Here is a 103,523-nt window from a genome sequence, read left to right as displayed (position 1 = left end):
GGCCGCGTCGCCAGCGCCGAGTTGCACCAGCCAGCCAGCGGCCTGCTCGGCCAGCGCGTCGTCGCTCATGCCGCCATCCCGGCCAGCGCGGCGCAGCTGGCGCGGCACTGCATCAGCGCCTGCACCAGATATTTCTGCACCATGCGGGTGGACACCCCCAGGCTTTCGGCCACCACGGCCTGCGGCTGGTCGTCGAGATAATGCAGCAGGAAGGCTTCGCGCGCCTTGGCCGGCACGCGCTCCAGCGCCACCGCGATCTGGTTCAGCGCTTGCAGCGCCATCATGAGGTCTTCCGGCGACGGATGGCCGGCCAGCGATTCGGCCATCAGCGCCAGTTCGGCCAGGTAGGCGTCCTGCAGCAGCTTGCGGCGCGCGCGATCGACCAGCAGGTGTTTGGCGGTGGTGGTGAGATAGGCGCGCGGCTGCTGCTGCACGCCGAACAGCGCGTCGCGCGAGACGATGATGCGCATGAAGGTGTCCTGCGCCACGTCCGCCGCCTCGTGCGCGCAGCCGAGTTTCCCGCGCAGCCAGCCGCGCAGCCAGTCGTAATGGCTGTGATACAGGACGTGCAGTTGCTGTTTGGGGGAGGACTCGGTAACGGACACGTAACGCTACATAAAAATGAGAATTATTCTCATTCTACATGAAAACGGCCAGCAAAAACTGGCCTGCAGTCCGCGCGATTAGTCTTTGTAGCGCACTTCGGCCAGCGCGAACGCGCCGCCGTGATAGGTTACGGATGCATTCTGGTCCGGATACTGGCCGCTGTCCGGGAAGCTGGCGTCGAACTGCGACGAGCTGTCCTTTGGCTTGTAGCCCAGGTGCGCCGCCTTGCTGTTGTCCCACCACGCCACGTCGTTGTTCGACATGCCGAACAAAATGGTGAAGCCCACGCGGGTCGCAAACAGCGACTGGCGCAGCGCTTCCACCAGGTCGTCGTAACTCAGCCAGGTAACCATCATGCGGCGGTCCTTCGGTTCCGGGAACGAGGAGCCGATGCGCAGGCTCACGGTCTCCAGGCCGGTGCGGTCCCAGTAATAGCTGGCCAGTTGCTCGCCGAAGCATTTGCTGACGCCATAGAACGAATCGGGACGCGTCGGCGCGGTAGCGTCGATGTAGTCGGTGTTGCGGTAGAAGCCCACCGTGTGGTTCGAGCTGGCGAACACGATGCGCTTGACGCCCAGTTTGTGGGCCGCCTCGTAGATGTTGGCGGTGCCCAGTATGTTCGCGTGCAGGATGTTCTCGAAGGTGTTCTCTGTCGAGATGCCGCCAAAGTGCAGCACCGCTTCCACGCCTTCCATCATCTTCATGACAGCCGCTTTGTCGCCCAGGTCGCAGACGACGATTTCCTCGCCCTCGCGCGCTTCGCCCAGATCGGCGATGTCCGACAGCACCACCACATCAGCCCACGGCTTGATGCGGTCGCGCAGAACTTTACCGAGGCCGCCGGCGGCGCCGGTCAGCAGCAGTCGTTTGAATGGTTTTGCCATAATTGTCTCCGTTGTTTTATTTTTTTACGTCACTGGGGCTGGGTTGAACAGCACCAGTGCATTATGCAGCTTCCATTTTTCGGCCCACGTTTCTTTGCCGCTGGCGACGTCCAGCAGCATCTGGAACAGCTCCCAGCCGACATCAGCGATGGTGGCTTCGCCGCTGGCGATGCGGCCGGCGTTGATGTCCATCAGATCGTGCCAGCGGTTGGCCAGGTCGTTGCGGGTGGCGACTTTAATCACCGGCACTTCGGCCAGGCCGTAAGGCGTGCCGCGGCCGGTGGTGAACACGTGCAGGTTCATGCCGGCCGCCAGCTGCAGCGTGCCGCAAATGAAATCGCTGGCCGGCGTGGCCGCGTAGATCAGGCCTTTCTGCGTCAGCTTCTCGCCCGGCGACAGTACGCCGGAGATTGGCGAACTGCCCGACTTGACGATCGAGCCCATGGCTTTTTCGACGATGTTCGACAGGCCGCCCTTCTTGTTGCCAGGCGTAGTGTTGGCGCTGCGGTCAACGCCGCCGCGCGTCAGGTAGGCGTCATACCAGGCCATTTCGCGGATCATGGCCTCGGCCACTTCCGGCGTGGTGGCGCGCGAAGTCAGTTGGTCGATGCCGTCGCGGACTTCGGTCACTTCCGAGAACATCACGGTGGCGCCGGCGCGCACCAGCAAATCGGTGGCAAAGCCCACAGCCGGATTGGCGGTGACGCCGGAGAAGGCATCGCTGCCGCCGCATTGCACGCCTACCACCAGTTCCGAAGCCGGCACGGTTTCGCGCTGGCGCTTGTTCAGCTCCGCCAGGTTTTTCTCGGCCTGCTTCATGATCGAATCGATCATCGACATAAAGCCGACGTGCTGCGCATCCTGCAGACAGACCAGACCAGGATCGGCGCCGCCGGCGTTCTGGATCGGGATCGAGCCTTTCGGGAACAAGCGCGTCGGCTGCAGTTTTTCGCAACCGAGGCTCACCACCATTGCCTGGCCGCCGAAGTTCGGGTTTAGCGCGATATTGCGGATGGTGCGGATCGGGATCGGCGCGCCCGGCGCGTCAATCGCCACGCCGCAGCCGTAGGTGTGTTCCAGGCCCACCACGTCGTCGACGTTGGGATACTTCGGCAGCAGCTCGCTCTTGATGCGCTCCACCGCAAATTCGACCACGCCCGACACGCACTGCACGGTGGTGGTGATAGCCAGGATGTTACGGGTGCCGACGCTGCCGTCCGGATTGCGGAAGCCCTGGAAGGTGTAGCCTTCCAGCGCATCCATCGGCGGCGGCTTGATGGTGGCGATCGGCAGGCCTTCCAGCTCGCGCGCGGCCGGCATCTCGACATTGTGCTCGGCCAGCCAGCTGCCGGCCGGCAGGTCCTTGGCGGCAAAGCCGATGGTGACGTTGTAGCGGATCACGCGGTCGCCCTTGGCCAGGTCGCGCAGCGCCACCTTGTGGCCTTGCGGGACCGCTTCCAGCAACGTCAAACCATTCGGGAACACGGCGCCGGCGGCCAGACCGCCGTCGTTGACGACAATCGCAACGTTATCGTTGTCGTGCATGAGGATGTAGCGCGGCGTGTTGGTGGCGCTCGTCGGTGTGGTCATGGGCTTTCCTACGTTGTTTTTTGGTCTCGTAAAGTGGTCTGACCACTTCTGTTATTGGCCGGCCATCTGGTGGGTTGTGGCCTGCACGCCACAGTCTGGATACCGCATGTTTCCTAGGGTTTTGCCTATCAAACACGGGGGGCAGACGGTCGCTCGATGAATTCAGTATGCCAGTATAAAATAAATTTGGCTAGTCCACATTGCGCATTTGGTCTGACCACCTTAGAATGGCCTGACCAGATGGCAAATCAATAAGCCACGCATACAAACGAGACAAGCAATGTTGAAAAAGACCGTTCTTCCTGTCGAGAACTCCGCTCACGAGCCACGCCTCTATCGCGTGGTGGCGGACCGCATCCAGGAACTCATCCGCAATGAACACATCGCTCCCGGCGAACGCCTGCCGTCGGAACGCGACCTGGCCACCAAGCTGAGTGTCAGCCGCGCCTCGCTGCGCGAAGCGCTGATCGCGCTGGAACTGGGCGGTGTGATCGAAGTGCGCGGCGGTTCCGGCGTCTACGTCAGCGACGTGCCCGAGCCGGCCGACAGCGATCTGCCGGAAGCCGGTCCCGGTCCATTTGAAGTGCTGTCCGCGCGCCGCCTGATCGAATCCGAGATCGCCGCCATTGCCGCCCGCGTGGCCACCGACAGCGCCATTGACGCCATCCTGCAGGCGGTGGTGGAGATGGAAAAAAACCACGACAACTATTCCAGCAACGAGCAGGCCGACCGCAACTTTCACCTGGCCATTGCGCGCGCCACCGGCAACAGCGCGCTGGTCGGATCGCTGACCTATTTATGGGACCAGCGCGGCCGCCTGTGGCACAAGCTGAAAGAACACTTCCAGACCGAAGAACTGCGCCAGGAAACGCTGAAGGACCATCGCCGCATCCTGGAGGCGATTGCCGACCACGATCCGGCGGCGGCGCGCAAAGCCATGCGCGCCCACCTGGAACGCGTGACCCGCACGTTCTCGCGCGGATAACAGAACAGAACCACAACACCCGTAGTAACGCAGGACCGGCCTCGAAGCCGGCCGCGCAAAAAGTAATTAAGTTATCGACCGGCTTGACCTCGGCCTCCCCTCTGCACCCTGCACAGCGGCCCTCGTCACAGCGGCACGGAGTACGCGAGGTGCTCCACTCACGCATGCGCTGTTCAGCGCTGCGTATAACTTTATTCAAGAGACGAAGGAGACAACACCATGAAGTCCGAGAAACCGGTCCAGAACCGTTCCGCCCAACCGCGCCTGCTGCTCACCGCAATCAGTCTGGCCGTCCTCACCCTGACCAATACCGCCTACGCCCAGGACAGCGGCGAAGGCCCGATGACCCGCGTCGAAGTGACCGGTTCGAGCATCAAGCGCGTGGCCAATGAAGCCTCGCTGCCAGTCAGCACCATCAAGGCCGAAGACCTGGTCAAGCAAGGCATGACCACGCTGGCCGACATCATGATGGCGCTGCCGCAATCGGCCTCGCTGGCGCCATCGAACGCCGGCTCCGGCACCAACATCAACCTGCGCGGCCTGGGTGTGAACCGCACCCTGGTACTGCTGAACGGCCGCCGCCTGGCCAACGAAGCGATCTCCGACGGCTACGCCAATCTGGACGTGATCCCGATGAGCGCCCTGGCCCGCGTCGAGATCCTGCGCGATGGCGCATCCTCGATCTACGGCTCCGACGCCATCGGCGGCGTGGTCAACTTCATCACCAAGACCCAGTACGAAGGCCTGCAACTGACGGCGCAAGCCGTGCAGCCTGAGAAAAAAGGCGGCGGCGACGAACAGCGCGCGACCGTCACCTGGGGCAAGGGCAATCTGCAACGCGACGGCTGGAGCTTCTACGCCACGCTGGACGCGCACCAGCGCACCCGCCTGGGCTCTTCCGACCGCGCCTATCTGAGCACGGCCGAGATGCTGACCGCACTGGGTCGCGCGCCATCGCTGGGCACCGGCGGCAACGCCACCCCGGCCAACTTCACCACGCCGACCAACAAAACCGCACAGAATCCTTATGCGGCCAGCGGCTGCCTGGCGCCGTACTCGATCGTCGGCCAGAAAGGCACCTGCGTACTGGATAACAACCAGTACGGCACCGCGCTGTACGCCAACCAGCAGGTCACCTTCTACACCCGCGCCGCCAAGCAACTGAGCGAAGACCATGTCATCTCCATCGATTACTCGCGCGGCGAAGAATTCATCCTCGGCACCAAGAACCCGACCAATGCGCTGGCGGTCAATGGCGTCGCCGCCATCCTGCCGTCGACCAGCAAATGGTATCCAGGCAAAAGCGGCGGCGTGCCTGCCGTCGCAGGCCTGAACAACGCACCGCTGACCGTCACCTGGGCAGTGGCCGACGGCGGCCTGGCCACCACCAAGGACGTGCAGCTGAACCAGCGCATTGCGGTGGTCGACGAAGGCACCATGGCAGGCTGGGACTACAAGGCCGGCCTGGTGATCGGTGTTTCCGAGCGTAGCAACTACTACTACTCCGGCTACTACAAGGGCCAGGGCCTGCTGGACGGTCTGAAAAACGGCCAGCTGAATCCATTCGGCCTGCAGGATGCGGACGGCAAGGCTTACCTGTCCACCATCAGCGTGGACGGCGCCAAAAACCGCTACTCGAAATCGACCTTCACCGGCGTCGACGCCACCGTCAGCCGCGCGCTGATGGAACTGCCGGGCGGTTCGCTGGCACTGGCCGTGGGCGTGGACCTGCACCGCGACACCACCGAAGACACCAAACTGCCAATCGGCGGCGAAGTCACCTACGCCAACGCCACGCCATCGCACGGTGACGGTCAGCGTAACGTCGCCGCGCTGTTTGCCGAGATCAACGTGCCGGTCACCAAATCGCTGGAACTGAACGCCGCCGTGCGGGACGACCATTTCAGCGACTTCGGTAACACCATCAATCCGAAAATCAGCTTCCGCTGGGAGGCTTCGAAACAGCTGATGTTCCGCGGCTCGGCCAACACCGGCTTCCGCGCACCGACCCTGTTCGACGCCTACGGCTACCGCCTGCCTGGCGCCACCGGCCTGACCGCCGCCAAGTGGGACGATCCGGTCCTGTGCCCAGGCGGCACGCCAGGCGTGGCCGGCACCGGCACCGCGCTGCCAGGCCTGGTCGCATCGACCGTCTGCAACACCACGCTGCCTAAACAGACCGGCTCCAACGCCGGCCTGAAACCGGAGAAGTCCAAAGGCTTCACGCTGGGCGTGGTGATGGAACCGGTGAAGAACGCCATGGTCTCGCTGGACTACTGGAACATCAAGATGACCGACATGCTGGCCAACTTGCCAGAGCAGGTCTACTTCCTGGACCCGGTCAAATACGCATCGTACTTCGTGCGTAACGCCGACGGCACCATCAACTACATCAACAACACCATCATGAATCTGGGTGGCCAGAAGGCCGCCGGCGTGGACGTTTCGGGTTCGTACAACTTCCCGAAAACCGCCTACGGCGATTTCAAGGTGGCGATCGATGGCACCTACCTGACCCAGTTCGACAACCAGCTGTATAACGGCAGCCCATACGTGTCGAACATCGGCCAGTTCGGCCTGGCCAGCAACGGCACCACCTCCAGCTTCCCGATCATCACCTACCGCTGGAAGCACACGCTGAAACTGAACTGGGCTGCGGGCAACTGGAGCACCCAGCTGACCCAGAACTACAACTCGAAGTACACCGACCAGAATCTGGTGGCCAAGCAGTACTGGCGCAACATCAATTCTTACAAGCTGTGGAACGCGACCGCCACCTACAACGGCTTTAAGAATATCCAGGTTACCGCCGGCGTCACCAATCTGTTCAACGTGGCGCCGCCAGCCACCAACAGCAGCTTGTACACCTATGGTTACCTGAGCAGCGCCGGCAGCGCCATCGGCCGCGCGTACAACGTACGCATGACCTACACTTTCTGATGAAAGCGTGGCTGCATAAACTGAGTCACTCCGCCTGAGTATGGGGCGCCGGACCGCATCACGGCCGGCGCCCTTTTTTTTTCGGATCGCACCATGAAATTCCTCACCTCTCCCGCCGCCACCCTGTTCCTGCTGGCCGGCGCAGCATACGCCGCCGACGCTCCCGCACCAGCACCCGCGCCGGCCAAACCAGTCCGCATCATTCTCGTCGGCGACTCCACCATGGCCAACACCAGCGGCTACGGCGACGCCTTCTGCGCGCGCATCAACCGCGCCAATACCTGTATCAATCTGGCCAAGGGCGGCCGCAGCTCCGGCAGCTTCCGCGCCGAAGGCCGCTGGGACGAAGTGGAAGGCCTGCTGCGCGGTGCCGCCGCCTATCGCGCCACCTATGTGCTGATCCAGTTCGGCCATAACGACCAGCCGGGCAAGCCTGGCCGCTCGACCGACCTGAAAACTGAATTCCCAGTCAACATGAACCGCTATGCGCAGGAAGTCAAAGCGCTGGGCGGCGTGCCGGTACTTGTCACGCCGCTGACCCGCCGCACCTTCAAGGACGGCGTGCTGGAAAATAATCTGACGCCTTGGGCGGATGTGATCCGCGCCACCGCCGCCGCGCAGCACGTGCCGCTGCTGGACCTGAACGCGGACAGCTACGCCGCCGTGCAAGCCATGGGCCAGGACGAAGCCGACACGCTGGCCATGGTGCCGCGTCCCGCCGACTACGGCGCGGCGCCGGTCGCCGGCAAAGTGGAAGTGGCAGGCGCCGCCAAGACGGCGTTCGACCGCACCCACGTCGGCGCCAAAGGCTCGGCCTACTTCTCGCGCATGGTGATGGATGAACTCAAACGCGCGGTGCCGGATCTGGCCGGGCAGTTCAAGCCGGAGAGCGAGCAGTGACAGCGCGCCGTCTCGCTCCCCTCGCACTCTTCGCCGCATTCTGCGCACCGGCGCACGCGCAGGACAGCCGCAAAGTCACCGAACCGGTAGCGCCGCCATCTTGCACCGTGCTGACCGCAGGTGGCGCGGTTGATGATACCGCCCGCATCCAGGCCGCCATCGACCAATGCGCTGTCGGCCGCGCCGTGCGCCTCTCCGGCAGCAACGAGAAGCAGCGCTTCGTCGCCGGCCCGCTGACGCTGCGCAGTGGCGTCAGCCTGCTGGTGGACGCCGGCGCCACGCTGCAAGCCAGCAGCAATCCCAAACTGTATGACCGTGGCGCCGGTACCTGCGGCACCATCGACAAGCAAGGGCGCGGCTGCAAACCCTTCATCACCATCGACAACGCCAAGGGCAGCGGCATCTACGGCGAAGGCGTGATCGACGGCCAGGGCGGCCATGTGGTCGACGGTGGTACAGAATCATGGTGGCAGCTGGCGCGCCGCGCGCAAAAGGAAGACGCGCGCCAGAACGTGCCGCGCCTGATCGAAATCACCAACGCGCAGAACATCACGCTGCACAAGATCACGCTGCGCAACTCGCCCAACTTCCACGTCACGCTGAACAAGGTGGATGGCTTCACCGCCTGGGGCATGCGCATCGACACGCCGGCCACCGCGCGCAACACCGACGGCATCGATCCGATCTCGTCGCGCAACGTCACCATCGCCTACAGCCATATCCGCACCGGCGACGACAACGTCGCCGTCAAAGCCGGCAACAACGGGCCGACGGAAAATATCTCCATCGTGCATAACCGCTTCTACAGCGGCCACGGCATGTCGATCGGCAGCGAGACCAATGGCGGTGTGCGGCATGTGCTGGTCGATGACCTCAGCATGGACGGCACCACCTCCGGCCTGCGCATCAAGAGCGACGTGTCGCGCGGCGGCGTGGTGGATCAGGTGAACTATCGCAACGTCTGCATGCGTGATGTGAAAACGCCGATCGACATCAGCACCCGCTACACCAAGGACGCACAAGGCACACAGGTGCCGGTGTTCACCAACATCGACTTCGACGACGTGCACAGCGTATCGCCCGGCCGCCTGGTGGTGCAAGGCTACGATGAACAGCGCCCGGTGCTGGCGCATCTGCATGACGTCAGCATCAATGGCAAGGCCGATCGCAAGATCGAATTCGCCCGCCTGACTGGCGATGCGATCAGCAGCAGCGACACCAGCAACTGCGCCAGCCGCTTCGCGCCTTTCCCGGAAAGCGTGGCAGCCAGCACCCGTCCGCAGCTCACGCAGGATCAGGCCAGGCAGTTCTCGTATGGTGAAGTGCTGAAGTACGTCGGCGTGGCCGGCAAGGAGACCGTCGACCCATGGGACCCGCTCAACGATCCGCTGGCCAAAGGCGCAGTCTTCACGCCCGACTACATCGTCGACAAGGCCGCAAAGGCTGACGGTGTCCGCACCTTCAATGCGGTGCAGGAAGCCGTCAGCCGCGCAGTGCTGGACAGCGCGGGCAAGCGCCTCTACATTCTGCTGAAGCCCGGCGTGTATCCGGAGCTGGTCTACGTCCCCGCCTCCGCCGCGCCGATCACCCTGTACGGCGAAGGTAAAGACGCGGCGGCGACGCGCATCACCGCCAGGCTGGAAGCATCGATGACCGGCGCCGCCTACGACGCTGTCGCCGGCCCGCAGTTCGCCAAGGCCGCGCCGACGGTGCAGGCGATGTATGCCACCATCAAGGACCGCGCGCAAATCGGCACCTTCGGCACGCAAACCGTCTGGACGCAGAATAACGGCTTCCAGGCGCGCAACCTGACGTTTGAAAACGGCTACAACAAAGACACCGGCAACGCCCGCGCCGAGGAACTCCCCAACATCAACAACGTCCACCATCAGGCGCTGGCGCTGAGCGTGGACAGCGCCGACAAGGCGCAGTTTGAAAACATCCGCCTGATCGGCTTCCAGGACACGCTGTATCTGAAGTCGCCGCAAATCGGTAGCACCGTGCGCAGCTTCTTCAACAAATCGTATATCGAAGGCGACGTCGATTTCATCTTCGGCGACAGCACCGCCTATTTCTATCAGACCGAGATCCGCACGCTGGGCGATCGCAGCGTGTCCTACACCGCCGCACCGAATACCTACCTGAAGACCAAGTACGGCTTCGTCTTCGACAACTGCCGCTTCACCCACGAGGGCAAGAAGAGCGGCGACTTCTATCTGCTGCGCCAGTGGTTCGCCAGCTCGCGCTGCACGCCGTATGCGCCGCTGGCGTTGGACGGTTACAGCTGCACCTATGGCCCCGTCAACGTCTACAAGGCGCCGACCGGCACCATCGCGCGCGTCTCGCTGGAAGCCGTCGGAAAAATGGTGGTGCTGAATTCGCGCATCGGCGCGCACATCAACCGCCAGCATCCATGGGCCGACTGGAACAAGAAGGGCACCATCTCCTTCCGCCCGGCGCAGTACAACTCGGACGACCACTGGAACAACCTGATTAAGGCCGGCATTGATCCCGTCAAGGATCTCGGCTACACCAAACCGCCTTCGCCGCCTGAGGTTTTCCTCGGTGAGTTCAATAATTCAGATGAATAAGGAACACAGCATGACCATCAATAACCAACGCCGCAATTTGATGAAAGCCTTGCCGGCAGCTGGCGTAACGCTCAGTATTCCAGCCGTCGCCGCCACCGCGCCCGATCCATGGCTGCAGGCGCAAGGCATCATCGATCACGTATCCAAGCCGCTGGTGTTCCGCAAACAGGATTTCAACATCACCACCTACGGCGCCAAGCCGTGCAAGCTGACAAAAGTGAAAGCGTGGATCTCGCACGAGGAGCAGGAAGACCTCGGCACGCCGGCCGCCGGCGCCACCGACTGCTACGCCGCTATTAAAGCCGCCATCAAGGCCTGCAACGCAGCGGGCGGCGGACGTGTGCTGATTCCTGCCGGCGACTGGTACTGCGCCGGCCCGATCGTGCTGCTGTCGAATGTGAATGTGCACCTGGCCAAAGGCGCGCACGTCTACTTCAGCCAGAATCCGGCGGACTACGCCAAGTACGGCGACATCGATTGCGGCAAGAACGGCAAGCTGACCATCTCGCGCTGGCAGAGTAACGACTGCCTGAACTACTCGCCGCTGGTATACGCCTACGGCCAGACCAACATCGCCCTCACCGGCGACGACTGGACCTCCATCCTTGATGGCCAGGGCGGCGTGCCGTTCAACGACGTCGGCGATTCGTGGTGGACCTGGAAGGGCAAGCAAAAAACCATCAACTCCATCGGCCAGGGCACCACGCCCAACTTCAAGGCCGGCAAGATGTCCGAGAACACCGTCAATCCGCTCAACGCGGAATCGCTGGCCACCGTGGCGCCGGCACTGACCGAGGCGGAGCGCCTGCTGATTCAAGGTGAAGGCGACAAGTGGCGCGCCGATGCGCAGTATCTGCCGGCGTTGTCGGAAGCCGGCGTGGCGCTGTCCAAGCGTATCTTCGGCGTTGGCCATTATCTGCGTTCGCCGATGATCCAGATTATCGGCTGCACCAATGTCCTGCTGCAGGGTTACAAGGTGCAGAACACGCCGTTCTGGCAGCACCACCCGGTCCACTGCCGCAACCTGGTGATCCGCAAGGTGTACATGCACAGCCACGGTCCTAACAGCGACGGCTTCGATCCGGAAGCGTGCGACCACGTGCTGGTGGAAGACTGCACTTTCGACACCGGCGACGACTGCATCGCCATCAAGGCCGGCAAGGATCAGGATACGCAGTACGGTCCTTCGCAGAACATCGTGGTCCAGAACTGCATCATGCACAGCGGCCATGGCGGCATTACCTTGGGCAGCGAGATGGCCGGCGGTATCCAGAACGTGTTTGCGCAAAAGCTGGTGTTTGAAAACGCCAACTGGAAAACCAATCCGCTCAACACGGCGATCCGCATGAAGACCAATATGAACCGCGGCGGCTTCCTGCGTAACTTCTACGTGCGCGATTGCACGGTGCCGAATGGCGTGCAGATTACGCCGTCGTTCTACGCATCGCTGCCAGGTTCGCCGATCCAGTCGAAGACCGTGGCGACGGCGGCTGGCGCCATCGTCACCTTCGATTGCGACTACACGCCGATCAGCGACAACGTGCGCATTCGTCCGCCGATTGTGGATAACATCCAGATTTCCAACATCAAGGCCAGCAACGTGAACAAGGATGGCAAGACCGCGTCCTGCTTCCAGGCGATTGTGATTCTGGGTCCGGTGGCGTCGGACTACAACGGTCCGCAGCCGATGCCGCCGGTGTTCCCGGTGACGAATGTGTCGATCAGCGATTGCGATTTCGGCACGCCGGTGAATACCGCGTCGCCATGGTTCCTCTACAACGTCAAGAACATGACGCTGAAGAATGTAACCATTGGCGACAAGGTGCATAACACCGTGCTGTCGGCCTGAGAGGTGCGATGATGATTCCGCGCCTGCTCTGCACCTTGGCCATGATCGCCGCTGCTGCACCGGGCGGCGCGGCAACCATCCTGCTGCCCGCTGCCGGCGCGCGGCAGGTCAATCCCGATACGCATCTGACGCTGCGCTTCGACCAGCCGCCGGTGCTGGGCAGCGCGGGCATGATTCGCATCTACGACGCCGCCAGCGGACGGCTGGTGGACACGCTGGACCTCAGCATTCCAGCCGGCCCCACCGAACGCACCAAACTGCCGGCAGCGCCCTACCTGACCACGCCCTACGTCTACGCAGACGGTCCGCGCGCAAGCAACGCCAACACGCGCGCCGGCATGCCCTCCGCCGGCGCCGAACCAGGCGATGGCAGCAAATACCAGCTCACCATCATCGGCGGCTTTACCGACGGCTTCCACTTCCATCCAGTGATCGTGCACGACAAGACGGCCACCATCTACCCGCACAACAACCTGCTCGCCTACGGCAAGCGCTATCGCGTGCAGATTGACGACGCGGTGTTCGGCCACGCGATCAAGCCGTGGGAATTCAGCACCAAACCACGCGGCCCGGCGGCCGATGCACAGCGCGTGGTGGTCAGCGCCGACGGCAAGGGCGACTTCAGCACCGTGCAAGGCGCGCTGGACTACGTGCCGGATCATCCAGCCAAACGCGTGACCATCTTCGTGCGCCATGGCGACTACGAGGAGATCGTCTACTTCCGCAACAAGTCCAATATCACCATGCAGGGCGAGGCCCGCGACAAGGTGCGCATTCACTACGCGAACAATGAGGTGTTCAATCCCCATCCGCCCAACATCAGCACCAATGAGCAGCCGGGTACCTTCCCATCGCGGCGCGCGGCGTTTGCGGCGGATAACGTCAAAGGCGTGCACCTGCGCGACCTGACGCTGGAGACCACGCTGCAAGGCCAGGCCGAAGGCTTGCTGATCACCGGCTCGGAAAACATCGTCGCCAACACCACCGTCATTGGCTCAGGCGATGCCTTGCAGGTGAACGGCAGCACCTATCTGCCCGACGTCAAAGTGGTCGGCCACGGCGACACCATCCTCGGCCGCGGCCCGGCGTTCTTTGAGCGCTGCGACATCCAGTCGCGCAATGCCTTTATGTGGATACGCAATCCAGCCACCAATCACGGCAACGTGTTTGTCGACTGCCGCTTTACTGCGCTTGCCGGACCGACTGAATTGGCGCGCCTGCCGGCCAATAAGGGCAACAACTATCCGTATGCAGAAGCGGTGCTGATCAACGCCACGCTAAGCGGCATCAGTCCCGCCGGCTGGGGGCAGATCGACGGCGACGCGGCCAACGTGCACTTCTGGGAATTCAACAGCCGCAATGCGGACGGCACGCCGGTGGATGTCAGCCAACGCAATCCAGCCTCACGCCAGCTGACAATGGAACGCGACGCCGAGACCATCCGCAACTACAGCAACCCGGCGTGGGTACTGGGCGGCTGGGCGCCGCCACATTGATGCGCTGACGAGCGTCGCATCGCCGCAACCGCAGCGTGTTGGCGTTGGCATATACTGGCCTCACACTCAAGGAGGTCCGTCATGCGATTCCTGCCCGTGCTGTTATTGTCTGCGGCCGCCGCCGCGCAAGCCGCGCCGAATGAGGCGCTGAAGCCGATGGCCTTCCTGGCCGGCCATTGCTGGAAAGGCGAATTCCCCGGCGGGAAGCAGACCGACGAGCACTGCTTCCAATGGCTGCTAGACGGCCACGCGCTGCGCGACACCCACACCGTGCGTGCGCCCGGCAAGCCCGATTACGTCGGCGAGACGCTCTACTACTACGACTCCGCCGCCGGCCAGGTAGCCTACCTCTACGTGGAAAACTCCGGAGGCCACAGCCGCGGCACCATGAAGCCGTCTGATACAGGCCTCGATTTCCCCGAAACCCGCTTCATCGCCGGCGGCAAGGAACTCCCCTACCGCGCCCACTGGACCACCGCCCCCGACGCCTACGAAGCCGTCAACGAAATGTACCTCAAGGATAAATGGGTCACCCAGTTCAAAATGCTGCTGAGGAAGCAGTGATCACTTCTTGGTGCCGCTGGTGAAGTAAAACGAAATCACCAGCGTCGCCATTGGCAGCATCCCGATCTTGATAATTTCGATCAATGCCGCCAGCGCCTGGTTATCAGGGTAACAGGCGTACCCAGCCATGATGACTGAGCTGATGAGCGCCAATCCCAATGTAATCTGTTTCGCAAATATGAGCCGATCGCGCTCATTAATCGCCGGTTCCGGCGATCGCGGAAAGATGTTGAAAAGATCGACTTCTTGTTCGCTCGGCGTACTCATCGTACGCCTGTCACCACACCAACAGCACGCAAGGAATTGTCAGGCATGCGCTGGACCAAACCCAGCGATGAACCATCTCCTTTTTGCTTCTGATCGTAGGCAATTTTCAGAAGCGAGAATGCCCCCTTCATGGCTCTTGCTTTGCTGATCCCCTGTTCACAAGCAAAAGTATTAAGGAAGTCGTCAATTTCTTCTGGCAGACTCAACGTCATGGTTCGCATGATGCACCTCCGCATGGTGAGGGAAAATTATACTGCGGTGGTGCGCTGCGGTCGTTTGATCCAGGCCAAACGAATCAGGGCGTCACGCGGAAGTAGTCGATGTCGGCGTGGCCGCCGTTGCCGGCGCTGAAGAGGCCCATCTGGGCGCCGACCCAGCGGCCCATCTTGGCGGTGAATTGCGCGCCGATCGGCGTGTACTTTTTGCCGTCCACGCTGTAGGAGAATTGCGTGACGCCGCCGGCGATCACCTGCATGCGCAGCCACACTTGCGGCGACGGCAGTTCCACACCCGCCTCCTGCTGCTCGTGGCATTTGACGTCGGCCTGGTAGCAGCTCACCAGCGCCAGCTGGGTGCGGCCTTCGAGACGGCGCGTGCCCAGCCAGGCGTAATCGGCGCCGTACATGACCAGGCCCGCGACGCCGCCGTCAGCCTGACCGGCAGCATCCAGCCTGGTGTCGACGGTGAAGGTTTCAGCCGGCAGCTTTTGCAGCAGCAGCGACGGCACGTCCCACAGATTGCCGTCACGCGGCTGCGCGAACAGGCGCAGCTTGCCGCCATCCAGCGCGTACCACGATGGCTGCCAGTTCGCATTCCACTGCCATTGCAGGCCAAGCGCCGGGCCTTTGAATTCATCACTGGTCGGCGGTGCGGCCACTGCCTGTCCGCTCACCGGCAAGCGATAACGCAGCACCGGCTGGCCCGCCGTGCCGCCGATATCTTCACCGATCAGCGGCCAGCCATCGCGCCACGTCATCGGCTGCAGATGCACCACGCGGCCGTAGGCGCGCTTGTCCTGGAAATGGATGAACCAGTCCTCGCCTTGCGGCGTCTGCACCCACGCGCCCTGATGCGGACCGTTGACCGACGAACCGCCCTGCGCCAGCACGATGCGGTCCTCATACGGCCCGTCGATACGGCGCGATCGGAACACCGACTGCCATCCCGTTTCCACGCCGCCGGCCGGGGCAAACACGTAGTAGTAGCCGTCACGCTTGTAGAACTTCGGCCCTTCCAGCGTGGTGTACTTCGGCAGCTTGTCGCCGTTGATGATGACCGTGCCTTTGTCGTCCAGCAGGCGGCTGGCGTCCGGCGCCATGCGGCGCAAGGTCAGCACGTTGGCGAAACCGGCGCGGCTGCGCGCCCACGCGTGCAGCAGATAGGCCTGGCCGTCATCATCCCACAGCGGCGTTGGATCGATCAGCCCTTTGCCGGCCGCCAGCAGATGCGGTGCGGTCCACGGGCCGGCGAAAGACGTCGCCGTGATCACATAGATGCCGAAATCGGGATCGGGATAGAAAATCCAGAACTTGCCGTCGTGGTAGCGCAGGCTTGGCGCCCACACGCCCTTGCCATGCTGCGGCTTGGCGAAAACCTCCAGCGGCACCAGCTGCGGCAAGGCGTGACCGACCAGGGTCCAGTTGACCATGTCCGGCGACTGCAACAACGGCAGTCCCGGCGCGTTATTGAAGCTGGAAGAAACCAGGTAATACGTCTCGCCGACGCGGATCGCATCCGGGTCCGAATAGTCGGCGTGAATAATGGGATTCGTGTATTCGCGCGGCGCAGTCGCGCATGCGGCCAGCAAGGCCGCAAAGAAAAAGGGCAGACACCTGAAAAGTATCCGCCCCATCATCATGCTCCAAACGGCGTTTCGGCAACGCCTTTCACACCTGGACGCAGCAGCGCCACCGCCCCGCCCCACTCCGCATCTTCCGGCTTGCCGGAGACGATGGAGGTGACCAGCAGCGTGTCCAGATCCTTGCCGCCGAAGGCGCACATGGATGGCTTCAGCATCGGCACGTCGATGCGGCGATCCAGCTTGCCGTCCGGCGTGAAGCGCAGCACGCAGCCGCCGTCGTTACCGCAGATCCAGTAGCAGCCATCGGCATCGACCGCAGCGCCGTCCGGACGGCCCGCATAGGTCGTCATATCGGCGAACACGCGGCGGTTGCTCGGCACGCCATCGGCGATGTCGTAATCAAACGCCCACACCATGCGCCGTTGCGGATGCGAATCCGACAGGTACATGATGCGGCCATCCGGCGAAAACGCCGTGCCGTTCTGCGTCAGCAGCTCGGACACGAACGGCGCCGAAATACCGCGCCCCGCATCGTAGCGATACAGCTGGCCGACCGCCTTGGCGGCGCCCATGTCCATGAACATGGTGCCGGCCCAGAAACGGCCCTGACGGTCGCAACGGCCGTCATTGAAACGCATGCCTTCACCCAGGCCCGAAGCCGGCGTCGCCAGCTTGAACGCCGACGCGGCTTGCGCCTCGCCCAGCTCCAGGCTGAAGATGCCAGTCTCCATGCCCGCAATCAGGCCGCCGCCGGCCTTGGTCGCCACGCAGGCGGCCATTTCGGCGGTGTCCCAATAGCGGGTGGCGCCGCTGGATGCCTCCATGCGCCACACGCGTTTGGCGGGAATATCGACCCAGTACCAGGCCGATTCCGCCGCGCTCCACGTCGGGCTTTCGCCCACCGTGCAGGAAACGCCGCTTACGCGCTCCACCTTAGCCGTTCCAGACCAGGTCGCCGTTCACCACGCGCGGGATGTTCTGCGGGTTAGCGTCCTGCAGCGATTCCGGCAGCAGGTAGGCTGGCACGTCCTGGTACGACACTGGACGCAGGAAGCGGTCGATGGCCGAGGCGCCAACCGAGGTCGAACGGCTGTCCGACGTCGATGGGAACGGGCCGCCGTGCACCATGGCGTACGCGACTTCCACGCCGGTGCCGAAGCCGTTAAACAGGATGCGGCCGACTTTGCGTTCCAGCACCGGCAGCAGTTTGGCGGCCAGCGCCTTGTCGTCGGCGGTAGCGTGCACGGCGCCGGTCAGCTGGCCTTCCAGATGCTCGGCCACAGCCAGCAGTTCTTCTTCATTGTCCGCCACCACCAGCAGGGAGGTTGGGCCAAAGATTTCGCCTTCCAGCGCAGCGTCGGTCAGGAAACGCTTGGCATCGACTTGGTACAGGAATGCTTGTGCGGCGCATGGTGCGTCGGTGGTCTGGCCAACGGCAACTTGCTTCACGCCGTCCACGCCAGCCAGGCCTTTGACTCCATTGACGTAGGCTTTGTGGATGCCTGGGGTCAGCATGGTGGCTGCGCCTTTTGCGCCGATGGTGCCGGCAGCGGCGTCAACGAACGCTTGCAGCTTGTCGGATTTCAGCGCGATCAGCAGGCCCGGGTTGGTGCAGAACTGGCCGGCGCCCAGGGTCAGCGAATCAGCGAACTGCTGTGGCAGCTTAGGATTGTCCAGCGCGCCTGGCAGCAGGAACACCGGATTGATCGAGCTCATCTCTGCGTACACAGGGATCGGTTCCTTGCGGGCAGCCGCAGTGTGCATCAGTGCAACACCGCCGGCGCGCGAGCCGGTGAAGCCGACCGCCTTGATGGCTGGATGCGACACCAGGTTCTGGCCGATGGTCTGGCCCGAGCCGATCAGCATCGAGAACACGCCTTCCGGCATATTGCACTCTTCAGCGGCTTTGGCGACCGCCTTGCCGACCAGTTCCGAAGTACCCAGGTGAGCCGAGTGGGCTTTGACGATGACCGGGCAGCCGGCTGCCAGTGCCGAGGCGGTATCGCCACCAGCCACCGAGAACGCCAGCGGGAAGTTCGAGGCGCCGAACACCGCAACCGGGCCCAGGCCGATCTTGCGCAGGCGCAGGTCTGGACGTGGCGCCGGTGCGCGGTCTGGCAGCGCACTGTCCAGCGTCGCGGATTGGAAGCGGCCTTCGCGCACTACTTTGGCGAACAGGCGCAGCTGGCCGACGGTACGACCGCGCTCGCCTTCCAGGCGGGCTTGCGGCAGGCCGGTTTCCTGCATCGCGCGCTCGATCAGGGTCGGGCCCAGATCCAGGATGCGGTCAGCGATGGTTTCCAGGAATTTGGCGCGCTCTTCCAGGCCGGTGGCGCGGTAGATGTCGAACGCCTGGTCGGCCAGTTCGGCAGCGCGTTGCAGGTCGGCAGCGCCGGCCAGGCCGAACGCTGGTTCGATTTCCACGTTACGCGATGGATCGATCGCCTTGACGGTGCCTTCTTTGCCTTGAACCGCGGTGCGGCCGATAATCATTTCGCCAACTACTTGCATGGTGACTCCTTAATGTGTGAAAAGCGCGGACGAAGCCGCGCTTTGATTTTTACTTATTGTGCTATAGCTTAGCCGATTACTGCGCGCCTTGCTTGAGCATCAGTTTGTGCAGCATGTCGATTTCTTCGGCGTTCAGGTCGGTCAGCGGTGCGCGCACCGGACCGGCATCGTAGCCTGCCAGTTTGGCGCCGGCCTTGACGATCGACACAGCGTAGCCGGCTTTGCGGTTACGGATGTCCAGGTATGGCAGGAAGAATTCGTCGATCATGCGGTTCTGTTCGGCGTGGTTGTCCGACGCCACAGCGTGGTAGAAGTCCATCGCCAGTTTCGGCATGAAGTTGAACACGGCCGACGAGTACACCGGAGTACCCAGCGCTTTGTAGGCTGCGGCGTACACTTCCGCAGTTGGCAGGCCGCCCAGGTAGCTGAAGCGGTCGCCCATTTTGCGCCAGATCGAGACCATCAGTTCGATGTCGCCGATACCGTCTTTGAAGCCGATCAGGTTAGGGCAACGGTCGGCCAGGATCGCCAGCGAGGTTGGGCTCAGGCGGCAGTTGGCGCGGTTGTAGACCACAACGCCCAGGTTGGTGGCTTTGCAGACTTCGGCCACGTGTTCGATCAGGCCGTCTTGCGACGCTTCGGTCAGGTAGTGTGGCAGCAGCAGCAGGCCTTGCGCGCCGGCTTTCTCGGCTTCTTTAGCGTAGGCAGCGGCCACGCGGGTCGGACCACCGACGCCAGCCAGGATCGGCACCTGGCCACGGCAGGTGTCGACGGCGGTCTTGATGATTTCCGGGTATTCCTGTGGGGTCAGCGAGAAGAACTCGCCAGTGCCGCCGGCGGCGAACAGCGCGGTCGCGCCGTATGGAGCCAGCCATTCCAGACGTTTGATGTAGGTCGACTTGTTGAAGTTGCCTTCCGCGTCGAAGTCAGTTACAGGGAACGACAGCAGGCCGGAGGAAAGGATTTTTTTCAGGTCATTCGGTTGCATTACAGTCTCCAATATTAACGTCTGGTGAAATGAGGAACGATATCTCGTCGTGTTGTATGACATCGTACAACTAGATCTGGATGGAAGCAAGCGATTTCACGTAAAGCTGTCAATCGCCGGGTTCGGTGTTGCTTATTTAAGTGCTAAGCGCTCACCTCTTGTTGCGCGCGGCGCAGGCGTTCGCGGCTGTTGCTGAGGTGGGTGCGCATGGCGGCCCGCGCCGCTTCGGCATCCTTGCGCTGGATGGCGTGGTAAATATCATCATGCTCGCGGTTGACGCGCTCCTGATAGGCTTTCGGGTCGTCATGCGCCAGTTGCTCCGAATCGAGGCGCGCGCGCGGGATGATGGTGTTGCCCAGGTCGCTGAGGATGTCGACAAAATAACGGTTGCCGGTCGCCTGCGCGATCAGCAGGTGGAACGCCTTGTCCGACTCCACCGCCACGGCGCGGTTGGGCGCGGCGACGATGCGCTTCAGCGCGGCGTCCATCAGCGTTACCTGCTCGTCGGTGCGGCGGCTAGCGGCCAGCCAGGCGGCTTCGGTCTCCAGACTGATGCGCAGCTCCAGGATCGACAGCACATCGCCGATGGTGCGGATGGTATCGGCGGCAAAGATATTGGTCGGCTGCGGCTCCAGCACAAAGGTGCCGATGCCGTGGCGGGTTTGCACCAGGCCGGCGGCCTGCAGGTGCGAGATGGCCTCGCGCACCACGGTGCGGCTGACGCCGTGCATTTCCATGATGACCGACTCGGTCGGCAGTTTTTCGCCCGGTTTCAGCGTGCCGGCCTGAATGCTGCCGGTGAAGCTCTCCACCACGCCTTGGGCGAGGTTGCGGTGCTTCTTCTTCGGCAATGCGGCGGCGGGGACTGATGCGATCTGATTCATGGCGGTTGAGTTGTTGTATGACGACTATAAGGATACACGTATTGGCGCGTGCATTATATCTACAACATCATTTTTGCCACAAATTAGGGGCTTAGACCAGCAGCGCCGCGCTCATCGAGGCAGCTTCGTCGGCCGATTCCAGCAGGATCTGGTCGAGCAGCGCGTTGTCGTCGACAAAACCGGTCAGCGACGGGCTGTCCTGCCCTGCCGCCAGCGGCGAGCGCACCGGCGCCAGGCGCTTGGCGATCAGCAAGGTATCGCGCAGGCCCAGCGGCGGCGGCGTCAGCGTGGCGCCGCGCAGCGAGACGATGGCCTGGCTGACCGGCTCGGGAATGCTCATCTTCTTCATCATCTCGCGGGCGATGATTTCCTGCGCCGCGCCCATCCACTCGGCAGGATCGTCCAGCAGGCCGGGAATGTCGTCGGCGCGCGACAGCAGGTAAAAGCCGCCGGCCTCGTGCACGATGCCGGCAAACAGCGCCGTATCCGGATCGGTGGAGGTCAGCTTGCGGCCGATCACATAGGCCAGCGCCGCCACGTGCGCCGTGTGGCGCCACAGCTGGTCGGCCTGCCGGCGCAGCTCGCCGTCGCGGATGCGGGCGCCAAACTGGCGCACCACCATCGCTGCCGCCATGGTGTACAGGTTGCGATAGCCTACCCGCTGCACCGCTGCGCGCACGCTGGTCACCGGCGTGCCGCTGCGGTTGAACACCGCCGCATTGGCTAGCGCCACCGTGCGGGCGGCGAGCAGCGGCTCGGCCAGCACCTTGCGGATCACCTCGTCCATCTCGCTATCAGGATCGGCCAGCGCCAGTTGCAGGCGCAGCACGGCATTGACGCTGGTGGGGAACACCAGCTCGCCGCGTGTCGCTTGGTCGACGATCTGCGAGAAGTCTTTCAGTTTTTCCATGGAAACATTATAGCCTTAACGGCCAGCGCCCCTTGCAACTTGCTCGCCGGCGTTGGGGCTAAGACGCAACGCATCGACCAGACCGAGCAGGCTGACCAGCGCCACCAGCAGGAAGGCCAGCCGGTAATCGATGGCCGCCCAGTCACCAATGCCGAGCTGCTGCGCGCTCCAGTGACCGAGGCGCACGCCGCTTGCGCCCAGCGCCACGCCGAGGCCCAGCGCCACCTGGAACGCGGTGCTGAACAAGGTGTTGGCAGCCGCCATGCGCTGCTGCGGCACGTCGGCAAAGGCAATCGTGTTGAGCGCGCTGAACTGCATCGAACGCGTCAGGCCGCCGGCAAACAGCACGGCGGCGATCACCCACACCGGCGTGGCCGGCGTCAGCAAGGCGCAGGCGGCCAGCGTGGTCACGTTGGCGATGCCATTCACCAGAATCACCGGGCGGAAACCGAAGCGGCGAATGATCGGCGTGGTGGCCGGCTTCATCATCAGGTTGCCGGCGAACACGGCGATCACCAGCAGGCCGGAATGGAAGGCGTCCAGGCCGAAGCCCAGCTGGAACATCAGCGGCAGCAAAAACGGCACGGCGCCAATCGCCATGCGGAACAGCGAGCCGCCGATAATCGTGATGGAGAACGTCGGTATCGCCAGCGACGACAGGTCGATCAGCGGATGCGCGGCGCGCTTCAGATGCCAGCCCAGCGCGGCCAGCAGCAGCGCGCCGGCGGCCAGGCAAGCACCCGCCTCCTGCCAATCGGGATTCTGGCCGCCCACCACTTCCGCGCCCCAGGTCAGCAACAGCAAGGCGCTACCGCTAAGCAGAAAGCCGGGCCAGTCGAACGGCCGTGGTTCAGCGGCGCGCTTGTCGGGAATCAGCCACCACGCCAGCGCCAGCGCGATCACGCCCAGCGGCAGGTTCAGATAAAAAATCCAGCGCCACGATGCATAGCTGGTGATGAAGCCGCCCACCGGCGGCCCCAGCACCGGCGCCACCAGCGCCGGCCAGGTCAGCGTGGCGATCACCGAAATCAGTTTTTCCTTCGGCGTGTTGTTCAGCACGACCAGACGGCCGACCGGCACCATCATCGCCCCGCCCGCGCCTTGCAGCACGCGCAGCCAGACGAATTCGCTCAGGCTGTTGGCCATGCCGCACAACACCGACGCCAGCGTGAAGATCGCCAGCGCCGCCGCAAACACGCGGCGCGCGCCGAAGCGCTCCGCCACCCAGCCGCTGATCGGAATGAACACGCCCAGCGTGAGCAGATAGGCGCTGACGCCGATGTTTAACGCCAGCGGCGCCACGCCGAACGAATGCGCGATATCCGGCACCGCCGTGGTGATCACGGTGCCGTCCAGGTTCTCCATAAAGAAAGCGCCGGCCACCAGCAAGGCTATCCACTTGCTGTTGACCGGCGACTGCGTACCGCTGTGCATAAGCCGCCTTCTGCCGCATTGAGTTCAATGCCCGCCATTCTGCCGCATGTGCCGCGTGCGCGTACACCGGCTTGCAAAACGCTAGCGTAGCTTCGCATTTGCAAGTGTGTTATTCCAGCCACGAATTATGCGAACACTCGTGCCATTTTGTCGGGACTGCTATAGAGTCGAACTACCGAACACAACCAAAAATATCGGAGACAAACCACATGAAGAGAACCGCCGCATCCGCAGCGTGCTTGACTGCACTCGCCTTGTTCGCCGGCCAAGCCGCCGCGCAATCTTCCGTCACCATTTACGGCACGCTCGATGTCGGCCTGGACCGGATCGACAAAAGCCAGGGCAATGTCCAGGGCACCGTGTTTGGCGTCAGCGGCACCACGCCCGTCCCCAACAGCATCGCCGCGCCGGCCAGCGTGACCACGCGGCTGAGCCCATCGCACACGCGCCAGAGCAATATCGGTTTTAAAGGCGTGGAAGATCTGGGCGGCGGCTATCGCGGCCTGTTCGTGCTGGAAGGCGGCATCACCATCGACAACGGCGGCCTTGCCAACGACAACCGCCTGTTCGGCCGCCAGGCGTATGTGGGCCTGACCACGCCGGTCGGCGAAATCAAGGCCGGCCGCCAGGCCAGCCCGATGCTGATCGGCTACTACCTGGTGACGCCGGAAGCCCTGGGCAGCACTGACTTCTTCGGCGCCGGCCTGGTGGTCAACACCGTGCAGACGTGGCAGGACAACCAGCTCAGCTACGCGATCAAGCAAGGCCCGATCACGGCGATTGTCTCGTACGCCACCAACTCCGGCATCGGCAGCGGCATCAGCGCTGCGCGCGCCACGGCTACCGCCTCGACGCCGGTGGCAACCGGCACCACCGGCCAGATCGTCGGCGGCCAGACCGCCGGTGCGGAAACCGCCAGCGGCCGCGGCAAAACCGCCGGCGCGCTGCTGGCCTACCGCGCCGACAATATTGTCGCGCTGGCGTCCTACCACCGCAACAACTTCGACAACGTGCCGATCGGCGTGGTGTCGGGCACCACGCTGGTGCCGCTGTTCATCGGCGAGAAGTTCAGCTCCTACATGGGCGCGGTGAAATACACCATCCCTGGCGTCGGCACCTCGATTGCGATTGGCGGTCACGAAGCCAAGTTCTCGCTGCGCGGGAACACCGATCCAAAAGTGCGCACCTGGACCGCAACGCTTAAACATCCAATCGGCCTGTTCGACCTGAGCGCGATCTTCCTCGACACCCGTTTCACCAACTATACCGAAGGCAAGGACCGTGGCCTGATGCTGGGCGTGGACTACAACTTCTCCAAACGCACTGCGGTGTACAGCCGCTTTGGCGGCATCAAGGACAAGCGCGGCAAGACCGTGGTCAGCAGCGCGACGCCCTTGCCGCTGGCTGGCGGTCCGGGCGCGATCCTGATCCCGCTGGGCACGCAGGAAGTGCCGCTGTTCTCCGGCGCTGGCCAGAACATCGACGCCCGCACCACCATGTTCAGCGTCGGTCTGCGCCACTCGTTCTAAAAAAAAGGGCGGGGCACTGCCGGTACAGTGCTCCGCCCAAAGCTACAGCCGAGGATAATTGTTAGAGGTGGGTCGCGATCTGCGGCAGCAAGTCGTCAAACGTCCGCCCGTTGCCGTTCTCGCCGATGGCGTGCATCTTCCACTCGCCGTTGTGACGGTAGATCTTGGCCATGATCTGCGCCGAGTGCGGTCCCTGCACCGACAGATTGAAGCGCGCCACTTCCTTGCCGCTAGCGGCATCCAGCAAACGGCAATACGCATTCTCCACCTGCGCAAAGGTCTGGCCGGTGAAACTGTTCACCGTGAACACCAGGCTCTTGATCTGCGACGGCACAGCATTCAGGTCGACGTTGATCTGCTCATCGTCGCCATCGCCGGCGCCGGTGCGGTTGTCGCCGGTGTGCACAATGCTGCCGTCCTTGCTTTTCAGCTGGCGGAAGAAGATCACATCCACCGGACGGTGGCCTTCGTCGAACATCACGCACGAAGCGTCCAGGTCGACCGCTTCGGTTTTGGTGCCGAAGCCGAGGAAGCCCTTGCTCTTGATGGCGTCCCAACCGAGACCCATGGTGACGCGACCCAGCGCGCCGCCGGCTTCCTTCTCCAGAGAGATTTTCTGGCCCTTGCTTAAATTGACTGTCATAGTGACTCCTTTAATTTACGATGCCGACTGACGGGTCAGCCAGGCTTGCAGCGAGGCGCTGTTGCGCGAGCAGATCAAGATCTTGCCCTTGCCCGAGAAGCGCAGCACCATGCCTTCCCCGCTGGTCTGGCTGTTCACCAGGTTGCTGAGGAAGCCGCTGTTGCCGCCCGTGGTGACCGAGATTTCGTAGCGCAGCGCGCTATCCCATGCCACCACGTGCGAGTTGTCGATGATGACGTCGCGCCCCGGTTCCACCTCCAGCTGCGAGATCGAACCAAAACCCGACACCACGGCCTGGCCGACGCCGCTGGTTTCGGTGATGAAGAAACCACCGCTGCCGGCGAACAGCGCGTTGCCCAGGCTTTGCGTGCGCACCTTCAGTTCCACGCCGGAGGTGGCGGCGACAAACGCGCCGTCGCTCAGCATGTACTGCTGGTTGCCGAGATCCAGCGTCTGCATCGCGCCGGGCAGGGTTGGCGACAGCAGGCAATCGCCGTCGCCGCGCACCGCCTCGATGTGCTGCTGGAAGAAGGACTCGCCATTGGCGAAGCGCCGCATGATGGCCGCGCCGATGCCGCCAGTGATCTTGCCCTTCAGGTCCAGCGGCGCTTCCATCATCACCATGGCGCCCGATTCGCAGTAGATTTTTTCTCCCTGGCGCAGCGATACATGAAGAAATGGATCGACGTCGCCGGTGATGGTAAATACAGGCATGATTGCGAGTCCTTTCAGATCAAGTTAAACGCCGACGCCGAACGAGCCGGCCAGCGGACCAAGGCCGCCCTTGAAGCCCTGGCCGACGGCCTTGAACTTCCAGTCAGCGCCGTTGCGATACACCTCACCGAAGATCATCGCCGATTCGGTCGAACCGTCTTCCGACAGGTCGTAGCGGGCGATTTCGGTATTGCTGCCGGCGTTGATGGTGCGGATGAACGCCTTCTGCACCTGGCCGAAATTCTGGCGGCGTGCATCGCCTTCGTGGATGGTGACGCAGATCGCGATGCGTTCCACATCGGCCGGCACCTTGGTCAGGTCGATGGTGACGGTTTCGTCGTCGCCATCGCCGGCGCCGGTGCGGTTGTCGCCCGAGTGGGTCACCGACTGGTCGGTCGATTTCAGGTTGTTGTAGAAGATGAAGTCGCTGTCGTTGCGAACCTTGCCGTCTACTTTCAGCAGGAAAGCCGAGCCGTCCAGGTCGAAGGCGTTGCCGTCGGTGGAGCGCACGTCCCACCCCAGGCCGACCGTGATTTTCGACAGGCCAGGGGCCTCTTTGCTCAGATTAACGTTGCCGCCTTTTTGCAGACTGATTGCCATTTTGATGCTCCTTAAATGAAAACCGGACTAGGTACTACAAGGCGGCGGGCCGTTGTCCGTATAAAACGGCCCGCCGGGTTCTGTTACGCCGTGACGGCGATGGTTTCCTGCTTGCGGCGGTGGCGCACTGACGACCACACCGAGGCGGCGATGAACGCGACGCCGATCAAGCCGGTGAAAATTTCTGGTACGTGATACTTCATACTTGCCAACATGATCGCGGCCAAAATACCGATGGCGTAGTGGGCGCCGTGCTCCAGGTACAGGAACTTGTCCAGCGTGCCCTTCTTCACCAGGTAAATCGTCATCGAGCGGACAAACATCGCGCCGATCGCCAGGCCCAGCATGATGATCACAACGTCGGTGGTGATCGCAAAGGCGCCGATCACGCCGTCAAAGCTGAACGATGCATCCAGCACTTCCAGGTACAGGAAGCCGCCGATACCGCCGCGCTTGACCAGGTCGCCGACGCTGCCGCCGCCCTCTTCTTCCTTCTCCAGCAGGCTGCTGATGCCGTCCACGCCGACGTAGATCAGGATGCCCCACAGGCCGGAAATCAGCACCACCAGCTTCTGGCCTTCAGCCACCAGGCCCATACAGCCCATCAGCACGCCGATGGCGATCATCACCGAGATGGATGAGACCTTGCCCAGCGAGCCAAGTTTCTTCTCGAAGTTACCCAGCCAGTGCGTTTCCTTCTCCGAATCCAGCAGGAAGTTCAGGAACACCAGCAGCAGGAACATGCCGCCGAAGGCCGCCACTTCAGCGTGGTGATTGGTCAGGTGCGTCGAGTAGGTCTTGGGATCGTTCAGCGCCAGCGTCCACACATCGACGATGCTCATGTCGGCGGCCACCGCCACAATCACCAGCGGGAACACCAGCCGCATGCCGAACACCGCGATGATGATGCCGACGCCGAGGAACAGCTTCTGCCAGTACTCATCCCAGGTCTTCAGCACCGAGGCGTTGACCACCGCGTTGTCGAACGACAGCGAAACTTCCATCGCCGCCAGAATCAGTGCGATACCAAAGGCCGACAACGCGCCGCTCCACCCTGCCAGCTCATAGCCCCACCAGCCTGCCAGGCCCAGGCAGAGAAAGCTGACGAGGAAAGAAATCCTGAAGTGCTTCATCGTTTTCTCTCGTAGTTATTAATCGATGGACGCAGTGTAAAGAAAACCCGCACTTTGAAAAATAGAAGATAATCGAAGTATTACTTCGTAAAAGCAGAACTATGAAAAATAGCGGATTGAATTTCAGACACTTGTATTTCTTCTGGATGGTGGCCAAGGAAGGCGGCGTCACGCGCGCCGCCGAGCGTTTGGGACTGGCGGTGCAGACCATCAGCATGCAACTGGCGTCGCTGGAGAAATCGGTCGGCAAGCAGCTACTGGAGCCGCAGGGACGGCGGCTGGTGCCAACCGAAGCGGGCAAGCTGGCGCTCAGCTATTGCGACCAGATCTTCCTGCTGGGCGACCAGTTGCAGGACGCGCTGGAAGAGGCGGAGACCGACAAGATGCGGCTGGCGGTCGGCATCTCCGACTCGCTGCCCAAGCTGATCGCCTTCCGCCTGCTGCAGGCGACGCAGCAGATGGACACCCGCGTGCACCTGGTCTGCATGGAAGATGAATTTGAAAATCTGCTGGCCGACCTGGCGCTGGGCAAGCTGGACGTGGTGCTGACCGACCGCACGGTGCGCGCCGGCGGCAGCCTGAAGGTGTTCAGCCACCTGCTGGGCGAAAGCGACATGAAACTGTTCGGCGTGCCGCGCCTGGCGCGCAAATACCGCCGCAACTTCCCGGACAGCCTGCACGGCGCACCGCTGCTGGTGCCCACACGCAACAACGCGCTGCGCGGCCGCATCGACGCCTGGCTGGTGGAACGCAAGGTGCGGCCGGAAATCGTCGGCGAGTTCGAGGACAACGCCATGCTCAACACCTTCGGCCGCAACGGCCTGGGGCTATTCTTCGCGCCGTCGGCGCTGGCGCAGGACATCGAAGACCAGTTCGGCGCCGTGCTGGTGGGCGACGCGCCCGAGCTGCGTGAGCACTTTTACGCCATCTCCAACGCCCGCAAAATCACCCATCCGGCCATCGAAGCTATCCTGAATGAGGTACATAGCGGCTTGTTCGCATGAACATATTTTGCGGTGCACAAGCGCCGAGTCGTTTAAGATGCAGGTTTCAACTACGTAAATTGCCGCTCGGCCCCTATGCAAAACTTCCTGCTTGTCGTTCTCGCCATCTTCCTGGTTGCTTTGAACGGTTTCTTCGTCGCTGCTGAATTCGGCATCGTCACTCTGCGAAAAACGCGTGTCCGCGCCATCGCCAAGACTAAAGGAATACAGGGACGCATCCTCGGCAAAGTACACGGTGAACTGGACGCGTATCTGTCCGCCTGCCAGCTCGGCATCACGCTGGCTTCGCTGGGCCTGGGCTGGGTCGGTGAGCCGGCCTTCGCCGGCCTGCTGGAGCCGCTGCTGACTTTCATCGGCATCACCTCGCCCGAATTGGTGCACGGCATCGCCTTCGTGTTCGCGTTTGGCGTGATTTCTTTCCTGCACATTGTGGTCGGCGAACTGGCGCCAAAATCGCTGGCGATCCGCATGCCGGAAGTGGTCGGCCTGTGGAGCGCGATTCCGCTGTACGGTTTCTATTGGGCCATGTACCCGTTCATCTGGGTGCTGAACGCCAGCGCCAACATGGTGCTGGGTCTGGCAGGCCTGTCCGGCAAGGGCGGCCATGACAGCCACTATTCGGTCGATGAGCTGAAGCTGATTCTGCGCACCAGCCAGCCGGGCGAAAAATTCAACCAGGACGAACGCAACATCCTGGCGCACTCGCTGGATTTCAGCGACCTGGCGGTGTCCGACCTGATGCGTCCGATTAATGAAGTGATCAGCCTGCACGCCAGCCGTCCGCTGAACGACAACCTGGCCGCCATGCTGCGCAACCGCTTCAGCCGCTATCCCTACTACGACAAGGACGGCGAAACCGTGCTGGGCGTGGTGCACTTGAAGGATTTGTTCTTCGCCATGCAGTCGGGCCGTCCGGTGACGGACCTGGTGCCGTTCCTGCGTCCGGTCGAAACGATTTCCGCCCGCACGCCGGCGCTGGAGCAGTTCCGCCGCTTCCGCGACGGCGCGCCGCACTTTGCATTGATCGGTGAAAAGGGCAAGCGCCCGGTCGGCTTCATCACGCTGGATAACCTGCTGGGCGCGATGGTCGGCGAGATCCATGACGAATTCCGCCTCAACGAAAACGACTGGCTCAAGCAGCCGGACGGCACGCTGATCGGCAAGGCCAGCCTGCCGATCTTCTCGCTGGAACGCACGCTGGGCATCGACATCGAAAACGAAGAGCTCGGCCTGGAGGAAGTGGAATCGGTCGGCGGCCTGCTGATGCTGAAGCTGGGCGATATCCCGAAACAGGGCCAGCGCATCAGCTTCCGCCACTTCGACATCGTCGCCAAGAAGATGAATGGTCCGCGCATTCTGCTGGTCAAGGTCATCCCGAAGGATGACACCGAAGACAACGCCGACCAGGACTGATGTTCAAGAATGCAGCTGGTCCGCGGTCCAGTTGCGCAGCAGACCCAGGCCCACCGCCAGCAGCGTTGGGCCGATAAACAGGCCGACAAAGCCGAACGCCAGTACCCCGCCCATCACGCCCAGCAGCACCAGAATGAACGGCAAGCTGCTGCCGCGCGAGATCAGCATCGGCTTGACCACGTTGTCGACGCCGCTGATGACGAACATCCCCCAGACGAACATGAAGATGGCCCAGCCGGTATCGCCATGGTTGAACAGCCAGATGGTGGCGCCGCCCCAGATCAGCGGCGGTCCGACCGGAATCAGCGAGAACAAAAAGGTGGCGACCGACAGCAGCGCCACCGCCGGCACGCCGGCAATCAAAAAGCCGACCGCCGCTACCGCCGCTTGCGCCAGCGCCGTGCCTAGCAGGCCGTACATGACGCCGCGCACGGTACGGCTGACGGTGTCGGCCACGGTGACGCTTTGTTCGCCGATCAGCTTGTTCATGGCGGTCGCCAGCGCTTGCAGGATGGTCTGGCCATCGCGATACAGGAAGAAGCTGACAAACACCGCCAGGCTGACCTGTGCCACGCCCGAACCCAGCACCATGCCGCCGCCCAGCAGCAGACGGCGCCCCGGCTCCAGCAGGTTCTTGGCGACGTTGAGTAGTTCCTCACGGCTGTGCAGCAGCTTGCGCAGGTAGGTATCGACCATCTCGCCCACCAGCGGGATATCCTTCAGCCACAGCGGCGGATCGAGCGTACCGCTGTCGAGGTTGGCCTTGATCTGGTCGTAATAGGACGAAGCATTGTCGGCGATATTCCACGTCACCAGCGTCAGCGGCACGATGATCAGCAAGGTCAGGCCGATGCTCATCACCAGCGCGGCGATGGTGCGGCGCTGCTTGAGCCGCGCCAGCAGGCGCAGGTACAGCGGCCAGCTGGAGATGGTGATGGCGGCGGCAAACAGCACCGCCGCCAGGAACGGCCGCAGCACGACCAGACAGCCGATCACCAGCAGGATGACGGCGGCCAGACGCGTGAAAGGCTGGAAGCGCTGTTGCATGCGGCCTCCGGGGATCAGGACAACAGCAGTTTCAAATCATGCACGGTGGTGGAAGTCGGCTGGCCCGGACGCAGCAGCAGGCGGATCTTGCCCTGCTTGTCGAACACATAGCTGGCGGCGGTGTGGTCCATCGAATAGCTGCCCGGCGTGGTGCCCGGCACCTTGGCGTACATCACCTTGAATTCCTTGGCGACCGCGGCGGTCTGCTCCGGCGTGCCGTACAGGCCGAGGAAACGCTTGTCGAACACCGGCACGTACTCGGCCAACAGCTTTTGCGTATCGCGTTCAGGATCGACGGTAACGAACAGCACCTGCACCTGGTCGGCCTGCGGGCCAAGCTGCTTCATGACTTCCGACATTTCGGCCATGGTGGTCGGGCAGACGTCCGGGCACTGGGTATAGCCGAAGAACATGATCACCGCCTTGCCCTTGAAATCGGCCATGGTGCGCGGCTTGCCGTTGTGGTCGGTCAGGGCGAAATCCCTGGCGAACGACGCGCCGGTCAGGTCCGTGCCCTGGAACACCACCTTGGCCGGCGCCTCCGCTTTTTTCTCGCCGCAAGCGGCCAACAGGGAAAGGGCAATCAAAGCAAAGGCGAGAACTTTTTTCATAGTTTGATGTAGTGATCCACCAGCAGCGCCAGGAACAGCAGGCCGAGGTAGATGATCGACCAGGTGAAGGCTTTGCGGGCGATCAGGTCGGTGTAGTGGCGGTAGATTTTCCAGGCGTGGTGCAGGAACACGGCGTTCAGGATCACCGCACTGACCAGGTAGATCAGGCCGCTCATCTGCACCGCGTATGGCAGCAGCGTGGTGGCCGCCAGCGCGATCGAGTACAGCCACACGTGGAATTGGGTGAACTTCATGCCGTGCGTGACCGGCAGCATCGGCAGGCCCGAGCGGGCGTAATCGTCGCGGCGATACAGCGCCAGCGCCCAGAAATGCGGCGGCGTCCAGACGAAGATGATCATGACCAGCAGCCATGCCTCCATCGGCACGTCATTCGCGACCGCCGCCCAGCCCAGCGCCGGCGGCATCGCGCCCGACAGGCCGCCGATCACGATATTCTGCGGCGTGGCCGGCTTCAGGATCATGGTATAGATAATCGCGTAACCGAGGAAGGTGACAAAGGTCAGCCACATGGTCAGCGCATTGACGAAGGTGTACAGCACCCACATGCCGGCGCCGCCGATCACCAGCGCAAAGATGATGGTCTGCGTCACGGTGATGTCGCCCATGACCATCGGCCGGCGCGCGGTGCGGGCCATGCGCGCATCGACTTCACGCTCCGCCAGGCAGTTGACCGCAAACGCCGCCCCGGTCAGCAACCAGATACCCACCGTCGCATACAGCACCAGCGACAAACTCGGCAAACCGTTCGGGATGCCGAGGTACATGCCGATGACGGCACAAAACACCGCCATCATGGTGACGCGGGGTTTGGTCAGCGCCCAGAACTGCGCGGCGAGTGGCGGGTGTTTGGAGGTTACGGTTTGCGTGGTCATGAGTGCAACTTAATCAATGCCGTACCGTCGACGAAGGAGGATGCGTGGCGCCCGAAGCTGCCTTTTTTGCAATGTCGTACTGGTACTTAGCCTTGTAGTTTAACATGGTCAGCAAAAGTACAAGCGCCGCCGCTCCGGCGTTATGCAGCACGGCGATGGTCAGCGGGAAACTCAGGTAGATGGTGGCCACGCCGGTGACGATCTGCGCACCCAGCACCAGCGCGATGTTGCGGGCGGTTTTATGCAGCACATCATGCCCCCATGCGCGCCACGCGGCATAGCCCGCCACCAGCGCAACGATAATGCCGAAATTGCGGTGCACCCAGTGGATCGCCGTCAGCGCCGAGAATGGCAGGTAGTGGCCGGCGGCCGTCTTGCCCAGCTCGCGCCACAGCGTGAAGCCGTGTTCAAAGTCCATCTCCGGCACCAGCTTGCCACCGCACAGCGGGAAGTCGGTGCAGGCCAAGGTGGCGTAGTTGGTGCTGGTCCAGCCGCCCAGCGCCAGTTGCACCAGCAGCAGCGCGGCCGCCACGCCAGCCAGGATGCGGATGTTGCGCATAGCCGGCGGCGAGGCGCTGACCAGCGTGCGCGGCGCGTTCAGGTGGTTCTGGCGGCCGCCGTACCACACCAGCATGGACAGCAGGCCCATGCCCAGCAGCAGGTGGATGGTGACGATCACCGGTTGCAGCTTGAGCGTCACGGTCCAGGCGCCAAACGCTCCTTGCAGGCAGACGAAGAAGAACAGCGCGGTCGGCAGCCACGGCGCGTATTCGGCGCGTTTAGTCTTGCGCCATTGATACCAGGACTGCGCCATCATCGCCACGATCAGCACGCCGATGGTCATGGCCAGGTAGCGGTGGATCATCTCGATCCAGGCCTTGAACACGGTTACCGGGCCAGTCGGCATCAGCGCTTCGGCGGCGACGATCTTCTCATGCGCCAGGAAAGGATTGGCAGCGCCGTAGCAGCCCGGCCAGTCCGGGCAGCCGAGGCCGGAATCGGTCAGCCGCGTAAAGGCGCCGAACACGATCAAATCAAACGTCAGGAACACGCTGACCCACACCAGCTTGCGGTACTTGTTGGCGTCCGACGAAGTCCAGACGATGGTGGCCGGCAGCAGCGCGATCATCAGCGCCGTAATCGCCATTTGTGCGAGAGTGAGATGCATAAACTTAACCTATGGCCGAAGCCTTCAACAATTTCGCGATGTCCTTCTGGACCCGCTTGACCTTCTCCACATCGCTGGACACCGCGCCTTTCGGGAAGCGCATCATCAGATTGCCCAGCGGGTCGATCAGGTACACATGGTCGGACACGCGGTCCGCGCCATCCGTACCACTGCTGTCCAGCGGCAGCCACTTGTCCACCACGGCGGCCGGCGCGCGCAGCATGCGGGTGCCGTCATTCACGCGCAGCAGCATGGTTTCCAGCGGCTCGTTATCGGTAATCAGCCACACCCGTTCGATGCGCTCCATCTCCTTGCCCTGCATGGTGCGCAGCTGGCGCATCGCAAATAGCTGGTCCTGGCAATCCTGCTGGCAATCGGACGGCCCGACTTTCAACATGATCCACTTGCCCTTGTAATCCTCCAGCCGCGCCGGCTTTCCGTCCAGCGTGGTGCTGGCCATGGCCGGAATCGGATACTGGCGCGGATCGATCAGCGCGCCGTAATTGGTGACACCGCCCTTCGGCTTGATCACGTAATAGGTGAAGTATGACGCAATCAGCGGCGCCGCGCACACGGCCAGCACGACCAATAGCTTCCAGCGGCCGCGCGTTTGATTATTTGCTTTTTCCACGTCTGAATCCATTCACCACAAAGAAGATAACCGCCATCGCCGACAGTGCGTACCACTGGAAGGCATAGCCCTGATGTTTTTCCACGCCCAGCGACGGCGCCGGCCAGTCGCGCACCAGTTGCGCATCGTCGCCGGCCGGCTGGGCCGGCATGCCCTGCTCCACCACGAACGGCTGCATGGTCAGGCCGCTGTCCTTGGCCACCTGCAGCGGATCGGCGTTCTGCACGATGGCGTTGGGCGTCAGCGGCGGGGTTGTGCCCAGCTCCATCACATGGCCGGCGTTGAGCCGCGCCACGCCCTGCACGGTGACGACGCCGTCCGGCGTGGCGTAGGTCGGCAGCTTGTCGCGCACCGCCGGATCGCGCGGCAGCCAGCCGCGCGCCACCAGCACGTGCATGTTCGATCCCGCTATTTTAAACGGCATCAGCAGATAGAAGCCGGCCCGGCCCTGGTACGGGCGGTTGTCCAGATACACCGGCCAGTCGCGCACGAACTCGCCGCTGACGGTGATGCGGCGCCAGGCCACGGCATCGGCCGCCAGCGGCGCGCCATCCAGCACCAGCGGCACCGCCTCGACGCCCTGCGCCAGCTTTTGCTGCAAGGCGATCTTGTCGTTGGCGCGGCGCTCCTGCCAGTTGCCGAGCTGTATGCCGAGCGCAACCACCAGGACTGTGGCCACGAAAGGAATCAATTTAAAGCGGAACGCCATTACAATGGAACCTCGATCAAATCGCCACTCCCTCATGAGATGAAAATTGCTATTGCCATTGCATTCATGCTGATCCTTGGCAGCCTGGGATCGGCGCTGTTCTTCCTGATGCGCGACAAGGGCCGCAGCAACAACACCGTGCGCTCGCTGGCGGTGCGGGTGGCGCTGTCGATCACGCTATTCCTGCTGATCCTGCTGGCCTACAAGCTCGGCTACATCCAGCCCAAGGGCATCCGCATGGGCTAAAAAAAAAGCCGCACCGTGTGCGGCTTTTGCGGCGTATGCCATTATAACCAGTAGACCACCACGTAGAGGCCCAGCCACACCACGTCCACGAAGTGCCAGTACCAGGCCGCGCCTTCAAAGGCGAAGTGGTTGTCCGGCGTGAAATGTCCCTTCAGCACGCGGTACAGCACCACCGACAGCATGATCGCCCCCATCGTCACGTGGAAGCCGTGGAAGCCGGTCAGCATGAAGAAGGTCGAACCGTAGATGCCCGAGGTCAGCTTCAGGTTCAGCTCGGTGTATGCATGGTGATACTCATACGCCTGGAAGCCCATGAACACCGCCCCCAGCAGCACCGTGGCAAACAGCCAGATCGCCGTCTGCGCGCGATGGCCGGCACGCAGCGCGTGGTGGGCGATGGTCAAGGTCACGCCCGAGGTCAGCAGCAAGGCGGTATTGATGGTCGGGATCGGGAACGGTCCCATGGTCTGGAACGCCTCGACCGTGCCGGCAGGCGTGGCGCCGCCCCATGACGGCGCGTAGTCAGGCCAGACGAATTTACTGTCCAGGTCGCCCAGCCACGGCATCGAGATGGTGCGCGCATAGAACAGCGCGCCGAAGAAGGCGCCGAAGAACATCACCTCGGAGAAGATGAACCAGCTCATCGACCAGCGATAGGAATGGTCAATGCGCTGGCTATACAAGCCGCCTTCCGATTCCTTGATAGCGTCGCCAAACCAGAAATACAGCACGGTAATAGTGCCGAGGATGCCCAGCAGATTAGCGGCCGGCCCCCACGAGGCATCATTGACCCAGGCCGAGGCACCGATCATGGTCACCAGCATGGACAAGCCGGCCAGCAGCGGCCAGCGCGAGGGACCGGGCACGAAATAATACGGTGCGGCGGCGCCCTGTGGACTTGTTGAACTCATCTTCATCTCCCCATTTTCACTTATTTAGCGACTACGAATTTGACGATTGTTATCAGTACGCCGATGAACACCGCCACCGCCAGCAAGGCCGCGATGATGATGTGCAGCGGATTCAGTCCCTGCTGGTCGGCGTCGAAATCGCGCTTGCGGCGCAATCCCACAAACGACCACAGCACGGCCTTCAGCGAATACAGGAAGCCGGGCTTGTCCGCCATCTCAGTTGGCCGCCGTCTTCACCAGCCCGCCGCCAACCTCGAAGAAGGTGTACGACAGCGTGATGGTTTTCACATCCCTGGGCAGCTTCGGATCGATGTAGAACACCACCGGCATCTGCCGCGCTTCCTTCGGCTTCAGCGTTTGCTGCTTGAAGCAGAAGCACTCCACTTTCATGAAATACGGCATCGCGTTCTGCGGCGCGTAACTCGGGATCGCCTGCGCGTTCATCTCGCGCGGCTGGGTGTTGACCACTTCGTACATCACCGTGTTCAGTTCGCCCGGATGCACGGTCATGCTGGCCTGCGTCGGCCGGAAGCGCCATGGTCCTTGCGCATTGCCGTCGAACTCGATGGTGACGTTGCGGCTTTTGTCCACCTGCGTGTTCTGGTCCAGCGCCACCGTCCCATCCTTCTGCGTCAGCACGTTGATGCCCAGCGCTTCGCAGATCTGGCGGTAGAACGGATTGAGCGCATAGGCAAAGCCGAACATCACCACCGCGATGATGATCAGCTTGCCCAGCAGCTTTTTGTTCTCGGTCATGTCAGCTCAGCCAGATGCGCTTGACGAACACCGAAGCGAAGAAGAACGCCGCCAGGCCGAACAGGATCAAGGCGGTGCGCAGGTTGTTCGGCTTCTTTTGCCCGTTCATGATTATTTGAACTCAGGCGGGGTTTCGAAGGTGTGGAACGGCGCCGGCGACGGCACGGTCCACTCCAGGCCTTCCGCGCCTTCCCATGGCTTGGCTTCCGCCTTCTTGCCGCCGCGAATGGTCGGCAGGATCACGAAGAACAGGAAGAACACTTGCGACAGGCCGAAACCGAAGGCGCCGATGGTGGCCACCATGTTGAAGTCGGTGAACTGCGCCGAGTAGTCGGCGTAGCGGCGCGGCATGCCGGCCAGGCCCAGGAAGTGCATCGGGAAGAAGGTGACGTTGAAGGTGATCAGCGACAGCCAGAAGTGGGTCTTGCCCATCGTTTCGTTGTACATGTGGCCGGTCCATTTCGGCGACCAGTAGTAGAAACCGGCGAACAGCGCGAACAGCGAGCCAGCCACCAGCACGTAGTGGAAGTGCGCCACCACGTAGTAGGTGTCCTGCAGCTGGATGTCGATCGGCGTTACCGCCAGGATCAGGCCGGTGAAGCCGCCGATGGTGAACACGAAGATGAAGCCGACCGCGAACAGCATCGGCGTTTCAAACGTCATCGAACCGCGCCACATGGTGGCGATCCAGTTGAACACTTTGACGCCGGTCGGCACCGCGATCAGCATGGTCGCGTACATGAAGAACAGCTGCGAGGTCACCGGCATGCCGGTGGTGAACATGTGGTGCGCCCAGACGATGAACGACAGGATCGCGATCGACGCCGTGGCGTACACCATCGAGGCGTAGCCGAACAGCTGCTTGCGGGCGAACGCCGGCAGGATCTGCGAGACGATGCCGAACGCCGGCAGAATCATGATGTACACCTCGGGGTGGCCGAAGAACCAGAAAATGTGCTGGTACATCACCGGATCGCCACCGGCGGCGGCGTTGAAGAAGGAGGTGCCGAAGTGGCGGTCGGTCAGCGTCATGGTGATGGCGCCGGCCAGGACCGGCATCACGGCGATCAGCAGGTAGGCGGTGATCAGCCAGGTCCAGCAGAACATCGGCATCTTCATCAAGGTCATGCCAGGCGCGCGCATGTTGAGGATGGTGACGATGATGTTGATCGAGCCCATGATCGACGAGGCGCCCATCAGGTGCATCGCAAAGATGGCCATGTCCATGCCCGGTCCCATTTGCGTCGACAGCGGCGCGTACAGCGTCCAGCCGGCGGCGGTGGCGCCGCCTGGCGCCAGGAACGAGGTGGCCAGCAGGATCGCCGCTGGCGGCAGCAGCCAGAACGAGAAGTTGTTCATGCGCGCGAACGCCATGTCGGAGGCGCCGATTTGCAGCGGGATCATCCAGTTGGCGAAGCCGACGAAGGCCGGCATGATGGCGCCGAACACCATCACCAGACCGTGCATGGTGGTCAGCTGGTTGAAGAATTCAGGCTGGAAGAATTGCAGGCCGGGCTTGAACAGCTCGGTGCGTATCATCAGCGCCAGCACGCCGCCGGACAGCAGCATGATGAACGAGAACCACAGGTACAGCGTACCGATGTCCTTGTGGTTGGTGGCAAACAGCCAGCGCGCCGGACCATGTGGATGCTCATGTGCGTGATCATGCGCATGATCATGATCGTGGCCGTGATCCAAAGTAGTAGTGCTCATCTGTAACGCTCCTGATTACTTACGTGCAGCCACAACTTCGGCCGGTTGAACGATGTTTTCCTCTGCCTTGTTCGTCCAGCTATTGCGGGTGTAAGTAATGACAGCCGCGATATCCGTATCCGACAATTGCTTCCAAGAAGGCATTTCGACGGGATACTTCCCGCTCTTTTTACCGTGCAACAGCACGCTGATTTGTTCCGCTTTCGGCCCATTGACCACCGGCGAACCGTCCAGCGCCGGATAGGTCGACGGCAAGCCGCGACCGTTGGCCTGGTGGCAGGCCACGCAGTTGGTGCTGTAGACTTTTTCGCCCTTGGTTTTCAGCTCGTCGATGGTCCAGGTTTTATTTGGATCATCGGCCAGCGCGGCCATTTCTTTCTTCTTGCCATCGACCCAGACTTTGTAGTCGGCGTCGCTGACCACCCGTACCACGATCGGCATGAAGGCGTGTTCCTTGCCGCACAGCTCCGAGCAGTAGCCACGGAAGGTGCCGGTGTGCTCGGCCTTGAACCAGGCGTCGCGCACGAAGCCGGGAATCGCATCCTGCTTGACGGCAAACGCTGGAATCGACCACGAGTGGATCACGTCGTTGGCGGTGGTAATCATGCGGATCTTGCGGTGCACCGGCACCACCACCTCATTATCGACTTCCATCAGGTAGTTGTCGCCGCGCTTCTCGGTCGGCTCAAAGCCCGGCGCGCCGACTTGGGCGCGCGGCGTCGACAGGTTGGACAGGAAGGAAATCCCCTCGCCCTCGCCTTTCAGGTAATCGTAGCCCCACTTCCACTGCATGCCGGTGACCTTGATGGTGATGTCGGCGTTGGAAGTGTCCTTCATGCCGACCACGGTGCGGGTGGCGGGCAGCGCCATGCCGATCACGATCAGGAACGGCACGATGGTCCAGGCCACCTCGACGGCGGTGGATTCGTGGAAGGTGGCCGGCTTGTGGCCGAGCGACTTGCGGTGCTTGAAGATCGAATAGAACATCACGCCGAACACCGCAATAAAGATGACCAGGCAGACGCCCATCATCCAGTTGTGCAGGTCGTAGACTTCGGTGGCGATGCGGGTGGCGGGTGGTTGCAGGTTCAGTTCGCCGGCTATGGGGCCACCGGTACCCCCGGTGGCGGCGCCGTAGGTGCCGGCTGCGGCGCCGGTTGCGGTGTCAGCTGCCCACGCTGGTGCCCCGGCTGCCAGCATGGCCAGCCCGAGCATCAACGCTTGAAGTCGCTTCGCATATGTCATGTTTTCCCCAACTGCCCAAGAAATTAAAATATTTTTTTAACGTCTTGCCGGCTATCGGTGAACTGAACCGGCGACGCTCCTTAAACAACCACCGCATCGTTGGATGCGCGATTCTGCTTAATGCTTCTGCTTAATTCACTGCACGTTCGTATTCGATACCTTGTTTGCCATGGTGGCAAAGTTAGTGATTGATTATATAGAACAAAAACGTAGCACATCAAGCAATAAACTATGAATGTTGCCACGGGGCGTTACGCCGCATGGCAACATGAAACCCGCATTCAGCGCGGCTTGCGCGGCGGATCGAAGCGAATGATCGCTTCGCCTTTGGAAGTGACCTTCGGCGCTGGCCGGAACGCGTGGCCGTAGATAACCTCGAAGGTCAGGCCCAGTTTGCCGTCGCTGCGGCGACCCCGTTCCAGCGTGTCCAGCATGCGCTGCCAGGCCGCCTTGCCCATCATGCTGCGACGCAGCGTGGTGAGCGGATTGCCGCCCAAAGCGCGCACGTCGGACAACAACGCCAGCGGCGTATCGTAGGTCACGGTGATGGTTTCCATGTCCAGCACCGGGGTCGAAAACCCGGCTTCGACCAGTTGATCGCCGAAATCATGCATATCGACGAAGGGCAACACGTGTGGCGCCAGGTCGGCTTCGGCAAAGGCGGTGCGCAGTTCGCGCAGCGAATCCGGGCCGAAGCAGGAAAACATCAGCAGGCTATTGACCCGCAACACGCGTCGCCATTCGGCAAACACGCGGTCCGGCTGCGGGTGCCAGTGCAGCGCCAGGTTGGACCAAACCAGGTCCAGCGAGTTCGGTCCCAGCGGCAAGTCGGCAAAATCGCCGCACAGCAGGTCGACCCCGCTCTTAGACGGCAACAGCTTGCTCAGCAGCTGGTTCAGCGACGACGACCTGGCGCCCGGGCCTTGCGCCGCGTGCAGCATGGCTTCGGCGGCGTCCAGGCCCACGATCTGGGCGCTGGGATAGGCTTTTTGCAACAAAGGCAGATCGGCGCCGGTGCCGCAGCCGGCATCCAAAACGCGCGAAGGCGCTATTTTAATCAATTCCAGCCGATCGAACATGCGCGATGATATTTCCCGGCGCAGAAAATCGGCCGGGGCAATGCGTTGCGGACGGGAAAACAGCTGACGGACGCGCTCCAGGTCGATCGGTGCGCTCAGTTTCGGGGGATTCGCGGGGACTTGCATGATGATAGGTCGTTGTAATGCGATAATGTCGGCAGTGTACATGGTTGAACGCCATCGCGACGACGACCGGAGCGGTTTTCAGGGCGGAGGCGTGGCATGAATGACAAGATCGAGGCTGCGGCCGGTGATCCGGCGGCCAATCCGGCGCCGGCGGCCGGGCTGTCGGCGGGCGCCAGGCTGCGCGCGCTGCTGCAACGTAGCGCGCATGGTTTGTTGCGCCATCTGTTGCCCAACGCCTGCGCCCTGTGCGGCAGCGACAGCGACGACGCCTTGTGTCCCGGCTGCGAAGCGCAATTCTTCGGCCCGGCGGCGGCCATCGCCCGCTGCCCACGTTGCGCCAATCCGGTGCCGGCTGACGGTCAACTATGCGGCGTCTGCCTGACCGCCCCGCCGGCCTTCGACCGCACACTGGCCGCTGCCGGCTACGCTTTGCCGGTCGACCAGCTGGTGCTGCAACTGAAATTCGGCCACCGCCTGGCGCTGGCGCCGTTGTGTGCCCGCCTGCTGCGCGACGCCTTGCTGGCCGAGGGAAATGTCACCTTGCCCGCCCTGCTCTGCCCAGTACCGCTGGGACCGCGCCGGCTGGCGGGACGCGGCTACAACCAGGCACTGGAAATCGCCCGGCCGCTGGCACGCGGCCTGGGCATCGCGCTGGAGCCGCAACTGCTGCACCGCGTACGCGAAACCGCCGCCCAGAGCAGCGTCGCGCCCGAACGGCGCCAGCAGAACATCGCCGGCGCCTTCGCGGTGCCGGATGCCGCCCTGGTGGCAGGCCGCCACATCGGCGTCGTGGACGACGTCATGACCAGCGGCCGCACCTTGAACGAAGTGGCGGCAACATTAAAACGCCACGGCGCCGCGCGGGTCAGCAACTTCGTGTTCGCCCGCACGCCGCCGCACTGATATAGCAAAGGAAAAAAAGCATGTTCCACGTCGTCCTGGTCCACCCAGAAATTCCGCCGAACACCGGCAACGTCATCCGCCTGTGCGCCAACACCGGCGCCCAGCTGCACCTGATCGAACCGCTGGGCTTCCCGCTGGAAGACTCCAAGCTCAAGCGCGCCGGCCTGGACTACCACGAATACGCCCGCATGAAAGTGCACAAGGACTGGGACGCCTTCCTGGCCGAGGTCCAACCCGATCCCGCGCGCATGTACGCCATGACCACGCACGGCTCGTCGCCGTTCGCCCAAGCTAGCTTCCAGCCGGGCGACGTGTTCGTGTTCGGCTCAGAAACCGCCGGCCTGCCGCCAGCGCTGCGCGAGACCTTCCCACCGGCGCAACGTATCCGCCTGCCGATGCGTCCCGACAACCGCAGCATGAACCTCTCCAACACCGTCGCCGTGGTCGTCTTCGAAGCCTGGCGCCAGAACGGCTACGCCGGCGGCGCCTAAACTCCGGGGTCAGGTCCGGCATTCGGACACGAGCACAACCGTATCGAAGCTTACGGTTGTGCTCGTGTCCGAATGCCGGACCTGACCCCGGGTTGGTGTTTCCACACCGATCCGGCCACGCCGGCGATCAGCAGCACGATGGCCAGCAGTTCCAGCGGGCGCGGCATCTGGTGCTGGTAGAGGAAGCCGTACAACAGGCCGAACAAGGTTTCAAACAGCAGCAGTTGGCCCGACAGCGTGACCGGCACGCGCCGGCTGGCGAGGTTCCATAGCTGGTTGCCGATCACCGATGCGCCCAGCGCGACGATCGTCACCACGCTCCAGAAACGTAGCCAGTCGCGCCCCGCCGCACCGTCGCCGCCAAACGCCATCACCACCACGCCCAAGGCCAGCGCCACCACGCCGGTGCTCAGGCCGTACAGACCCGACCACTCGGCGCCGCTGAAATGCGGATTGCGCTTGAGGAAGCGGGCGTTGTCCACCGCGTACCACGTCCAGCACAGCAGCGCGCCGAACGCGCACAGCATGCCCAGCGCCACCGTGGTCCACGGCTGCGACCCACCCTGTGCATGCGTGAAGACGTCCACATTGATGCAGACGATGCCCGCCACCACCAGCGTCAGCGGCCACGCCAGCTGCCGCAGCGGCAAGGCGCCATGATCGCGCCGTCCCAGCAAGGTCACGCTCAGCGGCAGCAGGCCGATAATCAGCGACGCCGCCGCCACGCCCGCCAGCTGCACGCCGGTCGACAGCAGCAGGTAGTAGACGATGTTGCCGGCCAGCGCGTGCCGCAGCAGCACCGCACACTCGGCGCGCGTCACGCGGCGCAGCAGGCCGTTCAGGCGCGGCAATAGCAGCAGCAAGGTAATCAGCCCGTAGGCCAGGTAGCGCCCCAGCGCCAGCTCCATCGGCGAAAATTCCGCCAGCCAGCGCGGCATCACAAAGATCATGCCCCAGAAGGCTCCGGCCGCAAGGCCGCATAACACGCCATACCACATACAGTTCTCCTTTTTCGGGAACCATTGTGGCGGCGCGCAGCGCGCAAGGATTGTGTGGGTCTAGCGGATTTTTGTCTGGTTCTGCTTGCGATACGCCAGCGGCGTGATGTCCATCGCGCGCCGCATGGCGTGCGTCAGCGCGCTCTGGTCGGCATAGCCGGCCTGCGTGGCCAGCTGCGCAATCGGCAGCGACGATTCCACCAACTGGCGGCAGACGAAGCGCAACCGCATCGCGTTCAGCCAGGCTTGCGGCGTGGTATCGAGTTCTTCGCGGAACACGCGGTGCAGGCTGCTCACGCTCATGCACGCCACCCGCGCCATGCTGTCGGTCTGCCACGGCTGGCCGGGCGCCGCTTCAAACTGCGTCAACGCCGCTTGCAGACGCGAAGCGGGACGCAGCGGCTGCGAGGTCAGCGCTTCCAGCAGCAACGGCGTCCAATGCGTCAGCACGCTGGAGCTGGCCGCGCCCTGCGCGTGCATCATGCCCATGAAATCGATCAGCTTGCCGGCTGCGGCGCCGATCGGCGCATACGGACGCTCGGCCAGCCGCCCCGCCGTGTCGGGCGCGATGGTGGCAAGGTCGAAATCCAGGATCAGCGACTGGTTGGCTTCACGCGAAAACTGCGTGTGCACCAGCCCCGGCGCAATGAAGGCGGCGCGCAGCGGATGCACCACGTCGCCGGCGCCGTTGATGTCCAGCGTCAGTTTGCCCTTGAGCGGCAACACCATTTGGGCGAAGTCGTGCGCGTCCGAGAACGGAGCGGCGTAACTGCGCACATCGATTTCACTGACGGTAAGCGTAGGCATGCCGCCAGTGTAATACAGGCGGCATCATCGCAGGCAAATCCCCGCGATTCTAGGCGCGCGGCGGCGGCGCCATCGCCATCCTGTCTCACTTTTACAGAAATACAACCTTATCTCAAAAAAAACTTTCCGTGGATTGACGCCATCAAGCGCGCTGCCTAATCTGCCCGGGTAATTTACCGGAGAGCAGCATGTCCCTACCCTACGTTGGCCAGATTATCATGACCGGTTTCGGCTTTACGCCCCGGAATTTCGCGCCGTGCAATGGCCAGCGCCTGTCGATCCGGCAGCACCCGGAGTTGTTCCAGGCGATCGGCACCCTGTACGGCGGCGATGGCGTGCGCGACTTCGCCGTGCCCAACCTGCAAGGTGCTACGCCGGTCGGTGCCGGCCGCTCGGCTGATCCGGACTGGACGCCGACGCCTTATGCACTCAACGAAAATGGCGGCGCCGAGATCGTGCCGCTGCGCCGCCATCGGCTTGCCGTCGCGCAGGCTGAGGGCGGCGCAGCGGTCACAGTCGACGTCGGCACTTTCAGCCATGCAAACATGCAGCCATTCCGCGTGATCAATTTCTGCATCGCGCTGCGCGGCGCCGACTCGCCAATGATCGGCGAGATCCGTCTGCTGGCCTTCGCCAGCGCGCCGCAAGGCTGGCTGCCGTGCGACGGCAGCGCCTACCAGATCGAGCACTATGACGAACTGTTCATGCTGCTCGGCGCGACCTACGGCGGCGATGGCGCCACCACCTTCGCGGTACCGGACTTGCGCGGCCAGGTGCCGGTGCATCAGGGTCTGGGCGACAGCCACGGCGCCCAGCGCCGCGTGGTGGGCGATGACGGCGGCCGGGAGGCAGCCACACTGCAAACGCAAGCGTCATCGGCGCCTTCCCATGCCTGCGCGCTCAGCGCCAGCGACGCCGATGCTGGCGACATATTGCTGGTCGCCGCCGGCGCGCCGCAGGGCAATCTGATGCCGACCCTGACGGCGTCCTATTGCATTGCCGCGCGCGGCGCTTTCCCGTCGCGCGCGGCGTAGGAGCAGATGGTGAGCCTCCCATTTATCGGCGAGATCCAGATTTTCGGTTTTGGTTCCGCGCCGCCTGACTGGGCCTTGTGCGATGGCAGGCTGGTCGACGCCAAGGCGTATCCCGAGCTGTATGCGCTGATCGGCGCCACCTATGGCGGCAATGGCGCCACGCACTTCCGCCTGCCCAACCTGACCGGCCGCGCCGTCTGCGGCCATGGCACCGGCAGCGGCCTGACGCCGCGCCAGCTGGGCGAGAGCTTCGGCGTCAACAGCGTCAGCCTGGCGAGCACGCCGACGCAACACCACCGCGCCACGCCGTCCGGGCACAGCGCCATGCATACCATTGACGGCGGCGCCCCACCGCGCGACAACCGCCAGCCGTACGTGGCGCTGACTTTCTACATCGCGCTGCGCGGCAAGATGCCGGCGTTTTAGAACTGCTCCAGGTCGCGCAGCAGCGCCTGCATGCGGAAGTCCTGCGGCGTCATGCCGTAGAAGCGGCGGAAGGCGCGGATGAAATCGGACGCGCTGCTGAAGCACAGTCCATAAGCAATCTCGGTCACCACCACCTTGGGCGAGCGTACCAGCTCATTGGCGGCCTCGCGCAACCGGCAATGGCGGATGTAAGCGCCCAGCCCGCCTTCGTGCTCGAACATGCGGTACAGCGTCGGCCGCGGAATGGCAAACTGGCGCAGGACGCTGTCCGGCGTCAGCGTTTCCTCGCCGAGATTGGCCTGGATGTAGCGCTGGATCTGGCTGCGCAGCGCCGCGCTGGCGGCGGCGCGCGCGCCTTCCGCCAGCCGCGCCTGCTTGCCGAAGGCGGCGATGATCAGTTGCACGCAGGTGCGGATCGCCTGCGCCGCCTCGGCGTCGGACAGTTGCGGCAACTGCCGGCACAGCGTCACCACCTGGTCCAGGATCAGCCGCGTCAGCGGCGTGGTGTAAGTCACTACCCGCCCATGGATGGCCGGCGCATCGAGGATTTCCGCCTCCACCATGGCGCGCGGCACGAAGAACGCCAGCACCCGCGCGCGGCTGGGCCGCAGCATCTGCATCGGCTGACCCATGTCCAGCGCCAGGATGCCGGGCATGAACTGGTCCGCCTTGCGCTGTTGCAGGCCGGTGACGGTTTCGATCACGCCCTCCACCGCCACATGAAAGACATAGTCGCGCACCGCATCGCGCGAGATGCGCGCATTGGTGCGGCGCTGGCAGACCGGATCGGTGCGGCTGTCGAGGAACACCAGGTCCTTGAACACATAGGTGTCCAGCTCGCCGAAGAAGCCGCGGGCCACCTGGCCGCGCGTGACCGGCACTTCCAGGATGCGGCCAACGTAGTCGCTCCACGCCAGCGCCTGCAAGGTGCGCGCCTCACCGCCCACGGTGAAATGCTGGCGCAACATCTGCGGCGTACCATTGGCCGCCCTGCCGTCGCCCTCCGGCAAGACATAACGCTGGTCGCGCGCGGCGATGCGCTGCGCGACGACGTCGGTGTAAGCGTTGCTCACGCCCGCCAGCGCTGCACCCAGCGCAGCACGACCAGCAGGCCGGCGCCGAGTGCGCCGACCATCAGCGTGATGCCGGCCAGCAGCGCAGCCGGTTGGCGGAAGCCGAACACGTCGGCGCCGAACGCCAGCGCCACCGTGGTCATCAACTGCGCCGGATACAGATAGCGCAGCGGACGAAAGGCGCGGCCGTCGCCATGCCGCCAATAACGCAGCGCCAGCGCAAACGCCGGCCCCCACAGCACGCCGAGAAACACCAGCGTGGCGAAGGCGATCAGCAACAATCTCATGGCTGGTGGGTGCGTACTTTGGTCAGCAGCTTGGTGGTCGAGCGGTCATGCTCGAAGTCGATGGCGATCGCCTGGCCGCCGTAGGCCAGCACCGCCTGCCCTTCCGGAATCGCATCCATCTGGTAATCGCCGCCCTTGGCGTAGATTTCCGGACGCGCCTGCTGCACCACTTCCAGCGCGGTGTCTTCGTCAAACTCGACTACCAGGCTGACCGACTCCAGCGCGGCCAGCACCGCCATGCGGTCGGCGGCCGTGTTGAGCGGGCGGTCATCGCCCTTGCCGAGCCGTTTGACAGAAGCGTCAGTATTGGCCGCCACCACCAGCGAGGCGCCCAGCGCGCGCGCCTGCGCCAGGTAGGTGACGTGGCCGCGGTGCAGGATGTCGAATACGCCGTTGGTCAGCACCACCGGCTTGGGCAGCGCCGCCACGCGGGCGGCCAGTTGTTCGCGGGTGCAGATCTTGTCTTCAAATTGAGGCATGGTTGGTTTCTAGGTGTTGGATTCGTGGTCTGGTGCTGGTTCTTGTTCAATGCTCAGCGCGCCAAAGGCGCCGCCGCCCTCGCCCGGTTCGGCGCGGCCGCCGTGCAGCTTGATCTGCAGGCGCAGGCCGTTGGCCGAGTCGGCGTTGCGCAGCGCCTCTTCGTAAGCAATATAGCCTTTATTATAAAGTTCATACAGCGCCTGGTCGAACGTGCACATGCCCAGCTCGCGCGATTTCTGCATGATCTCCTTGATGCTCTGGAAATTCCCCTTGAAAATCATCTCGGCAATGGTCGGCGTGTTGAGCAGGATTTCAATCGCCGCCTTGCGGCCCTTGCCGTCCTCGGTGCGGATCAGCCGCTGCGAAACGATGGCACGCAGGTTGGACGACAAGTCCATCAGCAACTGGTTACGCCGCTCTTCCGGGAAGAAGTTGATGATGCGGTCCATGGTCTGGTTGGCGTTGTTGGCGTGCAGCGTGCCCAGGCACAGGTGGCCGGTCTCGGCGAACGCAATCGCGTGTTCCATGGTTTCGGTGTCGCGGATCTCGCCGATCAGGATCACGTCCGGCGCCTGGCGCAGCGTGTTCTTCAGCGCGTTGTGCCACGACAGCGTGTCGACGCCGACCTCGCGGTGCGTCACCAGGCAGGCTTTGTTTTTATGCACGTACTCGACCGGATCTTCCACCGTGATGATGTGGCCAGCCGAGTTGGCGTTGCGGTGATCGATCATCGCCGCCAGCGTGGTCGACTTGCCGGAACCGGTGCCACCGACCACCAGCACCAGCCCGCGCTTGGTCATGACGATCTCCTTCAGCACCTCCGGCAGCTCCAGCTTTTCCAGCGTCGGAATCTCGGAGGCGATGGTGCGGATCACCATGCCCACATTCTGTTGCTGCACGAAGACGTTGACGCGGAACCGGCACACCTCCGGCAACGAGATGGCAAAATTGCATTCCAGCTCAGTCTCGAACTCGCGCTGCTGCTTGTCATTCATGATCGACAACGCCAGTGCGCGCGTCACGCTGCCGGTCAGCTTCTGCTGGCTCAACGGCTTCATCGCCCCTTGCGCCTTGATACTGGGCGGGAAGTCGGCGGCGATAAACAAGTCCGAACCGCCGGTGTGGTGCATCACCTTCAGCAACTTGTGCAGATAGGCTTGGGCTTCTTCCGGACCAAATGTTGAGGACATATATCGCCTTTCGGATTGTCGTAGCATTATATTCCGCTACAATAGCTCAACTTGGCGTTCCTTTATTGCATCCCAGCATCGCCTGTGTTCAAATAACTTCATGACACTGACCGAACTGAAATACATCGTCGCCGTCGCAAGGGCGAAGCACTTCGGACATGCGGCCGAGGCCTGTTACGTTGCCCAGCCGACGTTGTCGGTCGCCATCAAGAAACTCGAAGATGAATTGGGCGTGGTCCTGTTTGAACGGGGCGGCGCCGAAATCTCCGTCACGCCGCTGGGCGCGCAGATCGTCGCCCAGGCCGAGCGCGTGCTCGAACAAACCGCCGCCATCAAGGAACTCGCCAAGCAGAACAAGGATCCGCTGGCCGGACCGCTGCGCCTGGGCGTGATCTACACCATCGGCCCCTACCTGCTGCCGCCGCTGGTCAAAGGCATGATCGACAAAGTGCCGCAGATGCCGCTGATCCTGCAGGAAAACTTCACCGTCAAGCTGCTGGAGATGCTGCGCCAGGGCGAGCTGGACGCCGCCATCATGGCGCTGCCGCTGCCGGAGCACGGTATGGCCATGCAAGTGTTGTATGACGAGCCATTCGTGGTGGCGATGCCGGCCGCGCACCCGTGGACCAAGCGCAAGCTGATCCCCGCCGACGACCTCAAGACCGAGAACATGCTGCTGCTTGGTAACGGACACTGCTTCCGCGACCAGGTACTGGAAGTATGTCCCGAGATGGCGCGTTTCTCTGCGCCGGGCAATGGCATGCAGCGCACCTTTGAGGGGTCGTCGCTGGAAACCATCCGTCACATGGTGGCCAGCGGCATCGGCCTGACCGTGCTGCCGCGCGCCTCGGTGCCGGACATGGACACCAAGGAAGGCATGCTGCAATTCCGCCCGTTCGAGGAACCGGCGCCGTCGCGCCGCGTGGTCATCGTGTGGCGCAAAAGCTTCACCCGCAAGGCCGCCATCGACGCCGTCTGCGATGTGGTGGCGTCCTGCAATCTGCCGGGCATTACCACCCTCTGTTCCGACGCATGACACCGGGCGCCAGGATTTGCGATAATCACCGCTTTCCTGTTACCCGAAGTGACATATGAACAAGCTGGGCCTCTACCTTCGTCTGATCCGGATGGACAAACCGATCGGCACCGTGCTGCTGCTGTGGCCGACGCTGATTGCGATGTGGCTGGCGAGCGGCGGCGTGCCGGACTGGCGCCTGCTGCTGATCTTCATCCTCGGCACCTTCCTGATGCGCTCGGCCGGCTGCGCCATCAACGACTACGCCGACCAGGACATCGACAAATTCGTCAAACGGACCGCCCAGCGCCCCATTACCAGCGGCCGCGTCAGCGGCAAGGAAGCGGTGGCGATTGCCGTGGTGCTGACGCTGGTGGCCTTCTGCCTGATCCTGCCGCTGAATGCGCTGACCAAACAGCTGTCGGTGGTGGCGGCGATTCTGGCCGGCACCTATCCCTACTTTAAGCGTTTCTTCGCGATTCCGCAGGCTTACCTCGGCATCGCCTTCGGCTTCGGCATCCCGATGGCGTTTGCCGCGATCCAGAACCACGTGCCGCCGGTGGCCTGGCTGCTGCTGATCGGTAACGTGTTCTGGACCCTGGCCTACGACACCGAATACGCCATGGTCGACCGCGACGACGACCTGAAGATCGGTATCAAGACCTCGGCGATCACCTTCGGCCGCTACGACGTCGCCATCATCATGCTCTGCTACGCACTGCATCTGGCGATCCTGCTGGTGTGCGGCTGGCAGCTGGGCCTGCGCCTGTGGTTCGTGGCCGGGCTGGCGGTGGCGGCCGGCATGGCGTGCTATCACTACACGCTGATCCGCAACCGCGAACGCGATCCCTGCTTCTACGCCTTCCGCCACAATAACTGGCTGGGCGGCGCCGTGTTTGCGGGTGTGGCGCTGGACTACGCGCTGCGCTAGACATCGCTGCGCCAATTGAGCGCGCGCAAAGTGGTGACTTCGCCGATACTTACACTGGTTCTCTTTTCCCACCAGCATACACAGACGAGGTCACCATGAGTCAAAACGACATTGCAGACAGCCAGTCCGCCAGCACCACCGCACGCGACCAGCTGATCGACGGCCTGAAAAGCTCCATTAACGAAGCCGAGAAATGGCTGGAAGACAGCGCCGACGACGTCAGCGAAGCCGCCTCCGCCGCCCGCATCCGCTTCGACGACACGCTGCGCACCGCCATCAGCGACCTGCGCAAACTGGAAGACAGCATCCTCGCCCACAGCCGCGACGCCGCCGACAGCGTCAACGTCTACGTGCGCGACAATCCATGGAAAGCCGTCACCGTCGGCGCCACCATCGGCTTGCTGGTCGGCGTACTGCTCAGTCGTAAATAGGCTTCCCCCCCCTTATTTCAGCGGCGCCTCCACGCCGGAGAAGGTCAGCACGGCGTCCGGCAGGCGGGCGCCCTGGATGTGGATGGCGGCGACCGACTGATTCAACTCCGCCAGTTCGGCGGCGGTGAAGCGCAGTGCGCCGGCGCCGATGTTGTCCAGCATGTGCGCCATCTGCGTGGTGCCGGGAATCGGCACGATCCACGGCCGTTGCGCCTGCAACCATGCAAGCGCGATTTGTGCCGGCGAGGCTTGCTTGCGCCAGGCCCAGCGCCTGACCAGTTCAACTAGCGCCAGGTTGTTCGGCAAATTGTCCGGCGCGAAGCGCGGCTCGACTTTGCGAATGTCGCCATCGGCGAAGCGGGTGTTGAGATCAATCGCACCGGTCAGGAATCCCACGCCCAGCGGGCTCCACGGCACGAAGCCGATGCCGAGTTCCTGGCACAGCGGCAGCACACTCTCCTCCGGCCCGCGCCACAGCATCGAGTATTCGCTCTGTACTGCAGCCAGCGGCAGCGCCGCATGCGCCCGGCGCAGCGTCTGCAAACCCATCTCGCTCAGTCCCCAGTGCCGCACTTTGCCGGCCTTCATCAGATCCTGGACAGCGCCGGCCACGTCTTCAATCGGCACCTGCGGGTCGACACGATGCTGGTACAGCAAATCGATGCGGTCGGTGCGTAGGCGCTTCAGCATGCCGTCAACCGCCTGCCTGATGTGCTCGGGCCGGCTGTTGAGTCCCGGCCTCCGCTGGCCGGTTTCCAGATCGATATTCCAGCCGAACTTGGAAGCAATCACGATCTGGTCGCGGAATGGCGCCACGCCCTCGCCGAGAATGCGCTCCACCTCATGCGGTCCGTACGCCTCGGCCGCATCGTAAAACGTCACGCCGCGCTCGAATGCAGTGCGGATGATGTTCAGCATTTCCGGCCGGTTGGGCACCGTGGTCTGATAGGTGCGGCTCATGTTCTGCACGCCGAGGCCGATGCTGGATACTTCCAGCGCACCCAGCTTGCGGCGCTCGCTCAGCGTTGCGGTCGCGGGCACGGCAGCGCCGGAGGCCAGCGGCGCTGCCGCCATCACCGCCGCCGCGGCTTGCAGGAAAGTACGACGATTGGATGCGGATTGCATGATGGCGTCTCCTTAAATATCGAGCTGGCGTTCGCTCATCCATTTGACCATGGCCGGATCGCGGTGCGAGAAGAAGCTGCTGGTCGCGGCTTCCAGCGTGGCGATGGCGGCGATATCGGAGGCGTCGAGACTGAAATCAAACACATCCAGGTTTTCCGCCATGCGCTCGCGGCGCACCGTCTTGGCCAACGCCACGATATTTCGCTGCACCAGCCAGCGCAGTACAACCTGGCCCACCGTCTTGCCATGCTTCTCCGCCAGTCCAGTCAACACCGGGTTGCCGAAGAGATTGTTGCGGCCCTCGGCAAACGGCGCCCACGCCTCGGCCTGCACGCCCTGCTCCAGCATAAACGCCGCGCTGTCCGCCTGCTGGTGGAAAGGATGGACCTCGATTTGATTGACCGCCGGCTTGATGTCGTTAAACGCGATCAAATCCATCAAGCGGTCGGTGTGAAAATTACTGACGCCGATAGCGCGCAGCTTGCCGCCACGGTAAGCCTCCTCCATCGCCCGCCACGAACCGTGCACATCGCCATACGGCTGATGGATCAGGTACAGGTCGAGGTAGTCCAGCTGCAAGCGCCGCAGCGAATCGTCAATGGCCTGTTTGGTGCGTTCGTAGCCGGTGTGCTGCACCCACAGCTTGCTGGTGACGAACAAGTCCTCGCGGGCGAGGCCGCTTTGCTGCAAGCCCTTGCCGACCGCGCCCTCGTTCATATACGACGCGGCGGTGTCGATCAGGCGGTAACCTGCATCGATCGCCTTGGCCACGCAGCGTTGGCACTCGGCCGCATCGGCCACCTGAAACACCCCGTATCCCAGCAGCGGCATGCGGATGCCGTTATTCAGCGTTACATATTCCATGATGCACTCCTATTGATCCAATACCAGTCACTGTAGCGCCAATGGACTCATTTGATTAGTCGCTATAATCGGCATGTCGTCATTAGCAGAGCTAATCAATCATGAAAGAGAATCTTAATGACCTGAGCGCCTTCGTGCTGGTTGCGCGCGCCGGCAGCTTCACGCGCGCGGCGGCCCAGCTGGGCGTATCGCAATCGGCGCTCAGCCAGACGTTGCGGGGATTGGAGGAACGGCTCGGGCTGCGTCTGCTGACGCGCACCACGCGCAGCGTAGCGCCGACCGACGCCGGCGAACGCCTGCTGGCCACCATCGGCCCCAAGCTGGAAGACATCGAAACCGAACTGGTGGCCATGCGCGAACTGCGCGACAAACCGGCCGGCAACATCCGCATCACCGCTTCCGAACATGCGGCCAATACGATCCTGCTGCCCAAACTGTTCAAGCTGCTGCCGGATTATCCCGACCTGAAGGTCGAAATCAATACCGACTACCGGCTGGTGGACATCGTCGAACAGCGTTTCGACGCCGGCGTTCGGCTGGGCGAATACATTGCCAAAGACATGATCGCGGTCCGCATCGGACCTGACCAGCGGATGGCGGTGGTCGGCTCCCCGGCCTATTTCGCCGGCCGCCGCGCACCAAAGCGGCCGCAGGATCTTATGGCGCACGACTGCATCAACGTCCGCCTGCCGACCATGGGCGGCCTGCTGCCGTGGGATTTCCGCAAAGGCAAACAGGAATTGAACGTGCGCGCCGAAGGCCGGCTGATCTTCAACGGCCTGCAGCAGGTGCTCAGCGCCACGCTGGCCGGCATGGGACTGGCGTTCATGCTGGAAGAAGCCGTCGCCCCACACCTCGCCGACGGCAGCCTGGTGCGCGTGCTGGACGACTGGTGCGCCGTCTTCCCCGGCTACCACCTCTACTACCCCAGCCGGCGCCAGCCATCCACCGCCTTCTCGCTGGTGGTGGACGCCCTACGCCACCACCAGCCCGCCTGATCTGCGTCCGCCGCAGGTCAAACATTTCACGGCGCCAGCCGTGCAGGATTACGCCGCGTGTGAAATACGGCCAGAACGACTAGCCTTGCAGCTTCGGCGCGGAAATAGACTGAGTATGGGAACCCGCGCAAGGAGATGCGCCTGATGTCTGCCTGAATAATCGGATACCGCGACGGACTTGCGGCCGCCAAGGCCGCAACCCGATTCACCTCGGCATAAAACCTCGCGCCCAAGCCTGAGCGCTGCCCTTCATACCATTTGACCGCATTGATTACATCATCTGCGGCTGCTGGTTCGAAGGTAATGGGCAGCGTCATTTTTGAAGGCTGGTCTTCACCGCTGCCGTGACGTCATCCAGCGACATGACGTCATCGGGATTGGCGAGATGCCGCTGAAGCCGCCGGTCCAGTTCTTCCTGCTGCTGCCTGGTTGGCGGTGGCACTTCATGGCGGTCCACCAGACCGTTCCATATGGCCTCCACCAATTCAATCTGGTCATCAACCGGCAGTGTCTTGGCTTGCGCCAGCAAAGTATCTTTCATGATGAACCTCCTGCATGAGAATCCAGTCTATCACGCGGAGCCCAGCTCGTCGCCAAGCTCCTTGCCACGGGCGGCGGCGGCTTTCATGGCGGTGATGATGGATGCTTTGATGCCGCTGTTTTCCATGCTGGTCAGCGCGGCGTAGGTGGTGCCGCCCTTCGACGTGACCCGCTCGCGCAGCAGCGATACCGGTTCGCTCGATTGCAGCGCCAGCTGGGCCGCGCCGGTAAAGGTGGCCAGCGCCAGTTGCTTGCCCTGCTCCGCGCTCAGGCCCATTTCCTCGGCCGCCTGCTGCATCGCTTCGATGAAGTAGAACACATAGGCCGGACCGCTGCCGGATACCGCCGTCACCGCATCGATCTTGCTTTCGTCATCCAGCCACACGGTCGGACCGACCGCGCGCAGGATGTCGTCGGCGGCCCTGGTCTGCTCGGCGCTGACGCCCGACATGGCCACCATGCCGGTGATGCCCTTGCCGATCAGCGCCGGCGTGTTCGGCATGCAGCGCACGATGGCGCCATGGCCGCCCAGCCAGCGCGACAGGTCGGCGCCGCGTATGCCGGCCGCAATCGACACGATCAGCGGCGGCCGCGCCGCATCGATGAACGGCAGCAGCTGCGCCGCCACTTCGCGCATGCTTTGCGGCTTGACCGCCAGCACGATCACATCCGCCGCGCCGACCGCCGCATCGGTCCCGGCCGCCGTGGTCACGCCGTACTGCTTGTGCAGCCGCGCCAGCGCGTCCGCGTTCGGGTCCGCCACGTGGATGTTGGCGCCGGCGGTCAGTTTATTCGCCAGGCCGGCGATCAGGGCCGCAGCCATATTGCCACCGCCGATAAATGCAATTTTCATGATTCAAGCCTTGTTGTAATGGCGCGCGCCAAAAATCGCGCTGCCCACGCGCACGATGGTGGCGCCCTCGACAATCGCCGCCCGCAGGTCGGCCGACATGCCCATCGACAGCGTATCGAGCGCCAGCCCGTCGGCACGCAGTTGGTCATATAAAGTCCGCAGCTGGGCGAAGGCCGCGCGCTGCTGGTCAAAGTCGTCGGCCGGCTCGGGGATCGCCATCAGGCCGCGCAGGGTCAGGTTGGGCAGCGCGGCGACCTTGTGGGCCAGCGCCGCCACCTCCTGCGGGGCGACGCCGCTCTTGCTGGCCTCGCCGCTGATATTCACTTGCAAGCAAATCTGTAGCGGCGCCAGCCCGGCTGGCCGCTGTTCGGACAGCCGTTGCGCGATCTTTTCGCGCTCGACCGTGTGGACCCAGGCGAAGTGCTCGGCGATCGGCCGCGTCTTGTTGCTCTGGATCGGGCCGATGAAATGCCACTCCAGCGCCGGCCCGCTGTCCCCCAGGGCCTGCTGCACGGCCTGGATCTTGTCCACGCCCTCCTGCAGATAGTTCTCGCCGAACGCGCGCTGGCCGGCGTCAACCGCCTGCAGCACCGCCTCCGCTCCAAACGTCTTGGACACCGCCAGCAGCCGCACGGCGTCCGGCGAACGACCCGATTCTTGGGTAGTGGCAACAATTGTCGCGGTGATGGCTTGCAAGTTCTGGCGGATCAGGGACATAATCATCGAGTAAGGATCGTTATAACAGGCCACATATACGTCTGGGCACAGGGATTATAAATGGACATCTCCGAACTACTCGCATTCTCCGTCAAGAACAAGGCTTCGGACTTGCACCTGTCCGCCGGGCTGCCGCCGATGATACGGGTGCACGGCGACGTGCGCCGCATCAACCTGCCGCCGCTGGAGCACAAGGACGTGCACGGCATGATCTATGACATCATGAACGACTCGCAGCGCAAGGCCTACGAGGAAATGCTGGAGGTCGACTTCTCGTTCGCGATTCCCGGCCTGGCGCGTTTCCGCGTCAACGCCTACAACCAGGAGCGCGGCGCCTCGGCAGTGCTGCGGACCATTCCGTCCAAGATCCTGAGCCTGGAAGAACTCAACGCGCCGAAGATCTTCGCCGAATTCGCGCTCAAGCCGCGCGGCCTGGTGCTGGTGACCGGGCCGACCGGCTCCGGCAAGTCGACCACGCTGGCGGCCATGGTCAACCACCTCAACGAAAACGAGTACGGCCACATTCTGACGATCGAAGACCCGATCGAGTTCGTGCACGAATCCAAGAAATGCCTGATCAACCAGCGCGAAGTGGGACCGCACACGCTGTCGTTCAACAACGCGCTGCGCTCTGCGTTGCGGGAAGACCCGGACTGCATCCTGGTCGGCGAGCTGCGCGATCTGGAAACCATCCGCCTGGCCTTGTCGGCGGCGGAGACCGGCCACCTGGTGTTCGGCACGCTGCACACCTCGTCGGCGGCCAAGACCATCGACCGTATCGTCGACGTGTTCCCGGCCGATGAAAAGGAAATGGTGCGCGCCATGCTGTCGGAATCGCTGCAGGCGGTGATTTCGCAGACCCTGCTAAAAACCAAGGACGGTACCGGCCGCGTGGCCGCGCACGAAATCATGGTGGCAACGCCGGCCATCCGCAACCTGATCCGCGAAGCCAAAGTGGCGCAGATGTACTCGGCGATCCAGACCGGCAGCAGCGTCGGCATGCAGACGCTGGACCAGAACCTGACCGACCTGGTCCGCCGCAACATCATCAGTGGCGCCGCCGCCCGCAGCGCCGCCAAAACGCCCGACAACTTCCCTGGTTAAAGAAAGCACAGAATGGAACGCGATCAGGCCTCAAAATTCATGTTCGACTTGCTGCGCCTGATGCTGGCCAAGAAGGGCTCGGACCTGTTCATCACCGCCGGCTTCCCGCCGGCAGTCAAGATTGACGGCAAGATGACACCAGTGTCAGCCCAGGCGCTGACCGCCGCCCACACGCTCGATCTGGCCCGTTCCATCATGAACGACAAGCAGGCGGCCGGCTTCGAGCTGACCAAGGAAGCCAACTTCGCCATCAGCCCCGGCGACATCGGCCGCTTCCGCGTCTCCGCCTTCGTGCAGATGGGCGCGGTCGGCATGGTGCTGCGAACCATCAATTCCGACATCCCCAAGCTGGAAGAACTCGGCCTGCCCGAGGTGCTGAAGGATGTGGTGATGGCCAAGCGCGGCCTGGTGATCATGGTCGGCGCCACCGGCTCCGGCAAGTCGACCACCTTGGCCGCCATGGTCGGCTACCGCAATGAGAACAGCTACGGCCACATCATCACCATCGAAGATCCGGTCGAGTTCGTTCACCCGCACAAGAACTGCATCGTCACCCAGCGCGAAGTCGGCGTCGATACCGACGACTGGGCGGTGGCGCTGAAGAACACGCTGCGCCAGGCGCCGGACGTTATTCAAATCGGCGAGATCCGCGACCGCGAGACCATGGACCACGCCATCGCCTTCGCCGAAACCGGCCACCTGTGCCTGGCCACCTTGCACGCCAACAGCGCCAACCAGGCGCTCGACCGCATCATCAACTTCTTCCCCGAGGAACGCCGCCAGCAACTGCTGATGGATTTGTCGCTGAACCTGAAGGGCATGATTTCGCAGCGCCTGATTCCGAAGAAGGAATCCAAGGGCCGCGCGGTGGCCATCGAAATCATGCTGAACTCGCCGCTGATCTCGGACCTGATCTTCAAGGGCGAGGTGCACGAGATCAAGGAACTGATGAAGAAGTCGCGCGAACTGGGCATGCAGACCTTCGACCAGTCGCTGTTTGAACTGCATGAAGCCGATCTGATCACCTACGAGGACGCGCTGCGCAACGCCGACTCCGTCAACGACCTGCGTCTGACCATCAAGCTGGAAGGCAAGGCCGCGAAGAACCGCGACCTGTCGGCCGGCACCGAACATTTGGGACTCATTTAATGAACACGATTTTCGATATTTCCGCCGACAGCCTGAGCGGCCAGCCGGTCGACCTGGGCCAGTACAAAGGCAAGGTGCTGCTGATCGTCAACACCGCCAGCAAGTGCGGCTTCACGCCCCAATACAAGGGGCTGGAAGCGGTGTACCAGCAATTCAAGGACAAGGGCGTGGAAGTGCTGGGCTTCCCATGCAACCAGTTCGGCGCGCAGGAACCGGGCGCGGCCGACGAGATCGGCGCCTTCTGCGAGAAGAACTATGGCGTCACCTTCCCGCTGTTTGCCAAGATCGACGTCAACGGCGAACACGCCCACCCGCTGTTCCAGAAACTGAAGAAGGACGCGCCCGGCATCCTGGGTACCGAAGGCATCAAGTGGAATTTTACAAAATTTCTGATTCGCAAGGACGGCACCGTCTACAGCCGTTACGCTCCGGCCACCAAGCCGGAAGAGCTGATCGGCGACATTGAAAAGCTGTTGGCTGAGTGATCTCGACAACAAACTGTCCAGTACAAAGGTTAAATGCAGAAAACGTTTTCCGAAAAAACGTGTCAGAGCTTAACTTTTAGGTAATAATGAATTTTGGTCGTTTCCTGTCGAATCCGTCGTCTATGTCCTTAATGGGAAAAATCCTGTCACCTTGGTTGCGGATGGGAATGTACTCCAGGCTGTTCCTGCCCATCTTCCTGATCATCGCGATGGTGGTGGGCATACGGTATCACCTGATGCTGGAGTCCGAGACCACCAACGCCAACGCGCGCTATCAGCATGATGCCGATGAGCTGGCCGCGCATTTGAGCAAGGCGCTGCTGCCAGCGCTGGCGGCGCCCGACCGCGCCGGCATGGATGCGACGCTGTCCTCGGCGCTGCTGCTCAACGCCGACCTCGACGCCGCGCGGCTCGACTACGCCGGCGGCCATCTGGAAGCGCTGCGCAGCGCGCGTGCGGCGCCGGAATATCCGGGCTGGTTCACGCGGCTCAGTCCTATCGTCCATAACAGCCGCACGCTGGCCGTCGGCGATGCCACGCTGACGCTGGACTTCGAACCGGTCCAGCCGCTCAACGGCGTGTGGCGCAACGTCCATCAGCAGGCCGTGATCTCGGCGCTGAACGTCACCATCATCTATGCCCTGCTAGGCATCATCATCTTCGCCAACAAGCGCATGCTGCGCCGCCTGGCCGACGCCACCAACCGCTTCCAGGCCGGCGACCACGATGTGCGCCTGCCGGTGCGCGGCACGCTGGAGGGACGCATGCTGGCCTCCACCTTCAACAACATGGCGCAGCGCGTGCAGGCGCTGGTGCACAAGCTGCAGCAAAGCCAGAATGACCTGAGCGCACAGCTGACCCGCACCCTGCTGGCGCAGCAGCAGCTGCAAGTGGAGAAGGACCGTATCGAAGTCACGCTGGCGTCGATCGGCGACGCCGTCATCACCACAGATTTGCACGGCAAGGTCGACACCATCAACGAAGTGGCGCAGCAGCTGACAGGCTGGCCGGAGTCGCGTGCGCGCGGCATGGAGCTGCATCAGGTGTTTGTGTTGGCGAATAACTTCGGCCAGCATTCGCTGCTGAAGGCGATGAAACAGATTTACGCGGGCGGCGAAGTGGTCAAGGTCGGCAACCAGAGCCTGCGCAACCGCGTCGGCCAGACCAGCACCGTGGAATACACCGCCAACGCCATCCGCACGCCGCAAGGCGAAGTGCAAGGCTCGGTGCTGGTGTTCCGCGACGTGACCGAACGCCGCCAGCTGATGCAGCAGATTTCGTGGCAAAGCAATCACGATATTTTGACGGGCCTGCCCAACCGCGCCGCGCTGGCGCTGCGTTTCGAGCAGGAGGTGCAGCGCGCGCGTGAGCATAACTATCTGCTGGCCGTGTGCCTGTTCGACCTCGATCATTTCCAGCACGTGAACCAGACCATGGGCCAGGCGGTGGGCGACGAGGTCCTGAAGCAGGCCGCCAGCCGCCTGCACGACTTTGCCGGCCAGCGTCACTACGTGGCGCGCCTGGGCGGCGACGAATTCGTGCTGCTGCTGCCGGAACTGAACGACCGCGCCGCCATCGACTACGCCATGAGCAAACTGATGGCCGCACTGGCGCGCGATTACGTTTGCAGCGGCAAGGCGGTCAGCATGTCGGCCAGCGTCGGCATCGCGGTCTACACCGGCAATGACATCAGCGCCGACAACCTGCTGCGGCATGCCGACCAGGCGCTGTACCAGGCCAAGATCACAGGCCGCAACCGCCATCACTTCTTCGACGCCGACCTCGATGAGCAGGTCCGCACCCACCACAACCGCCGCACCGAAGTGCGGGCGGCGGTGCACGATAATGAACTGGTGCTGTTCTATCAGCCCAAGCTGGATATGCGCAAGGGTCGCATCGTCGGCATGGAAGCGCTGCTGCGTTGGCAGCATCCGCTGCGCGGCATCATCGCGCCGGGCGACTTCCTGCCGATCGTGGAGCACAGCGATGTGATTGTCGATATCGGCGAGTGGGTGCTGCGCGAGGCGCTGCGGCAGTTGGAGTCGTGGCGTTCGTTCGATGCGGACTGGGTGATCAGCGTGAACATCGCAGCGCGCCATTTCCAGCGTCACGATTTTGTCGAGCGTCTGAAGGATATCCTGGCCGAGTTCCCGGATGTGCCGCCACATATGCTGGAGCTGGAGATTCTGGAGTCGTCGGCGCTGAGCGACATCGCCCACGTGCGCAGCATCATGCTGGCGTGCCAGGCGCTGGGCATCAGCTTTGCGCTGGATGATTTCGGCACCGGCTATTCGTCAATGTCCTACCTGAAGCGGCTGCCGGCCGATGTGCTGAAGATCGACCAGAGCTTCGTGCGCAATATGCTGGTGGACCGGGATGACCTGCACCTGGTCAGCGCGGTGATCGGGCTGGCGCGCTCGTTCGGCCTGGGCGTAATTGCGGAGGGCGTGGAGACTATCGAGCATGGCGCCATGCTGATGCGCCTCGGCTGCGATCTGGTGCAGGGCTACGGCATTGCGCGGCCGATGCCGGCCGATGATGTGCTGGCGTGGGTAGGCAGCTTTGATACGGCGCCGATATGGCAGGCGGCAGCCGGCCTGCCGCCGATTATCAGCCTGCATGCAGAGCCGGCAGGCGGCACGTCGCAGCTGGCGTTAATTTAAGGCGTGGTCGATTAGCTCTATCCAGTGGATCACCGGCTTGTCTGTGCCGGATTGAAGATGCGCGCTGCACCCGACGTTGGCGGAGACGATGGTGTCCGCGCCGGTGTAGTGCAGATTAGCCAGCTTGCGGTCGCGCAGTTGTAGCGAGAGTTCCGGCTGTAGCAGCGAGTAGCTGCCGGCTGAGCCGCAGCACAGATGGCTGTCCGCACACAGCACCACGTCAACGCCCACCGCGCGCAACACACCTTCGGCTTTGCCACGAATCTGCTGGCCGTGCTGCAGCGTGCAAGGCGGATGATAGGCGACGCGCCCCGCAGCAGTCTTCGCCCGCCGCGCTAGTTCCGGTTCAAACTGCGGCATGATCTCGCTCAGGTCGCGCGTCAGCGCCGAGATGCGCTGCGCCTTGTCCGCATACGCCGGATCATGCGCCAGCAGATGGCCATATTCCTTCACCGTCACGCCGCAGCCGGACGCGGTCATCACAATCGCCTCGACTGCACCGGATTGCACATACGGCCACCACGCGTCGATATTGCGGCGCATGTCGTCCAGTGCCGCCTCCTGCTGATTCATATGATGCCGCAGCGCGCCGCAACATCCCGCCTTCGGCGCCACGATCAACTGCACGCCCAGCGCATCTAGCACGCGCGCGGCGGCGGCATTGATATTCGGCGCCATGGCCGGCTGCGCACAGCCCTCCAGCACCAGCATCTTGCGCGCATGCTCGCGCGTTGGCCACACGCCGGCAGGCTGCTGGCGCGGCACCTTGTCCTGCATCGCCGGCGACAGCAAAGGCCGGAAAACCTGCCCCGCCCGCAACGCCGTCTTGAGGACCGACTTGCGCGCTAAGCCCTCCACCAACACCTTGCGCTTGAGCCGCTCCACCAGCGGACGCTGCACCCGCTCCTCTACCACCTTGCGTCCGATATCCAGCAACCGTCCATACTTCACACCAGACGGGCAGGTGGTCTCGCAATTGCGACAGGTGAGACAGCGATCCAGATGCAACTGCGTCTTGGCCGTCACCGGCTCACCTTCCAGCACCTGCTTGATCAGATAAATACGCCCACGCGGGCCATCCAGCTCATCGCCCAGCAATTGATACGTCGGACAGGTCGCCGTACAAAAGCCGCAATGCACGCAAGCGCGCAGAATCGCATCGGCCTCTTCGCCCTCGCGCGTATGCTTGATGAAATCAGCGAGATTGGTTTGCATACATACGCCCTGGATTGAAGATCCCAGCGGGATCGAACGACTGCTTCAAACGTTCATGGATTTTTGCGACCGCAGGCGCCAGCGGATGGAATACGCCAACGTCTTTGTCGCCGCCTCGGAACAAAGTCGTATGACCGCCCGATGCTGCAACCGTGCGGCGTATGCTGTCCGCATCCGCCTCATCCACCTTAAGCCAACGTTGCGAACCACCCCACTCGATCAGCTGCTCACCGCGCAGGATAATCGCGCTGGCATGCGACGGCACCGACATGCGCCACAAGCTGCCGCCGTTAAAATAAGCGTGCGTCTGATCGCGCAATGATGCCCAGAAGTTCGCCGCGTCCGCGTCAGCAAGCGGCTGACCACCCAGACGGCGCTGCGCCGCCTCCACCGCCGCATCCGCGCCGGACAGGCGCAAGGTCAACACACCCTGATGCCAGCAACTCGCCGATATCGGCAACGGCTGACCGGCCCATTCGTTCAAACGCGCGAGTGCATCGATCTCACCCATCTCAAACCGCAGACTGGCTTCACGCAGCGGTACCGGCAGCACCTTCAGCGACACCTCAAGTATCAAGCCCAAGGTGCCGAGCGACCCAGCCAGCAATCGCGAAACGTCATAGCCCGCCACGTTCTTCATCACCTGCCCGCCGAAGCGCAGCACCTCGCCACGGCCATCCATCAACACCGCGCCAAGCACAAAATCACGCACCGCACCTGCACTGGCGCGGCGCGGGCCGGACAGCGCACTGGCCACCACACCGCCAATCGTGGACTCCGGGCCAAAGCGCGGCGGCTCAAACGCCAGCATCTGATGGTGCTGCGCCAGCAGCATCTCAATCTCTGCCAGCGGCGTGCCACAGCGTGCCGTGATCACCAGTTCCGTCGGCTCGTAGGAGATGACGCCGCTGTTGACGCGCGTATCCAGTACCTCGCCGTCGAGCGACTGCCCATACCAATCCTTGGTGCCGCCGCCGCGCAAACGCAACGGCATGCCGGCAGCGCTGGCGGCACGAATACGGTCGGAAAAATCGGTGTAGTCAGTCATCGTCAAAAGCGTGGAAGGTGGGCAAACGGCAGCGCGCCGCCGCTGACGCGCATGCGGCCGAATTCAGCGCAGCGGTGCAGCGTGGGAATCGCCTTGTCGGGATTGAGCAAGCCGGCCGGATCGAAGCTGCGCTTGACCGAGAAAAACGCCTCCAGCTCGGAAGGCGTGAACTGCACGCACATCGAATCGATCTTCTCGATGCCGACGCCATGCTCGCCGGTGATGGTGCCGCCGACTGCCACGCACAGCGCCAGAATTTCCGCACCAAACGCTTCGGCGCGCTGGAACTCGTCCGGGATATTCGCATTGAACAGAATCAGCGGGTGCAGATTGCCATCGCCCGCATGGAACACGTTCGCGCAGCGCAGGCCATACTTGATCTCCATCGCAGCGATGCCGGCCAACACCTCGCCCAAACGCTTGCGCGGGATAGTACCATCCATGCAGTAGTAATCCGGCGAGATGCGGCCGGCAGCAGGAAAAGCGTTCTTGCGGCCGGACCAGAACTTGAGCCGCTCCGCCTCCGACTGCGACACCGCAATCGCAATGGCGCCGGCGTCATTCAGCACCGCCGACATGCGCGCGATTTCCTCTTCCACTTCCTCGATGGTGCCATCGGCCTCGCACAGCAGAATGGCGGCAGCGTCGGTGTCATAACCTGCCTTGACGAACGGTTCCACCATGCGCGACGACGTCTGGTCCATCATCTCCAGGCCAGCGGGAATGATGCCGGCAGCGATCAGCGCCGCCACAGCGTGACAACCCTTTACCACCTCGTCGAACGACGCCATGATCACGCGCGCGGTGGCTGGCTTGGGCACCAGCTTCACCGTCACCTCGGTGACGATACCCAGCATGCCCTCGGAACCGATGAACACCGACAGCAGATCCAGCCCCGGCGCATCCAGCGCGCCGCTGCCCAGCTCCACCACATCGCCCTCGATGGTCACCACGCGCACGCGCAGCACGTTATGCACCGTCAGACCGTACTTCAGACAATGCACGCCGCCCGAATTCTCAGCCACATTACCGCCGATAGTACAGGCGATCTGCGACGAGGGATCGGGGGCGTAATACAAACCATACTGCGCCGCCGCTTCCGAAATCGCCAGATTGCGCACGCCCGGCTGCACCACCGCCGTCCGCGAGGTCGCATCCATACGCACGATACGGTTCAGGCGCGCGGTCGACAACACCACACCCTCCGCAATCGGCATCGCGCCGCCGGACAAACCGGTACCCGCGCCACGCGGCACGATCGGCACGTTCAACTCATGGCACACCTTGAGCACCGCAACAATCTGCGTCTCGCTATCCGGCAGCACGACGATCATCGGCAGCTGCCGATAAGCGGCCAGGCCGTCGCATTCATAAGGACGCGTATCCTCCGGCGCCGACAGCACAGCGCGCTGCGGCAGCACATGCTGCAACGCCGCAGCAACCTGCGCACGCCGGGAGACAAGATCGGAAACAGTGTTCATGGTCATGCACCTGAAAACACAGATGGAGCCACGATTGTAAGCCCATTTGTTGTATTCTTCGGTGCATCGCCATCAAGGATTAAATATTATGGGCAACCGACTCTCTAAAATTGCTACGCGTACCGGTGACGGCGGCACGACTGGCCTCGGTGACGGCAGCCGTACCGACAAAGACAGCATCCGCATTATCGCCATCGGTGAGGTGGATGAGTTGAACTCGCATCTGGGCCTGCTGCTGTGCGAGGACATGCCGGCCGACTTGCGCGAAGAGCTGGTCACGATCCAGCACGATCTGTTCGACCTGGGCGGGGAGCTGTGTATTCCCGGCTATCAGATGATCAAGGAAGCGCATGTGGAGCGCCTGGATGCGCTGCTGGCCAAGTACAACGACACGCTGCCGGCGCTGACGGAATTCATCCTGCCGGCCGGATCGCGCGCGGCGTCGCAGGCGCATGTGTGCCGCACCGTGTGCCGGCGCGCCGAGCGCAGCATCGTCACGCTGGGCAAGGAAGAGACGATCCACGATCATCCGCGCCAGTATGTGAACCGCTTGTCGGACCTGCTGTTTGTGCTGTCGCGCGTGTTGAACCGTTATGCCGGCGGCACCGACGTGCTGTGGCAGCACGAACGCAAGCGCGATTAATCCCCAAACAGCCGCGCCATCCCGCGTGCCATGCTGAGACGCGAGGCGTTGGCTGGATAGGCGCCGGAGATCAGCGCGGACTGCTCCCCTTCCGCCAGCTTGCGGTAGAAGCTGACGATGTCTTGCGCCGACCAGCCGGCGCGGTGCGCCAACACCATGCCGAGGTGGTCGGCCTCGGATTCCTGCAAGCTGGATAGCTTCGACAAGCGGATTTGCAGCGACAGGTCGCTGTCCAGCCGCGCCATCACCACGTCCAGCGGCACGGCCGGCAGACGATTCACCAGCATCGCCTCCGAAAAGGTTTCGCGATGATGCTCGGCCACCGCGTGTGCCACTTCATGCGCCAGCAACGTCGCCAGTTCGCCGTCGGTCAGCGCCAGCTGATGCACGAAGGCGCTACCGACCAGGATCTTCCCGCCCGCCATGCAGATCGCATCCACTTCGGTATCGCTGGTGGTGTGGACTTCCCACTGCCACTGCGCAGCTTCCGGTTTCAATTCGATAGCCACCCGTATCAGTTCGTCGCTGATGTAGCGCAGGCGCGCCAGCAAGGCGCGGTCCTCATCCAGCTTGCCGGCCGCCGCCAGATCCACCGTGCGGTCGATATAGCGCGCCTCCATGCCGGCATCCACTTCCGCCGCGCTGTACAGCAGTTCCTGCGTGCGGCCGGATTCCGGCACTTGCGCTTGCACAGTGCAGGCTAGCAGCAGAAACAAGGTTGCGCAGGCGGTTTTCATGCCATCCTCTGATATAAACTGTTTATATCAATATAGGACAGCCTGCCCGCTGCGCAAGGAAATTTCAGGAAGCGTTGTATCCCGGCAGCAAAGCGATTTGTTCTACGAGATAATCCAGCAGCAATCGTGCCCGCAATGGCTGGTAGCGGCGCGACGGCGACAGCAGGTGCAGCGGCTGCTCCTGCCCATGCCATCGCGGCAGCACGCGCACCAGCGCGCCACTGTCCAGCAAGTCCTGCACCAGCCATAGCGGACACAGACCGATGCCGCCTCCCACAGCAAGCGCTTGGCGGATGGCGAGCGCGTGATTGACCCGATAACGGCCCCGCGTCGGCACGGTTTCGGTATGTTCGCCGTTATGCAATGTGAGCAGATCGCCATCTGCCAGCCACGCGAAACGGATATAGTCGTGGCGCGCCAGATCCTGCGGCTGCTTTGGTTTGCCGTGCACGCGCAGATAGTCCGGCGATGCCACCAGCTGGCGCGGCGAGCTTCCCGCCAGTCGCGCAATCGCATCGGGCGGCAGTTCCCGTCCCTGGCGGATGGCGATATCGACGCCTTCCTTGACCAGATCGACCATGCGGTCATCGAGTATCAGTTCGATGTCGACTTGCGGATGCCGCGCCAGGAACGGCGCCAGCATGGCGTTGAGGCAGAACTGCCCAAACGCTGCCGGCGCATTCACGCGGATCAGTCCCGCCGGCGTTTCGGTCTGGCCGCGCGCTTCCGCTACCGCTTCCTGGTATTCGGCCAGCACGCCGAGCGCGCGCTGGTAGAAGCGCATTCCTTGCGGCGTAGCTTGCAAGCTGGTGGTGCTACGTTCCAGCAGCCGCACGCCCAGTTCCCGCTCCAGCGCGGCGACAATTTTGCTGACGGTGGGCTGCGTTGTGCCCTCCTCGCGGGCGACGGCGGACAGGCTGCCCAATTCAACGGCGCGCACAAAGCAGCGTAGCGAGCGGATGGTATCCATTCGATCCTCATTCGATATTTGAATGAAGTATAGTCACAATTGCCGCCTTCTGCGCTCGAATGGAATGTCCTATCGTGGGCTTTTCGACAGGAGAGCATCATGAAGCGATACCTTGCGGCTGCCACGCTGGCAGCCATCATCAATACGCCGCAGGCGGCGGAAAACTGGCTGGCGACCTGGCAGGCCAGTCCTCATGCGGTCTGGGAGGCCAGCGAGTTTGCGCTGCCGACCGGCGTGCCGGCGGTGCTGGAGCGGCAGACGGTGCGTGAGACGGCGCGCATCAGCGTCGGCGGTTCGCGGCTGCGCGTGGTGCTGTCGAACCGCTACGGCACGCAGCCGCTCTTGGTCGGCGAGGTGCGTGTTGGCCCTGCCGGTGAGACCATGCGGCCGCTGACTTTTGGCGGCCAGGCCAGTGTGGTGATACCGCCCGGCGCGCCAGCGGTGAGCGATGCGCTGGCAATGCCGGTGGCGACGCTGCAAAAGCTGGCCGTCAGCGTGTATCTGCCGGAGCATACGCCATTGGTGACCTTCCATTGGGGCGCGCAGCAGACAGGTGCTATTGTGAATGGTAATCGCACTGCCGACCTCACGTTGGAGGATACTCAGTCACTGCACGGCCGCGTGCTGCTGAGCGGGATCTGGGTGGAGGCGCCGGCCGGAGCGGCGGGCGTGGTCGCCGCATTTGGCGACTCCATCACCGACGGCAATGGCTCCACGCCAGACCAGGATCGCCGCTGGCCCGATTACCTCGCCGCGCGCCTCAGCCCCGGCGGTGTGGCGGTGGTCAACGCCGGCATTTCCGGCGCGCGCCTGCTGGGCGACCGCATGGGCGTCAACGCGGCGGCGCGCTTCGAGCAGGACGTGCTGTCGCAGCCCGGCGTCCGCACCGCGATTGTGCTGATGGGGATTAACGATATCGGCTGGCCGCAATCCATCTTCGCTCCGCATGAAGCACCGATGGCGGCGGACCGCATGATCGCGGCCTACCGCCAACTGATCGCTCAGGCCCACGCGCGCCAGGTACAAATCATCGGCGCCACGCTGCCGCCGTTTGAAGGCACAGCCATCGACGGCTACTACACTCCCGTCAAGGACGCGCTGCGCCGGCAGGTCAACCAATGGATCAGGGAGAGTAAGGAGTTCGACGCAGTGGCCGATATGGATGCGCTGCTGCGTGATCCGCAGCAGCCGTCACGCATGCAAGCGCGCTATGACAGCGGCGACCACCTGCACCCCGGCGATGCGGGCTACGAGGCGATGGCCGCCGAAGCGGCGCGTGTGCTTAGCCGTTATTAACGACCAGACGTGGTTCGTCGCTCAGGTAGCGCTGTTTGATCGAGGCGGTGATGCCGGCTGCGTCCAGGCCCACGCTGGACAACAGCTTGGCCGGGTCGCCATGGTCGATGAACTTGTCCGGCAGGCCAAGCATCAGCACTGGCTTGACGATGCCTTCGGCCGCCAGCGCTTCCGCTACGGCAGCGCCGGCGCCGCCCATGATGCAGCCCTCTTCCACCGTCACGAAGTAATCATGATCGGCGGCCAGTTGCTTCACCAGTTCCACGTCCAGCGGCTTGACGAAGCGCATATTGGCGACAGTGGCGTTCAGCGTTTCGCCGGCGGCCACGGATGGCGCCACCATCGAACCAAACGCCAGGATCGCGATCTTCTGGCCGGTGCGCTTGATTTCGCCCTTGCCGATTTCAATCGTGGTCAGCTCCGGCTTGATCGCCGCGCCAATGCCGGCGCCACGTGGATAGCGGATCGCTGCCGGGCCGTTGTACTGGTAGCCGGTGGTCAGCATCTGACGGCATTCGTTTTCGTCCGACGCGGCCATCACCACCATGTTCGGGATGCAGCGCAGGTAAGCCAGGTCATAGTTACCGGCGTGGGTGGCGCCGTCCGCGCCTACCAGGCCGGCGCGGTCCAGCGCAAAGGTCACGTCCAGGTTTTGCAGCGCCACATCGTGGATCAGCTGATCGTAGGCGCGTTGCAGGAAGGTCGAGTAGATCGCCACCACCGGCTTGAGGTTTTCGCAGGCCAGGCCGCCGGCAAAGGTCACCGAATGCTGCTCGGCGATGCCGACGTCGAAGTAACGGTCCGGATACTCATGGTTGAAGCGCACCATGCCCGAGCCTTCGCGCATGGCCGGCGTGATGCCGACCAGCTTCTTGTCGGCTGCGGCCATGTCGCACAGCCAGTCGCCAAATACCTCGGTGTAGGTTTTCTTGGCCGGCGCGGCGGCCGGCTTGATGCCTTCGGCCGGATTGAACTTGCCGGTGCCGTGGTACAGGATAGGCTCGGCCTCGGCCAGCTTGTAGCCCTGGCCCTTTTTGGTCACCACGTGCAGGAACTGCGGGCCTTTCAGGTGCTTGATGTTTTGCAGCGTCGGGATCAGCGAGTCCAGATCGTGGCCGTCGATCGGGCCGATGTAGTTGAAGCCGAATTCCTCGAACATGGTGGCCGGGACCACCATGCCTTTCGCGTGCTCTTCCAGCTTCTTGGCCAGTTCCAGCACAGGGCCAGGCAGCACCGACTTGCCGACGTTTTTGGCGGCGGCGTAGAACTGACCGGACATCAAACGCGCCAGATAGCGATTCAGCGCGCCGACCGGCGGCGAGATCGACATATCGTTATCGTTCAGGATCACCAGCAGATTGACGTCGTCCTGCACGCCGGCGTTATTCAACGCCTCGAACGCCATACCGGCCGTCATCGAGCCGTCGCCGATCACCGCGATCGCGTGGCGCTGCTCGCCCTTGATCTTGGCCGCCTGCGCCATGCCCAGCGCCGCCGAGATGGAGGTCGACGAGTGCGCGGTGCCGAAGGTGTCGTATTCCGACTCGTCGCGCTTCGGGAAGCCCGAGATGCCGTCCAGCTGGCGCAGCGTGTGCATGCGGTCGCGGCGGCCGGTCAGGATCTTGTGCGAGTAGGTCTGATGGCCCACGTCCCAGACGATGCGGTCATGCGGCGTGTTGAACACATAGTGCAGCGCTACCGTCAGTTCTACCGTGCCGAGATTGGACGACAAATGGCCGCCGGTCTTGGACACGGAGTCGAGCAGGTAGGCGCGCAGTTCATGCGCCAGCGGCGTCAGTTGGCTGTACGGCAGTTTGCGTACATCGGCCGGGGAATCTATTTTTTCGAGCAAGTTCATTTATGCCTTCCGCTGCACGATCAGGTCCGCGAGTTCGCGTAATCGCAAAGCTTTTTCTCCAAACGGCGCGAGCGCTGCGTGCGCGTCGAGCCGCAATTTTTCCGCCAGTGCGCGCGATGGCGCCAGACCTAAAATGGAAACGTAGGTCGGCTTGTTATCGGCGGCGTCCTTGCCGGCGGTCTTGCCCAGCGTGGCCGAATCGGCCGTCGCGTCGAGCACATCGTCCACCACCTGGAACGCCAGGCCGATGGCGCGCGCGTAGATATTCAGCGCGCTCAGTTCTTCGTCAGACAGATCCTTGCCGGCCAAGGCGCCCAGCACCACCGACGCGCGCAGCAAGGCGCCGGTCTTCAGCTGGTGCATGCGCTCCAGCTGTTCCAGCGTCAGGCTGATGCCGACGCTGTCCAGATCAATCGCCTGACCGCCGCACATGCCGGCCGAACCGGATGCCTCGCCCAGCAGGCGCACCATCGCCAGCACGCGCGCCGGCGGAATCTGGTCCGCTGCCGACAGCACCATGAAGGCCTGCGACTGCAAGGCGTCGCCGACCAGCAGCGCGGTGGCTTCGTCGTAGGCGATGTGCACGGTCGGCTTGCCGCGGCGCAGTTCATCGTCATCCATGCATGGCATGTCGTCGTGCACCAGCGAGTAGGCGTGGATCATTTCGACAGCGGCGGCGGCGCGGCTCAGGGTTGCCGAGTCGGCGCCGAACAGCGCGCCGGCCGCGTACACCAGCAGCGGACGCACCCGCTTGCCGCCACCCAGCAGCGCATAGCGCATCGCCGCGTGCAGCTTGGTCGGGATCACATCGGAAGAAGGCAAGAAACCGGATAAATCGTTTTCCGATCCGGCCTGCACGGTTTTCATCCAATCGTCAAAGGCGCTCATTGTTCGCCCTCGCCGGTAACGACGAAGGGTTTCAGCATCTCGCCTTCCAGCACTTTGACTTGGGATTCCACTTTTTCCAGCTGGGCGGCGCAGAACTTCACCAGCTCCGAGCCGCGCGCATAGGCGGCCACCGAAGCTTCCAGCGGCAGTTGGCCTGCCTCCATTTGCGCGACCAACTGCGCCAGTTCCGCCATCGCCTCTTCAAACGAAGCGGGAGCGAGGGCGGCGGCGGTCGCGTCGGCAGTTAATTTCTTAGACATAGTCACTCAGTTATCTTTGGCATGCTTGGCACACTTGAGGCCCGCGCAGTGTAACCCGGTATTTTAGAACAAACCATCTTATCAGGTGGAACATTAGCGGGACCGCGTAGCGGCGACTCTGGATTTTATCGCAATCGCCCCCATTTGCCTTGCAAGCATGCAGTTATTGCAATTTTTTGCACAATTAACGAGCACAGCATACTGTCAGTCGAGCGCAAAACACGGTATAATCGCCGGTTCTGTCCTAAATACCACCTCAACGCATTTCGTATGCGGGTCTTTACGGATTCTGTCTCTTCTTGGTTTGAACATTAATTAAGGGGGGTTTGGATGTCCGATCTGGGTACCCACGCCAAGCTAGCGCGGCCAACTGCGCAACTTCCGGTAAGCGTCTATTTTGACGAATCGCTACTGCAGCGAGAAATGCAGCAACTGTTTAAAGCCGGTCCGCGTTATGTCGGACACGAGCTGATGGTGCCGAACGCCGGCGACTACGCCACCCTCGCCGCCGAGAATGAAGGCCGCATGCTGGTGCGTAACGCCGACGGCATCGAACTGGTGTCCAATGTCTGCCGTCACCGCCAGGCGCTGATGCTCAACGGCCGTGGCAATACGAATAACATCGTCTGCCCGTTGCACCGCTGGACCTATGACCTCAAGGGAGAGTTGATCGGCGCGCCGCACTTCCCCGAGACGCCATGTCTGAACCTGCCCAAGACCCCGTTGCAAAACTGGAATGGCCTGCTGTTCGAGCAAAACGGCTACGACGTCATGGACGCGCTGAACGGCCTGTCGGTCACCCAAGACCTCGATTTCAGCGGCTATATGCTGGATCACGTGGAAGTGCACCACTGCGACTACAACTGGAAGACTTTCATCGAAGTCTACCTGGAGGACTACCACGTCGAACCGTTCCATCCCGGACTGGGCAGCTTCGTCACCTGTGACGACCTGCGTTGGGATTTCGGCCGCGAGTACAGTGTGCAGACCGTGGGCGTGCACAAGGGCCTGCAAAAGTCCGGCTCGGAAGTCTACAAGCACTGGCAGGAACAGGTGCTGAAGTTCCGCGGCGGCGAACCGCCACCCTACGGCGCCATCTGGCTGACCCTGTATCCGAACATCATGGTCGAATGGTATCCGCACGTGCTGATCGTCTCGACCCTGTGGCCGGAAGGTCCGAACCGCACCAAAAACGTGGTGGAGTTCTACTATCCGGAAGAAATCGTGCTGTTCGAGCGCGAATTCATCGAGGCCGAACGCGCCGCCTACATGGAAACCTGCATCGAAGACGACGAAATCGGCCAACGCATGGACGCCGGCCGCAAAGTCCTGATGGACCGCGGCGAAACCGACGGCGGACCGTATCAATCACCGATGGAAGACGGCATGCAACACTTCCACGAGTGGTACCAACGTAAAATGGACTTATAAGGTTTCACGATGCAGTCACTCTGGATGTTGTTTGCGAGTTTTATGTTTGCCGTCATGGGGGTCTGCGTCAAGCTGGCTTCTGCAGAGTTCTCAACATCCGAATTGGTCATGTACCGGGGCGTGGTCGGCGTGATCACCCTCGGCGCCATCATCACCTTGCGCGGCGAAACCTTCCGCACCGCGATGCCGGGCGCCCACGTGTGGCGCGGCCTGATCGGCGTCACCTCGCTGTGGCTGTGGTACTACTCGATCGGCCAGCTGCCGCTGGCCACCGCCATGACGCTCAACTACATGTCGCCGATCTGGATCGCCGTCTGGCTGTTCGCCATGGGCTGGTGGCACGCCAAGGGCGACATCAAATGGCCGCTGATGGTGGCTGTGGGGCTGAGCTTTGTCGGCGTCACGCTGCTGCTGCGCCCTGCTTTCAACTCCAATCAACTGACGCCGGCGCTGATTGCGCTGGGCTCCAGCGTGATTACCGCCACCGCCTATATGCAGGTCCGCAAAATGGGCCTGGCTGGTGAGCCGGAAAACCGCGTAGTGTTCTATTTCACCGTCATGAATCTGGTGGCTGGCATCGTTGGCGTGTTCCTGACCGGCGGCGGCGACGGCCCGGTATGGCATCCGATTTCCAGCCTGCGCAGCGGCCTGCTGCTGCTGGCCATCGGCGTCTGCGCCACCAGCGCGCAGATCGCCATGACGCGCGCCTACCGCCTCGGCAACACGCTGGTGGTGGCGAATCTGCAGTACACCGGCATCGTGTTCTCCAGCATCTGGGGCGTGTTCATCTTCGGCGACGTGTTCGACTGGCATAGCTGGGCGGGCATCGGCATCATTCTCGCGTCAGGCATGGCCGCAACGTTCTACAATACGCGCAGCACCGACAAAGGCAAGGCTATTGCCGATACCGACCCCATCGCCAGCGAAGTATAAGGAAACCGTTCATGCACACCACCCTGATCGACGCCGCCACCCTGTCCCAGCATCTGGAAGATCCGAAATGGGTCATCCTCGATTGCCGCCACGACCTGATGAACCCGAACGCGGGCTTCGACAGCTTCGCCATCGGCCACATCGCCGGCGCGCAGTTTGCCAATGTGGACACGGATCTGTCGGGCGCGAAGATTGGGGCGGATGGCAAGTTCCAGGGCCGTCACCCGCTGCCGGGCCGCGCTGCCCTGATCGAAACGCTGCGCGGCTGGGGCATCGACGACGACACGCAGGTGGTGGCCTACGACGCGCACGGCGGCATGTTCGCGGCGCGTTTGTGGTGGCTGCTGCGCTGGGTGGGTCATCCGGCGGTGGCGGTGCTGGATGGTGGGCTGGTGGCATGGCAAGCAGCCGGCCAGCCGATGGTGACGCACGCCGAGCGCCGCACGCCGGGTTCGATCAGCGAGCGTGATTCGCTGGTTTCGACGGTGAGCGCGGATGACGTGGTGGCCAACCTGTCGACACAAGCCCGCACCGTAGTGGACGCCCGCGCCACCGATCGCTATCGCGGCGAGAACGAAACCATCGACCCGGTCGGCGGCCACATTCCCGGCGCCAAGAACCGCTTCTTCAAAGACAACCTGACCGCCGACGGCCGCTTCAAGGATGCGGCGCAGTTGAAGGCCGAGTTTGCGCCGCTGTTCGCCAGCGCACCAGAGGCCATCATGCAATGCGGCTCCGGCGTCACCGCCTGCCACAACCTGCTGGCCCTGGAAGTCGCGGGTCTGCCGGGTGCGGCGCTGTATCCGGGGTCGTGGAGTGAGTGGGTGAGCGACACGAATCGCCCGGTTGCTACCGGCAATTAAGGTCTCCAAGCTTCACACTCAGCCGGCCTTGCTTCTGACCCTGGCTTCCAGAACAGCCAACGCCTTCGCCATCACCTCGTCATGCGGGACCGTGCGTCCCGCCCTTACGTCTTCATCAGCATCAAGCCCTGCCTGAATGCTGTCCTCTACGTCGTCAAAGCCATACTGCCAAACTTCAGGCCACATCTCTTCCGGCGTCAATTGCGCCACTCCGGCTAAATGCTCCAGACGAGCGCGCTCTTCAACGCCAAGAGTCGCCAGTGCTTCTGCCTGCTTGCTTCTTCTGGAATCCATCGCATCATATTACTTCCCTTAGCAGTTGGGCATGCAATCAAATAATGGAGCGACGAGAGACTGCTATCGCCCCATCTCGGACCCTCGAGGCCGAAGTCTCGGCAGCAGGTCATTTGTTGACGGGTACTGAAATGCAGCACAACGCATCACTTTGTATTTTCCGTTTTTTTAGACTCTTCGTAGCAGGCTGATGCATTACTACTGATGTCCTCAAGAGAGAGGTAGCTGAGAGACTCGGTATCGAACGCATTCGCGCCAAACTCTGATACCAGTACCGAGGCAATTTGAAATACGGAAGCGCATTCCAAAAAATGTCCACCGAATTCTAAAGAAATAACGGCCTTACCAGCATCTGTTGCAAGCTTGGCTTCTGGATAGTCCGATAGCAGCTCGTTGTACGTTAGCTGAGTAACGTAAAAGCCGGTCTTCTTTGCCTCATAATCGAGCGGCAAGAACCCTTTGTGTTTTTGTAGTTCATGAACTTGTGAGAGTTGAATTGGAATACTGTGGCGAACTAACGCGGCCTGCAAGCTGTCTGTCGAGGGCGGGGCTGTTAGTGCAAAAACGAGTATCAATTCAAGCGACATATAATCAATCGAAAGTTTGTGGGACAGCTAGCTCAAACCGCAAATAGAACAACATAATTACAAAGATACCCAAAGATGAAAACTCTTATCTTAATGAGTTGCGAAGGTCCGGTATTGGCCGGGTGCTGTCGGCGGATAGTTTGGCTATTGACGAATTTGACGCTGCCGTCTAGCGCTCCAATTTGACCGGATCGCTAAGGCAAGCATCCAGAAATCTGCGAGTCGCTCCCTGTTCCTCTAAATCGCAAACATTGGAATTCGGTGCTTCAGGCAATTTCTTCAATGGCATATTCGCCAAATAAACGATCTGATCATCTTTCGGAAAAACGAACGTGCGCAGGTTTTTTGGTTGATGCACATTACCCATGATGAGCTTTTTAGCATACTTTTTTAGTCGAATTAAGTCATCAGGCTCAAATGGATAACGAGGCGAATACGTTGCCGAGCGAGGCGTTCCCCCATCCATCCACAGATCGGCATAGTCGCGATGCGCTTCTCCACTGATTGCATACTGCTCAAGCATTGTGTTTGGCGCACCGCTCCTTTCAAGACAGCCGCAGATGCGGTGCCCACGTTGATAAAACGTATAGCGCTGTTGCACCACGTAAGTAGTCCCGGAAAGCTCGGTTGTCCCCTTGTATTCCCAGACGCCAGAAAAATTCGACACCGCCACTTCCCCCGTCTGCGCGAGAGCGAAGGTCGGAAGCAATAATCCTATTCCTAGAAAAATTCGATTTATCACTTCACCGCCTCTAAAACGATTGATCACCTAATCGATTGACCGCTACTGGCCGCTTACTGCCATTTTGACGGTGCTTCAATAATTAATGGCGGATACGAACTGATTTGCGCGTTTGAATGACTTTGTATCGGCTGCGGGAAAATGCAGCGCGACCGATAAAATCTGTGGTGGCATATGGTCAGCTGTAAGGTTCAATTCGTAAAAAACTGGCTGCCCATCGTTGGCGGTGGAGACATATCGAACCTGCACAAATTTCTGAAATTTCAGCGGCGTATTTTGATGCGTACCAACTTCCAATTTAATAGTTTTACCGTCAGCTAGAGTTGCGATAGGATGTATCGTTGAAAGACCGCCGAGACTGTCGTCGATTCGCTGTAAGGCGTGCTCGGTGGCATTGATATCTCCCACTCCTCCCGGAACAAACAAGGTCGCAGCGTCTTTGTAACGCTGATGCTGCAATGCGTCTACAAATTTATTGGCAACAGCGACGGGGCTTGTGTCACTGATCGTAGCTGCGTTGGAAGCCAACGATGTACAGAGCATCAGTGTGCCTAGGCTGAATAATTTCAGTTTCATCTTCAATACTTCCATATCCGTGGCAGTCGTCTGACTTTCATTTATCAAAATTGTCCGCTTGTGGCCGGTTGCTGTCACCTCATTGTGGTCGTCGCGCCCCAGCGGGAATGGCGGCATCAGCTTAATGGATAGAAAAAGATGATAATCGTAGCTACCACGCCCGAAGCGGAGTCAAAACACGCAGATACTATCAACAGGATGCCTATGCTGATAGCTAATAACCATGTCAAAAATGTGGCTTCAACGCCGAAGAAATACAAAGCAGTACACCCCGCTAAGATGGAAAATCCCAACACCAATAATAGAGCGCGGGCAATAACTAAAACAGCAGGATGCGGCTCTGTTTGCATTAGCATACCTTTATGGTCTCAACAGTTGCAATAACGTGCTTCCAAAGATAAACGCACTCTTATAACTAGATTGCCCTAGATCGGGTTCAGTCGAGCAAAGCGGGGATGGCCGCTTGCTCGCACTCAACCTTCCCGCATTGTCGTATAAAGAAATTTGTTGGTGAAACTAAGCGAACGTCGGCTCTTGGCCGTACCCGGCCGATCGCCCTCAGGGTAGCATCCTGCTCAAGCGGAAAGTTCACGAATTGTCACACCAGGCGGAAGCAGCCCCGAAGCAGATGGTCACGCTGCTTCATATGCTTTGATCAGTTGATCCCTTCGCTCCGTCGTGGAAATGTGAAGAAGTATCGTGCGTTGTAAATCGACGACCGAATGGAAAGCGACGTTCTTAGAAAACCAAAAAACCTCCTCCAATGGCTCATCTGAGTGCCAAGTGGTCATGACGAAGCCGTCATCCGGAATTGGCTCCTCGCCATATTTATCGATATTCGCCCAGTCTACTGAGTCATCCCAAGAACTGCACTCGATGCCCCACGCCATCATATACAGGCAGCCAGACCGAACAATCCAATCGCTAACCAGCGACTGCCACTCGGGCGACACTTCCGCTTCAACAATTACGACCATACGAGTTGGCTCGTTGGCGATTTCGGGGAGCGATGATTCGGGTTCGAGATGGAGATAAATTATTGCGTCGGACAAATGTCACCCCGAATATTAAATGACGGCTTTTGGCCGAATTCGGCCGACGGCATTTAGGATAGCAGCTTGCCATCTGCCAAAACTTACGAGGTCACACCCCAAGGCCCAAGCCGCTAGGTTGTGCTGTGCGAACGCACTACCTGCGTCCGGCTGAGCGAGTCGTGCCACCAAGTCTCACCCAGTGAAAAGGACATCGGCTCAAAAGGAAGTAAACGGCACAACGTACGTACGAATGTCGTGGGGATGGAAAGCGCCAGTCCACTCGTGGTCACAACGCGCGTGCCGGTCAGGATCTTTCCAATCGTTCTTCCGGAAATCGCCTCAAAAGATACGTAGTAAAGAAAGTAAAATGCTATGCAAATGCCCCACCACTTGATGCCGTTTAGCGCTTCAAGAGCATCTATTCCGTATGCCACGCCGTAGCCGATCTGCAAAGTAAGCAACCCTATCCATATAGCGACTTGATCAGCCACGAAGGTCCAAAAACGGCGGGTTGCAGAAGCTATCTCTCCCGAAATTCTCTCTCTCTGCACAGGCGCAGTGTCAGCGGCATTGGGATTATGTTCCACGGACAATTAAACTCTCCTAAGTAAGGTAACGCTGAGTTAAGGTGATTGATGACGTGTGCCGTTTCCGTCCAGTCCGTTCATTTTGACTCTGGGAGAAGATCGTAACTTTTGGCCGGTTGCCGCATATCTACGAGAGGCTCCAAGCTGCCTCGAAATCTTGTAACGAGATTGCAGTGTATCCGGACTCAGATAAATCTAGCGCGGCTTGACTCAATCCACCGAACTCATCCTCTATATGCTGCTCACCATAACACAAGCGAACACCCGAATCGTACTGCTCAATCTGACGAAGTACCCGACCTTTCTCATCAACTTCGAAGTACCACCAAGAGGTTCCCCAAGCGTTATGCTCATCGCCTCGAAGCTCATCGCAGTGTCGTTTAAAGTAAGTCGGCATATCCAACATATTCAAATCAGATCGATAAAGCCAGTGTCTGCTAGTGGCCGCTAGCGGCGTAACTGTAGCACTACATCTTCAGGTCGAAACGCCATCAGCCACTGTGTAATGCCGTTTGCGTCACAGCGCTGTTGATTTACTGAGATGGACCCGACACCACCGAATCGGATCAAACTAACGTTTCGTCCAATTTACGTGTGGAGGTCTGCCAACAGCCGTACCGAGTTCAGGCTGCAAGCTCAGCGCGCTCAGTGCTCTCGCAACTCGCTGAGCCACCAACATGGCGGCGCGCTGGTCTTGGGCGGCTCTATGATCCAATGTTGCCGAAAATGATGCATCGCTGTAGCAGACCAGCGTATGCGAGATTCAGCCGATTTTTCGCTTTCGCTGTCCATGTTGAGCAATGATCTGCATAGCCTGCGCCATTACTTCTTCATGCGGAATTGTCCGGCCGTTAACGATATCCTCTTCTGTATCCAAATCAGCTTGTACGGTCTCTTCAATATCTCCAAAACCGTATCGATGAACAAATGGTCAGATTTCTTCTGGCGTGGATGCTTGTTTTGTCTAGAGTTCATTGCGACATCTTATGCCCGGCGATTGCTAGCGCAAAGCGTGGACGATAGAGGGGTCGCAAGGTGCGCTATCGGCTGGAGATCTTCGCGATGAGCCAGCGGGCGGCGGCTGTGGTGGTGTAGAGGGCGATGCCGCTGACGAACAGGAACGCGCCTATGGTCTGGCTGCCGCCCATGAAGGCCATCACGCCGATCAGGGCGAAAAAATCGCCAAAAACCATCCCGGCACTACGTTTGGTGCTTGTGATATGTGACATAGCGTGGTCTCCAACGCTTCAGTAGTATTCAGGATAACACAGTCAAATCTCACTCGGGCTGCGATGCGCTTTGCTAAGATGAGCTTTTAAAATCTTGTGGAAGGCCTCCTGTGCTGACTGGATTTAATCATCTGACGCTTGCCGTTTCCAATCTATCGAGAAGTTTTGACTTCTATTCGCGGCTGCTGAATTTTAAGCCGGAGGCAATTTGGGAGACGGGGGCGTATCTGTCGCTGGGGGAGTTGTGGCTTTGCTTGTCGTCGGGGCCGACGGATGCCTCGGCAAGCTATACGCATTATGCGTTTTCAGTGCAACAGGCCGATTTCGATGCGTTTAGACGAAAACTTCTGAAGAGCGGTGTGGTGGAGTGGCAGCCAAATCGCAGCGAGGGCGATTCGTTTTACTTCCTGGACCCCGATGGTCATCGGTTGGAAGCGCATGTGGGGACGCTCAGTTCGCGTCTGTCGGAATGTCGAGCGCAGCCCTACAAGAATATGCGCTTCTTCGACTAAGCGCCCTCCCCGGCCTGATGGCCGGCGAGGACGTATCAACTTACATCATTACCACATGATCACGCGCTGTTCAGGCGGCAGGTACATCGGGTCGCCTGGTTTGATGCCGAACGCTTCGTAGAAGCCTGGCTGGTTCATCACGGTGCCTTTGGCGCGGAATTCGCCAGGCGAGTGCGGGTCGCTCTTGATCTGGGCGATGGCCGCTTCCGGACGCAGCTTGGCGCGCCATTTCTGCGCGAAGCCAATATACAGACGCTGCTCACCGGTCAAGCCGTCAATCACCGGCGATGGCTTGCCGCCCAGCGAACGCTGGTAGGCCTTCAGCGTCAGCGACAGGCCGGAGTTGTCACCGATGTTTTCACCCAGCGTCAGCTCACCGTTGATGAAGTAGCCCGGCACCGGGCTGTACGAACCATACTGCTTGACCAGGCCGGCAGCGCGCGCTTTGAAGGCGGCGCGGTCGTCGGCGGTCCACCAGTTGCGCAGGCGGCCCTTGGCGTCGTACTGGCTGCCGGAGTCGTCGAACGCGTGGCTGATTTCGTGGCCGAAGGTGATGCCCAGCAGGCCGTAGTTGACCGCGTCTTCCGCTTTGACGTTGAAGAACGGCGGCTGCAAGATCGCGGCCGGAATCGTGATCGCGTTCAGCGACGGGTTGTAGCTGGCGTTGACGGTTTGCGGCGTCATCGACCATTCTTCGCGGTCCACCGGCTTGCCCAGTTTGTCCAGGTTGCGCTGACGAGCCCAGGCACGCGAGGCGCGCACGTTGGCGATCAGGTCGGTCGGCTGGGTTTTCAGCGCGCTGTAGTCGCGCCATTTATCCGGGTAGGCGATGTTCGGACGCAGCGCGGCCAGCTTGGCTTGCGCTTCTTTCTTGGTCTCCGGGCCCATCCAGTCCAGTTTGTCGATGCCGTCCTTGAACGAGGCGACGAAGTTGTTGAACATGGCCATCACGCGCGGCTTGGTTTCCGGCGCCAGATAGGTTTTGACGTACAGCTTGCCGACCGCATCGCTGAGCGCACTGTCGGTGAAGCGCAGCGCCAGTTGCCATTGCGGTTCGCTTTGCGGCACGCCGCGCAGCACGGTGCCTTCAAAGGCGAAGCGTTCCTTGACGGTGTCGCTGTCCAGGTAGGACGCATAGCTTTCGATGATGCGCCAGTTGAAGTAGCTCTTCCATGCATCCAGCGGCACATCTGCCACCACTTCGGAGAAGCCGGTCAGGAAGCTCGGTTGACGCACCACGGCCGACGAGGCTTTCGGCGACATGCCGGTGGCGGCGAAGTAGGCTTTCCAGTCGAAGGCCGGCGCCAGTTCACTGAATTTGTCGAAGTCGACGCGGTTGTACGATTTGACCGGATCGCGCATCTGCACGCGGGTCCATTGTGCTTTGGCCAGACGGATTTCGATGTCGAGCACTTGCGCGGCGTGGGTGGCGGCATCCTTGTCGCCGCTCTTCGCCAGCAGCGTGGCGATGTGTTGCTGGTACTTGTCGCGCGCGCCTTTCAGTTTGGCGTCGTCGTCTTTCAGGTAGTAGTCGCGGTCCGGCAAGCCCAGGCCGGACTGGCCGACGTTCAGCGTGTACTGATCCGGATCTTGCGCATCGACCGACACGCCGGCCGAGAACGGCGTCTGGATGCTGTTGCGTTGCAGGTAGGCGAACAGCGCCGGCAGATCTTTCTTGTCCTTGATGGCGGCCACGTGCGCCAGGTCGCCGTGCAGCGGCTTGAAGCCGGCCGCATTGCGCGCCTTCTCGTTCATGAAACTGGTGTACAGGTCCGCGATCTTGTGCGTTTCGCTGCCGGCCTTGCCGGGATTTTTCACCGCGGCGTCGATTACCGAGCGCAGCTGGCCTTGCGCGGTTTCGCGCAGTTCGATGTAGGTGCCCCAGGTCGATTTGTCGGCCGGGATTTCGGTGTTGCGGGTCCAGATGCCGTTGACGTAACCGTAGAAGTCATCCTGCGGACGCACTGCCGAGTCCAGGGTTTTCAGATCGATGCCCGACTCTTGCTGGGCATACGATGGAGAGGATAGGACGAGTAAGGCGCAGCAGGCAGCGCTGATAAGCGAACGTTTCACGTGAGTTCCTTTGTTGAAGTACAGCGGACGATTATAACCGCCGGCTTCATGCCGCATTGCAACAAGCAAGCGGCATTGTTGCAGGACAGACTCAGTGGTGGTGACCGACCAGGAACACGACGATGGCAACGCCGGCCGCAATCAGCAGCACTTGCGGCACCGTCTCGCGCAGCGTGGCGCGGCGCTGCATTTGCGGCATCAGATCGCTGAGCGCAATGTAGATGAAACCAGATGAAGCAAATACCAGCACGTAGGGGATCAGGCTGCTGGCGCGGTCCAGCGTGTAGTAGCCCAGCAGGCCGCCGGCAATCGCCAGCAGGCTGCACAGCAGGTTGTACACATAGGCGCGGGTGCGCGAGAAGCCGGCATTCAGCAGCACGATGAAGTCGCCGATTTCCTGCGGAATCTCGTGGGCGATAATCGCCAGTCCGGTCACCAGGCCCAGCTCAGGATTGGCCAGGAAGGCGGCCGCGATCAGGATGCCGTCGGTGAAGTTGTGCATGCCGTCGCCGACCAGGATCATCCAGCCGGCCTTGCCAGCCTCATGCTTGTCGTGGCCGTGGTGGTGATGGTGACCGTCGTGCTCGTGGTGGTGCGAGTGACGCAGGATGGCCAGCTTCTCCAGCAGGAAGAACGCCAGCAGGCCGACCAGCAGGGTGGCGAACAGGCTGCGCGCGCTGGCGTTCGACTCGAACGCTTCCGGCAAGGCATGCAGCAGCGACGTCGACAGCATAATGCCGACCGACAGGCTGACCATGCGCTCGACCACCTTGGACAGCAAGGTAAACGAGAACACGGCCGCCGCAGTGATGCTCACTACGCCAGCCAGTGTGGTTGCCAATAAAATGGAGATGAGTACGGGATCGATGTTATAGCCTCTGGTGCTTGGGCGGTGCGCGCTGTCGCGCAGGCCGGGGCGTTATTTTACTCCCCAGCATGCTTTTTTGCTTAAAAACCGCTCAAATGACGCCGTTTTGCTTGAACCAGGCCAATGTCCGGCCCCAGCCGTCCTTGGCGTCGGCCTCGACATAGCTCGGCCGGTAGTCGGCGTGGAAGGCGTGGCCGGAGTTCGGGTAGATAATGAACGTGGACTTGTTCGGGCCCTTGGCCAGCGCCGCTTTCATCACCACGATCGACTCTTGCGAGATGCCGGTGTCCTTGGCGCCGTACAGGCCCAGCACGGGCACGGTCAGAGTGCCAGCAACATCGATCGGGTGCCTGGGAAAGTTGGCGTTGCTGTCCCCCATCAGACGGCCGTACCAGGCCACGCCGGCCTTGATCGACGGATTGTGCGCGGCGTACAGCCAGGTGATGCGGCCACCCCAGCAGAAGCCGGTGATGGCGATCTTGTCGGCATTGCCGCCGTTGACCTTGGCCCAGGCGACCACGGCGTCAAGGTCGGTGAACACTTGCGCGTCCGGGGTTTTGGAGATGATGTCGCGTTGCAGGTCGGCGATGGAGGCGACCTTGGTCGGGTCGCCCTGGCGGATGAACAGGTCCGGCGCCAGCGCCAGGTAGCCTTGTTTGGCGAAGCGGCGGGCGACGTCGGCGATATGCTCGTGGACGCCGAAGATTTCCGAGATCACCAGCACCACCGGCAGGTTGGTCTTGCCTTCCGGCTGGGCGCGATAGACTGGCACATCCTGGCCGCCGATATTGAGAACGATGGTGCCGGCGGTCAGGCCAACCGTGTCGGTCTTGACGACGTTTTGCGCCATCACCGGCAGGGTGGCGGCGGCAAAGCCGGTGCCGAGGGCGGTCTTCAGGAAGCCGCGACGATCGACGCCGTCCGACAGGTTGGTTTTAGTCAGCAAACTCTCTGCATCACGCGTCAAATCATCCATCCATAGCTCCTTAGTGTGCTTGATCCCAGTTCGCGCCAATGCCCACTTCTGCAATCAGCGGTACTTTCAGTTTCGCCACGCCGGCCATCAGTTCCGGCAGCTTTTGCTTGATCAGTTCCAGCTCGGCGTCCGGCACTTCCAGCACCAGTTCGTCGTGCACCTGCATGATCATGCGCGTGCCCAGCTTCTCGGCTTCCAGCCAGTTCTGCACCGCGATCATGGCCAGCTTGATCAGGTCGGCGGCCGTGCCCTGCATCGGCGCGTTAATTGCCGCGCGCTCAGCGCCCTGACGGCGCGGGCCATTCGGCGAATTGATCTCCGGCAGCCACAAGCGGCGGCCGAACACCGTCTCCACGTAGCCGCGCGCCTTGGCTTGCAGGCGCGTGTCGTCCATATACTGCTTCACGCCCGAGAAGCGCGCAAAATAGCGTTCGATATAGCTCTGCGCCGCACCACGCTCGATGCCCAGATTGCCCGCCAGCCCGAACGCGCTCATGCCGTAGATCAGGCCGAAATTAATCACCTTGGCGTAGCGGCGCTGTTCGCTTTCCACCGACTCCGGCGCGATGCCGAAAATCTCGGCGGCAGTGGCGCGGTGAATGTCCACACCCTCGGCAAACGCGCGGAGCATGTTCTCATCTTCCGAAATGTGGGCCATGATGCGCAGTTCGATCTGCGAATAATCGGCCGACACAATGTGCGAACCGGCCGGCGCCACGAACGCCTCGCGGATGCGGCGGCCTTCCTTGGTGCGGATCGGAATGTTTTGCAGGTTGGGATCGTTGGACGCCAAACGCCCCGTTACCGCCACCGCTTGCGCGTAGTTGGTGTGCACGCGGCCGGTCTGGGCATTGATGCCCTTCGGCAGCTTGTCGGTGTAGGTCGATTTCAGCTTGGACAGGCTGCGGTATTCCAGCAGCACTTTCGGCAGCGGATAATCCTCGGCCAGCTTTTGCAGCACTTCCTCGTCGGTCGACGGCGCGCCGCTAGGCGTCTTCTTCACCACCGGCAGCTTCAGCTTCTCAAAGAAAATCTCGCCGATCTGCTTCGGCGAACCAAGGTTGAACGGCTGCTCGGCCAGCTCATGCGCCTTGGCTTCCAGCTCGATGATGCGCGCACCCAGTTCGCCGGACTGCTGCGCCAGCAGCGCGGCGTCGATCTGCACGCCGTTGCGCTCGATCTTTTGCAGCACCACCGCCGTCGGCAGCTCGATGTTGCGGTAGATGAAGTTCAGCTTTTCGTCCTTCTCCACTTCGCCGATCATGTTCTGGTGCAGGCGCAGCGTGATGTCGGCGTCTTCCGCCGCGTACTCGGTGGCGCGGTCGATCGCCACCTGGTCGAAGGTAATCATGTTGACGCCCTTGCCGCACACGTCCACGAACGGAATCGTGGTGTGGTTCAGGTGGCGCAGCGCCAGGCTGTCCATGTCGTGCGTGCGGTGCGATTCAAACACATACGATTCCAGCAGCGTATCGTGGTGGATGCCTTGCAGCGACACGCCATGGTTGGCGAAAATATGGCTGTCGTACTTGAGGTTCTGGCCGACCTTGAGCTTGGTGGCGTCTTCAAGCCACGGCTTCAGCCTGGCCAGCACGTGCTCGCGCTCCAGTTGCTCAGGAACGCCCTGGTAGGCGTGCGCCACCGGGATGTAGCAGGCCTCGCCCGCTTTGACCGACAGCGAGATGCCGACCAGCTGCGCCGTCATCGGCTCCAGCGAGGTGGTTTCGGTGTCGACCGCAGTCAGTTCGGCGGCGTTGATGCGGGCAATCCACTGGTCCAGCTGTTCGTCGGTGCTGACCGTTTCATAGGTGGCGACCACCGGTTCGGCGAACAGGTCGCCATTCATGGAGGCGGCGCCGCCCACCGGCGCATCCAGCGATACCTTCACGGTCGAGGCCGGCGCACCGGCCGGCGTGCTGGCCGCCACGCCCAGTTCGCGCAGCAGCGTCTTGAAGCCGTATTTGCCGAAGAAGGCCAGCAGCGATTCCTTGTCTTCCTCGCGCGCGACCAGCGATTCGCTGATCGACACCATGTGGCCGGTCAGGTCGCAGTCCAGCTTGACGGTGATCAGTTCGCGGCCCTTCGGCAGCCATTCCAGCGCGTCGCGCAGGTTCTGACCGACGGCGCCGGTGATCTTGTCGGCGTTGCTCATCACGCCGTCCAGCGAATCGTAGGCGGTCAGCCATTTCAGCGCGGTCTTCGGGCCGCACTTGTTCACGCCCGGCACGTTGTCGACGGTGTCGCCGATCAGCGTCAGGTAATCGATGATGCGGTTCGGCGGCACGCCGAACTTGGCCAGCACGCCGGCTTCGTCCATCTTCTCGTTGGTCATGGTGTTGATCAGCATGACCTTGTCGTTGACCAACTGCGCCAGATCCTTGTCGCCGGTGGACACCACCACGTTCATGCCGGCCTTGTACGCCTCGACCGACAGCGTGCCGATGACGTCGTCCGCCTCCACGCCCTCCACCATCAGGATCGGCCAGCCCATGGCCTTGACCGCCTCGTGGATCGGCTCGATCTGCAGGCGCAGATCGTCCGGCATCGAGGCGCGCGTGGCCTTGTATTCCGGATACATATCGTCGCGGAAAGTCTTGCCCTTAGCGTCGAATACGCAGGCGATGTAGGCGGCCGGGTAGTCCGCGCGCAGGCGGCGCAGCATGTTGACCATGCCGTGCATGGCGCCGGTCGGATGGCCGTCGGCGCTGCGCAGGTCGGGCAGCGCATGGAAGGCGCGATAAAGATAGCTGGAGCCGTCTACTAACAACAGGGTATTTTGCATAGGTACTAAGTGAGGATGCTTGGGCGTGAATGCAACATTATCGCAGGTTTTGACCGGCGTCCGGCAGCGCAGCAAAGTTTAAAAATTGGCAATTACCCCGCCTCCCCCGAAGGGAAAGCACAGCGATGGGTGTCTGTTTGTTACAATGGATCATACATAAAAATTCTGCGGCCATCTCTCTGCTAAAGGCGACCCATCATGAAGCGCACTTCCCTCCTCTGGCCTGTCCTCCTGCTGACGCTCAGCGCCCACACGGCGTGGGCACAGTCGACGCCGAGCCAGGCGCCGCCAAAAATGGAAAAACTGGAAGAAGTGACGGATGATCCGGTCACCATCAGCGCCAAACCGGCGGAAAACAAGATTACCGAACGCCGCGACAACAGCGGCAATGTGGTCGAAGCCACCGTCAAAAGCGGTCCCAGCACCTATACCCTGCGTCCCAACCACCCGGTCGGCACCTCCGTACCGGGCGACGCCATGAGCGGCGCCCCACGCGGCGCGCAATGGACGCTGTTCGAATTCGACCTCGGCAAGAAAAAGAAAGCACCGGAAGACGACGCCGCGTCGGACAATAATCCACCGCCACAGCCTGCTCCGGCCAAATAAACCACCACGGAATTACACACTTTTCACATGGCAGTCTTTACCCCGGTATCGCTGGACGATGTCGCCCAGTGGATCACCCAATTTCCGCTCGGCAAAGCGCTTGAGCTCAAAGGCATCAGTTCCGGCATCGAAAACAGCAATTTTTTCCTGACGACGGAGCGCGGTGAGTACGTACTCACCATCTTCGAAAACCTGTCGTTTGAACAACTGCCGTTCTACCTTAACCTGATGCGCCACCTGGCCGATCGCGGCGTGCTGGCGCCGGCCCCGGTGGCCAATGACAAAGGCGAGCTGATCGTCGCCCTGCACGGCAAGCCGGCCTCCATCGTCAGCAAGCTGGAAGGCCGTTCGCAAATGGACCCGCAGCCGGTGCATTGCGCCGCCGTCGGCGCCATGCTGGCCAAAATGCATCTGGCCGGCCAGGATTACGCCTTGCAGCAGCCTAACCTGCGCGGTCTGGCCTGGTGGCACGCCACCACGCCGGAAGTGTTGCCCTTCATCCCCGACGAGCAAGCACACCTGCTGCGGGCCGAAGTGCATTTCCAGGACGCCTTCGCCGCCTGCGACATCTACAAGCAGCTGCAAACCGGCCCGGTACACGCCGACCTGTTCCGCAACAACGTGATGTTTGACGGCGAACGCCTGACCGGCTTCTTCGACTTCTACTTCGCCGGCTGCGACACCTGGCTGTTTGACGTCGCCGTCACCGTCAACGACTGGTGCATCGACCTCGACACCGGTGTGCTGGACACTGCACGCGTGCGCGCCCTGCTGGACGCTTACCACGCGGTGCGGCCGTTCACCGCCGCCGAGCACACCGCCTGGCAGCCGATGCTGCGGGCCGGTGCGCTGCGCTTCTGGCTGTCGCGCCTGTATGACTTCTACCGTCCGCGCGAAGCAGAAATGCTGACGCCGCACGATCCCGGCCACTTCGAGCGCATCTTGCGCGAACGCATCGCCACCCCGGCGCCAGGACTGTTCTGATGGAAAAACTTCCCGCACGCGCAGGCTGGCAATGGGTCAAGCAAGGCCTGCAACTGTTCCGCAAACAGCCCGGCGGACTGATGGCCCTGCTGTTCATCTGCATGTTTTCGTCGTTCTTCATCCTGCTGCTGCCGGTGCTGGGGCAGATCGTCTGGTGCGTGATGATGCCGCTGTTCAGCATCGCCCTGCTGCAGGGCTGCGCCGAGGTCGACCAGGGCCGGCGCGCCATGCCGCACCTGCTGCTGGCGGGCGTGCAGTCGCCGATGCGCAAGCAGCTGCTGCTGCTGGGCGGCATCAACTGCCTGCTGATGGTATTGGCAATGGTAGCAATCTACAGCCTGTCCGGCGACGCCATCAATGCCTTGCGCGAAGCCCAGGCCAAGGGCGCGATCAAGCCGGACGATGTGGAAGGTTTGTTCAGCGGCATGCTGGCGGGATCGGCCATCTACATCATCGGCTGGATATTGATGTCGATGACGGCGCCGTTGATTTTCTGGCAGAAGATGGCGTTGACCAAGGCGCTGTTCTTCAGCGTGGTCAGCGTGCTGCGCGCGGTCAAGGCGTTTGCTACCGCTGTGATCGTGCTGCACCTGCTGTACTTCGTCGGCGTGCAACTGGTGGTGCTGGTGCTGGGCGTATCGAGCCTGACCATCGCCGCCATCTTCACGCTGTTCCTGATCTCGCTGGTGCTGGTGCACTGCATGCTGTACGCAGCCTACAAGCAGATGTTCGGCACGCCTCCGGCGCTGCCGGAAGCGGTCAACCTGAACAAGCCGTTTTAGATTTTCTCTAGTTTGGCAATGCTCAGATCCAGCACTTTCATGCCCGCGCTGCCGAAGTTGATCTGAGCGCGGGCATTGTTGCCGCTGCCCTCGATATTCACAATCACGCCCTCGCCGAACTTGGCGTGGGCGACCGATTGGCCCAGTCGCCAGCCGGTACTGGCCGCCAGCGCCTTGCTGGAAATCTGCTGCGCCAGCGCCTTGTCCGAACCCACCAGCGGCGCCTCGTCCCAGGCCGATTTCTTGGCCGCGAACCAGCCCGGCTGCACCTTCGGCGTCAGCCATTTCAGCGACTCTTCCGGCAACTCTTCAAAGAAACGTGACTTCATGTTGTAGCGGGTCTGGCCGTGCAGCATGCGGGTCTGCGCGAAGCTCAGGTACAGACGTTCGCGCGCGCGCGTGATCGCCACGTACATCAGGCGGCGCTCTTCTTCCACACCGTCGTGCTCGCGCGAACTGCTCTCGTGCGGGAACAAGCCCTCTTCCAGGCCGGTGATGAAGACGTTGTTGAACTCCAGCCCCTTGGCCGAGTGCACCGTCATCATCTGCACTGCTTCCTGGCTAGCGGCGGCCTGGTTGTCGCCAGCCTCCAGCGAGGCGTGCGACAGGAAGGCCGACAGTGGCGACATCACGGTCGACAGCGGCGCATCGGCATCCAGGATCTCGATGCCATCCTGGTTGATGATGGCGTCGCCCGACTGCGCCTGCGACTGCGCGCCCAGATGCGCAGGCGAACCCTGGCCGTAGCCCTCTTCCGACAGGAACTGGGTGGCGGCGCTGACCATCTGCTCCAAGTTTTCGATGCGGTCGGCGCCTTCTTTTTCCGTGGCGTAGTGAGTCAGCAGCGTCGATTGCTCCAGCACGATGCGCACCAGTTCCGGCAAGGCCATCTGCTGCGTTTCAAAGCGCACGCCCTCGATCAGCTTGACGAAGCCCGACAGCGACGTACCCGCCTTGCCTGTGACGTAAGGCACGGCGGCGTACAGCGAGATGCGGTACTGCTCGGCAGCGGCCTGCAACGTCTCCAGCGAGCGGGCGCCGATGCCGCGCGTCGGGAAATTCACCACGCGCAGGAAGGCCGAATCATTGTGCGGGTTATCCATCAGCTGCAAATACGCGATGGCGTGCTTGACCTCGGCGCGCTGGAAGTAGCGCAGGCCGCCGTACACGTGGTACGGAATGCCGGCCGAGAACAGCGCATGCTCGATCACGCGCGACTGCGCATTAGAGCGGTACAGCACGGCGATCTCGCTGCGGGATGCACCGTCGTGGATCAGGTTCTTGGTCTCTTCGATAATCCACGACGCTTCGGACAGGTCCGAGTTGGCTTCGTAAACGCGCACCTGTTCGCCGTGGCCGGCATCGGTGCGCAGATTCTTGCCCAGGCGCTTGCTGTTATTCGCGATCAAGATGTTGGCGGCGTCCAGAATGTGGCCGTGCGAGCGGTAATTCTGCTCCAGCTTGATCAGATTCTTGACGTTGAATTCGCGCTCGAAGGCGCTCATATTGCCGACGTTGGCGCCGCGGAAGGCGTAAATCGACTGGTCATCGTCGCCGACGGCAAACACCACGCCGCCGCGCTGGGTGCCGTGACCGGCCAGCAGCTTCAGCCACTTGTACTGCAAATCATTGGTATCCTGGAACTCATCGACCAGGATGTGCTGGAAGCGCTGCTGATAATGCTCGCGCAACGGCTGGTTGCGCACCAGCAGTTCGTAGGTGCGCAGCAACAGTTCGGCGAAATCGACCACGCCTTCGCGCTGGCACTGGTCGTCGTACAGCTGGTACAGCTCGACCTTCTTGCGCTCGTCGGCGTTGTAGGGATCGATCTTGTCGGCGCGCAGACCTTGGTCCTTGGCGCCGTTGATGAAGTACATGATCTCCTTCGGCGGAAACTTCTCGTCATCAACGTTATTGGCCTTCAACAGGCGCTTGATGGCCGACAGTTGATCCTGCGAATCGAGGATCTGGAAGGTCTGCGGCAAGGCAGCGTCGCGGTGGTGGGTGCGCAGCAAGCGGTTGCACAGGCCGTGGAAAGTGCCGATCCACATGCCGCGCGTATTAATCGGCAACATGGCGGACAGGCGGGTCAGCATCTCCTTGGCGGCCTTATTGGTAAAGGTCACGGCCAGGATGCCGGAGGGCGACACCTGACCGGTCTGGACCAGCCAGGCGATACGGGTCGTCAGGACACGGGTTTTACCGGAACCGGCGCCCGCCAGGATCAGGGCGCTCTGCGCGGGCAAGGTGACAGCGGCGAGCTGTTCCTCGTTAAGGTTGTGGAGAAGATTTTGCATCCCGTGATTATACCGGGATGCAAAATTCGCAGTTTAAGCAGATGGTGCTGGAACGGCTTTGCCGTTCTTCAAACTCTCTTGCATCAGCGCTTGCATGGCGCGTTCCGCGTCGCGCACGGCGTCAGCATGTTGGAGGTTGAGCTTGGCCATTTGGGCGCTCATCTCCCCCATTGGACGCGCGGCTTCGGCAATACGCTTGTTTAAGGCATCCAGCGGGCGATTCTGCTCACGCAATTTCTCCATATTGGCCGACAGTTCACGCTGCTTTTCAGCCATCTGCTTGCGCAGCGGTTCCATTTCACGCTGCAGGCTCGCTTGTTTTTCGTGGAAGGCGCGGATTTTTTCAGGATTGCTGCCGGCGCCCAGTTCTTGGGTGGCGGCTTCCGCCATGCGGCGCGACAAAGCCTCTTGCGCCTTGGCAAGCTGCTCGATCGCGCGGCGGTGCACCTCGGACTCCTGAAGGGATTGCCGGCTGAATTCACCGGCCTCTTTGCCGATCTGGGAGGCAGCGGCCTCAAGAACCTTGCCTTGTGCATCGAGTTTCTTACCCTGCTCGTCCATCTGGCTGCCGATGCGGTTGACCGGCGTCCACGCTTCGTCCAGACGCGCCAGCAGGGTGGGATCTTTGATTACGTAAGTTTTGTCGCCATCACGGAACCAGAGGAAATCGCCTTTCATGGTGGCTCGCAACTGTGCCACTCTGCGGATTTCGGCGGTACTGGCCGAAACAGTCATGCTGTCGCTATCGCCACGCACGATCGCGTAGGCACCGCGCTCACCTTTCGGAAAGCGTGAACTCAGCTGGTCGCTCTTGATGCGCAACACACCAGCGTCACCTGCCAGACTGACCTTGGCGGAAATCGCGCCCAGCACGGGCGATGCGGGAGCTGCTGGAGCCGCGGGGGCGGCGGGGGCTGCTGGAGCTGCTGGAGCTGCAGGGGCGGCGGGAGCTGCTGGAGCGGCCGGAGCAGCAGGCGCGATCTCTTCCGTTACCGGCTCGACTGCCGCCACTGGTGCTACCGGAGCAACCGGAGCGACTTGCGCCACCAGCTCAGGTGCGTCAGGTGCATCAGGCACGTCCGGCGCATCCGCAATGGCCGGCATGGCGGGCGCGGCCGGCAATTCGGCTTCCAGCGGCGCAGTTGGTGGCGCAGGCGGAAGTGGCGGCGGTGGTGCGGCGTGGGCATAGAACATGGCGCCGGCCGCCAGCAGGCCTGCCAGCGGCATGGCAATTTTCCAGCTGACCGGTTCAACATCGGGACGCAGCAGGCGTTTGATACGAGACATGAGATTTCCTCCGTGAGCCGCGTGGGCTAGTTGTGTTGTGTCGAACTGAAAGCGATCCAGTTGCGACAGGGCTTGCGCCAGCCTTTGCGGCTGGCCGAGCATACCCACGGCCAGGTCGTCGGCGATTTGTTCCCGCTCGATCCGTATCCTGCGCGATAGTGCCCAAACACTAGGGTGATAGAACAGCCCGATTTCAATCGTGCTTTGTATGAGGTTGACCAGGTAATCGTGGCGCTTGATGTGCGCCAGCTCGTGCGCCAGCAGCGCTTCCAGCAGATCGGCCGGCATGCCGGTGATCAGCGCGGTGGGCACCAGCACGATCGGTTTCCAGCAGCCGGCCGTGATCGGACTGTCCAGCTTGTCGGCCACGCCCAGTCGTACGTGAAAATCGATGTCGAAACGGCGCGCCAGCTCGGACAAGCGGCGCTGCCAGTAAGGATTAGTGGTGTATTCATCCGGCCGGGTACGATCAGCCACCCATTTGAGGCCGATGGCAAGACGCAGCGCCATCAAAGCCGCCCCAGCCAGCCACAAACCGACGACCCATGGCAACTGCCTGCGCAGCAGCTCCTTCAGGCTGTCCAGCGCGCTATCGCTGATCAGGGCGCCCGCGCTGTCGGTCGCGCCGGACACGGCCACGGTTTGCGCCGCGCCAAAACCGCCGCTGGCCTGCAGGTCGCTCAGTTGGAGAATGATGCTCGACAGCGGCAGCACGGCGCACAACAGCATGCCGCCGCAGGCCACAGCGTAACGCGTCTGCGGACGCGCCTTGCGCAGCAGGTGCATGGCCAGCGTGACGGCCCAGCCGATCAGCAGCCCCTGCCAGATAAAATGCAGCAGTGCCCAGCCAAAGGCGGACACGATAGCTGGCAGCAGGCTATTCATCGCCGCTGCCCGCCGAGAAATTGAGATTGAGATCCATGCCGCCCTCCGAGTCGATGGATGTAGAATAAATTATCTAGATTGCGAAGTCTAGAACTTTTTTTCTACATCCATCCGGGCACAGCTTTTAGTACAGCACCACCGAGCGGATCGACTCGCCGCTCTTCATTAGGTCGAAGCCTTGGTTGATGTCTTCCAGCTTCAGACGATGGGTGATCAGGTCGTCGATGTTGAGTTTGCCTTCCATATACCAGTCGACGATCTTCGGCACGTCGGTGCGGCCACGGGCGCCACCGAAGGCCGAACCCTTCCACTCGCGGCCGGTCACCAGCTGGAACGGACGGGTGGAAATTTCCTGGCCGGCTGCCGCCACGCCGATGATGATCGACTTGCCCCAACCTTTGTGGCAGCACTCCAGCGCCTGGCGCATCAGCGTGGTATTGCCGACGCACTCGAAGCTGTAGTCGGCGCCGCCGTCGGTCAGCTGGATGATGTGGTCGACCACGTTTTCCACTTCATTCGGGTTGATAAAGTGGGTCATGCCGAACTTGCGCGCCATTTCCTGGCGGGCCGGATTGATATCGACGCCGATGATCTTGTCCGCACCGACCATCTTGGCCGCCTGGATCACGTTCAGACCGATGCCGCCCAGACCGAACACCACCACGTTCGCGCCCGCTTCCACCTTGGCGGTGAACAGCACGGCGCCCACGCCGGTGGTGACGCCACAACCGATGTAGCAAACTTTATCGAATGGCGCGTCTTCGCGGATCTTGGCCAGCGCGATTTCCGGCACCACGATGTAGTTGGAGAAAGTCGACGTGCCCATGTAGTGATAGATCGGCTTGCCGTCGATGGAGAAGCGGCTGGTGGCGTCCGGCATCAGACCGCGGCCCTGGGTCGAGCGGATCGACTGGCACAGGTTGGTCTTTTGCGACAGGCAGAATTTGCACTGGCGGCATTCCGGCGTGTACAGCGGAATGACGTGGTCATCTTTTTTCAGCGATTTGACGCCCGGACCGACGTCCACCACGATGCCGGCGCCTTCATGGCCCAGGATGGCGGGAAAGATCCCTTCCGGATCGGCGCCGGACAGGGTGTAGTAATCGGTGTGGCAGATGCCGGTGGCCTTGATTTCCACCAGCACTTCGCCTTCGCGCGGGCCGCCCAGTTCGACTTCTTCAATCGTCAGGGGCTTGCCCGCTTGCCAGGCAACGGCTGCTTTGGTTTTCATGATGTTCCTTTCGCGTTGGAACATCATGATAACAAATCAGTCGTGGAAAGCGTCCACCACTTTGCGTTGGCCCAGCATGAAAGCGTCGGCCACATGACGCAGCGGCGCCACGTCCACGTCGGACTTGCCGGCGCGGATGATTTCAGCGAAGCGCTGGTACAGCGACGGGTATTCGGCTTCCTTCGCCAGCGTCTGCTCGTCGCCGTTGATCCACAGGCGCGAACCGCCGTCGGCCAGGCGCACTTCGCCTTTTGCCGTGGTGACGATGATGTCCCAGCTTTGCTTGCCGGTCTGGCGCCAGTCGAATTCGGCGTGGACTTTGACGCCATCGGCATCCTGGAAGTGCAGGTCGGCGCCGATTGGCGCGTCGCGGTTTTCCGGGAATTCCAGCGCAGCCTTGGTCAGGAACACGGCCGACGGCAGGATTTCGGTGACGATCGACAGCGCGTTGATGCCGGGATCGAACACGCCCAGGCCGCCCGCTTGCCAGATCCAGTCCTGGTTCGGGTGCCATTGGCGCACATCTTCTTTCCAGATCACGTGCATGGCGGTTGGTTTTTCCCCGGCCAGATAGGCCTTGGCCGGCTGCACGCCCGGCGCATAGCGCGAGTGCCAGCTGGCGAACAGGCTGACGCCCTGCGCGGCGGCGAAAGCTTCCAGGTCGGCCACTTCCGACAGCGTGGCGCCCGGCGGTTTTTCCAGGAATACGTGCTTGCCGGCGGCCAGCGCCTTGCGAGCGGCGGCGTAGCGGTATTGCGGCGGCATGCACAGCGACACGGCTTCGATCGATGGATCGGCCGCCAGCATGGCTTCGATGGTCGGGAAGCTTGGTACGTTGTCGATGGTGTTGTTGCGGCTGGCCGTCGCGACCAGCGCGTAGTCGGCAGCTTGTCCGGTGATGGCTGGCAAGTGCTGGTCGTAAACGATCTTGCCGACGCCGACGATGGCGAGTTTGATAGGTGACGTCATCTGGGTATCCTGATTGAGTGAACCGGCAGACTATCATCTCAGCCAGTCACGCAACAAGGTCAGGACGACGTCATCCTGTATTTATTATCAATAACGCGATTATTGGGGTTCAACCGGCATCGCAGGGCCGATGCCGAGCAGGTCGGACACGGTGCGCCACAGCTGGCGCGGCGAGGTCCACGGCTTGGGCAGGAAGGCGCTGCCGGCGTTGTGGTGTTCCGGATGGCGCGCCGAATACATCAGCACGCGGGTCTCGGGCTGGTGGATGCGCACTTCGGCCAGCAGGTCGACGCCGTCGCCGTCCGGCAGGTCCGGGTCCAGCACCACCAGCGCGAACTTTTCGCTGTGCAGCAGCGACAGGGCGGCGGCCAGGGTCGGCACGTGGGTGACCTGGGTTTCCGGCACCAGCAGCGCGGTCAGCACCAGCGCGGCGTCGTGGTCGCTGTCGACATGCAGCACGCGGGGTGCGGCGGCAAAAATGGAAAAACCGATGGCGCCGCCCGTCTCTTCGGTGAACGGACGATAGGTACTCGTAGGGTGATCGTTGGTCATGGCTGTCTCCGCTTGATAAGCTCAGTGCAAGCTCGGCGGAGTTGGGCCGAAAGAATCGGGGGTGGCGCAGGGTACAGGCAGCCATTGAGGCGACAGGCGGCATTGGGCCCGGTCGCTGCTGAGGCAGGCGGATGGGTTATCCGCCGCTCAGACCATAGTGTATAACAAAAATACCGCAGGGCAAGAAAAATTACCCTGAGCGTCTACTTTTTGAGACGGCTGTTGAATGCAGCATGCAAGCTGTTGAGGGTCTCTTCAGCCGCCAGCAACTGGTCCGCCACCTCGTTGACCTTGCGCCGGTTGGAGCGGGCGTGGTCGCGCAGCACCTCGAAGGCGGTGTTGCGGTCGGTCTGGAATTTGCACATCAGCAGGCCCACGGCCAGGCTGGTTTCGCGGCCGGCGGCCAGCGCGGCATTCAGGTTCAGCTCGGTACGGCGCAGCTGACGGATCTCGTCGGCGCGCGCCAGACCGGCGGCAAACGCCGGCATCAGCTGCTTTTCATCGACCGGCTTGACCAGGAAGCCGACCGCGCCATACGAGGCGGCCTGCTTGCCGGCGTCGGCATCGCCGCGGCCGGACAGGAACATGAACGGCACCGAACTGGTGGCGTGCAGCTGTTTGGCCAGTTCCAGGCCATTCATACCGGGCATGTGGATGTCCAGCAGGGCCAGGTCGGGCTCACGCTGGGCGATGGCTTGCAGGGCTTGTTCCGCAGAAGAGGCTTTGGCGACATCGTAACCGGCGTGGCCCAGGACTTCGCCAAGGAAGTCGAGCAGCAGAGGATCGTCGTCGACAATGAGGATCAGACGCTTAGGATTGGCGGAAGTTAAAGGCATAGGGGCGGCTACCTCAGGCAATTGTGACGATTCCATTATAAAGCGGAAAACCGTCCGCACTCCAAGCCTTTTATTGCTGGGCAAAAAGCGTATGAAACTGGGCAACAGCCTGCGCCACACTTTCAGCTTGATAGACGCTGCTGATGGCGGCCACCATATTGGCGCCCCGGGCCACCAGCGGGGCGGCGTTTTGCGGGGTCATGCCGCCGATGACCACGGTCGGCACGCGGATCAGTTCGCGGGCCTGGTCGAGGATGGCCGGCTGGGTGGTGACGGCGTATTGCTTGACGCGGGACGGGTAAAAACCGCCGAAGGCGACGTAACTGGCGCCGGCGTCTTGCGCGTGCAACGCGCGCGGCATGTCGCCATAGCAGGAGGCGCCGATGATTTTTTGCCGGCCCAGACGGGTGCGGATAGCGGCAACTTCGGCATCGGTGCCGCCGAGGTGGACACCATCGGCGTCCAGTTGCTCACACAGCTCGACGAAGTCGTTGACGATGAAGGGGACGTTGTGGCGGCGGCACAGCGCCAGCAGCGCGGCGGCCTGTTCGGCGCGCTGGGCCGGGCCGGCTTCCTTGTGGCGGTATTGCAGCAGCGCGATGGGGGCGGCTTGCAGCGCCTGTTCGGTCAGTTGCAGCAGGCGGTCGGTGTCGTCCCAGTTGGGGGTGACGAGATAGAGTCCTTGCATGGTGTGATTTCCTGATTAGCGTAAGGGAATGCGCTGGCCGGGGGCGATGGAATAGGCCTCGCGCAGCGCGTGGTAGACATAGTGTTGGGCGTGTTCCAGCGCCACGGCGGTGGGCAGGCCCAGCGCCAGTTGCCCGGCGATGGCCGACGCCAACGTACAACCGCTGCCGTGAAAGGCGCCGTCAATGCGGGGCCAGCGCCATGTGCGATGCTGCGCGCCGGCGTGGCCGGTCGTCAGCACATTCGGCCCGCCAGTGGCGCCGCCGGCCGCCTGGCTCGAAGCGTCGGCCGCGCCGGGGCCGTACCAACGGTTGATGATGTCGTCGCCGTCGCCGTGGCCGCCGGTGATCAAAATGTGGCGACAGCCGCGCGCGCGCAGGGTTTGCGCTTGTGCGCCGGGCTGGGTGGCGTCGCTGAGGGCTTCCGCTTCCGGGCTGTTGGGTGTCAGCACGGTGGTCAGCGGCAGCAGTGGCGCCAACGCCTGCACCGCGTCGTCGCGCGACAGCAGGTCGCCATGACCGCTGGCCAGCACCGGGTCCAGCACCACCGGCAGTTCCGGACGCGGCATCGCATCGCCGCGCGCGCGCAGCCACACGATGAACTCCGCAATCGCCTGCGCGTTGGCGGCGCTGCCTGTGATGCCGATCTTGACCGCGCTGATCGCCATCTTGCCGGCCAGGGCCTGCGCCTGCCGCAGCACCAGCTCCGCGGCCACCGGCTGCACGCCATACACACGGTCGTTGTCCTGCACCGTGAGCGCCGTGCAGACAGTGAGCGCATGCGCGCCCTGCCCGGCAATCGCCTGCGCGTCCGCCGTCAGCCCGGCGCCGCCGGACGGATCGAGCCCGGCGAACACCAGCACACAGGGGCGCGCATCGCCCCCACTCATGCCATTCATGCCAGCCGGTCCGCCATCGGCGACGACGGCGACGCCGCAAACTTGCGCGCAATCCGGCCCGCCAGATAAGCCTCCCGGCCCGCCTGCACGCCAAGCTTCATGGCGCGCGCCATGCGCACCGGGTCTTGCGCGCCGGCGATGGCGGTGTTCATCAGCACCCCGTCGCAACCCAGCTCCATCGCAATCGCCGCATCCGACGCCGTGCCGACGCCGGCATCCACCAGCACCGGCACCCTGGCCTGCTCGATAATCAGCGACAGGTTCCACGGATTCAGAATGCCCATGCCGGAGCCGATCAGCGACGCCAGCGGCATCACCGCCACGCAACCGATATCCTCCAGCATGCGCGCCTGAATCGGATCGTCGCTGCAATACACCATCACATCGAAGCCGTCTTTGACCAGCACCTCGGCCGCCACCAGCGTCTCCGGCATATTGGGGAACAAGGTCTTCTCATCGCCCAATACCTCCAGCTTCACCAGCTTATGCCCGTTCAGCAGCTCACGCGCCATTTGCAGCGTATAGATCGCGTCCTTGGCGTTGTAGCAGCCGGCCGTATTCGGCAGGATGGTGTACTGCGACGGCGGCAGCACATCCAGCAACGACGGCGCCTTCGGGTCCTGGCCGATGTTCACACGGCGAATCGCCACCGTAATAATTTCCGCCTCGGCGGCGTCCGTCGCCTCGCGGGTCTGCTGCAAATCCTTGTACTTTCCGCTGCCCACCAGCAGCCGCGATTGATACGCCTTGCCGGCAATCGTCAACACATCACTCATCTCAATCTCCATTTAGCCGCCACCGATGGCGCGCACGATATCCACTTTGTCCTGCGCTTGCAGTACCCGCGCCGCCCACTGCTGGCGCGGCACCACGTTGCGGTTGACTGCCAGCGCCAGCGCCTGGCCGCTCAAGGCCAGCGCATCGATCAATTGATCCAGCGTCTGCTGCGGCGGCACGCGGTGCGGCGCGCCGTTCAATTCAATCTCGATCATGATTCAGGCCTTGGTGTACAGCTCAGCGCCGCTCTTGATGAACTCCACCGCCTTGACCTGCATGCCGTTCTCCGCATACGCCCGCACCTCCTGCGTGATCTTCATCGAACAGAAATGCGGCCCGCACATCGAACAGAAATGCGCCACCTTGGCGGAATCCTTGGGCAAGGTCTCGTCGTGGAATTCGCGCGCCTTGTCCGGGTCCAGGCCCAGATTGAACTGGTCTTCCCAGCGGAATTCAAAGCGCGCCTTGGACAGCGCGTTGTCGCGTATCTGCGCGCCCGGATGCCCCTTGGCCAGGTCCGCCGCATGCGCCGCGATCTTGTACGTGATGATGCCGTCCTTGACGTCGTTCTTGTCCGGCAGCCCCAGATGCTCTTTCGGCGTCACGTAGCACAGCATGGCCGTGCCGTACCAGCCGATTTGCGCGGCGCCGATGCCGGACGTGATGTGGTCATAGCCCGGCGCGATATCGGTGGTCAGCGGTCCCAGGGTGTAGAACGGAGCCTCGTGGCACTGCTCCAGCTGCAGATCCATATTCTCTTTGATCAGCTGCATCGGCACGTGGCCCGGACCTTCGATCATCACCTGCACGTCGTGCTTCCAGGCGATCTGCGTCAGTTCGCCCAGCGTTTTCAGTTCGCCCAGCTGCGCCTCGTCGTTGGCGTCGTAGATCGAGCCGGGACGCAGGCCGTCGCCCAGCGAGAACGACACGTCATACGCCTTCATGATTTCGCAGATGTCTTCAAAGTGCGTGTACAGGAACGACTCCTTGTGATGCGCCAGGCACCACTTGGCCATGATCGAACCGCCGCGCGAGACGATGCCCGTCATGCGCTTGGCCGTCAGCGGCACATAGCGCAGCAGCACGCCGGCGTGGATGGTGAAGTAGTCGACACCCTGCTCCGCCTGCTCGATCAGCGTGTCGCGGAAAATCTCCCAGGTCAGGTCTTCGGCCTTGCCATTGACCTTTTCCAGCGCCTGGTAAATCGGCACCGTGCCGATAGGTACGGGCGAATTACGGATGATCCATTCGCGCGTTTCGTGGATATGCTTGCCGGTCGACAGATCCATCACCGTATCGCCGCCCCAGCGGATCGACCAGGTCATCTTCTCGACTTCTTCGCCGATCGACGACGTCACCGCCGAATTGCCGATGTTGGCATTGATCTTGACCAGGAAATTGCGGCCGATGATCATCGGCTCCACTTCCGGGTGGTTGATATTGGCTGGGATGATGGCGCGGCCACGGGCGATTTCCGAGCGCACGAATTCCGCCGTGATCTCATCAGGGATGCTGGCGCCATAGTTCTGGCCTGGATGCTGGCGGCCCATCAGCTCCGCCAGCCGCTGGCCCATCGGGCCGGAGGTTTTCAGGCTCTCGATGTACTCCTTGCGGCGCAGATTTTCGCGGATGGCGACAAACTCCATCTCCGGCGTGATGATGCCCTGGCGCGCGTAGTGCATCTGCGTGACGTTTTTACCTTCGCGCGCGCGGCGCGGCTGGCGGTGCAGGTTGAAGCGCAGTTCTTCCAGCGCCGGATCGGCCAGGCGCGCCTTGCCGTACACCGAGGTCGGACCATCCAGCTCCTCGGTATCGTCACGCTCCAGTATCCACGGCAGGCGCGGCGTTTCGGCCAGGCCGGAGCGGATGTCGATCTGCGCGACAGGATCGGTGTACGGGCCGGAGGTGTCGTAGACCGTCACCGGCGGATTGGCCTCGAAGCCGAACGAGGCCGGCGTGTCGGCCTGCGTGATCTCGCGCATCGGCACGCGGAGATCGGCGCGGCTGCCTTGCACATAGATTTTGCGGGAATTGGGAAGTGGCTGTATCGCTGCCTCGTCCACCGTGGCGGTGGCGGACACGAATTTCAGGTTGGCGTTCATTTGGCTCCTTTGTTGGGCTACAGGAGCCAGCAAAGGAGGTTGGACGACGGCGCGCGCACAAACAGACTGAGACTGCGACTGGTGGCGGCACGGCATCCTAAGCTTCCCTTCGCTGGCATTATCCAGATCAGGTTCGGAGGGTATTTCTCACCCGCGCCGTGTAAACGACGCAGGACCCCTAGCGTTTGCCACCAATGCGGTGGCGCGACGATTATAACCATCTCCGGCAGAAAGTGGCAAAAATCCGACAGGCGCGACGCTGGTGCTCAGGTATAGTATGTTCATGCCACAAAGCAACGTCCACCCGTCCCCCGCCTGCCTGTCGCGCGCCACCGCCGCGCTGTGTCTGATGCTAAGCCTGCTGGCGCCGGCCCACGCTGGCCACGACGAACGCTGGACCGGCCTCAGTCACACCGCCTTCAAGCACACCGTCCATGCCGACCTCAGCAGCGGGCTGTGTTTCGCCCAGGATCGCCAGGGCTTTCTGTGGATCGGCACCCAGGCCGGCCTGACGCGCTGGGACGGCAACCGCCACGTCAAATACGTGGCCGACGCGCGCGAGGATGCGCTGCCCGACAGCTTCATCATGAGCCTGCACGTCGACACCCAGGGCCGGCTGTGGGCCGGCATGAATTCCGGCGGCCTGGTGCGCTACGATCCCGACCACGACAAGTTCATCCGCTACCGCGCCAGTCCCAGCGGCCTGCGCGATCCGCGCGTGGCGGCCATGGCCGACGACGGCCAGGGCGGGCTGTGGATCGCCACCGGCAGCGGCCTCGACCACCTGGCCGCCGACGGCCGCTTCGACCGCC

Annotated in this window: 105 protein-coding genes and 1 riboswitch; of the genes, 33 read left to right on the top strand and 72 right to left on the bottom strand. The window is 62.2% G+C overall.

Annotation, left to right across the window (positions count from 1 at the left end; genetic code table 11):
• Positions 1–65: 65 nt before the first annotated feature.
• The 3 genes from GTP69_RS25255 to garD form a co-directional block, all read right to left on the bottom strand.
• The gene (locus tag GTP69_RS25255; RefSeq protein ID WP_371868113.1) at positions 66–605 is read right to left on the bottom strand and encodes a sigma-70 family RNA polymerase sigma factor; all 540 of its coding nucleotides are present in this window, start codon (positions 603–605) and stop codon (positions 66–68) included.
• A 78-nt stretch (positions 606–683) separates the two neighbouring features.
• A complete protein-coding gene (locus GTP69_RS25250) occupies positions 684–1,490 on the bottom strand; it encodes an NAD-dependent epimerase/dehydratase family protein (RefSeq protein ID WP_110847298.1) in 807 nt (268 codons plus the stop codon).
• A gap of 24 nt (positions 1,491–1,514) precedes the next feature.
• Positions 1,515–3,080 carry a galactarate dehydratase gene (gene garD, locus GTP69_RS25245; protein WP_161057462.1) on the bottom strand — a complete coding sequence of 522 codons (1,566 nt, stop codon included), beginning with the start codon at positions 3,078–3,080 and terminating at the stop codon, positions 1,515–1,517.
• Positions 3,081–3,360: 280 nt separating this feature from the next.
• On the opposite strand from garD, the gene GTP69_RS25240 reads away from it, so the two are divergent.
• The 7 genes from GTP69_RS25240 (at position 3,361) to GTP69_RS25210 (ending at position 14,405) form a co-directional block, all read left to right on the top strand.
• The gene (locus GTP69_RS25240; protein ID WP_161043535.1) at positions 3,361–4,065 is read left to right on the top strand and encodes a FadR/GntR family transcriptional regulator; all 705 of its coding nucleotides are present in this window, start codon (positions 3,361–3,363) and stop codon (positions 4,063–4,065) included.
• Between the two features lie 219 nt (positions 4,066–4,284).
• Positions 4,285–7,005: a TonB-dependent receptor plug domain-containing protein gene (locus tag GTP69_RS25235; protein WP_161057461.1), complete on the top strand. Its 2,721-nt coding sequence runs from the start codon at positions 4,285–4,287 to the stop codon at positions 7,003–7,005.
• A 93-nt stretch (positions 7,006–7,098) separates the two neighbouring features.
• Positions 7,099–7,905: a rhamnogalacturonan acetylesterase gene (locus tag GTP69_RS25230; protein WP_161057460.1), complete on the top strand. Its 807-nt coding sequence runs from the start codon at positions 7,099–7,101 to the stop codon at positions 7,903–7,905.
• Positions 7,902–10,496 (top strand): pectinesterase family protein, encoded by a 2,595-nt coding sequence (locus GTP69_RS25225; protein ID WP_161057459.1) that lies wholly within the window; start codon positions 7,902–7,904, stop codon positions 10,494–10,496. Before GTP69_RS25230 ends, GTP69_RS25225 begins: the two co-directional genes overlap by 4 nt.
• A gap of 10 nt (positions 10,497–10,506) precedes the next feature.
• Positions 10,507–12,345 carry a glycoside hydrolase family 28 protein gene (locus GTP69_RS25220; RefSeq protein WP_161057458.1) on the top strand — a complete coding sequence of 613 codons (1,839 nt, stop codon included), beginning with the start codon at positions 10,507–10,509 and terminating at the stop codon, positions 12,343–12,345.
• An 8-nt stretch (positions 12,346–12,353) separates the two neighbouring features.
• Entirely contained in the window at positions 12,354–13,841 is a 1,488-nt protein-coding gene (locus GTP69_RS25215) for a pectinesterase family protein (RefSeq protein ID WP_202424566.1), read from the top strand.
• Between the two features lie 81 nt (positions 13,842–13,922).
• The gene (locus GTP69_RS25210; protein ID WP_161057457.1) at positions 13,923–14,405 is read left to right on the top strand and encodes a hypothetical protein; all 483 of its coding nucleotides are present in this window, start codon (positions 13,923–13,925) and stop codon (positions 14,403–14,405) included.
• Here GTP69_RS25210 and GTP69_RS25205 read toward each other — a convergent pair whose 3' ends face one another.
• From GTP69_RS25205 to GTP69_RS25165, 9 genes are all read right to left on the bottom strand, one after another.
• On the bottom strand, positions 14,406–14,672 hold the full coding sequence (locus tag GTP69_RS25205; RefSeq protein WP_161057456.1) for a hypothetical protein: 267 nt from the start codon (positions 14,670–14,672) through the stop codon (positions 14,406–14,408).
• Positions 14,669–14,893, bottom strand: a complete 225-nt coding sequence (locus GTP69_RS25200; RefSeq protein WP_146235919.1) for a hypothetical protein — start codon at positions 14,891–14,893, stop codon at positions 14,669–14,671. The genes GTP69_RS25205 and GTP69_RS25200 overlap by 4 nt, the downstream gene beginning before the upstream one ends.
• A 74-nt stretch (positions 14,894–14,967) precedes the next feature.
• A complete protein-coding gene (locus GTP69_RS25195) occupies positions 14,968–16,479 on the bottom strand; it encodes a glycoside hydrolase family 43 protein (RefSeq protein WP_229261146.1) in 1,512 nt (503 codons plus the stop codon).
• A 47-nt stretch (positions 16,480–16,526) separates the two neighbouring features.
• Complete coding sequence (locus tag GTP69_RS25190) at positions 16,527–17,405, bottom strand: SMP-30/gluconolactonase/LRE family protein (RefSeq protein WP_161057454.1); 879 nt, start codon at positions 17,403–17,405, stop codon at positions 16,527–16,529.
• A gap of 1 nt (position 17,406) precedes the next feature.
• On the bottom strand, positions 17,407–18,984 hold the full coding sequence (locus tag GTP69_RS25185) for an aldehyde dehydrogenase (NADP(+)) (RefSeq protein WP_161057453.1): 1,578 nt from the start codon (positions 18,982–18,984) through the stop codon (positions 17,407–17,409).
• A gap of 76 nt (positions 18,985–19,060) precedes the next feature.
• On the bottom strand, positions 19,061–19,972 hold the full coding sequence (gene kdgD, locus GTP69_RS25180; protein ID WP_161057452.1) for a 5-dehydro-4-deoxyglucarate dehydratase: 912 nt from the start codon (positions 19,970–19,972) through the stop codon (positions 19,061–19,063).
• A gap of 143 nt (positions 19,973–20,115) precedes the next feature.
• Complete coding sequence (locus GTP69_RS25175; RefSeq protein ID WP_161057451.1) at positions 20,116–20,856, bottom strand: FadR/GntR family transcriptional regulator; 741 nt, start codon at positions 20,854–20,856, stop codon at positions 20,116–20,118.
• 91 nt (positions 20,857–20,947) lie between these two features.
• A complete protein-coding gene (locus GTP69_RS25170; protein WP_161057450.1) occupies positions 20,948–21,766 on the bottom strand; it encodes an HDOD domain-containing protein in 819 nt (272 codons plus the stop codon).
• Between the two features lie 15 nt (positions 21,767–21,781).
• Complete coding sequence (locus GTP69_RS25165) at positions 21,782–23,200, bottom strand: MFS transporter (protein ID WP_161057449.1); 1,419 nt, start codon at positions 23,198–23,200, stop codon at positions 21,782–21,784.
• Positions 23,201–23,409: 209 nt separating this feature from the next.
• Between GTP69_RS25165 and GTP69_RS25160 the strand changes: the two genes are divergently transcribed.
• The gene (locus GTP69_RS25160; RefSeq protein ID WP_161057448.1) at positions 23,410–24,729 is read left to right on the top strand and encodes a porin; all 1,320 of its coding nucleotides are present in this window, start codon (positions 23,410–23,412) and stop codon (positions 24,727–24,729) included.
• A 61-nt stretch (positions 24,730–24,790) separates the two neighbouring features.
• Here GTP69_RS25160 and GTP69_RS25155 read toward each other — a convergent pair whose 3' ends face one another.
• From GTP69_RS25155 to GTP69_RS25140, 4 genes are all read right to left on the bottom strand, one after another.
• A complete protein-coding gene (locus GTP69_RS25155; RefSeq protein ID WP_161057447.1) occupies positions 24,791–25,372 on the bottom strand; it encodes a TerD family protein in 582 nt (193 codons plus the stop codon).
• 15 nt (positions 25,373–25,387) lie between these two features.
• Positions 25,388–26,086, bottom strand: a complete 699-nt coding sequence (locus tag GTP69_RS25150; protein WP_161057446.1) for a TIGR00266 family protein — start codon at positions 26,084–26,086, stop codon at positions 25,388–25,390.
• A gap of 24 nt (positions 26,087–26,110) precedes the next feature.
• Positions 26,111–26,686 carry a TerD family protein gene (locus GTP69_RS25145; protein WP_161057445.1) on the bottom strand — a complete coding sequence of 192 codons (576 nt, stop codon included), beginning with the start codon at positions 26,684–26,686 and terminating at the stop codon, positions 26,111–26,113.
• 83 nt (positions 26,687–26,769) lie between these two features.
• Complete coding sequence (locus tag GTP69_RS25140; protein ID WP_161057444.1) at positions 26,770–27,819, bottom strand: DUF475 domain-containing protein; 1,050 nt, start codon at positions 27,817–27,819, stop codon at positions 26,770–26,772.
• 101 nt (positions 27,820–27,920) lie between these two features.
• On the opposite strand from GTP69_RS25140, the gene nhaR reads away from it, so the two are divergent.
• Positions 27,921–28,823, top strand: a complete 903-nt coding sequence (gene nhaR, locus GTP69_RS25135) for a transcriptional activator NhaR (RefSeq protein ID WP_161057443.1) — start codon at positions 27,921–27,923, stop codon at positions 28,821–28,823.
• A 75-nt stretch (positions 28,824–28,898) separates the two neighbouring features.
• Positions 28,899–30,236, top strand: coding sequence for a hemolysin family protein (locus GTP69_RS25130; RefSeq protein WP_161057442.1), 1,338 nt, complete (start codon positions 28,899–28,901; stop codon positions 30,234–30,236).
• Between the two features lie 3 nt (positions 30,237–30,239).
• Here the strand turns inward: GTP69_RS25130 and GTP69_RS25125 are convergent, their stop codons facing one another.
• From GTP69_RS25125 to GTP69_RS25100, 6 genes are read right to left on the bottom strand one after another with little or no spacing between them, the layout of a single operon-like run.
• The gene (locus tag GTP69_RS25125) at positions 30,240–31,283 is read right to left on the bottom strand and encodes an AI-2E family transporter (RefSeq protein ID WP_161057441.1); all 1,044 of its coding nucleotides are present in this window, start codon (positions 31,281–31,283) and stop codon (positions 30,240–30,242) included.
• Between the two features lie 14 nt (positions 31,284–31,297).
• Positions 31,298–31,894: an SCO family protein gene (locus GTP69_RS25120; protein ID WP_161057440.1), complete on the bottom strand. Its 597-nt coding sequence runs from the start codon at positions 31,892–31,894 to the stop codon at positions 31,298–31,300.
• A complete protein-coding gene (cyoE, locus tag GTP69_RS25115; protein ID WP_161057439.1) occupies positions 31,891–32,787 on the bottom strand; it encodes a heme o synthase in 897 nt (298 codons plus the stop codon). Before cyoE ends, GTP69_RS25120 begins: the two co-directional genes overlap by 4 nt.
• Before the next feature lie 13 nt (positions 32,788–32,800).
• Positions 32,801–33,955 (bottom strand): COX15/CtaA family protein, encoded by a 1,155-nt coding sequence (locus GTP69_RS25110; protein ID WP_202424564.1) that lies wholly within the window; start codon positions 33,953–33,955, stop codon positions 32,801–32,803.
• A gap of 4 nt (positions 33,956–33,959) precedes the next feature.
• Positions 33,960–34,598 (bottom strand): SCO family protein, encoded by a 639-nt coding sequence (locus tag GTP69_RS25105; protein WP_161057438.1) that lies wholly within the window; start codon positions 34,596–34,598, stop codon positions 33,960–33,962.
• A complete protein-coding gene (locus GTP69_RS25100; protein WP_161057466.1) occupies positions 34,570–35,301 on the bottom strand; it encodes an SURF1 family protein in 732 nt (243 codons plus the stop codon). The genes GTP69_RS25105 and GTP69_RS25100 overlap by 29 nt, the downstream gene beginning before the upstream one ends.
• 33 nt (positions 35,302–35,334) lie before the next feature.
• On the opposite strand from GTP69_RS25100, the gene GTP69_RS25095 reads away from it, so the two are divergent.
• Positions 35,335–35,541 carry a twin transmembrane helix small protein gene (locus GTP69_RS25095; protein ID WP_161043509.1) on the top strand — a complete coding sequence of 69 codons (207 nt, stop codon included), beginning with the start codon at positions 35,335–35,337 and terminating at the stop codon, positions 35,539–35,541.
• Positions 35,542–35,582: 41 nt separating this feature from the next.
• Here the strand turns inward: GTP69_RS25095 and GTP69_RS25090 are convergent, their stop codons facing one another.
• The 7 genes from GTP69_RS25090 to GTP69_RS25065 all read right to left on the bottom strand — a co-directional run bounded on the left by GTP69_RS25090 (position 35,583) and on the right by GTP69_RS25065 (position 41,371).
• On the bottom strand, positions 35,583–36,458 hold the full coding sequence (locus GTP69_RS25090; protein WP_202424562.1) for a cytochrome c oxidase subunit 3: 876 nt from the start codon (positions 36,456–36,458) through the stop codon (positions 35,583–35,585).
• A gap of 14 nt (positions 36,459–36,472) precedes the next feature.
• Positions 36,473–36,667 carry a DUF2970 domain-containing protein gene (locus tag GTP69_RS25085; RefSeq protein WP_161043507.1) on the bottom strand — a complete coding sequence of 65 codons (195 nt, stop codon included), beginning with the start codon at positions 36,665–36,667 and terminating at the stop codon, positions 36,473–36,475.
• 1 nt (position 36,668) lies between these two features.
• The gene (locus tag GTP69_RS25080; protein ID WP_161057436.1) at positions 36,669–37,208 is read right to left on the bottom strand and encodes a cytochrome c oxidase assembly protein; all 540 of its coding nucleotides are present in this window, start codon (positions 37,206–37,208) and stop codon (positions 36,669–36,671) included.
• Position 37,209: 1 nt separating this feature from the next.
• The gene (locus GTP69_RS31480) at positions 37,210–37,317 is read right to left on the bottom strand and encodes a cytochrome oxidase small assembly protein (protein ID WP_217363440.1); all 108 of its coding nucleotides are present in this window, start codon (positions 37,315–37,317) and stop codon (positions 37,210–37,212) included.
• A gap of 2 nt (positions 37,318–37,319) precedes the next feature.
• Positions 37,320–38,921, bottom strand: a complete 1,602-nt coding sequence (gene ctaD, locus GTP69_RS25075) for a cytochrome c oxidase subunit I (RefSeq protein ID WP_161057435.1) — start codon at positions 38,919–38,921, stop codon at positions 37,320–37,322.
• Positions 38,922–38,936: 15 nt separating this feature from the next.
• A complete protein-coding gene (gene coxB, locus GTP69_RS25070; RefSeq protein WP_161057434.1) occupies positions 38,937–40,166 on the bottom strand; it encodes a cytochrome c oxidase subunit II in 1,230 nt (409 codons plus the stop codon).
• A gap of 281 nt (positions 40,167–40,447) precedes the next feature.
• Positions 40,448–41,371: a methyltransferase domain-containing protein gene (locus GTP69_RS25065; RefSeq protein WP_161057433.1), complete on the bottom strand. Its 924-nt coding sequence runs from the start codon at positions 41,369–41,371 to the stop codon at positions 40,448–40,450.
• 96 nt (positions 41,372–41,467) lie between these two features.
• On the opposite strand from GTP69_RS25065, the gene GTP69_RS25060 reads away from it, so the two are divergent.
• Together GTP69_RS25060 and trmL are read left to right on the top strand one after the other, a co-directional pair.
• Positions 41,468–42,274 (top strand): ComF family protein, encoded by an 807-nt coding sequence (locus GTP69_RS25060; RefSeq protein WP_161057432.1) that lies wholly within the window; start codon positions 41,468–41,470, stop codon positions 42,272–42,274.
• A 20-nt stretch (positions 42,275–42,294) separates the two neighbouring features.
• Complete coding sequence (gene trmL, locus GTP69_RS25055; RefSeq protein WP_110847330.1) at positions 42,295–42,765, top strand: tRNA (uridine(34)/cytosine(34)/5-carboxymethylaminomethyluridine(34)-2'-O)-methyltransferase TrmL; 471 nt, start codon at positions 42,295–42,297, stop codon at positions 42,763–42,765.
• A gap of 50 nt (positions 42,766–42,815) precedes the next feature.
• Here trmL and GTP69_RS25050 read toward each other — a convergent pair whose 3' ends face one another.
• Both GTP69_RS25050 and GTP69_RS25045 read right to left on the bottom strand, forming a co-directional pair.
• On the bottom strand, positions 42,816–43,763 hold the full coding sequence (locus GTP69_RS25050; protein WP_161057431.1) for a DMT family transporter: 948 nt from the start codon (positions 43,761–43,763) through the stop codon (positions 42,816–42,818).
• A gap of 60 nt (positions 43,764–43,823) precedes the next feature.
• Positions 43,824–44,570, bottom strand: coding sequence for a helix-turn-helix domain-containing protein (locus GTP69_RS25045; protein ID WP_161057430.1), 747 nt, complete (start codon positions 44,568–44,570; stop codon positions 43,824–43,826).
• Between the two features lie 188 nt (positions 44,571–44,758).
• Here GTP69_RS25045 and GTP69_RS25040 point away from each other — a divergent pair, with 188 nt between their 5' ends.
• Complete coding sequence (locus GTP69_RS25040; protein WP_161057429.1) at positions 44,759–45,604, top strand: phage tail protein; 846 nt, start codon at positions 44,759–44,761, stop codon at positions 45,602–45,604.
• A gap of 6 nt (positions 45,605–45,610) precedes the next feature.
• Positions 45,611–46,030 (top strand): phage tail protein, encoded by a 420-nt coding sequence (locus tag GTP69_RS25035; RefSeq protein ID WP_202424561.1) that lies wholly within the window; start codon positions 45,611–45,613, stop codon positions 46,028–46,030.
• Here GTP69_RS25035 and GTP69_RS25030 read toward each other — a convergent pair.
• The 4 genes from GTP69_RS25030 to GTP69_RS25015 are packed head-to-tail and all read right to left on the bottom strand — an operon-like array spanning position 46,027 to position 49,060.
• The gene (locus tag GTP69_RS25030; protein ID WP_371868111.1) at positions 46,027–47,103 is read right to left on the bottom strand and encodes a helix-turn-helix domain-containing protein; all 1,077 of its coding nucleotides are present in this window, start codon (positions 47,101–47,103) and stop codon (positions 46,027–46,029) included. The two genes, GTP69_RS25035 and GTP69_RS25030, sit on opposite strands and share 4 nt — an antisense overlap.
• The gene (locus tag GTP69_RS25025) at positions 47,100–47,390 is read right to left on the bottom strand and encodes a hypothetical protein (protein ID WP_161057427.1); all 291 of its coding nucleotides are present in this window, start codon (positions 47,388–47,390) and stop codon (positions 47,100–47,102) included. The genes GTP69_RS25030 and GTP69_RS25025 overlap by 4 nt, the downstream gene beginning before the upstream one ends.
• Positions 47,387–47,869 (bottom strand): D-glycero-beta-D-manno-heptose 1-phosphate adenylyltransferase, encoded by a 483-nt coding sequence (gene rfaE2, locus GTP69_RS25020; RefSeq protein WP_161057426.1) that lies wholly within the window; start codon positions 47,867–47,869, stop codon positions 47,387–47,389. Before rfaE2 ends, GTP69_RS25025 begins: the two co-directional genes overlap by 4 nt.
• A 9-nt stretch (positions 47,870–47,878) precedes the next feature.
• The gene (locus GTP69_RS25015; protein ID WP_161057425.1) at positions 47,879–49,060 is read right to left on the bottom strand and encodes a PilT/PilU family type 4a pilus ATPase; all 1,182 of its coding nucleotides are present in this window, start codon (positions 49,058–49,060) and stop codon (positions 47,879–47,881) included.
• Positions 49,061–49,160: 100 nt separating this feature from the next.
• Between GTP69_RS25015 and GTP69_RS25010 the strand changes: the two genes are divergently transcribed.
• From GTP69_RS25010 to GTP69_RS25000, 3 genes are all read left to right on the top strand, one after another.
• Positions 49,161–50,096 carry a hydrogen peroxide-inducible genes activator gene (locus GTP69_RS25010; RefSeq protein WP_161057424.1) on the top strand — a complete coding sequence of 312 codons (936 nt, stop codon included), beginning with the start codon at positions 49,161–49,163 and terminating at the stop codon, positions 50,094–50,096.
• A gap of 55 nt (positions 50,097–50,151) precedes the next feature.
• A complete protein-coding gene (gene ubiA / locus GTP69_RS25005; protein WP_161057423.1) occupies positions 50,152–51,006 on the top strand; it encodes a 4-hydroxybenzoate octaprenyltransferase in 855 nt (284 codons plus the stop codon).
• Between the two features lie 95 nt (positions 51,007–51,101).
• On the top strand, positions 51,102–51,437 hold the full coding sequence (locus GTP69_RS25000; RefSeq protein WP_161057422.1) for an ElaB/YgaM/YqjD family protein: 336 nt from the start codon (positions 51,102–51,104) through the stop codon (positions 51,435–51,437).
• Positions 51,438–51,449: 12 nt separating this feature from the next.
• On the opposite strand, the gene GTP69_RS24995 is transcribed toward GTP69_RS25000, so the two are convergent.
• Together GTP69_RS24995 and GTP69_RS24990 are read right to left on the bottom strand one after the other, a co-directional pair.
• Positions 51,450–52,562, bottom strand: coding sequence for an aldo/keto reductase (locus tag GTP69_RS24995; RefSeq protein WP_161057421.1), 1,113 nt, complete (start codon positions 52,560–52,562; stop codon positions 51,450–51,452).
• 12 nt (positions 52,563–52,574) lie between these two features.
• Positions 52,575–53,426 (bottom strand): aldo/keto reductase, encoded by an 852-nt coding sequence (locus GTP69_RS24990; protein WP_161057420.1) that lies wholly within the window; start codon positions 53,424–53,426, stop codon positions 52,575–52,577.
• A gap of 101 nt (positions 53,427–53,527) precedes the next feature.
• On the opposite strand from GTP69_RS24990, the gene GTP69_RS24985 reads away from it, so the two are divergent.
• Positions 53,528–54,424, top strand: a complete 897-nt coding sequence (locus GTP69_RS24985; RefSeq protein WP_161057419.1) for a LysR family transcriptional regulator — start codon at positions 53,528–53,530, stop codon at positions 54,422–54,424.
• Positions 54,425–54,450: 26 nt separating this feature from the next.
• Here the strand turns inward: GTP69_RS24985 and GTP69_RS31890 are convergent, their stop codons facing one another.
• The 4 genes from GTP69_RS31890 to GTP69_RS24965 are packed head-to-tail and all read right to left on the bottom strand — an operon-like array spanning position 54,451 to position 56,534.
• Positions 54,451–54,741, bottom strand: coding sequence for a type II toxin-antitoxin system RelE/ParE family toxin (locus GTP69_RS31890; RefSeq protein WP_161057418.1), 291 nt, complete (start codon positions 54,739–54,741; stop codon positions 54,451–54,453).
• Positions 54,738–54,965 (bottom strand): addiction module protein, encoded by a 228-nt coding sequence (locus GTP69_RS24975; RefSeq protein WP_161057417.1) that lies wholly within the window; start codon positions 54,963–54,965, stop codon positions 54,738–54,740. The genes GTP69_RS31890 and GTP69_RS24975 overlap by 4 nt, the downstream gene beginning before the upstream one ends.
• Before the next feature lie 30 nt (positions 54,966–54,995).
• The gene (proC, locus tag GTP69_RS24970) at positions 54,996–55,817 is read right to left on the bottom strand and encodes a pyrroline-5-carboxylate reductase (RefSeq protein WP_161057416.1); all 822 of its coding nucleotides are present in this window, start codon (positions 55,815–55,817) and stop codon (positions 54,996–54,998) included.
• Positions 55,818–55,820: 3 nt separating this feature from the next.
• A complete protein-coding gene (locus tag GTP69_RS24965) occupies positions 55,821–56,534 on the bottom strand; it encodes a YggS family pyridoxal phosphate-dependent enzyme (RefSeq protein ID WP_161057464.1) in 714 nt (237 codons plus the stop codon).
• Between the two features lie 60 nt (positions 56,535–56,594).
• On the opposite strand from GTP69_RS24965, the gene GTP69_RS24960 reads away from it, so the two are divergent.
• The 4 genes from GTP69_RS24960 (at position 56,595) to GTP69_RS24945 (ending at position 61,935) form a co-directional block, all read left to right on the top strand.
• Positions 56,595–57,638, top strand: coding sequence for a type IV pilus twitching motility protein PilT (locus GTP69_RS24960; protein ID WP_161057415.1), 1,044 nt, complete (start codon positions 56,595–56,597; stop codon positions 57,636–57,638).
• 12 nt (positions 57,639–57,650) lie between these two features.
• A complete protein-coding gene (locus GTP69_RS24955) occupies positions 57,651–58,787 on the top strand; it encodes a PilT/PilU family type 4a pilus ATPase (protein WP_161057414.1) in 1,137 nt (378 codons plus the stop codon).
• A complete protein-coding gene (locus GTP69_RS24950; protein ID WP_161057413.1) occupies positions 58,787–59,272 on the top strand; it encodes a glutathione peroxidase in 486 nt (161 codons plus the stop codon). The genes GTP69_RS24955 and GTP69_RS24950 overlap by 1 nt, the downstream gene beginning before the upstream one ends.
• Before the next feature lie 167 nt (positions 59,273–59,439).
• Entirely contained in the window at positions 59,440–61,935 is a 2,496-nt protein-coding gene (locus GTP69_RS24945) for a putative bifunctional diguanylate cyclase/phosphodiesterase (RefSeq protein ID WP_229261145.1), read from the top strand.
• Here the strand turns inward: GTP69_RS24945 and glcF are convergent.
• From glcF to GTP69_RS24930, 3 genes are read right to left on the bottom strand one after another with little or no spacing between them, the layout of a single operon-like run.
• The gene (glcF, locus tag GTP69_RS24940) at positions 61,927–63,150 is read right to left on the bottom strand and encodes a glycolate oxidase subunit GlcF (protein ID WP_161057411.1); all 1,224 of its coding nucleotides are present in this window, start codon (positions 63,148–63,150) and stop codon (positions 61,927–61,929) included. The genes GTP69_RS24945 and glcF overlap by 9 nt on opposite strands.
• Positions 63,131–64,198 (bottom strand): glycolate oxidase subunit GlcE, encoded by a 1,068-nt coding sequence (gene glcE, locus GTP69_RS24935; RefSeq protein ID WP_161057410.1) that lies wholly within the window; start codon positions 64,196–64,198, stop codon positions 63,131–63,133. The genes glcF and glcE overlap by 20 nt, the downstream gene beginning before the upstream one ends.
• A gap of 2 nt (positions 64,199–64,200) precedes the next feature.
• Positions 64,201–65,679 (bottom strand): FAD-linked oxidase C-terminal domain-containing protein, encoded by a 1,479-nt coding sequence (locus GTP69_RS24930; protein WP_161057409.1) that lies wholly within the window; start codon positions 65,677–65,679, stop codon positions 64,201–64,203.
• A gap of 88 nt (positions 65,680–65,767) precedes the next feature.
• On the opposite strand from GTP69_RS24930, the gene GTP69_RS24925 reads away from it, so the two are divergent.
• Positions 65,768–66,322 carry a cob(I)yrinic acid a,c-diamide adenosyltransferase gene (locus GTP69_RS24925; protein WP_161057408.1) on the top strand — a complete coding sequence of 185 codons (555 nt, stop codon included), beginning with the start codon at positions 65,768–65,770 and terminating at the stop codon, positions 66,320–66,322.
• Here the strand turns inward: GTP69_RS24925 and GTP69_RS24920 are convergent.
• Together GTP69_RS24920 and GTP69_RS24915 are read right to left on the bottom strand one after the other, a co-directional pair.
• A complete protein-coding gene (locus tag GTP69_RS24920; RefSeq protein ID WP_161057407.1) occupies positions 66,319–67,059 on the bottom strand; it encodes a M48 family metalloprotease in 741 nt (246 codons plus the stop codon). The two genes, GTP69_RS24925 and GTP69_RS24920, sit on opposite strands and share 4 nt — an antisense overlap.
• A gap of 64 nt (positions 67,060–67,123) precedes the next feature.
• Positions 67,124–68,029, bottom strand: coding sequence for a LysR family transcriptional regulator (locus GTP69_RS24915; RefSeq protein WP_161057406.1), 906 nt, complete (start codon positions 68,027–68,029; stop codon positions 67,124–67,126).
• Between the two features lie 99 nt (positions 68,030–68,128).
• Between GTP69_RS24915 and GTP69_RS24910 the strand changes: the two genes are divergently transcribed.
• The gene (locus GTP69_RS24910; protein ID WP_161057405.1) at positions 68,129–69,325 is read left to right on the top strand and encodes an SGNH/GDSL hydrolase family protein; all 1,197 of its coding nucleotides are present in this window, start codon (positions 68,129–68,131) and stop codon (positions 69,323–69,325) included.
• On the opposite strand, the gene dxs is transcribed toward GTP69_RS24910, so the two are convergent.
• Genes dxs through GTP69_RS24895 form a run of 3 tightly spaced genes read right to left on the bottom strand, consistent with a single transcriptional unit; the run spans position 69,312 to position 72,331 of the window.
• Complete coding sequence (dxs, locus tag GTP69_RS24905) at positions 69,312–71,183, bottom strand: 1-deoxy-D-xylulose-5-phosphate synthase (protein WP_161057404.1); 1,872 nt, start codon at positions 71,181–71,183, stop codon at positions 69,312–69,314. The two genes, GTP69_RS24910 and dxs, sit on opposite strands and share 14 nt — an antisense overlap.
• On the bottom strand, positions 71,184–72,071 hold the full coding sequence (locus GTP69_RS24900) for a polyprenyl synthetase family protein (protein ID WP_161057403.1): 888 nt from the start codon (positions 72,069–72,071) through the stop codon (positions 71,184–71,186).
• On the bottom strand, positions 72,068–72,331 hold the full coding sequence (locus GTP69_RS24895; protein WP_161057402.1) for an exodeoxyribonuclease VII small subunit: 264 nt from the start codon (positions 72,329–72,331) through the stop codon (positions 72,068–72,070). Before GTP69_RS24895 ends, GTP69_RS24900 begins: the two co-directional genes overlap by 4 nt.
• A 330-nt stretch (positions 72,332–72,661) precedes the next feature.
• On the opposite strand from GTP69_RS24895, the gene GTP69_RS24890 reads away from it, so the two are divergent.
• The 3 genes from GTP69_RS24890 to GTP69_RS24880 are packed head-to-tail and all read left to right on the top strand — an operon-like array spanning position 72,662 to position 75,558.
• Positions 72,662–73,762, top strand: coding sequence for an aromatic ring-hydroxylating oxygenase subunit alpha (locus GTP69_RS24890; RefSeq protein ID WP_161057401.1), 1,101 nt, complete (start codon positions 72,662–72,664; stop codon positions 73,760–73,762).
• A 9-nt stretch (positions 73,763–73,771) separates the two neighbouring features.
• Positions 73,772–74,695 carry a DMT family transporter gene (locus GTP69_RS24885; RefSeq protein ID WP_161057400.1) on the top strand — a complete coding sequence of 308 codons (924 nt, stop codon included), beginning with the start codon at positions 73,772–73,774 and terminating at the stop codon, positions 74,693–74,695.
• 11 nt (positions 74,696–74,706) lie between these two features.
• A complete protein-coding gene (locus GTP69_RS24880) occupies positions 74,707–75,558 on the top strand; it encodes a sulfurtransferase (RefSeq protein WP_161057399.1) in 852 nt (283 codons plus the stop codon).
• Positions 75,559–75,576: 18 nt separating this feature from the next.
• Here GTP69_RS24880 and GTP69_RS24875 read toward each other — a convergent pair whose 3' ends face one another.
• The 8 genes from GTP69_RS24875 to GTP69_RS24840 all read right to left on the bottom strand — a co-directional run bounded on the left by GTP69_RS24875 (position 75,577) and on the right by GTP69_RS24840 (position 80,607).
• Positions 75,577–75,852 carry a hypothetical protein gene (locus GTP69_RS24875; protein WP_161057398.1) on the bottom strand — a complete coding sequence of 92 codons (276 nt, stop codon included), beginning with the start codon at positions 75,850–75,852 and terminating at the stop codon, positions 75,577–75,579.
• A gap of 146 nt (positions 75,853–75,998) precedes the next feature.
• Positions 75,999–76,439: a hypothetical protein gene (locus tag GTP69_RS24870; RefSeq protein WP_161057397.1), complete on the bottom strand. Its 441-nt coding sequence runs from the start codon at positions 76,437–76,439 to the stop codon at positions 75,999–76,001.
• A gap of 169 nt (positions 76,440–76,608) precedes the next feature.
• Positions 76,609–77,208 (bottom strand): hypothetical protein, encoded by a 600-nt coding sequence (locus tag GTP69_RS24865; protein ID WP_161057396.1) that lies wholly within the window; start codon positions 77,206–77,208, stop codon positions 76,609–76,611.
• Positions 77,209–77,256: 48 nt separating this feature from the next.
• A complete protein-coding gene (locus tag GTP69_RS24860; protein WP_161057395.1) occupies positions 77,257–77,874 on the bottom strand; it encodes a hypothetical protein in 618 nt (205 codons plus the stop codon).
• Entirely contained in the window at positions 77,874–78,107 is a 234-nt protein-coding gene (locus GTP69_RS24855) for a hypothetical protein (RefSeq protein ID WP_161057394.1), read from the bottom strand. Before GTP69_RS24855 ends, GTP69_RS24860 begins: the two co-directional genes overlap by 1 nt.
• Positions 78,108–78,389: 282 nt before the next feature.
• Complete coding sequence (locus GTP69_RS24850) at positions 78,390–78,809, bottom strand: DUF7684 family protein (protein WP_161057393.1); 420 nt, start codon at positions 78,807–78,809, stop codon at positions 78,390–78,392.
• 113 nt (positions 78,810–78,922) lie between these two features.
• A complete protein-coding gene (locus GTP69_RS24845; RefSeq protein ID WP_371868115.1) occupies positions 78,923–79,378 on the bottom strand; it encodes an RDD family protein in 456 nt (151 codons plus the stop codon).
• Between the two features lie 1,040 nt (positions 79,379–80,418).
• Positions 80,419–80,607 carry a hypothetical protein gene (locus GTP69_RS24840; protein WP_161057391.1) on the bottom strand — a complete coding sequence of 63 codons (189 nt, stop codon included), beginning with the start codon at positions 80,605–80,607 and terminating at the stop codon, positions 80,419–80,421.
• Positions 80,608–80,717: 110 nt separating this feature from the next.
• On the opposite strand from GTP69_RS24840, the gene fos reads away from it, so the two are divergent.
• The gene (gene fos, locus GTP69_RS24835) at positions 80,718–81,119 is read left to right on the top strand and encodes a fosfomycin resistance glutathione transferase (protein WP_161057390.1); all 402 of its coding nucleotides are present in this window, start codon (positions 80,718–80,720) and stop codon (positions 81,117–81,119) included.
• Positions 81,120–81,167: 48 nt separating this feature from the next.
• Here fos and GTP69_RS24830 read toward each other — a convergent pair whose 3' ends face one another.
• The 4 genes from GTP69_RS24830 to polA form a co-directional block, all read right to left on the bottom strand.
• Entirely contained in the window at positions 81,168–83,192 is a 2,025-nt protein-coding gene (locus tag GTP69_RS24830) for a M13 family metallopeptidase (protein ID WP_161057389.1), read from the bottom strand.
• Positions 83,193–83,283: 91 nt separating this feature from the next.
• Positions 83,284–83,988, bottom strand: a complete 705-nt coding sequence (locus GTP69_RS24825; protein ID WP_371868114.1) for a ZIP family metal transporter — start codon at positions 83,986–83,988, stop codon at positions 83,284–83,286.
• Positions 83,989–84,151: 163 nt separating this feature from the next.
• The gene (locus GTP69_RS24820; RefSeq protein ID WP_161057388.1) at positions 84,152–85,036 is read right to left on the bottom strand and encodes a dienelactone hydrolase family protein; all 885 of its coding nucleotides are present in this window, start codon (positions 85,034–85,036) and stop codon (positions 84,152–84,154) included.
• Between the two features lie 10 nt (positions 85,037–85,046).
• Positions 85,047–87,818 carry a DNA polymerase I gene (gene polA, locus GTP69_RS24815; RefSeq protein ID WP_161057387.1) on the bottom strand — a complete coding sequence of 924 codons (2,772 nt, stop codon included), beginning with the start codon at positions 87,816–87,818 and terminating at the stop codon, positions 85,047–85,049.
• Positions 87,819–88,016: 198 nt separating this feature from the next.
• Between polA and GTP69_RS24810 the strand changes: the two genes are divergently transcribed.
• The 3 genes from GTP69_RS24810 to GTP69_RS24800 are packed head-to-tail and all read left to right on the top strand — an operon-like array spanning position 88,017 to position 90,190.
• Positions 88,017–88,424, top strand: a complete 408-nt coding sequence (locus GTP69_RS24810; protein ID WP_161057386.1) for a hypothetical protein — start codon at positions 88,017–88,019, stop codon at positions 88,422–88,424.
• A gap of 27 nt (positions 88,425–88,451) precedes the next feature.
• Entirely contained in the window at positions 88,452–89,408 is a 957-nt protein-coding gene (locus GTP69_RS24805) for a homoserine kinase (protein WP_161057385.1), read from the top strand.
• Positions 89,408–90,190, top strand: a complete 783-nt coding sequence (locus GTP69_RS24800; protein WP_161057384.1) for a BPSS1780 family membrane protein — start codon at positions 89,408–89,410, stop codon at positions 90,188–90,190. Before GTP69_RS24805 ends, GTP69_RS24800 begins: the two co-directional genes overlap by 1 nt.
• Here GTP69_RS24800 and GTP69_RS24795 read toward each other — a convergent pair.
• The 11 genes from GTP69_RS24795 to thiC form a co-directional block, all read right to left on the bottom strand.
• Positions 90,187–92,487 (bottom strand): UvrD-helicase domain-containing protein, encoded by a 2,301-nt coding sequence (locus tag GTP69_RS24795; RefSeq protein ID WP_161057383.1) that lies wholly within the window; start codon positions 92,485–92,487, stop codon positions 90,187–90,189. The genes GTP69_RS24800 and GTP69_RS24795 overlap by 4 nt on opposite strands.
• 33 nt (positions 92,488–92,520) lie before the next feature.
• Positions 92,521–94,659 carry a M56 family metallopeptidase gene (locus tag GTP69_RS24790; protein ID WP_161057382.1) on the bottom strand — a complete coding sequence of 713 codons (2,139 nt, stop codon included), beginning with the start codon at positions 94,657–94,659 and terminating at the stop codon, positions 92,521–92,523.
• 124 nt (positions 94,660–94,783) lie between these two features.
• Positions 94,784–95,890: an S-(hydroxymethyl)glutathione dehydrogenase/class III alcohol dehydrogenase gene (locus tag GTP69_RS24785; protein WP_154356645.1), complete on the bottom strand. Its 1,107-nt coding sequence runs from the start codon at positions 95,888–95,890 to the stop codon at positions 94,784–94,786.
• Between the two features lie 36 nt (positions 95,891–95,926).
• The gene (locus GTP69_RS24780) at positions 95,927–96,859 is read right to left on the bottom strand and encodes a Gfo/Idh/MocA family protein (protein WP_161057381.1); all 933 of its coding nucleotides are present in this window, start codon (positions 96,857–96,859) and stop codon (positions 95,927–95,929) included.
• A 99-nt stretch (positions 96,860–96,958) separates the two neighbouring features.
• Complete coding sequence (locus tag GTP69_RS24775; protein ID WP_161057380.1) at positions 96,959–97,411, bottom strand: response regulator; 453 nt, start codon at positions 97,409–97,411, stop codon at positions 96,959–96,961.
• Positions 97,412–97,614: 203 nt separating this feature from the next.
• The gene (locus tag GTP69_RS24770; protein WP_110847373.1) at positions 97,615–98,247 is read right to left on the bottom strand and encodes an ANTAR domain-containing response regulator; all 633 of its coding nucleotides are present in this window, start codon (positions 98,245–98,247) and stop codon (positions 97,615–97,617) included.
• A gap of 70 nt (positions 98,248–98,317) precedes the next feature.
• Positions 98,318–98,935, bottom strand: a complete 618-nt coding sequence (gene thiE, locus GTP69_RS24765; protein WP_161057379.1) for a thiamine phosphate synthase — start codon at positions 98,933–98,935, stop codon at positions 98,318–98,320.
• Between the two features lie 15 nt (positions 98,936–98,950).
• Entirely contained in the window at positions 98,951–99,823 is an 873-nt protein-coding gene (thiD, locus tag GTP69_RS24760) for a bifunctional hydroxymethylpyrimidine kinase/phosphomethylpyrimidine kinase (RefSeq protein WP_161057378.1), read from the bottom strand.
• Between the two features lie 5 nt (positions 99,824–99,828).
• Complete coding sequence (locus GTP69_RS24755; protein ID WP_202424558.1) at positions 99,829–100,608, bottom strand: thiazole synthase; 780 nt, start codon at positions 100,606–100,608, stop codon at positions 99,829–99,831.
• A 12-nt stretch (positions 100,609–100,620) separates the two neighbouring features.
• Positions 100,621–100,824 (bottom strand): sulfur carrier protein ThiS, encoded by a 204-nt coding sequence (gene thiS, locus GTP69_RS24750; protein WP_161048578.1) that lies wholly within the window; start codon positions 100,822–100,824, stop codon positions 100,621–100,623.
• A 3-nt stretch (positions 100,825–100,827) separates the two neighbouring features.
• Positions 100,828–102,711: a phosphomethylpyrimidine synthase ThiC gene (gene thiC, locus GTP69_RS24745; RefSeq protein ID WP_161057376.1), complete on the bottom strand. Its 1,884-nt coding sequence runs from the start codon at positions 102,709–102,711 to the stop codon at positions 100,828–100,830.
• An 87-nt stretch (positions 102,712–102,798) separates the two neighbouring features.
• Positions 102,799–102,901: riboswitch (TPP riboswitch) on the bottom strand.
• An 87-nt stretch (positions 102,902–102,988) separates the two neighbouring features.
• On the opposite strand from thiC, the gene GTP69_RS24740 reads away from it, so the two are divergent.
• Positions 102,989–103,523: ligand-binding sensor domain-containing protein (locus GTP69_RS24740; RefSeq protein ID WP_308494463.1), on the top strand; the 535-nt coding region annotated here is incomplete at its 3' end.

The organism is Duganella levis (genome assembly GCF_009857605.1).
GTDB classification, from domain to species: Bacteria; Pseudomonadota; Gammaproteobacteria; order Burkholderiales; family Burkholderiaceae_D; genus Rugamonas; species Rugamonas levis.
This window is presented reverse-complemented; position numbering and strand designations above follow the sequence as displayed.

What these genes read in the sequence shown, in the direction of transcription:
- GTP69_RS24960 (WP_161057415.1), top strand. Translation starts at nt 56,595, where the DNA reads ATGGACATCTCCGAACTACTCGCATTCTCCGTCAAGAACAAGGCTTCG.
- proC (WP_161057416.1), bottom strand. Translation starts at nt 55,817, where the DNA reads ATGAAAATTGCATTTATCGGCGGTGGCAATATGGCTGCGGCCCTGATC.
- GTP69_RS24910 (WP_161057405.1), top strand. Translation starts at nt 68,129, where the DNA reads ATGAAGCGATACCTTGCGGCTGCCACGCTGGCAGCCATCATCAATACG.
- GTP69_RS24755 (WP_202424558.1), bottom strand. Translation starts at nt 100,608, where the DNA reads ATGAGTGATGTGTTGACGATTGCCGGCAAGGCGTATCAATCGCGGCTG.
- garD (WP_161057462.1), bottom strand. Translation starts at nt 3,080, where the DNA reads ATGACCACACCGACGAGCGCCACCAACACGCCGCGCTACATCCTCATG.
- GTP69_RS24945 (WP_229261145.1), top strand. Translation starts at nt 59,440, where the DNA reads ATGTACTCCAGGCTGTTCCTGCCCATCTTCCTGATCATCGCGATGGTG.
- GTP69_RS25130 (WP_161057442.1), top strand. Translation starts at nt 28,899, where the DNA reads ATGCAAAACTTCCTGCTTGTCGTTCTCGCCATCTTCCTGGTTGCTTTG.
- GTP69_RS25205 (WP_161057456.1), bottom strand. Translation starts at nt 14,672, where the DNA reads ATGAGTACGCCGAGCGAACAAGAAGTCGATCTTTTCAACATCTTTCCG.
- kdgD (WP_161057452.1), bottom strand. Translation starts at nt 19,972, where the DNA reads ATGCAACCGAATGACCTGAAAAAAATCCTTTCCTCCGGCCTGCTGTCG.
- GTP69_RS25155 (WP_161057447.1), bottom strand. Translation starts at nt 25,372, where the DNA reads ATGACAGTCAATTTAAGCAAGGGCCAGAAAATCTCTCTGGAGAAGGAA.
- GTP69_RS25220 (WP_161057458.1), top strand. Translation starts at nt 10,507, where the DNA reads ATGACCATCAATAACCAACGCCGCAATTTGATGAAAGCCTTGCCGGCA.
- GTP69_RS25210 (WP_161057457.1), top strand. Translation starts at nt 13,923, where the DNA reads ATGCGATTCCTGCCCGTGCTGTTATTGTCTGCGGCCGCCGCCGCGCAA.
- GTP69_RS25085 (WP_161043507.1), bottom strand. Translation starts at nt 36,667, where the DNA reads ATGGCGGACAAGCCCGGCTTCCTGTATTCGCTGAAGGCCGTGCTGTGG.
- GTP69_RS25015 (WP_161057425.1), bottom strand. Translation starts at nt 49,060, where the DNA reads ATGTCCTCAACATTTGGTCCGGAAGAAGCCCAAGCCTATCTGCACAAG.
- dxs (WP_161057404.1), bottom strand. Translation starts at nt 71,183, where the DNA reads ATGAACTTGCTCGAAAAAATAGATTCCCCGGCCGATGTACGCAAACTG.
- GTP69_RS24855 (WP_161057394.1), bottom strand. Translation starts at nt 78,107, where the DNA reads ATGCAAACAGAGCCGCATCCTGCTGTTTTAGTTATTGCCCGCGCTCTA.
- GTP69_RS25105 (WP_161057438.1), bottom strand. Translation starts at nt 34,598, where the DNA reads ATGGATTCAGACGTGGAAAAAGCAAATAATCAAACGCGCGGCCGCTGG.
- GTP69_RS25060 (WP_161057432.1), top strand. Translation starts at nt 41,468, where the DNA reads ATGAATGACAAGATCGAGGCTGCGGCCGGTGATCCGGCGGCCAATCCG.
- GTP69_RS25050 (WP_161057431.1), bottom strand. Translation starts at nt 43,763, where the DNA reads ATGTGGTATGGCGTGTTATGCGGCCTTGCGGCCGGAGCCTTCTGGGGC.
- GTP69_RS31480 (WP_217363440.1), bottom strand. Translation starts at nt 37,317, where the DNA reads ATGAACGGGCAAAAGAAGCCGAACAACCTGCGCACCGCCTTGATCCTG.
- thiC (WP_161057376.1), bottom strand. Translation starts at nt 102,711, where the DNA reads ATGAACGCCAACCTGAAATTCGTGTCCGCCACCGCCACGGTGGACGAG.
- GTP69_RS25230 (WP_161057460.1), top strand. Translation starts at nt 7,099, where the DNA reads ATGAAATTCCTCACCTCTCCCGCCGCCACCCTGTTCCTGCTGGCCGGC.
- GTP69_RS24985 (WP_161057419.1), top strand. Translation starts at nt 53,528, where the DNA reads ATGAAAGAGAATCTTAATGACCTGAGCGCCTTCGTGCTGGTTGCGCGC.
- GTP69_RS24925 (WP_161057408.1), top strand. Translation starts at nt 65,768, where the DNA reads ATGGGCAACCGACTCTCTAAAATTGCTACGCGTACCGGTGACGGCGGC.
- coxB (WP_161057434.1), bottom strand. Translation starts at nt 40,166, where the DNA reads ATGACATATGCGAAGCGACTTCAAGCGTTGATGCTCGGGCTGGCCATG.
- GTP69_RS25045 (WP_161057430.1), bottom strand. Translation starts at nt 44,570, where the DNA reads ATGCCTACGCTTACCGTCAGTGAAATCGATGTGCGCAGTTACGCCGCT.
- GTP69_RS25185 (WP_161057453.1), bottom strand. Translation starts at nt 18,984, where the DNA reads ATGCAAGTAGTTGGCGAAATGATTATCGGCCGCACCGCGGTTCAAGGC.
- GTP69_RS24790 (WP_161057382.1), bottom strand. Translation starts at nt 94,659, where the DNA reads ATGAATAGCCTGCTGCCAGCTATCGTGTCCGCCTTTGGCTGGGCACTG.
- GTP69_RS24965 (WP_161057464.1), bottom strand. Translation starts at nt 56,534, where the DNA reads ATGTCCCTGATCCGCCAGAACTTGCAAGCCATCACCGCGACAATTGTT.
- GTP69_RS25235 (WP_161057461.1), top strand. Translation starts at nt 4,285, where the DNA reads ATGAAGTCCGAGAAACCGGTCCAGAACCGTTCCGCCCAACCGCGCCTG.
- GTP69_RS25065 (WP_161057433.1), bottom strand. Translation starts at nt 41,371, where the DNA reads ATGCAAGTCCCCGCGAATCCCCCGAAACTGAGCGCACCGATCGACCTG.
- GTP69_RS25145 (WP_161057445.1), bottom strand. Translation starts at nt 26,686, where the DNA reads ATGGCAATCAGTCTGCAAAAAGGCGGCAACGTTAATCTGAGCAAAGAG.
- GTP69_RS25095 (WP_161043509.1), top strand. Translation starts at nt 35,335, where the DNA reads ATGAAAATTGCTATTGCCATTGCATTCATGCTGATCCTTGGCAGCCTG.
- GTP69_RS24875 (WP_161057398.1), bottom strand. Translation starts at nt 75,852, where the DNA reads ATGGATTCCAGAAGAAGCAAGCAGGCAGAAGCACTGGCGACTCTTGGC.
- GTP69_RS24915 (WP_161057406.1), bottom strand. Translation starts at nt 68,029, where the DNA reads ATGGATACCATCCGCTCGCTACGCTGCTTTGTGCGCGCCGTTGAATTG.
- GTP69_RS24860 (WP_161057395.1), bottom strand. Translation starts at nt 77,874, where the DNA reads ATGCCGCCATTCCCGCTGGGGCGCGACGACCACAATGAGGTGACAGCA.
- GTP69_RS25010 (WP_161057424.1), top strand. Translation starts at nt 49,161, where the DNA reads ATGACACTGACCGAACTGAAATACATCGTCGCCGTCGCAAGGGCGAAG.
- GTP69_RS24870 (WP_161057397.1), bottom strand. Translation starts at nt 76,439, where the DNA reads ATGTCGCTTGAATTGATACTCGTTTTTGCACTAACAGCCCCGCCCTCG.
- polA (WP_161057387.1), bottom strand. Translation starts at nt 87,818, where the DNA reads ATGCAAAATACCCTGTTGTTAGTAGACGGCTCCAGCTATCTTTATCGC.
- GTP69_RS25215 (WP_202424566.1), top strand. Translation starts at nt 12,354, where the DNA reads ATGATGATTCCGCGCCTGCTCTGCACCTTGGCCATGATCGCCGCTGCT.
- GTP69_RS24995 (WP_161057421.1), bottom strand. Translation starts at nt 52,562, where the DNA reads ATGCAATCCGCATCCAATCGTCGTACTTTCCTGCAAGCCGCGGCGGCG.
- GTP69_RS24950 (WP_161057413.1), top strand. Translation starts at nt 58,787, where the DNA reads ATGAACACGATTTTCGATATTTCCGCCGACAGCCTGAGCGGCCAGCCG.
- GTP69_RS24805 (WP_161057385.1), top strand. Translation starts at nt 88,452, where the DNA reads ATGGCAGTCTTTACCCCGGTATCGCTGGACGATGTCGCCCAGTGGATC.
- GTP69_RS25200 (WP_146235919.1), bottom strand. Translation starts at nt 14,893, where the DNA reads ATGCGAACCATGACGTTGAGTCTGCCAGAAGAAATTGACGACTTCCTT.
- GTP69_RS31890 (WP_161057418.1), bottom strand. Translation starts at nt 54,741, where the DNA reads ATGACGCTGCCCATTACCTTCGAACCAGCAGCCGCAGATGATGTAATC.
- GTP69_RS25240 (WP_161043535.1), top strand. Translation starts at nt 3,361, where the DNA reads ATGTTGAAAAAGACCGTTCTTCCTGTCGAGAACTCCGCTCACGAGCCA.
- GTP69_RS24780 (WP_161057381.1), bottom strand. Translation starts at nt 96,859, where the DNA reads ATGACGTCACCTATCAAACTCGCCATCGTCGGCGTCGGCAAGATCGTT.
- GTP69_RS25150 (WP_161057446.1), bottom strand. Translation starts at nt 26,086, where the DNA reads ATGCCTGTATTTACCATCACCGGCGACGTCGATCCATTTCTTCATGTA.
- GTP69_RS24810 (WP_161057386.1), top strand. Translation starts at nt 88,017, where the DNA reads ATGAAGCGCACTTCCCTCCTCTGGCCTGTCCTCCTGCTGACGCTCAGC.
- GTP69_RS24880 (WP_161057399.1), top strand. Translation starts at nt 74,707, where the DNA reads ATGCACACCACCCTGATCGACGCCGCCACCCTGTCCCAGCATCTGGAA.
- GTP69_RS24890 (WP_161057401.1), top strand. Translation starts at nt 72,662, where the DNA reads ATGTCCGATCTGGGTACCCACGCCAAGCTAGCGCGGCCAACTGCGCAA.
- GTP69_RS25080 (WP_161057436.1), bottom strand. Translation starts at nt 37,208, where the DNA reads ATGACCGAGAACAAAAAGCTGCTGGGCAAGCTGATCATCATCGCGGTG.
- nhaR (WP_161057443.1), top strand. Translation starts at nt 27,921, where the DNA reads ATGAAAAATAGCGGATTGAATTTCAGACACTTGTATTTCTTCTGGATG.
- GTP69_RS24820 (WP_161057388.1), bottom strand. Translation starts at nt 85,036, where the DNA reads ATGGATGATTTGACGCGTGATGCAGAGAGTTTGCTGACTAAAACCAAC.
- GTP69_RS25000 (WP_161057422.1), top strand. Translation starts at nt 51,102, where the DNA reads ATGAGTCAAAACGACATTGCAGACAGCCAGTCCGCCAGCACCACCGCA.
- GTP69_RS25140 (WP_161057444.1), bottom strand. Translation starts at nt 27,819, where the DNA reads ATGAAGCACTTCAGGATTTCTTTCCTCGTCAGCTTTCTCTGCCTGGGC.
- GTP69_RS24955 (WP_161057414.1), top strand. Translation starts at nt 57,651, where the DNA reads ATGGAACGCGATCAGGCCTCAAAATTCATGTTCGACTTGCTGCGCCTG.
- GTP69_RS24930 (WP_161057409.1), bottom strand. Translation starts at nt 65,679, where the DNA reads ATGAACACTGTTTCCGATCTTGTCTCCCGGCGTGCGCAGGTTGCTGCG.
- GTP69_RS24785 (WP_154356645.1), bottom strand. Translation starts at nt 95,890, where the DNA reads ATGAAAACCAAAGCAGCCGTTGCCTGGCAAGCGGGCAAGCCCCTGACG.
- GTP69_RS25160 (WP_161057448.1), top strand. Translation starts at nt 23,410, where the DNA reads ATGAAGAGAACCGCCGCATCCGCAGCGTGCTTGACTGCACTCGCCTTG.
- cyoE (WP_161057439.1), bottom strand. Translation starts at nt 32,787, where the DNA reads ATGACCACGCAAACCGTAACCTCCAAACACCCGCCACTCGCCGCGCAG.
- GTP69_RS25035 (WP_202424561.1), top strand. Translation starts at nt 45,611, where the DNA reads ATGGTGAGCCTCCCATTTATCGGCGAGATCCAGATTTTCGGTTTTGGT.
- GTP69_RS25090 (WP_202424562.1), bottom strand. Translation starts at nt 36,458, where the DNA reads ATGAAGATGAGTTCAACAAGTCCACAGGGCGCCGCCGCACCGTATTAT.
- glcF (WP_161057411.1), bottom strand. Translation starts at nt 63,150, where the DNA reads ATGCAAACCAATCTCGCTGATTTCATCAAGCATACGCGCGAGGGCGAA.
- glcE (WP_161057410.1), bottom strand. Translation starts at nt 64,198, where the DNA reads ATGACTGACTACACCGATTTTTCCGACCGTATTCGTGCCGCCAGCGCT.
- GTP69_RS25025 (WP_161057427.1), bottom strand. Translation starts at nt 47,390, where the DNA reads ATGAGATTGTTGCTGATCGCCTTCGCCACGCTGGTGTTTCTCGGCGTG.
- rfaE2 (WP_161057426.1), bottom strand. Translation starts at nt 47,869, where the DNA reads ATGCCTCAATTTGAAGACAAGATCTGCACCCGCGAACAACTGGCCGCC.
- GTP69_RS24885 (WP_161057400.1), top strand. Translation starts at nt 73,772, where the DNA reads ATGCAGTCACTCTGGATGTTGTTTGCGAGTTTTATGTTTGCCGTCATG.
- ctaD (WP_161057435.1), bottom strand. Translation starts at nt 38,921, where the DNA reads ATGAGCACTACTACTTTGGATCACGGCCACGATCATGATCATGCGCAT.
- GTP69_RS24840 (WP_161057391.1), bottom strand. Translation starts at nt 80,607, where the DNA reads ATGTCACATATCACAAGCACCAAACGTAGTGCCGGGATGGTTTTTGGC.
- GTP69_RS24975 (WP_161057417.1), bottom strand. Translation starts at nt 54,965, where the DNA reads ATGAAAGATACTTTGCTGGCGCAAGCCAAGACACTGCCGGTTGATGAC.
- GTP69_RS24795 (WP_161057383.1), bottom strand. Translation starts at nt 92,487, where the DNA reads ATGCAAAATCTTCTCCACAACCTTAACGAGGAACAGCTCGCCGCTGTC.
- GTP69_RS25125 (WP_161057441.1), bottom strand. Translation starts at nt 31,283, where the DNA reads ATGCAACAGCGCTTCCAGCCTTTCACGCGTCTGGCCGCCGTCATCCTG.
- ubiA (WP_161057423.1), top strand. Translation starts at nt 50,152, where the DNA reads ATGAACAAGCTGGGCCTCTACCTTCGTCTGATCCGGATGGACAAACCG.
- GTP69_RS24895 (WP_161057402.1), bottom strand. Translation starts at nt 72,331, where the DNA reads ATGTCTAAGAAATTAACTGCCGACGCGACCGCCGCCGCCCTCGCTCCC.
- trmL (WP_110847330.1), top strand. Translation starts at nt 42,295, where the DNA reads ATGTTCCACGTCGTCCTGGTCCACCCAGAAATTCCGCCGAACACCGGC.
- GTP69_RS25250 (WP_110847298.1), bottom strand. Translation starts at nt 1,490, where the DNA reads ATGGCAAAACCATTCAAACGACTGCTGCTGACCGGCGCCGCCGGCGGC.
- GTP69_RS24775 (WP_161057380.1), bottom strand. Translation starts at nt 97,411, where the DNA reads ATGACCAACGATCACCCTACGAGTACCTATCGTCCGTTCACCGAAGAG.
- GTP69_RS25040 (WP_161057429.1), top strand. Translation starts at nt 44,759, where the DNA reads ATGTCCCTACCCTACGTTGGCCAGATTATCATGACCGGTTTCGGCTTT.
- thiD (WP_161057378.1), bottom strand. Translation starts at nt 99,823, where the DNA reads ATGAGTGGGGGCGATGCGCGCCCCTGTGTGCTGGTGTTCGCCGGGCTC.
- GTP69_RS24900 (WP_161057403.1), bottom strand. Translation starts at nt 72,071, where the DNA reads ATGAGCGCCTTTGACGATTGGATGAAAACCGTGCAGGCCGGATCGGAA.
- GTP69_RS24800 (WP_161057384.1), top strand. Translation starts at nt 89,408, where the DNA reads ATGGAAAAACTTCCCGCACGCGCAGGCTGGCAATGGGTCAAGCAAGGC.
- GTP69_RS25170 (WP_161057450.1), bottom strand. Translation starts at nt 21,766, where the DNA reads ATGGAAAAACTGAAAGACTTCTCGCAGATCGTCGACCAAGCGACACGC.
- GTP69_RS25175 (WP_161057451.1), bottom strand. Translation starts at nt 20,856, where the DNA reads ATGAATCAGATCGCATCAGTCCCCGCCGCCGCATTGCCGAAGAAGAAG.
- thiS (WP_161048578.1), bottom strand. Translation starts at nt 100,824, where the DNA reads ATGATCGAGATTGAATTGAACGGCGCGCCGCACCGCGTGCCGCCGCAG.
- GTP69_RS25120 (WP_161057440.1), bottom strand. Translation starts at nt 31,894, where the DNA reads ATGAAAAAAGTTCTCGCCTTTGCTTTGATTGCCCTTTCCCTGTTGGCC.
- GTP69_RS25165 (WP_161057449.1), bottom strand. Translation starts at nt 23,200, where the DNA reads ATGCACAGCGGTACGCAGTCGCCGGTCAACAGCAAGTGGATAGCCTTG.
- GTP69_RS24990 (WP_161057420.1), bottom strand. Translation starts at nt 53,426, where the DNA reads ATGGAATATGTAACGCTGAATAACGGCATCCGCATGCCGCTGCTGGGA.
- GTP69_RS24770 (WP_110847373.1), bottom strand. Translation starts at nt 98,247, where the DNA reads ATGCCTTTAACTTCCGCCAATCCTAAGCGTCTGATCCTCATTGTCGAC.
- thiE (WP_161057379.1), bottom strand. Translation starts at nt 98,935, where the DNA reads ATGCAAGGACTCTATCTCGTCACCCCCAACTGGGACGACACCGACCGC.
- GTP69_RS25110 (WP_202424564.1), bottom strand. Translation starts at nt 33,955, where the DNA reads ATGCATCTCACTCTCGCACAAATGGCGATTACGGCGCTGATGATCGCG.
- GTP69_RS24920 (WP_161057407.1), bottom strand. Translation starts at nt 67,059, where the DNA reads ATGAAAACCGCCTGCGCAACCTTGTTTCTGCTGCTAGCCTGCACTGTG.